Origin of the sequence: Streptomyces sp. NPDC101110, assembly GCF_044759525.1 — a bacterium.
GTDB lineage: Bacteria > Actinomycetota > Actinomycetes > Streptomycetales > Streptomycetaceae > Streptomyces.
Genome location: NZ_JBIVZM010000021.1, coordinates 1 through 114251, shown reverse-complemented (window position 1 = coordinate 114251; position 114251 = coordinate 1). Strand labels below are relative to the sequence as shown.

Here is a 114251-nt window from a genome sequence, read left to right as displayed (position 1 = left end):
GTCGGCGAGCTCGACCGAGTCGGTGACCAGGACGGCGGCGGCCAGCGGGTCGTGCTCGGCCTGGCTGATCAGGTCGGAGGCGACGTGCACGGGGTCGGCCGTGTCGTCGGCGAGGACCGCGATCTCGGTCGGGCCGGCCTCGGCGTCGATGCCGATCCGGCCGGTGAAGTAGCGCTTGGCGGCGGCGACCCAGATGTTGCCGGGGCCGGTCACCATGTTCGCGGGCGCGCAGGACTCGGTGCCGTAGGCGAACATCGCGACGGCCGTGGCACCGCCGGCCGCGTACACCTCGTCGACGCCGAGCAGGGCGCAGGCGGCGAGGATCGTGGGGTGCGGCAGGCCGCCGAAGTCGGCCTGGGCGGGTGAGGCGAGTGCGACGGATCCGACGCCGGCCTCCTGCGCGGGCACCACGTTCATGATCACGGAGGACGGGTAGACCGACCGGCCGCCGGGCGCGTACAGCCCGACGCGGTCGACCGGCACCCACTTCTCGGTCACGGTGCCGCCGGGCACGACCTGGGTGGTGTGGGTCTCGCGGCGCTGCGCGCGGTGGACGGTCCGGGCGCGGCGGATGGACTCCTCCAGGGCCGCGCGCACGGCCGGGTCGAGTTCCTCCAGGGCACGGGTGAGCGCGGCGGCGGGCACGCGCACCTGGTCGAGCCTGACCCCGTCGAACCGCTCGGCGGCGTCGATCAGCGCCGCGTCGCCCCGATGATGCACGTCCTCGCAGATCGGACGCACCTTCTCCAGGGCGGCCGCAACGTCGAAGTCGGCTCGGGGCAGCAGGTCGCGCAGGGCGGGGCCCTCGGGAAGGGCGTCGCCACGCAGGTCGATTCGGGAGATCACGTGCTCAATTCTCTCAGAACCCGGTGAGGCGTCGTTCGCGCGTATCAATGGCTGATACAGAACACCGCGGGGAGCCGGAAGATCACCCTTACGTGGTGTGTTCGGTAGGTCACTCGGCGGGCATGAACAGGTGTACGAGGAAGTGACTCACGAGTACCCGGGGAGGAAGGAAGACCTGTGACCGAGGGGGCCGGTGTGCGCGCCGGGGAGCTGCCCGAGGACCTGACCGCGGCCGAGGCCGGTATGTGGCAGGCCTTCCGCAACGGCACCGTGTACGACCTGACCAGCGGCGACGCCGTGGTGGACGATCCGCACGGCGGCCACCCCTGGGGCGCGGAGCGGACCGTGCGAGCCAGGATCGTCTGCTGGCTGCTCCTGGACGGCCCGCCCGCGCTGGCCGGCCGCGTGTCCTCGCTGAAGCTGGTCGGCGTGCAGGTCAGCGGCTCGCTCGACCTCGCCGGTGGCACGGTGGTGCCGTACGTGGAGATGCGCCGGTGCCGTTTCGAGCAGGACGTGCTGCTGCCGGAGGCCCGCTTCACGACGCTGCGGATGGTGGACTGCTCGGTGCCCCGGCTGGAGGCGGCCCGGGTGCACACCGAGGGCGATCTGCATCTGCCGCGCTGCCGCTTCCACCACGGCATCCGGCTCACGGACGCGCAGATCGGCACGGACCTGATGCTCAACCAGGCGATCGTGCACCGGGACCACAGCGGCCGCTCGATCGCCGCGGACGGCATGACCGTCGGCCAGGACTTACAGGCGGAGCTGCTGGAGTCGCACGGCGAGCTGAGCCTGCGCGCCGCCACCGTCGGCGTTTCGCTGAGCCTGCGCGGGGCGCGTCTGTCCAACCCCTACGAGCGGCTCGCGCTGAACGCCCCGCAGCTGACCGTCGAGCGCAGTCTCTATCTCACGCCCGCGGGGGTCGGCGCCCATGCGATGAGCGGGATCACCCCGGCGCAGGGGACGCGGATCCAGCGCTTCGCGTGCGCGGGCGGGGTCCGCCTGGACGACGGCCGGTTCGGGGACGCCGTCGATTTCGAGCGGGCCCGGTTCACCCTCACGGACGACCAGGAGCTGTCGCTGCGCCGGGTGCAGACGCCGGAGCTGCGCTTCCTCGGGGAGCAGCCGGTGCGCGGGCGGGTGGTGCTGTCCGGGGCGAAGGTCGTCAACCTGATGGACCGGTCGGACGCCTGGCCGGGGCCGGGGCGGCTGCACATGGGCGGCTTCGCCTACGAGAACCTGGTGCCGCGCGGGCCGTTCCCGCTGGCCGAGCGGCTGGACTGGGTGGCGGCCGCGACCGCCGAGTACAACCCGGAGCCGTACGAGCGCCTCGCGGCCGTGCTGCGGGCGGGCGGTGAGGACGAGGACGCCCGGGAGGTGCTGCTCGCCAAGCAGCGCCGGCACCGGGAGAGCCTGCCGATGGCGGCCAAGCTGTGGGGCTACGCGCAGGACTGGACGGTCGCCTACGGATACCGGCCGGGCCGGGCCGCGGTGTGGATGGCGGTGCTGTGGGCGGCGGGTTCCCTCGCCTTCGCGCAGGCGGGTCACCCGCCGATGAAGCGGGGCGAGCACCCGGAGTGGAACCCCACGCTGTTCACCCTCGATCTGCTGTTGCCCGTCATAGACCTGGGCCAGACGGGCTTCTGGCAGCTCCGGGGGGCCTGGCAGTGGCTGGCGACGGCGATGATCCTGCTGGGCTGGATCCTGGCCACGACGGTGGCGGCGGGGGCCACGCGGCTTCTGCGGCGCAACTGATGGTGCCGGTGTGACCACAGGTGTCGAACTGGCGCGGTTTTACGCTCTCTTGACCATCGGATGTACAACTTTCCGTAGGTTCCATGAACGGTCTGGCGCCGCCATGACCAGCCGACTTTCAATGGTCGGCACCATGGCAATGCAGCTCCCGTTCATCCGCGCGACCCGGATGGCAAGGACCGTCTCCCGCCTCGCCGGCAGGCCGTACGCCGACGACGAGGTGCTGCTCGACGCGCCCGACGCCCGGCTGAGCCCGGCGTTGGTCGCCGCCGCCCGCGGCGACCACGGGCCGGCCGCCACGCTGCTCCTGGCCACCCGCGCGGCCTCCGAGTGGGAGCGGCGCGACCGGTACGTGACCCGGCTGGCCGCCTTCGCCCGGTCGCGGCCCGAGTGGCTGGACGCCTGGCTCGCGACCGCTCCGCAGGATCCCGACGCGCTGCTCCTCGGGGCCCAGCTGGCCGTGGACCACGCCTGGCGGTCACCTGCCCGGGCCGAGCTGCTGCGTGAGGTGAGCCCGCTGATCACGGCCGCCGCACGGGGCGACCAGCGGGACCCGGTGCCCTGGCGGCTCGCGCTCGACCACGCCCGGGGTGCCCAGGCCGGGCACACGTACTTCGAGGAACTGTGGGCGGCGGCGGTACGCCGCGCCCCGCACCACTACGGCTGCCATGTGGCGGCCCTGCGCTACCTGGCCACCTACTGGCACGGTTCGCACCACGAGTGCTTCGACTTCGCCGACCGGGCCGCCCAGGACGCTCCCGCCGGTGCGCTCGTCCAGGCCCTGCCGCTGCGGGCGGCCTTCGGCTACCTCACCGATCGTTGCGGGCCCGAGGTGCCGCGCGAGCGGCTGGACGCGGCCGCCGACCGGGCGATCGCGCTGTCCCCGTTGCTGCCGGCCGCCGACCCCTGGCCGGCCCGGATGCGCAACCTGCTGCTCTTCGTCCTGGTGCGCCTGGAGCGCTGGCACGACGCCGCGGAGCAACTGCGCCTGAACGGCCCGTACGCCACCTCCTTCCCCTGGGACCAGGTGTCGGACGACCCGCTCGGCCACTTCCTGCGGGTGCGCGAGGACGTCCTGGCCGGAGCGGCCGGGAACCCGTCCGGGCATCCACGGAGTGAACGGGGCGGACGAGTCCCGCCCGGCGACCATTAGGCTTTTGCGTCGTGACCACCGTCCGGCTCCCCCTCTTCCCCCTGAACTCGGTGCTGTTCCCGGGGCTCGTGCTGCCGCTCAACGTCTTCGAGGAGCGGTATCGCGCGATGATGCGCGAACTGCTGAAGACGCCCGAGGACGAGCCGCGCCGGTTCGCCGTCGTGGCGATCCGCGACGGCCACGAGGTGGCGCCGAGCGCGCCCGGCATGCCCGACCCGACAGCCGTGCCCGAGCGAGGGCCCGCGGCGGGCTTCGGCGCGGAGCCGGCCAAGGCGTTCCACGGGGTCGGCTGCATCGCGGACGCGGCGACGATCCGGGAGCGCACCGACGGCTCCTTCGAGGTGCTGGCGACCGGCACGACCCGGGTGAAGCTGCTGTCGGTGGAGGCCTCCGGGCCGTTCCTGACCGCCGAGCTGGAGCCGTTGGAGGAGGAACCGGGCGACGAGGCCGCGCCCCTGGCGGAGGGGGTGCTGCGCTCGTTCCGCCAGTACCAGAAGCGGCTGGCCGGGGCGCGGGAACGGTCCCTGACGACGGGGGCCGACCTGCCGGACGAGCCGGGCGTGGTGTCGTACCTGGTGGCGGCCGCCATGATGCTGGACACGCCGACCAAGCAGCGCCTGCTCCAGTCCCCGGACACGGCCTCCCGGCTGCGTGACGAGCTGAAACTCCTTCGCTCCGAGACGGCGATCATCCGTAATCTGCCGTCGTTGCCGGCGTCGGAGCTGACGCGCGGCCCGATGAGCCTCAACTGAGCGGATCGGCATGGCGAAGAAGTCGAAGAAACAGCAACAGCCGGGCGGTACGCCCGCGACGGTGGCCCTCACGGCGGCGGGCGCGAGCTACACGGTCCACTCCTACGACCACGACCCCGCGCACCCCTCCTACGGCGAGGAGGCGGCCGAGGCCATGGGCGTCTCCCCCGACCGCGTCTTCAAGACCCTGGTCGCGGACGTCGACGGCGCGCTGACCGTCGCGGTGGTCCCGGTGGCGGGCCAGCTGGACCTGAAGGCCCTGGCGGCTGCCGTCGGCGGCAAACGCGCGGCGATGGCCGACCCGGCCCTGGCGGAGCGCACGACGGGTTACGTCCGCGGCGGCATCTCACCGCTGGGCCAGCGCAAGAAGCTGCCGACGGTCCTCGACGCCTCGGCGTCGGCCCACACGACGATCTGCGTGTCGGCGGGCAGGAGGGGCCTGGAGGTGGAACTCGCCCCGGACGACCTGCGGCAGCTGACCGGGGCGGTCCTGGCGCCTATCGGCCGTTAGCCGCGGACGACTCCTGGTACGGCCCGGCCGGGAACTCCGGTTCCGGGTCGCGAGGGCCGAACAACGCCATGAGGCCGAGGTGCAGCACCAGCGCGGCCAGCGGCCACGCCAGGAGCGACCCCTTCGCACCCAGCTTCAGCGGCGCGTCGAAGGTCACGCCCCGTCCGACCTCCCGCGCGTGCGCGACGACGTCCTCGGCGGGTCCGAGCCACACCCCGATCCGCCAGGCGAGCAACGACCCGAGCAGTCCGCCGAGGGCCAGCCCCACCACCAGCGGTACACCCCCGCGCCGCCGCAGCAGGAAGACGGCCAGCGCGCTGACGGCCCCGAAGGCCAGCCCGAGCAGCGTGAACGTGCCGTCGACGCCGATGGCCTGCTCCCCCTCGGTGTCCTTGAGGAAGACGACCCAGTTCTTCTCCACCACGTCGCCGACCAGCGGCACATGCGGCGCGAGCCACCACCACAGCACTCCGAGCAGCACCCCGCCGAGCGCCACGGCCACCGCGATCACGGCGGCTTCCCGCAGTTCCGTCTTCATCCCGGGGCCGTCCTGTCCGTACCAGCCGTGCCCGGCGTACTCGGCGTGCTGCGACCCGGGAGCCGCAGGCCCGGCGTCCGGCGGCTGCCACGCGCCCTGTGCGGAGTGTTCGTGCGGTGGCGGAGGCGGAGTCAGTGGTGCGGTCACTCTGCCATCGTGCCAGGCCCGCCTGTGCGCCGCGTCACCGGACGACCGCTCCCCGCTCATCGGACGGCCGCCCGGCGGTACGCCCAGGTCGCCACGGCCAGCGAGACGACGCCCACGGCCCCGCACACCGCGAGGTCCCCGAGCACGAAGGCCCAGTCGGGGTGCGGCCCGAACGTACGCGCGAAGGCTTCCACTCCGTACGTCGACGGCAGCAGGTCCCGCGCGAAGCGCACGATCTCCGGCATCCGGTCCGCCGGCAGCACACCCAGCAGCAGCGCCGCCGACATGCCGAGCTGCCCGAGCAGCGTGGCCAGTTCCGGCCGGGGCGCGAGCAGGCCCAGCGCCGCGCCGAGCCCGGCGAGCGCGGCGCCCGCGAGCGGGATCACGGCCATGAGGACCCACAGATGGGCCATCGGCAGCCCGAACAGCACACAGCCGAACACCGCGGTCACCACGGTCCCCGGCACGGTGAACGAGGCGTACGCCCCCGCCGCGCCCAGCACCACCGCCGCCGGCGGCACCGGCAGCGTCGCGTAGTGGTCGAGCCCGCCACTGGCCCGCAGCTGCCCGAAGTACTGCGCGAGCAGGTTCAGCGCGACGAAGGCGACCACCAGGACCGACGACCCGGCGACGACGGCCTGCGCCTCCGCCCCGTCGTCCACGACCCCGCGCATCAGGATCATGATCCCGACCGACTGGAAGGTCGCCACGAACAGCAGCGGGATCCGCGCCACCCTCGCCCGGGACAGCTGGGCCCGGTACACGGCTGCCAGCGACGGCCAGAGCCGCGCCCGGGGCCCGAGCTCGGCCGCGCCCTCGGCGCGCCCCTCGGCGGCCAGGGCACTGCCCGGCAGGACATCGGCGGGTACGACACTCACGTCGCGCTGCTCCCCTTCGCTCGGGTCCACTGCGGCAGTCGCCTGTTCGGTACGGATACGGCGGCCGGTGCACTCACGGCCCGCCCGCCCGGCGCTGTGGTGCTCACACCTTCACCAGCCCCTGCTGCACGGCACCGCCGAGGGCCAGGTAGACGTCCTCCAGGCTCGGCGTGGCCAGGGTGAAGTCGTCCAGGGCGGCGAAGGCGGACCCACCGGTGACGGTCGCGACGACCGCCCTGGCCTCCTCCGGCCCGAGCCGCAGCGTCCAGCGGCGGCCCGACTCCACGACACGGTCCCGCAGCGCGGCCACCTCGGGCACGTGCAGCGGAGCCGCGTCCCGCCACACCAGGTCGACCCGCACCTCGCCGGCGACCTGTTCCTTGAGCCCGGCGGGGGTGTCGCAGGCGATCACCCGCCCCCGGTCGAGGACGGCCACCCGGTCCAGGACGGTCTCGGCCTCGATGACGTTGTGCGTGACGAGCAGCACGGTCGTCCCGCGCTCGGCCCTGCGCCGGTCGACCGCGGACCACACGGCGCGCCGCGCCACCGGGTCCATGCCGGTGGTCGGCTCGTCGAGGACGAGCAGCGGCCGCTCCCCCACCAGGGCCGCGGCGAGGCACGCCAGGCGCCGCTGGCCCCCGGAGAGCTTCTTCAACGGCCGGCCGGCGAGCGGCGCGAGTCCCAGCTCGTCGAGGACGGCGTCCCGCTCGGCCCGGGCCTGCCGCACGTCCAGGCCGCGCAGCCGCCCGGTGGTCTCGGCGGCGAGGGACACGGTCAGCTCGTCGAGAGCGGTCGACTCCTGCCCGAGGTAGGCGAGGATCCGCGCGGCCCGCTCGGGATGGCGCACGATGTCGTGGCCGAGGATCTCCACGCCGCCCCGGTCGGGCCGCATGAGCCCGGTCAGCTGGCGCACGAGGGTGGACTTGCCGGCGCCGTTCGGGCCGAGCAGGCCGAAGATCTCGCCGCGGCGGATGTCCAGCGTCACGTCGTCCGTGGCCCGGACCTCGGGTGTTCCCGGGGAGCCGCGCCGGCCGCGGACGGCCGGGTAGGTCTTGGTCAGCCCGCGCACCGCGCACACGACGTCACCATCGTGCCGAAATGCCTGTGCCGCGCCCGTACTCACAAGGGACGAGACTACGGGGTCGGCGGCCCTGGTCGGTCCTCGGGTCGGCCCTCGGGTCGGTCCGTACCGGGAAATCGCCGGCGGAGAACTCAGGCGTCGACGGGCGGGTGCTCCACTCCCGTGCGCACGCTGATCTCCCGCCAGAAGCCGGCCCGGATGGCGTACCGGTCCCGCTCGTCGATCTGGTCGTCCTTGTGGGCGAGCAGGCCGAAGCGGGCCGCGTAGCGCAGCAGCTCACCGTCGACACGGTGCGGGATGCGCGGGTACATGCCGGACAGCTTCTGCAGGTGGCTCTGGTCTCCCAGGCGCTCGACCCAGCGCCGGGCGAAGACCTGTCCCACCTCGAAGGGGTCACCGCCGACGGTGGTGATGTCCTCCTCGCGGTCGGCCCAGCGCTGCTCCGCCGTGGTCAGCTGGGCGAGCGTCGGCATCGAGGCGGCCTCGGGGGGCTCGGCCGCGGGCCGGTCGACCCAGCCCTTGTCGGAGGACCACCGGAGGGTGGCGGAGGCGGGGTGCTGGGCGGGCTGGTTGCCGGGGGCGCGCAGGGCGGCCAGGTCTTTGGGCGTGGGGACCCCTTTGGCGGCGGGCACCCGCTCCTCGGTGCCGTTCTGCCCGGCGGCGGCCTCCTGGTGCCGGGGCTGCGGGGCGGGCCGGTCGGTCGCGGCGCCGAGGGCGGACTCGGGCAGCGGCGCGGAGAGGATGGCGGCGATCTCGGGCCGGGGCGCGGACTGCGGTGCGCACACCCCGGTGTGGTCCTTGGCGCGGACGGCCTTGGTGATCCACGTACGGTCCAGGACGCGCCGCTCGTCGGCTTCCGCGACCAGGTCCTCGGACTGGTTGTAGTCGCCGTCGGCGGCCTGGACGGCCCACAGGTGGACGGCGACGCCGTGTTCCTTGGCGGCCATCATGCCGGGCAGCAGATCGCCGTCGCCGGTGACGAGGACGACGTCGGAGCAGGCGCGGTTGCGGGCCAGTTCGGTGAGTTCGGCGTGCATCGCCGCGTCCACGCCCTTCTGCGCCCAGCGGCCGTCGCTGCGGGTCAGGGCACCGAGCCGGACGGTGACCCGGGGCATCACGCGCAGTCTGCGGTGTTCGGGCTGCGGAACGCGGTCGGGGGCGCCGTCGAACCAGTAGATGCGCAGCAGCGGCTGCTGGGTGTCGGACTCGGCGCGCTCACGCAGCCCCTGGATGAGGGCGGTGTGGTCGACGGTGATGCGGGACCGTGAGGGCTCCCCGGCGAGGAGACTCGCCGCGGCTCCCAGCAGATACCCAGCGTCCACCAGGACGATGCAGCGGTCCACGCGACTCACCCTCTTCCCAGGAGGTTTGCTTCGGGCTTGCTTCGAGTCTGCCCGACGGCGCAGAGGTTAACGGCCCGAACTCGATCTTCGGCGTGGCGTTTCAGCGCCTCCCGCTCCGACCACCCCTGTCACGCACGGTAATTGTCCGACATGCGATCGTTGTCGGCCTGTGTGAATCTGGTCCCGGCCCTGGCCCCTAGTCCCCCACAGGAGGCATCACCATGGCCAAGAACAAGAACCGTGACCGTAAGCAGCAGCGTCCGACCGAGCGTGGCCAGCGGGCCGACCGCAGCCCCGCCTCGCAGTCCGAGCCCCAGCCCGAGGTCGAGACGACCCCCGGCGAGATGGCGTCGGCCAAGCGAAAGCGCAGCTTCGGCCACAACTGACGCCTGTGTGACGGGGTGTTGATCCCGCGCACATGCACGAGGGGCGTACCCGGTTGCGGGTACGCCCCTCAAGCGCATCGAGAGCCGGATCATCACCGCGGGCCAGGATGAGGACTGAGGCGCGCGGCGGCCGGTGCCCGCCTCACCCGGCCAGGCAGGACGGTCCGAGCAGCACCTTCAGGTCGCCGAACAGCGCCGGGTCCGGCTTCACCCGGTGCCGGTCCAGCCGCAGCACGGTCGTCTTGGTCGGCCCCTGGAGCTTGATCCGGACCTCGCTGTCGCCCTTGTGGTGGCTGAGGACCTCGCCGAGGCGGCTGACCAGCGGCGGGGTGACCCGGGTGGCCGGGATGGTGAGGACCACGGGCGCGTTGGTGCCCGCGTTGGACAGGTCCGGGATCATCAACTCCATCGCGACGAGCCGCGGGACGTCCTCGCGCTTGTCGAGGCGGCCCTTGACGAACACCACGGCGTCCTCGACGAGTTGCGTCGAGACGAGCTGGTAGGTCGCGGGGAAGAACATGCACTCGATCGAGCCGGCGAGGTCCTCGACGGTGGCGATGGCCCAGGCGTTGCCCTGCTTGGTCATCTTGCGCTGGAGGCCGGAGATGATGCCGCCGATGGTGACCACGGAGCCGTCGGAATAGTCACCGCCGGTCAGCTGGGAGATGCCCGCGTCGGCCTTGTCGGACAGGATGTGCTCCAGGCCGAACAGCGGGTGGTCGGAGACGTACAGGCCGAGCATCTCCCGCTCCTGGGCGAGCAGGTAGGTCTTGTCCCACTCGTCGGGGGAGAACTCCACGTCGAGCCCGAAGCCCGGCTCGCTGGTCTCGGCCTCGCCCATGCCGCCGAAGAGGTCGAACTGCCCCTCGGCCTCCTTGCGCTTGACCGCGACCACGTTGTCGATCATCGGTTCGTAGTGCGCGGTGAGGCCCTTGCGGGTGTGGCCCATGGCGTCGAAGGCGCCGGCCTTGATCAGCGACTCGGTGGTGCGCTTGTTGCAGACCACCGCCTCCACCTTGTCGAGGTAGTCCGGGAAGGAGACGTACTTCCCCTTGGACGTGCGGCACCTGATGATCGACTCGACCACGTTGGTGCCGACGTTGCGGACGGCGGAGAGGCCGAAGAGGATCACGTCGTCGCCCTGGGCCGCGAAGTTGGACATCGACTCGTTGACGTCCGGCGGGAGCACCTTGATGCCCATGCGGCGGCACTCGTTGAGGTAGACGGCCGACTTGTCCTTGTCGTCCTTCACGGACGTGAGCAGCGCGGCCATGTACTCGGCGGGGTGGTTCGCCTTGAGGTACGCCGTCCAGTAGGAGACGAGTCCGTACGCGGCGGAGTGCGCCTTGTTGAACGCGTAGCCGGCGAAGGGGACCAGCACGTCCCACAGGGCCTGGATGGCCTCGTCGCTGAAGCCCTTCTTGCGGGCGCCCTCCTGGAAGAGGACGAAGTTCTTCGCCAGTTCCTCGGGCTTCTTCTTGCCCATCACGCGGCGGAGGATGTCGGCCTCGCCGAGCGAGTAGCCGGCGATGATCTGGGCGGCCTTCTGCACCTGCTCCTGGTAGACGATCAGGCCGTAGGTGACGTCCAGGACCTCCTTGAGGGGCTCCTCCAGCTCGGGGTGGATGGGCGTGATCTCCTGCTGCCCGTTCTTGCGCAGCGCGTAGTTCGTGTGGGAGTTCATGCCCATGGGGCCCGGGCGGTACAGGGCCGACACGGCGGAGATGTCTTCGAAGTTGTCCGGCTTCATCAGCCGGAGCAGGGAGCGCATCGGGCCGCCGTCGAACTGGAAGACGCCGAGGGTGTCGCCACGCTGGAGCAGCTCGAAGGTCGTGGGGTCGTCGAGCGGGAGGCTCAGGAGATCGACGTCGATCCCCTTGTTGGACTTCACCATCTTGACGGCGTCGTCCATGATCGTCAGGTTGCGCAGGCCCAGGAAGTCCATCTTCAGCAGGCCGAGCGACTCGCAGCTCGGATAGTCCCACTGGGTGATGGTGACCTTGTCCGTGTGCCTGACCCAGACGGGCACGTGGTCGGTGATGGTCTCGCTGGACATGATCACACCGGCGGCGTGCACGCCCATCTGCCGGACCAGGCCCTCGACGCCCTTGGCGGTGTCGATGACCTTCTTCACGTCCGGCTCGTTCTCGTACATCGCCCGGACCTCGCCCGCCTCCGAGTAGCGGGGGTGCTCGGGGTTGGTGATGCCGTCCAGGTTGATGCCCTTGCCGAGGACGTCGGCGGGCATGGCCTTGGTGATGCGGTCGCCCATCGCGTACGGGTAGCCCAGCACGCGCGCGGAGTCCTTGATCGCGTTCTTGGCCTTGATGGTGCCGTACGTGCCGATCATGGCGACCTTGTCGGCGCCGTACTTCTCCGTCACGTACCGGATCACCTCGACGCGCCGGCGCTCGTCGAAGTCGATGTCGACATCGGGCATGGAGATGCGCTCGGGGTTGAGGAACCGCTCGAAGATCAGGCCGTGCGGGATGGGGTCGAGGTCGGTGATGCCGAGGGCGTAGGCGACGATCGAGCCGGCCGCTGAGCCTCGGCCGGGGCCGACGGCGATGCCCTGCTTCTTGGCCCACATGATGAAGTCGGCGACCACGAGGAAGTAACCCGGGAAGCCCATCGAGATGATGGTGTCCATCTCGTACTCGACCTGCTTCATGCGGTCGTCCGGGATGCCGTCCGGGAAGCGGCGGTGCATGCCGCGCAGGGTCTCCTCGCGGAACCAGCTGACCTCGGTGTAGCCCTCCGGGATGTCGAACTTGGGCATGAGGTCGCGCTTGACGAACATGCCCTTGGTGTCGACCATCTCGGCGATCAGGCGGGTGTTGGCACAGCCCTCCTGCCAGGCGTCCGAGGAGTCGATGGCGTACATCTCGTCCGTGGACTTCAGGTAGTAGCCGGTGCCGTCGAACTTGAAGCGGTCCGGGTCGGAGAGGTTCTTGCCCGTCTGGATGCACAGCAGGGCGTCGTGGGCGGTCGCCTCGTGCGCGTAGGTGTAGTGCGAGTCGTTGGTGACCAGCGGGGGGATGCCGAGCTTCTTGCCGATCTCCAGGAGGCCGTCGCGGACCCGGTGCTCGATGTCGATGCCGTGGTCCATCAGCTCCAGGAAGTAGCGGTCCTTGCCGAAGATGTCCTGGTAGTCGGCGGCGGCCTTCAGCGCCTCGTCGAAGTGGCCGAGGCGCAGCCGGGTCTGGACCTCGCCGGAGGGGCAGCCGGTGGAGGCGACGATCCCCTCGGACCACTGGGAGATGGTCTCCTTGTCCATCCGGGGCCACTTCTGCAGCCAGCCCTCGGCGTACGCGTCGGAGGACAGCCGGAAGAGGTTGTGCAGACCCGTGCTGTTCACGGCCCACATCGTCTTGTGGGTGTAGCCACCGGAGCCGGAGACGTCGTCCCGCTTCTGGTGCGGCTGGCCCCACTGGATCTTGCGCTTGTTGCGCCGGGACTCGGGCGCGACATAGGCCTCGATCCCGATGATCGGGGTGACCCCGGCCTTCTGCGCGGAGTGGAAGAAGTCGTACGCCCCGTGGAGGTTGCCGTGGTCGGACATGGCGATGTGCGACATGCCCATCTCGTTGCACGCGTTGAACATGTCCTTCAGCCGCGCGGCACCGTCCAGCAGCGAGTACTGGGTGTGGACGTGCAGGTGCGTGAACGGCGGCTTTGACACGGCTGCGGCCTCCAGGGAGAACAGGGGTCGGACGGGCCCGGCAGGCTGCGGACAGCCTGGGGGACAGCGTCGAAGTCTATGCCTCGGCACTGACACCCGGAGGGCTGACCCGCGTACCTTCTGGCAAGGGCCGCGGGCACTCCCGCGGGCCGCCGCACGTTAGCCGTCAGGGCGGACCAGCCGCCCTGACACGCATGCACCAGGAGGCACCCAGCGATGTCGTTCCCGCAGCTCGACGAGGAGCACCGCGGCGAGGAGATCCTCGCCGTCTTCGACACCGCCTTCGGCGAGCTCCTGGCCGCCGACCCGGCCGCGTTCCGCGTGAAGTTCCGGAAGATGGCGGCCTCGGCCTTCGCCTTCTACCGGGGGACGGCGTGCCTCTTCTACCACGATCTGGACGAAGAGAAGCAGGGCGGGCCGTACCTGGACGAGCGCACCTCGCGCGTGTGGATCCACGGCGACCTGCACGCGGAGAACTTCGGCACGTACATGGACGCCAACGGCCGCCTGATCTTCAACGTCAACGACTTCGACGAGGCCTACGTCGGCCCCTTCACCTGGGACCTGAAGCGCTTCGCCGCCTCCATCGCGCTGATCGGGTACGCGAAGGCGCTCGGCGACGAGCAGATCAGCGAGCTGGTGCGGGTGTACGCGGGCGCGTACCGCCGGCGGATCCACGCCCTGGCGACGGGCGCGAAGAGCGAAGAGGTGCCGCCCTTCACTCTGGACAGTGCGCAGGGCCCGCTGCTGGACGCGCTGCGTGACGCCCGCTCGCTGACCCGCTTCGGCCTGCTGGACTCGATGACGGAGATCCGTGACTTCGAGCGCCGCTTCGCCTCGGGAGGCGGTTCGGTCGAGCTGGACGCGGCCACGCGCTACAAGGTCCTCGCCGCCTTCGACGGCTACCTGGAGACGCTGCCGGACAGCTCCCTGGCCCGCCCGGACTCCTACCGGGTGAAGGACGTCGTCGGCCGGCGCGGCATCGGCATCGGCTCGGCGGGGCTGCCGTCGTACAACATCCTGCTGGAGGGGCACAGCGACGCCCTGGAGAACGATGTCGTGATCTACATCAAGCAGGCCCAGACCCCGGCGGTCTCCCGGCACATCACGGACCGGGCGATCCGCGACTACTTCCAGCACGAGGGGCACCGCACGGTCATCTCCCAGCGGGCCCTCCAGGCACACGCCGACCCGTGGCTGGGCTGGACCGAGCTGGACGGCGCCGGCCAGCTGGTCGCGGAGGTCTCGCCGTACGCGGTCGACCTGGACTGGGGCGACATCGACGACCCGGAGGAGATCGCCCAGGTGGTGGCCGACCTGGGCCGGGCGACCGCCGCGATGCACGCGGCGGCGGACGACCAGTCCGGCGAGTCCCTGGTGCCGTTCTCCACGGAGCGGGCCATCGACGCGGCGATCGCGGCCGACGAGGAGGGCTTCGCGCCGCTGCTGGTCGACTTCGCGCACGGCTACGGTGCCCGCGCCCGTGCCGATCACCAGACCTTCGTGGACCTGTTCCGCAACGGACGGATTCCGGGCCTGTGACGGCGAGGCCTCGCACAGGCATCCTTTAGGGGTCCCTTACAGGCCCACGTGACACACTCTCCTATCGCTATGGACATATCCGGGATCCCGCTCAGAGCCGTACGCGCGGCGCTGTTCACGGCCGTGGTCGTGACGCTCAGCACCGCGTCGCACGTGCTGCTGTCCGGAGCCCCGCTGCCGGTGAGCACGGTGGCCGCGGTCGCCGCCGCCGTGTTCGTGATCGCGTTCGCCCTGGCGGGCCGCGAGCGCTCCTTCGGGAGGATCGCGGCCCTGCTGATCCCGCTGGAACTGGCCGCCGACACGGTGTTCACCACGGGCCAGCACGCCTGTTACGGCCGGGCGGGCGGCCCGGTCGCCGGTCCCCTGCGCTCGGTCGGCCTCGACGTCCTGTGCGGCGGCGAGGTCGGCACACCCCTGGCCCGGATGGCCGGGGCCACCGGCAGCGAGCGGCTCGCGGTCGCGGTCGCCCATGCCGACCCGGCGACGGCCTGGCTGCTGCTCGGCGCGCACATCGGCGTCGGGCTCCTGGCCGCCGTCTGGCTGCGCCGCGGTGAGCGGGCCCTGGCCCAGCTGCTGCGGGCGGTGACGGCCACCACGTTCCGGCCGCTGCTGCTGGCGGTCGCCGCGGTCGCGGTGGAGCGGGCCCCGGCCGGGCGGCACCTGCCGGCGCGGGCCGCCGGCCGCACGCCCACCGCCCGCGACCGGATCCTCACGTGCTCCCTGGGACGGCGTGGACCGCCGTGCTCCCCCGCCTTCGCGTAAGAAGGCACTCGCCGCCAAGAAGGCACTCGCCCGCCGCGGGAGGCTCCTGCGTCTTCCCCTGCGGCACTTCCGAGCACCGGCAGTCCCCCTACGTATCCCGCACACACAGGTGTGCGCGTCCCCCACGGAGAAGATCACCATGAGCAAGCGCAACAGCCAGACGGCGAAGACGGCGGCCCGTGAGCGACTGCGCATCGAGCGCGAGCGCGAGGCCAAGCGGGCGAAGACCAAGCGGCAGGTCGTCGTCGCCTGCTCCATCGTCGGCGTCCTGGCGATAGCCGGCGGTATCGGCTACGCGGTCGTCCAGGCCAACAAGCCCGACGACTGGGAGGCCGCAAAGAGCGCCGAGCTCGTCGAGCCGGCCAACACGTCGGGCAAGGACGGCACGACGGTCGTCATCGGCAAGGACAGCGCAAAGAAGACCCTGGTCATGTACGAGGACCCGCGCTGCCCGGCGTGCGCCCAGTTCGAGCAGACCCTCGGCTCGACCATCCACAAGGACGTCGAGGACGGCAAGTACAAGCTCCAGTACGTCGGCGCGACCTTCATCGACGGCAACGTCCCCGGTGAGGGGTCCAAGAACGCCCTGAGCGCCCTGGGCGCCGCCCTGAACGTGAGCACCGACGCGTTCCTCGACTACAAGACGGCGCTCTACTCGGCCAAGTACCACCCCGTCGAGACGGATGACAAGTTCAAGGACGACAGCTACCTGATCAAGGTGGCGAACACGGTCGATGCCCTCAAGGGCAACAAGGCGTTCCAGAAGGCCGTGAAGGACGGCACCTACGACAAGTGGGCGCTGCTGATGGCCGAGAAGTTCGACGCAGACGGCAAGAAGTACGACTTCAGTGGTACGCCGACGCTGCTCATGGACGGCAAGAAGCTCACGGGCAGCGACGGTCAGAGCGCCCCCGGGACGCTTGCGGACTACAAGAAGGCGATCGACTCAGCGCTCAAGAGTTAGTCACTTCTCGTTGCGGTGGCCGGCCCCGGCGGCGTCGGGGCCGGTCGTCCCCGCCCTCTGGAGGCGCATGTGGAGTCCCGCGCCTCCAAGAACGGCAAGGCACAACGCCGAGCAGCCCCGGTATCCGGAGCTGAAAGAGCGGGCGAACTTCGGGAGTTCGCCCTCTCCCGTCGCATACCGACCAGTAACCTGATCGGTCGTGACCAGTCGATACAGATCATCGAAGACGTCAGAGGGCCTCAACTCCCTCACTCCGCGCCGCCGTACGGTCGTCAAGGCCGCGGCGGCGACTGCTGTCCTGGCCGGGCCGCTGGCGGCGACCCTGCCGGCGCGCGCCGTCGACCAGGCCCCCGCCTTCCTGCACGGCGTCGCCTCCGGTGACCCGCTGCCGGACGGCATCCTGTTGTGGACCCGCGTCACCCCGGTGCCCGAGGCGATACCCGGTTCGGGAGTCGGCCCGGACACCGAGGTGAGCTGGGTCGTCGCCCGCGACAAGGCGTTCACCACGGTCGTCGCCAAGGGCTCCACCACCGCCACGGCGGCCTCCGACCACACCGTCAAGGCCGACGTCCGCGGCCTTCAGCCGGGCACCGACTACTGGTTCCGCTTCTCCGCCGGCGGCACCGACTCCCCCGCCGCGCGCACCCGTACCGCCCCGGCGCACGACGCCGCCGTCACGGGCCTGCGCTTCGGCGTGGTCTCCTGCGCCAACTGGGAGGCCGGCTACTTCTCCCCGTACCGGCACCTCGCCGCCCGCGGCGATCTGGACGCCTGGCTGCACCTCGGCGACTACATCTACGAGTACGGCACCGGCGAGTACGCCACCCGCGGCAAGGTCGTCCGCCCGCACGCCCCGACCCACGAGATCGTTACCCTCGCCGACTACCGCACCCGGCACGCCCGTTACAAGACCGACCCCGACCTCCAGGCGCTGCACGCCACGGCCCCGGTGGTGGCGATCTGGGACGACCACGAGTTCGCCAACGACACCTGGTCGGGCGGCGCGGAGAACCACACCGAGGGCGCGGAGGGCGCCTGGTCCGCCCGCCAGGCCGCGGCCAAGCAGGCCTACTTCGAGTGGATGCCGGTGCGCCCGGCCATCGCGGGCACCACCTACCGCCGGCTGCGCTTCGGCAAGCTGGCCGACCTCTCGCTGCTGGACCTGCGCTCCTTCCGCTCGCAGCAGGTGAAGGTCGGCAACGGCGAGGTCGACGACCCGGACCGCACGCTCACCGGCCGCGCCCAGCTCGACTGGCTCAAGGCCGGGCTGAAGTCCTCGGACACGACCTGGCGGCTGGTCGGCAACTCGGTGATGATCTCGCCGTTCGCCATCGGCTCGCTCTCCGCCGACCTGCTGAAGCCGCTCGCCAAACTGCTGGGCCTGCCGCAGGAGGGCCTGGCCCTCAACACCGACCAGTGGGACGGCTACACCGACGACCGCCGCGAGATCCTGGCGCACCTGCGGACGAACGCGATCCGCAACACCGTCTTCCTCACCGGCGACATCCACATGGCGTGGGCCAACGACGTACCGGTGGACGCCGGGACGTATCCGCTGTCCCCGTCGGCCGCCACGGAGTTCGTCGTCACGTCGGTCACCTCGGACAACCTCGACGACATCGTGAAGGTCCCCGAGGGCACGGTCTCCGCGGTCGCCTCACCCGTCATCCGCGCGGCCAACCGCCACGTCCACTGGGTCGACACGGACCGCCACGGATTCGGTGTCCTGGACATCACGGCCGAGCGCGCGCAGATGGACTACTACGTGATCTCCGACCGCGCCAAGCGCGACGCGACCGCCAAGTGGTCCCGCTCGTACCGCACCCTCAGCGGAACGCAGAAGCTCGAGCGCGTCCAGAACCCGGTGTAACCGCCTACAGGGTCTCGAGGAAGCCGAGTGCCACCCGCCAGGTGGCCTCGGCGGCCTCCTCGTCGTAGTCGGGCAGGCCGGGGTCGGTGTAGAGGTGGCCGGCCCCGGCGTACCGGTACACCTCGACGTCGGCTCCGGTGCGGCCCATCCGGAGGTACCAGGCGCTGAGCCAGTCGTCCGTCTCGAAGGGGTCCGGCTCCGCCACGTGCAGCTGGACCGGCAGGTCCGGCGCGGTGGCGTCCGGTGCGATGTCCGACGTGCCGTGCAGCAGGAGCAGGCCGCGCGCCTTGTCGTCACCGAGGGCGAGGGTCTGCGCGATGGAGGCGCCGAGCGAGAACCCGGCGTACACCAGCCCCCGCTCGGAGTACGGCGCGGCGGCCAGCACCGCCCGCTTCAGCAGCTCCTCCTTGCCGATCTTCTCCTTGTGCTCCATGCCCTCCTCGACCTCCTCGAAGGTGCGCCCCTCGAAGAGGTCCGGCGTCCACACCTCGTGTCCGGCCGCTCGCAGGCGGTCAGCGGCGTGCAGCACCGCGGGCCGCAGCCCGAAGGTCGAGTGAAAGAGCATGATGTTCATGAGGCCATGGTGCCAGCCGGGTGTGACGACCCGGCATCGCGGCACTACCCACGACGCAGCGGAAGTCACATGTTCATGCACCCCGGGAGCCGGTTAGGTTCGGGGGCATGGAGAACCTGCTACGACCGCTGATCGTGGTCGGTGGCTCGGTCGTGCTCACGCTGGTGATCGGCTGGGCGACCGACTTCCTGCTGCGCAAGGCCGACGAACGACACCACGAGACCCCGCTGTGGGGCCTGCTCCGACGTGGCCGCATCCCCTACATGCTGGTCCTCTTCGCAGCCCTGTTGAGAGGGTCGTACGACGAGGCGCAACTGCTGGAGCAGCGCCGGGAGGCCATCGGCCAGACGTTGACGCTGGTGCTGATCGGGTCGACCGCCTGGCTGGTGATCCGTATCGCGGCGGCGATCGTCGAGACGTCCTACAGCCGGTACGCCCACGCCCGTGCCCATCGCGACCCGGCCCGGGTCCGCCGGGTGCGCACCCAGGTGACGCTGATCATGCGGGTGGTGTCCGCGGTCGTCGGAGTGGTGGCCGCGGCGAGCATGCTGCTGACCTTCCCGGCCTTCAAGGCGGCCGGTGCGTCGCTGCTGGCCTCGGCCGGAATCCTCGGCATCGTGGCCGGTGTCGCCGCCCAGTCCACGCTGAGCAACATGTTCGCGGGGTTCCAGATCGCCTTCGGCGACATGGTCCGCATCGGGGACACGGTGGTGGTGGACGGCGAGTGGGGCACGGTCGAGGAGATCACGCTGACCTTCCTGACTGTCCACACCTGGGACGAGCGCCGCATCACCATGCCGGTGTCGTACTTCACGTCCAAGCCGTTCGAGAACTGGTCGCGCGGCACCCCGCAGATGACGGGGATCGTCTTCTGGCACGTCGACCACTCGGCGCCGGTGGAGGCGATGCGCGACAAGCTCCGCGACATTCTGCGCGAGTGCCCGGCCTGGGACGGCCGCGCCTACAACCTGTCCGTCACGGACACCACCCCGAACACCATGCAGGTGCGGGCCCTGGTGACGGCCAAGGACGCGGACGACATCTGGACGGTGCGGGTCACCGTCCGCGAGGAGATGATCCGCTGGCTGACCCGCGAGCACCCCTACGCGCTGCCCCGGGTCAACACGGCGGACGCGGCGCTCCCGCCGTCCTCCGGCAGCAACGGCCACCGGCCGTCCGCCGAGGCCGTACCGGCCCAGCAGCGCCGCTACCACGGCAACGGTTCGGGACGGCCCGAGCGCTGACCGCCACTCGAACGTTCCGGACGTGTGGAGGGGCTCCCCGCGGCGCGGGGAGCCCCTCCTGGTTTCCGCCGGGTCAGTGGCCGCGCTCGGCACCGCCGTTGACCTGGATGATCTGCGAGGTGATGTGCCCGGCGCCCGGGGAGGCCAGCCAGTGCAGGGTCGCGGCGACGTCCCCCGGGGTTCCGGCCCGTCCGTTCGACGTCTCGCCGACGAGCCGGGCCCGGCGCTCCTCGGCCATCGCGTCACCGAAGAACTCGGTGTCCTCGATGTAGCCGGGCGCCACCACGTTCGCGGTGATGCCCCGCGGCCCCAGTTCGCGGGCCAGGTCGTGGGCGTAGGGATGCAGCCCGGCCTTGGCCGCCGCGTACGCCCCGCTTCCGGATCCCCGGTAGGCGGCGATGGAGCTGAGGAACAGCACCCGGCCGCCGGGCTCGGCCAGCCGCGGCTTCAGCGCCTCGGTGAGCAGGACCGCGGTCAGGGTGTTGAGCCTGAAGTTCACGTTCCAGGTGTGCGCGACGGCCGCGAGGGGATCGCCCTGCGGTGCCTCCGGTTCGAGCAGCCCGCTGCCGCCGGCGCTGTGCACGAGCACGTCCACCGTGCCCAGCTCGCGCTCCACGAAGGCGGCGACAGCGCGCACGTCCTCCGGCTCGGCGAGATCGGCCGCGTAGGTCGACGCGCCGGGCACCTCGGCCTTCTCCAGCACCTCGGCGCGCCGCCCGAGCAGCAGCACCCGATCCCCGTCGGCGGCGAACACCCGCGCCGCCGCGAGCCCAATTCCCGTACCTCCACCACTGATTACCACATTCCGTGCCATACGAACGACCCTACGACGCCCCGGCGGCCCACCGTCAAACCGACAGCCCCGGCCGCCCGCCGTCGAGCCCACGGCCCTGACCGAGCGCCTTCGAACCAACGGTCCTGACCACCCGCCGTCGGATCAACAACCACGGCCCCCGCCGTCAATCCGCCGGCCCCGGCCGACCACCGTCAATCCGCCGGCCCCGGGCCGCCGCCGTAACGGAGCCGAAGCCCCCGCCGTCGGCTCAGCGCAGACTGCGCACGTCGAGGTGCCGCAGGACCCGGTCCACCACCTCGGGATCGGCGCCCGGCTCACTGCGTGCCGCCAGCACCTCGTGCCGCGCCGCACTCAGCATCTCCTGCTGGATCCGCCGCACCCGCTTCACCCGGCGCGCCCCTTCCCGGTACGCCTCCCTGCGCTCGTCCTCCGCGAGTTCGGGGCTGATCCGCACGCCGATGTCGTAGGCCCGCCGCAGCATCTGCTCGGACAGCTCCTCCGGCAGTTCCTCGTCCCCTTCGATCTCCCGCAGCCGCTGCTTCGCCGCCTTGGCCGCCCGGATCGCGAGTGCCTTCGCGAACTCCTTCTCCTGGTCCGTGTCGGCCTTCACCCCGAGCCTGCGCACCAGCCACGGCAACGTCAGGCCCTGGAGCACCAGCGTCGCCATGATCACCCCGAACGCGATGAAGATGATCTCGTCCCGGCTGGGGAACGGCGCCCCGGCGTCGGTCTCCAGCGGGATCGCCAGCACCAGGGCGACCGAGGCCACCCCGCGCATCCCCGACCACCACATGACCACGGTCTCGCGCCAGCTCACCGGGATGTCCTCGTCGTAGTCCCGCCGCGCGTGCAGCCGCTTGGTCAGCCAGGTCGCAGGCAGCAGCCACAGCAGCCGCACGAGCACGACGACGGCCACCACCACCGCCGCCCACCAGAGCAGCTCGCCCCACCGGCCGGAGGCCGTGCGGATGGCGTTGTGCAGCTCCAGCCCGACCAGCCCGAACGCGACGCCGGTGACGAGCGTGTCGACGATGTTCCAGAACGTGTGCCCGGCCAGCCGTGTCATGACGTCGTCGGCGTCGGAGCCGTACTCCGCGAGGAACAGGGCGGTGGTGAGCACGGCGAGCACACCGGAGCCCTGCAGTTCCTCGGCCATGACGTAGGAGGCGTACGGCACCAGCAGGGTCAGCCCGATCTGCAGGGTCGCGTCGCCGAGCACCTCCATCAGCTTGTTGGCGCCCCAACCCAGCGCGAGCCCCACGGCCACCGCCACCACGGCGGAGAGCACCAGGTCGAGCCCGGCCTTCCAGGGCGAGAACGTCCCACTGACGGCCGCGGCGATCGCCACGTGGTAGAGGACGATGGCCGTCACGTCGTTGAACAGCCCTTCGCCTTCCAGGATCGACACCAGCCGGCGCGGCAGCCCCAGCTGCCCGGCCACGGCGGTCGCCGCGACCGGGTCCGGCGGCGCCACCAGCGCGCCCAGCGCGAACGCCGCCGCGAGCGGCAGCCCCGGCACGATGGCGTCGGCCGCCGCGGCCACGCACGCCATGGTGACGAACACCAGCGCCACCGCCAGCAGGAAGATCGGCCGCCGGTTCGCCGCGAACTGCCGCCAGGACGTGCGCCGTACGGCGGCGTACAGCAGGGGCGGCAGGAGCAGCGGGAGGATCAGGTCCGGCGGGATCTCGACGTTGGGGACGAACGGGAGCAGCGCGAGGACTATCCCGAGGAGCGTCATCAGAACCGGCGCCGGGAATCCGAACCGGTCCCCCGCGGGGACACTGATCACGGCCCCGAGCAGCAGCACGAACAGCAGGGCCAACTGATCCACGGTCAGCGCTCCGGAAGGTCAAATGTTCACACGACTGACCTCAAGCCTGCCACGCAACTCCCGGGACAAACCGTTTCGGCACCCCCCACGGAGGGCTAAAGCGAACGCCGCATCCCCTGGTGCAAAACGCCCGCTTCCAAGTACTCGGCCCCGTACGGCTCGTAGCCGAGCCGCTCGTAGAAGCCCCGCGCGTGCGTCTGTGCGTGCAGGTCCACGGCTGTGAGCCCCCGTGCGCGTGCCGCGTCCTCGATGGCCCTCACCAGGGCGGCACCGACGCCGAGTCCGCGCGCGGAGGCCGTCACGGCGAGCCGGCCGAGGGAGCCCACCGACGGGCCGGCTCCGGTTCGCGCCACGGCCGCCTCCCCGTGCAGCAGCCTTCCGGCCCCGAGGGGCAGGCCGTCCTCCCGGATCGCCAGCACATGGACCGCGCCGGCGTCGTGCTCGTCGTACTCCACGTCCTCCGGCACACCCTGCTCGGCGACGAAGACCTCCTTGCGCACCGCGAAGCACGCCTCCCGGTCGGCCGGGTCCTCGGCGACCCGCACCACGTACCGGGTGCTCACGCGTACGTCTCCTCGCGGACCTGGTCGAGGGCCTTCTGCAGGTCCTCCGGGTAGTCGCAGGAGAACTCCACCCACTGCCCGTCCCCGGGGTGCTCGAAGCCGAGCCGCACCGCGTGCAGCCACTGCCGGGTCAGGCCGAGGCGCTTGGCGAGCGTCGGATCGGCGCCGTAGGTGAGGTCGCCCACGCAGGGGTGCCGGTGGGCGGCCATGTGGACGCGGATCTGGTGCGTGCGGCCGGTCTCCAGCTTCACGTCCAGCAGGGACGCCGCGCGGAACGCCTCGATGAGGTCGTAGTGCGTGACGGACGGCTTGCCCTCGGCCGTGACGGCCCACTTGTAGTCGTGCTGGGGGTGCCGGCCGATGGGCGCGTCGATGGTGCCGCTGGTGGGGTCGGGGTGGCCCTGGACGAGCGTGTGGTAGCGCTTGTCGACCGTGCGCTCCTTGAACTGGCGCTTCAGCGACGTGTACGCGTACTCCGACTTGGCGACCACCATCAGCCCCGACGTGCCGACGTCGAGCCGGTGGACGATGCCCTGGCGCTCGGCGGCGCCGGAGGTGGAGATCCGGTACCCGGCGGCGGCCAGGCCTCCGATCACGGTCGGCCCGGTCCAGCCCGGAGACGGGTGCGCGGCCACGCCGACGGGCTTGACGATCACCACCACGTCATCGTCGTCGTGCACGATCTCCATGCCCTCGACCGGCTCGGCCACCACCTGCACCGGAGCGGGCGCCTGCGGCATCTCGACCTCCAGCCAGGCGCCGCCGTGCACGCGCTCCGACTTGCCGACCACCGACCCGTCGACCGTGACCTTCCCCGCGGCGGCGAGTTCGGCCGCCTTGGTACGGGAGAAGCCGAACATGCGGGAGATGGCGGCGTCGACGCGCTCGCCCTCCAGACCGTCGGGCACGGGCAGGGTACGGATCTCGGGAATCGTGCTCACCCGTCGAGTATGCCGGACGGCTACGACGGGGCCGTACGCACGCTCAGTCCTTGTGGACGGTCCCGTCCGGGTCGAGACCCCGGAAGGAGAGCAGCACGATCAGGATGCCGCCGCACACGATCGCCGAGTCGGCCAGGTTGAAGACGGCGAAGTGCTTGGGCGCGATGAAGTCCACGACCGCGCCCTCGAAGACGCCCGGGGCCCGGAAGATCCGGTCGGTGAGGTTGCCGAGCGCACCGCCGAGCAGCAGGCCGAGCGCGATCGCCCAGGGCAGGCTGTACAGCTTGCGGGCGAGGCGGGCGATCACCACGATCACCGCCGCCGCGATCATGGTGAAGATCACCGTGAAGGCCTCGCCGAAGCCGAAGGCCGCGCCCGCGTTGCGGATCGCCTCGAACTTCAGCCAGTCCCCGATGATCTCGATGGGCGGGTGGTGCTCCAGCTTGGCGACCACGATCAGCTTGCTGATCAGGTCGAGGGCGTAGGCGAACGCGGCGACGGCGAACAGCACCGCGATCCGGCGCCTGCCGCGGGGCTCCCCGGCGGCGGCATCCGGCTCGCCGGCACCGGGCGCTCCCGCCGGGGCCGCGGGGACCTCCGGGTCGGTGCCGGGCTCCCCGGCCGGGGAGCCCTCGGCGCCGGGCCGCTCCTTGCCGCTCCCGGCCGCGTCCGGTGTGTCCGGCGTACCGATGATGCGCTCCGCCTCTGCCACGTGAGTCCCTCAACCTAGGTGCCTGACTGAGGACGAGGGTACGGCACGGCCTGCGCGTCCCACGTGTTCAGGAGGCATTCGGCGGCCGGTCAGTACCGGCGCTCCTGCTTCTGCTTGCACTCCACGCAGAGCGTGGCCCGGGGGAAGGCTTGCATACGGGCCTTGCCGATGGGGTTGCCGCAGTTCTCGCACAGGCCGTAGGTGCCCGCGTGCAGGCGGTCCAGGGCGCGCTCGGTCTGGAGGAGCATCTCGCGCGCGTTGGCGGCCAGGGCCAGTTCGTGCTCGCGGGTGATGTTCTTGGTGCCGGTGTCCGCCTGGTCGTCGCCCGCGCCGTCCCCGGAGTCCCGCATCAGGCCCGCGAGGGACCGCTCCGACGACGTGATCTCCTCACGCAGCCGGGTCTCCTCGGACGTCAGCTCGGACCGCGCCTCCTCGACCTCCTCCGCGGTCCAGGGGTCCTCACCGGGACGTACCGCGAGCTCGCCGGGCTCCGCCGCGGCGACCCGTGCCTTCGGAACGGCGGTCTTCGCCGCCGCGGCCGGGCCAGGAGTCTTCTTCGCACGCACCGTCGTCGCTCCCGTCTGCTGCGCGGCCTCGGCCGCACCCGCCTTCTTGGCCGTGCTGGTCGCGGCCGTGTCCTGTGTGACCGCGCCGGTGCGGGCAGTGCCCTTCCCGGCCGCGCTCTTCGTGGTGGTGCTCCTGCCTCCGGCGCCCTTCCCGGCCGGGGCCTTCTTGGCGACGGCCTTCTTCCCGGCCGCCTTCCCCTCCACCGCCCTGTCCGCGGCAGCGCCACCGGCGGCCTTCCCGCCCGAGGCCTTCTTCCCGGCGGTCTTCTTCCCCGCCGCCCCACCGGCGGCGCTCCGGGCACCTGTCCCGCCGGCCGCGGACTCGCCGGCCACGGCCTTCTTCACCGCCGTCTTCCTCCCGGACGCCCTCGTCCCGGCGGTCTTCCCCTCGCCCGCCTCGGCCGCGCGCCCCGCCGAGGCCTGCGCGGACTTCTTCCCGCCCACGTCCTTCGCAGCGCCGCCGGAGGCCTTGGCGGACCTGCCGGACGCCGGCTGCTGTACGGCGGTCTTCTTCGCCACCATGGCCGCGGCCCCTTCACATATTGTGATCTTGCTCGCGCATCGTGCTGGGACGATAAATCGACTCGAGTCCCGCGGCAACGGGGCACACCGCCCGATTCGCCCGCCTCGCGCACGCCGCGCGGCGAACCTGCATCCGTTGTGCCCAGCTCCCCGCCGGGTAATCCGCCGAGCCGGACGTCCCAGGATCCGAACACCTATACCGCGCTATTTGGGTCATGAAACCCCATATCGCCCCCACGCGGCCCCACCCCCGGCGGTCGGGAAAACCGGTCGGCCGCCGCCCGCGCGGCGCCGTACACTGGGCGGAGCGAAAAGCGTGGATGGGGACGAGTAGCGGCGTACGCAGCCCAGAGCGACCCGGGGACGGTGGAAGCCCGGGGGCGAGCGCGACGTGAAGATCACCCCGGAGCCGCCGGAAGAAAGCCGGAGCCAGTGAGCGACGGCCGGTAGACCCGGCATCGCGACCCCAATGAGGGGGCTCGCCGGCGCACACCCCGTGCCGGAGGGCCAAGGAGGGTGGTACCGCGGGAGCGCGCCGAAGGCGGCGCAGGCAGACGTAGCTCTCGTCCCTCCGGACGGAAGGCAGCAAGTCCGCCGGAGGAAGCCCGCTGATGACATCGCCGACGTACCGCCAGGTCCCCGCCCAGGTCGACCTGCCCGCCCTCGAGCACGCCGTGCTCGATTTCTGGCGCGAGCAGAAGGTCTTCGCCAAGAGCCTGGAGCAGTCCGAGGGCCGCCCCGAGTGGGTGTTCTACGAGGGCCCGCCCACCGCCAACGGCATGCCAGGCGCCCACCACATCGAGGCGCGCGTCTTCAAGGACGTCTTCCCCCGCTTCCGCACCATGCGCGGCTACCACGTCGCCCGCAAGGCCGGCTGGGACTGCCACGGCCTCCCGGTCGAGCTCGCCGTCGAGAAGGAGCTCGGCTTCTCCGGCAAGCAGGACATCGAGGCGTACGGCATCGCGGAGTTCAACGAGAAGTGCCGCGAGTCGGTGACCCGGCACACGGACGCCTTCGAGGCGCTCACGACCCGCATGGGCTACTGGACCGACCTCCAGGACCCGTACCGCACGATGGACCCCGAGTACATCGAGTCGGTCTGGTGGTCGCTGAAGGAGATCTTCACCAAGGGCCTGCTGGTCCAGGACCACCGCGTCGCCCCCTGGTGCCCCCGCTGCGGCACGGGTCTGTCCGACCACGAGCTGGCGCAGGGCTACGAGACGGTCGTCGACCCCTCGGTCTTCGTCCGCTTCCCCCTCACCTCCGGCCCGCTCGCCGGCGAGGCCGCCCTGCTGGTGTGGACGACGACCCCGTGGACCCTGGTGTCCAACACCGCCGTCGCCGCCCACCCCGAGGTCACCTACGTGGTAGCGACGAACGGCGAGGAGAAGCTCGTCGTCGCCGAGCCGCTGGTGGCCAAGGCCCTCGGCGAGGGCTGGGAGACCACCGGCCAGACCTTCACCGGCGCCGAGATGGAGCGCTGGACGTATCAGCGCCCCTTCGAGCTGGTGGAGTTCCCGAGCGTGAGCGAGGGAACCAATGGGCACAGCCCGGCCGAGGCCCACTTCGTGGTCAACGCCGAGTACGTCACCACCGAGGACGGCACGGGTCTGGTGCACCAGTCCCCCGCCTTCGGTGAGGACGACCTCAAGGTCTGCCGCTCCTACGGCCTGCCGGTGGTGAACCCTGTCCGCCCCGACGGCACCTTCGAGGAGGACGTCCCGCTCGTCGGCGGCGTCTTCTTCAAGAAGGCCGACGAGAAGCTCACCGAGGACCTCGACGGCCGCGGACTGCTCTTCAAGCACATCCCGTACGAGCACAGCTACCCGCACTGCTGGCGCTGCCACACCGCGCTCCTCTACTACGCGCAGCCCTCCTGGTACATCCGCACCACGGAGCTGAAGGACCGCCTCCTCGCGGAGAACGAGGGCACCAACTGGTTCCCGGAGACGGTCAAGCACGGCCGGTACGGCGACTGGCTGAACAACAACATCGACTGGGCGCTGTCCCGCAACCGCTACTGGGGCACCCCACTGCCCATCTGGCGCTGCGAGGACGATCACCTCACCTGCGTCGGCTCCCTCGCGGAGCTGACCGAGCTGACCGGCACCGACCAGTCGGGCCTGGACCCGCACCGCCCGTTCATCGACGAGGTCACCTTCGCCTGCCCGCAGGGCGGTTGCGGGAAGACCGCCACGCGCGTGCCCGAGGTGATCGACGCCTGGTACGACTCGGGCTCGATGCCGTTCGCGCAGTGGGGCTATCCGTACAAGAACAAGGAGCTGTTCGAGGCCCGCTACCCGGCGCAGTTCATCTGCGAGGCCATCGACCAGACCCGCGGCTGGTTCTACACGCTGATGGCGGTCGGCACGCTGGTCTTCGACAAGTCCTCGTACGAGAACGTGGTCTGTCTCGGGCACATCCTCGCCGAGGACGGCCGCAAGATGTCCAAGCACCTGGGCAACACCCTGGAGCCGATCCCCCTCATGGACCGGCACGGCGCCGACGCGGTCCGCTGGTTCATGGCGGCCGGCGGCTCCCCCTGGGCGGCCCGCCGCGTGGGCCACGGCACGATCCAGGAGGTCGTCCGCAAGACGCTCCTGACGTACTGGAACACGGTCGCTTTCCAGGCGCTCTACGCCCGTACCTCGAACTGGGCCCCGTCCGGGGCCGACCCGGCCCCGGCCGACCGCCCGGTCCTGGACCGCTGGCTGCTGTCCGAACTGCACGCCCTCACCGACCAGGTCACCCAGGCGCTGGACTCCTACGACACCCAGCGCGCCGGCAAGCTGCTCTCCGCGTTCGTCGACGACCTGTCCAACTGGTACGTGCGCCGCTCCCGTCGCCGCTTCTGGCAGGGTGACAAGGCGGCCCTGCGCACGCTGCACGAGGTCGTCGAGACGGTCACGCAGCTGATGGCCCCGCTGACCCCGTTCATCACCGAGCGGGTGTGGCAGGACCTGATCGTCCCGGTCACCCCGGGCGCTCCCGAGTCGGTCCACCTGTCGTCCTGGCCGGAGGCGGACCTCACCGCCATCGACCCGGAGCTGTCGAAGCAGATGGTGCTGGTGCGCCGCCTGGTGGAGCTGGGGCGTGCCACGCGCGCGGAGTCGGGCGTCAAGACGCGTCAGCCGCTGTCCCGCGCGCTGATCGCTGCGACCGGTTTCGACACCCTGGACTCCGAACTGCGCACGCAGATCACGGAGGAGCTGAACGTCGAGTCCCTGGCGACGCTGAGCGAGGTCGGCGGCAGCCTGGTCGACACCACGGCGAAGGCCAACTTCCGCGCGCTGGGCAAGCGGTTCGGCAAGCGGGTGCAGGACGTGGCCAAGGCCGTCGCGAACGCGGACGCGGCCGCCCTGTCCCTGGCCCTGCGCGAGGGCACGGCGTCGGTCGAGGTCGACGGCGAGACCATCACCCTCGCCCCCGACGAGGTCATCATCACGGAGACCCCCCGTGAGGGCTGGTCGGTGGCCTCCGACGCGGGCGCCACGGTCGCCCTGGACCTGGAGATCACCGAGGAGCTGCGCCGGGCGGGCCTGGCCCGTGACGCGATCCGCCTGATCCAGGAGGCCCGCAAGAACAGCGGCCTCGACGTGGCCGACCGCATCGCGCTGCGCTGGACGGCCACGGACCGGGCGACGGTCGAGGCCCTGACCGACCACGCCGGTCTGATCGCCGACGAGGTGCTCGGCAGCGACTTCGCCCAGGGCGAGGCGGACGACACCTACGGCGAGCCCTTCACCGACGAGGGCCTGTCCCTGACGTTCCGCCTGCGCAAGGTGTAACCCCGGGCCGAACGATCCGAAGGCCCGGTCCCGCCAAGATCTTTGGCGGGACCGGGCCTTCGGCGTTGCGTACGCACGACCGCGACTGTGTACGCACGAACGCGCCTGCGCGGACACGAACGCACGTGGCAAAAGGGCGAGGCCCCGGGTGGTCACCCGGGGCCTCGCCCTGAACGCTGCCGACGTCTATGCCGTACTACTGGCCATCAGGCCGTCAGTTGTCATCCTCGTCGATCAGGAAGCCTCGCATCGGCGAGGGTGCCTGACCCATCGGGGACGGGCCCTGCGGCCGCACCGGAGCCATCGGCTGGGTCATCGCCGGCGACATCTGCTGCTGACCGCCGTAGGACGGACCGGACGGCGAGGGGGCGCCGCCCATCGTCTGGTTGCCACCGCCGTAGGACGGGGCGCTCGCGCCGGCCGGAGCCATGGAAGGCGCCGGGGACGGCGGGAGGGACGCGGTCGCCGGAGTGCGCGGCGGGGCCAGCGAGTCGTCGGCCTGGGTCTCCAGCTGGCGCAGCTGCGACTCCAGGTACGACTTCAGGCGTGTGCGGTACTCGCGCTCGAAGCCGCGCAGGTCCTCGACCTTGCGCTCCAGCGTGGCGCGGGCGGACTCCAGGGAGCCCATCGCGACGCGGTGCTTCTCCTGCGCGTCCCGCTCCAGGGCGTCGGCCTTGGCTCGGGCGTCACGCTCAAGACCCTCGGCACGCGAACGCGCCTCGCCGACGATCTTGTTGGCCTCGGAACGGGCCTCGGCGATCGCCTGGTCGGCGGTCTGCTGGGCCAGCGAGAGGACACGGGCGGCGCTGTCGCCACCGGGGCCTCCCTGACCGGGGCCGCCCATCGGACCGCCCATCGGGCCGGGGCCGCCCATGGGGCCGCCCATCTGCTGCTGCATCGGGGGCTGGCCCATCGGACCCGGACCCTGGCCCATCGGGCCGGGACCCTGGGGTCCACCCTGACCGCCGGGACCGGCGGGCAGCTGCGGGGCACCGCTCGGCAGCTGGGGCGGACCACCCATGGGGCCACCCATCTGCTGCTGCGGCGGGCCCGATATGCCGGCGGGGACAGGACCGCCGGGACCGCGCATGCCCTGCTGCTGTTGCTGCTGATCCTGCTGCGGCTCCGGAGGCTTGCGCATGTTCTGCTGGTTCTGCGCAGCAGCGCGCGTGGCCGCGGCCAGTTTGGCGCGCAGGTCCTCGTTCTCACGGAGCAGGCGGGTCAGTTCGGCTTCGACCTCGTCGAGGAAGGCATCGACCTCGTCCTCGTCATAGCCTTCTCGGAGGCGGACGGTCGTGAACTGCTTGTTCCGCACGTCCTCGGGGGTCAACGGCATCTCTTCACCTCAACGTAGTCGTCGGCATTCGGCAAGACGGTAGGTCACATCGCTCATCACAGCCGGCTCACGATCGAGATCAGGATGTAGACGATGATCATCAGTACGAAGAAGGACAGGTCTAGCGCCACGCCCCCGAGACGCAGCGGCGGAATGACCCGCCGCAGAAGCTTGAGCGGTGGATCGGTGACAGTGTAGGTGGCCTCAAGAACGACCACCATCGCCTTGCCGGGTTGCCATGAGCGGGCGAACTGGAAGACATAGTCCATGACCAGTCGGAAGATGAGCACGATGAGGAAGCACATCAGCGCGATGTAGACGACATCCAAAACCACGCTCATGACCTCTTGCTTCCCTCTCCCCTGTGCCCTGCTCGGTACTGCTGTTCCGGTGGTGCGTCTCAGCTCTGGTTGAAGAACCCGCCCTCTGCGATGCGGGCCTTGTCCTCCGCCGTGACATCGACGTTAGCAGGCGACAACAGGAACACCTTCTGCGTCACCCGCTCGATACTGCCGTGAAGACCAAACACCAAACCGGCCGCAAAGTCGACAAGTCGCTTCGCATCTGTGTCGTCCATCTCAGTCAGATTCATGATCACCGGGGTGCCTTCACGGAAGTGTTCCCCGATGGTACGGGCCTCGTTGTAGGTCCGTGGGTGAAGCGTGGTGATCCGGTAAGGCTCTCGTTCGGACACGACCTTGGGCATGATCACCGGTGCGTTCTTCTCCAGACTTGCGCGTTCTTGTGTGATGGATGCCACGGGCGCGATGCGCGCCGGGCGGTTGGATTCCGCGGGTAGCGAAGCGGAGCGGGGAGCCGGTTCGCGAGGCACGGACGGCTGTACGACTCGTACCTCTTCGTCCCTTTGGGGCTGATGTGAGACGTGCGGCTGGTGGGACGGCTCGTGCCGTCGGTGGTCCCGCTCGGGCTCCGGGTCCAGTTCGGGTTCGAAGTCGTCGTCGGGGTCGAATCCGCGGCCGTCGTACCCATCGTCCTCCACGAGGCCGAGGTAGACCGCCATCTTGCGCATCGCGCCGGCCATGCTCTGAGTCCTCCGCTCTGTGGTGGATCGGCTGACGACTGCCAAGTGCCCGCGATCCACGTGGTCCTTGAATCCGCCTATCGGCGGCAATGACCATATTTTCTGCTGTGGTCCGACTTCTTGGCGACGTTACCCGAGCCTGGGGCGGACTCCGAGTACCGCGCTGCCGACGCGCACATGTGTCGCTCCGGCCTTCACGGCCTGTTCGAGGTCCGCACTCATCCCTGCCGAGACCATGGTGGCAGCCCGGTGACTCCGGCGCAGGTCGGTCGACAAAACCATCAGCCTCTCGAAGGCAGCCAGTTCGCGTCCGGCGTATTCGCCGGTGAGCGGCGCGACGGTCATCAACCCGTCGAGCCGGAGCCCCGGCGACCCGGCCACGAGATCGGCCAGCTCCGCGATCCCGTCGGGCGCGACTCCGCCCCGCTCACCGCGGGCACTCTCCCCGGCGTCGAGCGCGACCTGGAGGAGGCATCCCAGTTCGCGTCCGGTCCGGACGGCCTCCTTCGACAAAGCTGTGACGAGCTTGGAACGATCGACGGACTGCACGAAGTCCGCGTAACCGGCCACCGAACGCACTTTGTTGGTCTGGAGTTGACCCACAAAGTGCCAGGTAAGGGGCAGATCCGAGCATGCCTCGGCCTTGGGGGCCGCGTCCTGGTCGCGGTTCTCGGCAACGTGCCGCACGCCGAGTTCCGCGAGGATCCGCACGTCACTCGCGGGATAAGTCTTGGTGACCACGATCAGGGTCACCTCGTCGCGTGCCCGCCCCGCGGCCGCGCACGCGTCGGCGATACGCCGTTCCACCTTCGCCAGATTCGCGGCGAGTTCGTCCTTACGGTCCGTCATGCCCTATCAGTCCAGCCACACATAACCCGCGAGCCGACCGGTGGTGCGGTCGCGGCGGTACGAGAAGTGATCGCGCGACTCGAGCGTGCACACCGGCGACTGCTCCCGGTCGCTCACGCCGAGCCTTTCCAGCTGGGCGTGCACTCCGGCGCTCACGTCGACCGCCGGTGTGCCCCAACTCGTCTCGGCGTACGCCGCCGGCTCGACGGCGGCCACCTCGGCGCGCATCGCCTCGGGCACTTCGTAGCACCGGCCGCAGACGGTGGGGCCGGTGCGGGCGACGATCCGGGAAGGCTCGGCGCCCAGTTCCGTCATCGCGCGCAGCGCGGCCGGGACGACTCCGGCGATCATGCCGGGCCGGCCCGCGTGGGCCGCGGCGGCGACCCCGGCGACGGGGTCGGCGAGCAGCACCGGCACGCAGTCGGCGGTGAGTACGGCGAGGGCCAGCCCTCGGCGTGTGGTGACGATCGCGTCGACCGACGGGACCGGGGCCGAAGATCCCCACGGGCCGTCGACCACCGCCACGTCGGCCCCGTGCACCTGGTTCATCCAGACGACCCGGTCCGTTTCGAGACCGAGGGACTTGGCGGCCAGGTCCCGGTTGGTGCGTACGGCGTCGGGATCGTCGCCGACCGCTCCGCCGAGGTTGAGCTCCTCATACGGAGCGGCGCTCACCCCGCCCCACCGGTCGGTGAAGCCGAAGTGCGCGCCGCTCGCGCTTTCGCGCTGTCCTATCACGACTGAAGGATCACTTGAGGAAGTCCGGTACGTCCAGTTCCTCGGCCGCGCTGTCCGAGTAGGTCCGCGGCGCCGGCGGGACCGGCGGGGCGACCGGGATGTCCTTGACCGGCTCGGGCGCGGGCTCCGGGTCCTCCTTCGGGGTCACGCTGCCGAGCGAACCGAAGGACGGGCGGCTCTCGGCCTGCCGGACCGGAGCCGGCTCCTCGCGCTTGGCCGAGGACGAGCCGAGGACGTTGTCCCGCTTGGCGGGCGGCTGGCCGCCGTCGAAGCCGGCCGCGATCACGGTGACCCGCACCTCGTCGCCGAGGGCGTCGTCGATCACCGCACCGAAGATGATGTTGGCCTCGGGGTGGGCGGCCTCGCTGACCAGCTGGGCGGCCTCGTTGATCTCGAACAGGCCGAGGTCGGAGCCACCGGAGATGGAGAGCAGCACACCGCGGGCGCCGTCGATGGACGCCTCCAGCAGCGGCGAGGAGATCGCCATCTCGGCGGCGGCCACCGCGCGGTCGTCGCCGCGGGCCGAGCCGATGCCCATCAGGGCCGAGCCGGCCTCGGACATGACCGACTTGACGTCGGCGAAGTCGAGGTTGATGAGGCCCGGGGTGGTGATGAGGTCGGTGATGCCCTGGACACCCGAGAGCAGGACCTGGTCGGCCGACTTGAAGGCGTCCAGCACCGAGACCTGGCGGTCCGAGATGGACAGCAGCCGGTCGTTCGGGATGACGATGAGGGTGTCGACCTCTTCGCGGAGTTCGGCGATGCCGTCCTCGGCCTGGTTCGCGCGGCGCCGTCCCTCGAAGGTGAACGGGCGCGTGACCACGCCGATGGTGAGGGCGCCGAGCGAGCGCGCGATGTTGGCCACGACGGGCGCGCCGCCGGTGCCGGTGCCGCCGCCTTCTCCGGCTGTCACGAAGACCATGTCGGCCCCCTTGAGGACCTCCTCGATCTCCTCGCGGTGGTCCTCGGCGGCCTTGCGGCCGACGGCCGGGTTGGCTCCGGCGCCGAGTCCGCGGGTGAGTTCACGGCCGACGTCGAGCTTGACGTCGGCGTCGCTCATCAACAGGGCTTGCGCGTCGGTGTTGATGGCGATGAACTCGACGCCCTTGAGACCGACCTCGATCATCCGGTTGATGGCATTGACACCACCGCCGCCGACACCGATGACTTTGATGACTGCGAGGTAGTTCTGCGGTGCTGCCACGTCGAAGGCCTCTCGCCTCGAGTTACGTGTCGCCGAATCACCGTGACGCCCTGCGCCCCGTGACCCGACGACTGATGCCGAATGGGACGGTCCATATCGCCGACCCGAACCCTAACCCTGAAGTTTAGGGTTACCAGTGTGTCCGTTCCTTGGAGTCCTCTGAACAGGACACTAAGTCGACAAGTGGCGCACGTTCAACGAACACGCCGAACCTCCCGTTTTTCTTTTCACCCTATGTGATCAGCCGTAGCACTGCCCAACCAGGGTGCTGGCCTGCGCTGATGTGCGTCAACTCCCCGATGACGCCGGGGCGGTGGGCACACTGACATCGAAGTACCCCGCATCGGGCGTTGCTTTCATCAGGGCGGTGAGGGTACGGGCCTTCGCGGCACCCTTCTCGCTGCTCCCCCAGGCGACCGTGCGGCCGCCCCTCAGCTCCAGCGAGATGTCGTCATAGGAGCGGACCTTGACGGTCCGTGTCTCGCGCGCGACGGCGGCCGGAACCTTGCGGGCGACGCCGACGGCCTCGCGTACCAGCCGTGCCTCGCCGAAGCGACGCAGGCTCGCGGCGGCGGTGCCGGACCGGGCGAGCGTCAATTCCAGCGCGGGGACGCCTTTCGGGGCATCGGAAACCGTGGCGTAGCGGACACCCTCATCGTCCACTTCGACGAACTTTCCGCCCTTTTGGACAATCAGAACCGGAGTCCGCTCAACCACTTTCAGGTCGATTCCATGGGGCCAGGAACGGACCACGTCAACCGAGTCAATTCGGGGCAATTTCCGGCGCAGTCGTGCCTCGATCGCATCGGTGTCGACAGAAATCAGCGGCTTCCCCAGCGGAACCTCGGCCGCCGCTTCGACCTGAGCCGGTGTCAGGACGCGGGTGCCGGAGACGGAGACACGCTCGGCGCGCAGCCAGTCGGAGCCGTAGAAAAGCCAGACGGTCGGGATGCCGAGGAAGACCAGGGCGAGGCCCAGGAGAACCAGCGCGCGCAGCCGGGCACGCCGCGACCGCAGGCGGGGCGGCGGGCCGGACGACTCCCGCTGGCGTTCACCGCGTTCGGCGGTGGTCGATCCGGCCACGCTCCCTGCCTTCCGTCATACAGTCCTATCGGTGTGCACGACTGGCGGCGATCGCCTCGTACACCATGCCGACGAGCAGGTCGTCGGCGTCCCGGCGGCCGAACTCGGCGGCGGCGCGGGACATCTGGTACAGCCGGTGCGGGTCGGCGAGCACGGGCAGGACGTTCTGCTGCACCCACTCGGGGGTCAGCTCCGCGTCGTCGACCAGCAGTCCGCCGCCGGCCTTGACCACCGGCTGGGCGTTGAGCCGCTGTTCGCCGTTGCCGATGGGCAGCGGGACGTAGGCGGCCGGGAGCCCCACGGCGGAGAGTTCGGCGACGGTCATCGCGCCCGCACGGCAGAGCATCATGTCGGCCGCGGCGTACGCGAGGTCCATCCGGTCCAGGTAACTTACCGGCACATAGGGCGGCATTCCCGGCATCTGGTGGACCTGCGGCAGTTCATTCTTCGGGCCGACCGCGTGCAGGATCTGGATTCCCGCCTGCTGGAGCCAGGGCGCGACCTGCTGGACGACCTCGTTCAGGCGCCGGGCGCCCTGGGAGCCTCCGGTGACCAGCAGCGTGGGCAGGTTCGGGTCGAGGCCGAACGCGGCCCGCGCCTCGGGCCGTACGGCGGCCCGGTCCAGGGTCGCGATGGAGCGGCGCAGCGGGATGCCGATGTAGCGGGCGCCCCGCAGCTTGCTGTCGGGCGTGGAGACGGCAACCTGGCTGGCGTAGCGCGAGCCGATCTTGTTGGCCAGGCCCGGGCGGGCGTTGGCCTCGTGGATCACGATCGGCACGCCCAGGCGCTTGGCCGCGAGATAGCCGGGCAGGGCGACGTAGCCGCCGAAGCCGACCACGGCGTCCGCCCTGGTGCGCTCCAGGATCTGCTCGGTCGCCTTGATCGTGCCGCGCAGCCGGCCCGGGACGGTGATCAGCTCGGGGGTGGGCTTGCGCGGCAGCGGAACGGCGGGGATCAGCGCGAGTTCGTACCCGCGCTCGGGTACGAGCCGGGTCTCGAGGCCGCGCTCCGTGCCCAGGGCCGTGATGCCCACGCTCGGGTCCTGCCTGCGCAGGGCGTCCGCGAGGGCGAGCGCGGGCTCGATGTGGCCCGCGGTTCCTCCGCCGGCGAGTACGACATGCACCGAAATTCACCGCTCTCCGGACGAGCGTGCCGCCGAGGCACGCCGTCGCATCGTGTTCCATCTCCGGGGGCTCCGACCGGAGCCGGTGCCCCCCGCCCCCCGCTTTCTACCAAAGCGGGGTTGCCGCATCGCAAGCGCCATCCGCGCAGCGGGGTCCTGACGCGCGAAGGCGATCAGCAGCCCGATGGCGAACATGGTCGGCAGCAGGGCGGATCCCCCGTAGGAGAACAGCGGGAGGGGGACGCCGGCGATCGGCAGCAGACCGAGCACCGCACCGATGTTGATCACGGCCTGGGCCGTGATCCAGGTGGTCACGCCTCCCGCGGCATACCTGACGAAGGGGTCCTCCGTGCGTCCGGCCACGCGGATACCCGCATAGCCTAGAGCCGCGAAGAGGGCGAGTACCGACAGCGTCCCCGCCAGGCCCAGTTCCTCACCGGTGACGGCGAAGATGAAGTCGGTGTGGGCTTCGGGGAGTTGGCCCCATTTCTCCACACTGGCACCCAGCCCGGAGCCGAAGATTCCGCCGGAGGCGAGGGCATAGATCCCGTGCACGGCCTGCCAGCAGTCGACGGGTCCCGACTGGGGTTCGGTGGCGCCCAGGCACTGCAGGCGGGCCATGCGGTTGGGGCTGGTCTTGATGAGGATCAGGCCGAGGACGGCGGCGATCGACAGCACCCCGGCGAACAGGCGCGTGGGGGCACCGGCCAACCAGAGCAGGCCGAACAGGATGGCCGTGAGGATGATCGCGGTGCCCATGTCGCCGCCGATCATGATCAGGCCGAGCAGCATGAAGGCGGCCGGGACCAGCGGCACCAGCATGTGCTTCCACTGGTTCAGCAGCTTCCTGTCCCGCTTGCGGGCCAGCAGGTCGGCGCCCCACAGCACCAGGGCGAGCTTGCCGAACTCGCTGGGCTGGATCTGGAAGGAGCCGCCCAGGGAGATCCAGTTCTGGTTGCCGTTGACCGACATCCCTATCCCCGGGACCTGCACGAGAGCCATGAGGAAGACGGCGCCCGCGAGGATGGGGTAGGCGAGCGCACGGTGGAGCCGTACCGGCATCCGCGAGGCCGCGAACAGCAGCACGGTGCCGATGCCCGCCGCGAGCAATTGCTTGCGGAAGAAGTACGAACCCGGCAGCGACATCTGCAGCGCGGTGATCTGGGAGGCCGAGTAGACCATCACCAGGCCCAGCACGGTGATCAGCAGACTGCCGCCGAGGATCAGGTAGTAGGCGGTCAGCGGTCGGTCCCAGCCCTTGCGGGCGCGCATGTAGAGGCTCAGGACGCCGTTGTCACGCGCGATCCCCGACGCGGCGGGGCGGCGCCTGGGGGCTCGGGGGGTCGGCGGCCGTCCGGTGCGGCTGGTGGGCATCGCCGCTCACCCTGCCGTGCCGGAGGGGGACGTCGCGCGGTGCACGCCCCCACGCCGCTCGGGCACCAGCCACATCCGTGTCACGCGTCCCTCCCAGGTACGCCCGGCACCGCCGCCGGGCGAGGCGGACCCGGGTCAGCCGTCGGCGGAGCCGAGTTCACGGACGGCGTCCGCGAAGGCGTCCCCGCGCTTGTTGTAGTTGGCGAACATGTCCATGGACGCGCAGGCCGGAGCCAGCAGCACCGTGTCGCCCGGCTGAGCGAGTTTCCGCGCCTCCTGGACGGCCGCGCGCATCGCCCCAGTGTCGGTCCGGTCGAGGTCGACGACCGGTACCTGCGGGGCGTGTCGCGCCAGGGCTTCCCGGATGAGGGCGCGGTCCGCGCCGATCAGCACGGCGCCCCGCAGGCGCTTCGCCGACCTGGCGACCAGTTCGTCGAAGGTCGCGCCCTTGGCGAGCCCGCCCGCGATCCACACGATCGGGTCGTAGGCCGCCAACGAGGCTTCCGCCGCATGCGTGTTGGTGGCCTTGGAGTCGTCGACGTACGCGACCCCGTCCACGTCCGCGACGTGCGCGATGCGGTGCGCGTCCGGGGTGAACGCACGCAGGCCGTCCCGTACGGCCCTGGCGGGCACGCCGTAGGCGCGGGCGAGGGCCGCCGCGGCGAGGGCGTTGGCGATGTTGTGCGGGGCCGGCGGGTTGACGTCGGCGACCTCGGCGAGCTCCTGGGCGTTCTTCTGCCGGTTCTCGACGAAGGCGCGGTCCACCAGGATGCCCTCGACGACGCCGAGTTGGGACGGCGCCGGGGTGCCGAGGGTGAAGCCGACGGCACGGCAGCCCTCCTCGACGTCGGCCTCGCGGACCAGATCCTCGGTGGACGGCTTGTCGGTGGCGTCCACGTTGTAGACGCAGGCGACGCGGTTGCCCTCGTAGATGCGGCCCTTGTCGGCGGCGTACGCCTCCATGGAGCCGTGCCAGTCGAGGTGGTCCGGGGCGAGGTTGAGCACGGCGGCCGAGTGGGCGCGCAGGGAGGGCGCCCAGTGCAGCTGGTAGCTGGAGAGCTCCACGGCCAGGACGTCGTACTGCTCCTCGCCGAGGACCGCGTCCAGCAGGGAGACGCCGATGTTGCCGACGGCGGCCGTGCGCAGGCCCGCCGCCTTCAGGATCGACGCCAGCATCTGGACGGTGGTGGTCTTGCCGTTGGTGCCGGTGACGGCGAGCCACTCGGCGGCGTCGGGGCCGCGCAGGCGCCAGGCCAGTTCGACGTCGCCCCAGACCGGGACGCCCGCCCGCTCCGCCGCCGTGAACAGCGGCTTGTCCGGCTGCCAGCCGGGTGCGGTGACGATCAGCTCGGTGCCCTCCGGCAGCGTCTCACCGTCGCCGAGGCGCACCGTGACGCCGAGCGCCTCCAGGTCGGCCGCCTGCGCCCGCGCACGCTCGTCGGCGCCGTCGTTGACGACGGTGACGAGCGCGCCGAGGCCGTGCAGCACCTTGGCGGCCGGGACGCCGGAGACGCCGAGTCCTGCGACGGTGACGTGCTTGCCCTGGAAGTCGAAGGGCTCCGAGGTGGTCACTTGTCCGCTGCCCATCCTGCGTAGAAGAGGCCGAGTCCGACGATGACACAAATGCCCTGGATGATCCAGAAGCGGACCACGACGAGCACTTCGGACCAGCCCTTGAGTTCGAAGTGGTGCTGGAGCGGCGCCATCCGGAAGACGCGCTTGCCGGTGAGGCGGAACGAGCCGACCTGGATCACCACGGACATGGTGATCAGGACGAAGAGGCCGCCGAGGATGGCCATCAGCAGTTCGGTGCGCGAGCAGATCGCGAGGCCGGCGAGCACGCCACCGAGCGCGAGCGATCCGGTGTCACCCATGAAGATCTTGGCCGGCGAGGTGTTCCACCACAGGAAGCCGAGGCAGGCGCCCATCAGCGCGGAGGCGACCACCGCGAGGTCGAGGGGGTCCCGCACCTCGTAACAGGCGCCCGGGTTGGTCAGCGTCTGCGCGTTGGCGCAGGACTCCTGGAACTGCCAGACACCGATGAAGGTGTAGGCGCCGAAGACGAGCACCGAGGCGCCGGTGGCCAGACCGTCCAGACCGTCGGTCAGGTTCACGCCGTTCGACATGGCGAGGATCATGAACAGCGCCCAGACCACGAACAGCACGGGGCCGATCGTCCAGCCGAAGTCCGTGATGAACGACAGCTTGGTGGAGGCCGGGGTGTTGCCGCGGTTGTCCGCGAACTGCAGCGACAGCACCGCGAAGCTGACGCCGACGATCAGCTGACCGGCCATCTTCGCCTTGGCGCGCAGGCCCAGCGAACGCCGTTTGACGATCTTGATGTAGTCGTCGAGGAAGCCGACCAGGCCCATGCCGACCATCAGACCGAGCACCAGGATGCCCGAGAAGGTCGGCGCCGCGTCGACGTCCGGGTCCAGATAGCCGGTGATCACCTTGGCCAGGAAGTACGCGGCGACGGTCGCCAGGATGAAGGCGATACCGCCCATGGTCGGCGTACCGCGCTTGCTGGCGTGCTCGCGCGGGCCGTCGTCGCGGATGTACTGGCCGTAGCCCTTGCGGGCGAGCAGCTTGATCAGCAGCGGAGTGCCGACCAGCGTGAGGAAGAGACCAATGACTCCTGCGAACAGGATCTGCTTCATCATCGGGCGGAAACCTCACCCTCGGCACCGGTCTCGACGAGCGCCTGCGCCACGCTCTCCAGCCCGACCGAACGGGACGCCTTCACGAGCACGACGTCCCCCGGGCGCAGCTCGCTGCGCAACAGGTCGACCGCCGCCTGTGCGTCGGACACGTGCACCGACTCCTCACCCCACGAACCCTCGTTATATGCGCCCAGTTGCAGCCAGGCGGCTTCCCTGCCACCGACCGCGACGAGCTTGCTGACGTTGAGTCGGACGGCGAGCCGCCCGACCGCGTCGTGCTCGGCGAGAGCCTCGTCCCCGAGCTCGGCCATCTTGCCGAGCACCGCCCATGTACGACGCCCCTTTCCGATGGCCACGAGCGCGCGCAGCGCGGCCTTCATCGACTCGGGGTTCGCGTTGTAGGCGTCGTTGACAACCGTCACGCCGTCCGGGCGCTCGGTGACCTCCATCCGCCAGCGGGAGAGGGAGCCCGCCTCGGAGAGCGCGACGGCGATCTCGTCAGCGGACATGCCCAACTCGTGGGCGACGGCGGCCGCGGCGAGCGCGTTCGACACGTGGTGCTCACCGTACAGGCGCATGGTCACATCGCTTGCACCGGAGGGTGTGTGAAGCCTGAACGACGGCTGTCCGGTGTCCGTGAGTCGCACGTTCTCGGCGCGAACGTCCGCTTCGCCGGACTCTCCGAAAAAGAGCACCTTCGCCTTCGTACGGGAGGCCATGGCCCGTACGTAGGGGTCGTCGGCGTTGAGGATCGCGGTGCCGCCCTCGGCCTCGGGCGGCAGGGCCTCGACGAGTTCGCCCTTCGCCTGGGCGATCTGCTCGCGGCCGCCGAACTCGCCGATGTGGGCGCTGCCGACGTTGAGGACGAGACCGACCTTCGGGGGCGTCAGGCCGGTGAGGTAGCGAATGTGCCCGATGCCGCGGGCACCCATCTCCAGGACGAGGAACCTCGTCTCCTCGGTGGCGCTGAGCGCGGTCAGCGGCAGCCCGATCTCGTTGTTGAGCGAGCCGGGCGTGAACACCGTCGGCGCCTTGCGCTGCAGCACCTGCGCGATGAGGTCCTTGGTGCTGGTCTTGCCCGCCGAGCCGGTGAGGGCGACGAGCGTGGCGCCGAGGCGGGCCACGACGTGCCGGGCGAGGGCGCCGAGGGCGGTCTGGACGTCGTCCACGACGATCGCGGGGACGCCGACGGGCCGGGTGCCGAGCACGGCCACCGCGCCGGCCTCGACGACCGCCGCCGCGAAGTCGTGGCCGTCCACGCGTTCACCGGCGAAGGCCACGAACAGACTGCCCGGCCCCGCCTCTCGGGAGTCCCGGACCACCGGGCCGGTGACCTGGACGGACGGATCCGGTATGTCGTGCGTCTGCCCGCCGACGACTTCTGCGATCTCGGCGAGGGAGAGGGCGATCACAAGTTCATCCCCTGGGTCTTCTGGATTTTCATCCCTGGGTCTTCTGGATGGCTTCGCGGAGCACCTGGCGGTCGTCGAAGGGACGGACCACACCGGCGATGTCCTGGCCCTGCTCGTGGCCCTTGCCCGCGACCAGCACGGTGTCGCCGGGTTGGGCGCGGGCGACGGCGGCGGCGATCGCGGCGGCCCGGTCCTCGAAGACCTGCACCTCGCCGCGCTCGTGCGCGGGCACGGAGGCCGCGCCCTGGAGCATCGTGGCGAGGATCGCGAGGGGGTCCTCGCCGCGGGGGTTGTCGGAGGTCAGTACGGCGGTGTCGGCGAGCCGCGCCGCGGCGGCGCCCATGGGCTCGCGCTTGGTCCGGTCCCGGTCGCCGCCGCAGCCGAGGACGATGTGCAGCCTGCCCTCGGTGACCTTGCGCAGGGCGCGCAGCACGGACTCGACGGCGTCGGTCTTGTGGGCGTAGTCGACGACCGCGAGGTAGGGCTGTCCGGCGTCCACGCGCTCCAGGCGGCCCGGCACACCCGGGACGGCGGCGACGCCGTCGGCGGCCGCCTGCGGGTCGAGCCCGGCGACGGCGAGGGCGACGATCGCGGCGAGGGTGTTGGCGACGTTGAACGGGCCGGGCAGCGGCGACTTGGCGGCGATCCGCTCACCCTTGGGTCCGACGACGGTGAACGTCGAGTCCAGCCGGCCGACCTGGACGTCCTCGGCACGCCAGTCGGCGTCGGGGTGGCCCTCGGCGGAGTAGGTGACAACCGGGACGGTGGCCTCCTTGGCCAGCCTGCGCCCGTACTCGTCGTCGACGTTGACCACGCCGAGCTTGCCCCGTTTCGGGGTGAACAGCTGTGCTTTCGCCTGGAAGTAGTCCTCCATGCCGGAGTGGAACTCCATGTGCTCCGGGCTGAGGTTGGTGAAGACGCCGATGTCGAAGACGCAGCCGTCGACCCGGCCGAGGACCAGGGCGTGGCTGGAGACCTCCATGGCGACCGCGTCCACACCGCGTTCGCGCATGACGGCGAACAGGGCCTGGAGGTCGGTGGCTTCGGGGGTGGTGCGCTCCGACTTGATGCGCTCGTCGCCGATGCGCATCTCGACCGTGCCGATCAGGCCGGTGGACCGAACCGTCTTCAGGCCGCCCTCGACGAGGTAGGCGGTGGTGGTCTTGCCCGAGGTGCCGGTGATGCCGATCTGGAGCAGATCCAGGCCGGGGTGGCCGTAGATCGTGGCGGCCAGCTCGCCCATCTGCGCGCGCGGGTCGTCGACGACCAGGACCGGCAGCCCGGACGCGGCGGCACGCTCGGCGCCGGTCGGGTCGGTCAGCACGGCGGCGGCACCGAGGCCCGCGGCCTGGTTGACGAAGTCGGCGCCGTGCAGCCGGGCCCCCGGGAGGGCGGCGTACAGGTCGCCGGGGCGCACGGCGCGCGAGTCGTGGGTGATGCCCGTGACCTCGGCGGCGCTCTCCGGCGTGGAAGCACCCAGCTGATCGGCGAGTTCCGCGAGGGGTGTGGCGGAGACGCGCGCCGGCCTGGGCGGCCCGGGGTATGTCACGGGATGGCCCTTCTGGGTGGTTTGGGACTGATCAGCGTGTGGCACGGCGGTGAGCGTACCGGGCGCACCCGCCTCCGGGCGAAGTGAGGGGCCGGGGCTGCTCTGGTTGCCGGGCTCGGGGGTGATCGTTGTCACGGAGGCGGTCCTGGTGGGTCGGTGGGGCTGAGTGCTGATCAGGGCGGTTCGGCCCTGGTCACTGCTGGAAGGAGACGGGCAGCTTCGCGGCCTTGGCGCCGGTCGGGGGGACCTGGAGGGACTTCAGTGCGAACTCCATGACCTTCTTGTACACGGGGCCGCAGATCTGCCCGCCGAAGTAGCTGCCCTGGGTGGCGTTCTGGATGGCGCAGTAGACGGTGACGCGGGGCTTGTCGGCGGGCGCGAACCCGGCGAACGACGAGGTGTAGCCGTGGTACTTGCCGGTGGCCGGATCCACGCGGTTGGCGGTGCCGGTCTTGCCCGCGACGCGGTAGCCGGGGATACGCGCCTTGGTGCCGGTGCCCTCCTCGTCGTCCACGACGGACTCCAGCATCCGGGCGAGGGTCTTCGCCGTCCTGTCACTGACGACCCGGGTCTTCTCGGGCTTCGGGGCGGGTGTGAACCGGCCGTCGGGGCCCCGGGTGCCGCGCACGAGGGTGGGTTCGATCCGCACGCCGCCGTTGGCGATGGTCGAGTACACGGAGGCCGCCTGCATGGCGTTGATGGAGACGCCCTGGCCGAAAGGGATCGTGTACTGCTGCGAGGTCGACCACTTGTCGGGCGGAGCCAGAATGCCCTTGGTCTCGCCGGGGAAGCCGAGTCCGGTGTAGCTGCCGAGGCCGAACTTGCGCAGGTAGTCGTAGAGGACTTTGTTGGCGCGGGTCTGGGTCTTGCCGAGCTGTCCGGTGGCGAGGATGGTGCCGATGTTGCTGGACTTGGCGAGGACGCCGTTGAGCGTGAGGTACCACGTCGGGTGGTCGATGTCGTCCTTGAACAGCCGGTCGCCGCGGTGCAGCCGGTTGGGCACGACCACGTGCGTTGCGGGGGTGGCGACGTTCTGCTGGAGGACGGCTGCCATCGACATGACCTTGGCGGTGGAGCCGGGCTCGAAGGCGTCCTGGAGGGCGGCGTTGCCGAGGGCGGCCGGGTCGGCGTCGGACAGGTCGTTCGGATCGAAGCCGGGCGAGTTCGCCATGGCCAGGATCTGTCCGGTGCGGGTGTCCTGGACGATGACGTAGCCGCGGTCGGCCGCCGACTTCTTCACCTGCTCGCCGATGGCGTTCTGGGCCGCCCACTGGATGTCGCGGTCGATGGTGAGCTCGACGTCGCTGCCGGGCACGGCGGGTGTCTCGGTGGAGCCCGCGGTGGGCACCAGGCGGCCGCCGGACTGGGCGTAGCGGATCTTGCCGTCCTTGCCGGCGAGCAGCTTGTTCAGCTGCAGCTCGATGCCGCCGCCGGGCTTGCCCTCGCCGTTGACCCAGCCCAGTATCCCGGCGGCGAGGTCGCCGCCCGGGTACACGCGCTTGCTGGTGGCGACGGAGAAGACGCCCGAGAGCACGTTGGGCGTGGTCTTGTCCGTCTCCGCCTTCGTGGCGAGCGCCGACTTGAGGTCCTTGATCTGCTTCCAGACCTGCGGGGTCTGGCGGGAGGCCAGTTTGACGTAGCGCAGGGCGGTGTTCTTCGGCCGCAGCTTCCTGAGCAGGTCCTCCTGCTCCTGGCCGAGGATCGGCGCGAGGAGTGCGGCCGCCTGCTCGGGTCCGTCGCCGATCTTCAGCATCTTCGGGGCGAACATCGTCGGGTCGGCGGTGATGTCGTAGGCGTCCTCGCTGGTCGCGAGGGCCACCCCGGAGCGGTCGGTGATCTCGCCCCGGTCCGCGGCCAGTACCTGCCCGACATACCGGTTCTGCTCGGCCTTGGCGGCGTAGGTGCTCGCGTCGACGGCCTGCACCTGGAACAGCCGCACGACGAAGGCGGTCAGCACCAGGGTCAGCGCGAGTCCGACCAGGCGCAGACGGGGGCGGGGGCTGCCGAGCCGCAGCGGCTTGGGCGCCGCCGGGCGGGCCTGCCCCGGGCGCCGGGCCGGCCGGGCACCGGGGCCGGGGCGCCGCAGGGCGTCCGGACGGGCGGGCCTGGCGGGGCCGGGCACACGGCGACGCGGCGGTTGCCTGTCGGACACTTCCGTCACCTGCCGGGGGTCGGGGCGAGGCCGTTGGGCATGGCCTCGGGGGCGAGGACCAGGGGGGTGTGCGCTGCGGGCTGCCGGACACCGGGAGCGGCGCTGGGGACGCCCTTGACCTTGCCGTCGGGGTCGAGGAAGGCGGGGTCGCCGCCGGGCACCATGCCGAGCTCGCGCGCGCGGCGCTGCAGGGCGTCGGGGGCGGAGTAGGCGTCGATGTCCCGCTGGAGGGCCTGCTCCTCGTCGGTGAGGTTCTTGGTCCCGCGCTGGAGGTCGTCGAGTTTGAAGGCGCCTTCGCTGAGCGCCGAGTTCAGCACCAGGAGCGTGATGAGACCGCCGCCGAGGAGGAGGACGACCAGGAAGACAAAGGGCGTGCGGGCGGCCCGCCCGGGGCCGGCCGGGAGGAGCCGCGCGAGTCGGGCCGCCCTCCCCTTCAGTTCGGGTTTGCCGCTCACGCACGCTCCCTCGGTCCGGCCTGCACACGCCTCACTCGACGTCCTCCCTGATGCGCTCGGCCCCGCGCAGCCGCGCCGGTGCCGCCCGCCGGTTCTCGGCGATCTCCTCTTCGGTGGGGAGTTCGGCACCCCGGGTCAGCAGCTTGAGCCGCGGCTGGTAGCGCTCGGGGACGACGGGCAGCCCGGGCGGCGCGGTGGTGGCGGCGCCCGCCGCGAAGACCTGCTTGACCAGCCGGTCCTCCAGCGAGTGGTACGACAGCACGGCGATCCGCCCGCCCACGTCGAGCGCCTTCACGGCGGCGGGGATCGCGCGTTCCAGGACGGAGAGTTCGCCGTTGACCTCGATACGCAGGGCCTGGAAGGTGCGCTTGGCCGGGTTGCCGCCGGTGCGTTTGGCGGCCTGCGGCAGGGCGTCGCGGATCAGCTCGACCAGCCGCGCGCTGTTGCTGAACGGCTCCTTCTCGCGCTCGCGCACGATCGCGCCGACGATGCGCTTGGCCTGCTTCTCCTCGCCGTAGGCCCGCAGGATGCGCACGAGTTCGCCCGGTGGGTAGGTGTTGAGGACCTCGGCGGCGCTGACGCCGGTCGTCTGGTCCATGCGCATGTCGAGGGGGGCGTCCTGGGCGTAGGCGAATCCCCGGTCGGCCTCGTCGAGTTGCATGGAGGAGACGCCCAGGTCGAACAGGACGCCCTGCACGCGCGCGATGCCGAGCCGGTGCAGCACCTCGGGGAGTTCGTCGTAGACGGCGTGGACCAGGGTGGCGCGCTCGCCGTAGGGCGCGAGGCGCTCGCCGGACAGGCGCAGCGCCTCCTTGTCGCGGTCGAGGGCGACGAGCCGGGTGCCGGGGAACCTCGCCAGCAGCGCCTCGCTGTGGCCGCCGAGGCCGAGGGTGCAGTCGACCACCACGGCGTCCGGGCCCTGGAGCGCGGGTGCCAGCAGATCCAGGCACCGCTGGAGCATCACCGGGACGTGTCGACTCTCGCTCAAGGGGCCCTCTCAGATCCGGCGCGGCCGTCCGCACCGCCGGGTCCCCGCCCGCTCGTGAAGGGGAGGCCTGCCGGCGCCGGAAGCGTCAGCCGACCGGGAGCGGGAGGAGGCCGAGCCGTACGTACGCGCCGCGCACGCGGGGAGATCTCCGGTCGTGGCCGGGGTCTCCGAAGAATTCAGTCCAGCGGGGAGAGTCTCGCCTCCCGCTTCGCGTCACTTTAGTCCACCGTGTCGCCCGGTCAATCAACCGGCCTGCGCGTCGCCGCCGCTCGCGCGGAGCCCCGGACACCTGCCTTGTGGGGTACCTCACAGACCCCGCTCGGCGGCATTCTTTGTTCACTTCCACAGGAGGCCCGGACGGGGTGTGACCAGTAACGTCATACCTATGACGACTTCTGCATCGGTTCCCACAGGTTCGGAGAGCGCCATCAAGGGCGGCGGCACGGTCACCGACCGCCTCGTCGAGGCCAACGCCCGGTACGCCGAAGCCTTCACCGACCCGGGCATGGACGCCCGGCCGGTGCTGCACGTCGCGGTCGTGGCCTGCATGGACGCCCGTCTCGACCTGCACGCGGCGCTCGGCCTCGAACTGGGCGACTGCCACACCATCCGCAACGCCGGCGGCGTGGTCACCGACGACGTGATCCGCTCCCTCACCATCAGCCAGCGCAAGCTGGGCACCCGCAGCGTGGTGCTCATCCACCACACCGGCTGCGGCCTGGAGAGCCTCACCGAGGACTTCCGCAACGAACTGGAGGCCGAGGTCGGCCAGCGTCCGGCCTGGGCCGTGGAGTCCTTCCGGGACGTGGACCAGGACGTGCGGCAGTCGATGCAGCGCGTGCGCACCTCGCCGTTCGTGCCGCACACCGACGACGTGCGCGGATTCGTGTTCGACGTGAAGACCGGCCTGCTGCGCGAGGTCGACCCGGCCTCCTGACCTGCGCGGCGGGATGCGCCCACCCCGGCCCGCCACCCGCCGCGGCTGTCTGAATCCTGTCAGTCACGCGTTCGAACGGCCATAGAACCGACATATCGCGGCCAGTTGTCCACAGTCGAGTGACACGAATCGGTAACGGCAGCAAGAATGCGGGAGTGGCGTCACGCGGAACTTTTCGCGCGTGGTGTCCGTGGTTCGGGGTGGGCCGGCCCGCGTCATGCGGCGTCGGCCCGGGAAAATGGGGTATTCCGTGCTTCTTGAGCACGGGAAAGGCCGAGGAGCGCCGGGTGACGACCTATGACGATCGAGCGAGCCATGGGGGTCCCCCCGCCCGCGATTTCTCGCGGGTGGGAGATGACCTGACCGCCGTCGTGGAGCGCGTGCGGGAGTCGGTGGAAGGCGTGATCGAGGGCAAGCCCGAGGTCGTACGGCTCTCACTGACCGTCCTGCTCGCCGAGGGGCATCTGCTGATCGAGGACGTCCCGGGTGTCGGCAAGACGATGCTGGCCAAGGCGCTCGCGCGGTCCATCGACTGCTCGGTGCGGCGCATCCAGTTCACGCCCGACCTGCTGCCGTCGGACATCACCGGTGTGTCCATCTGGGACCAGCAGCGCCGTGATTTCGAGTTCAAGCCCGGCGCGATCTTCGCGCAGGTGGTGATCGGCGACGAGATCAACCGCGCCTCGCCCAAGACGCAGTCCGCGCTCCTGGAGTCGATGGAGGAGCGTCAGGTCACCAGCGACGGCAACACCTACGAGCTGCCCAGCCCCTTCATGGTGGTGGCGACGCAGAACCCGGTCGAGATGGAGGGCACCTACCCGCTCCCGGAGGCCCAGCGCGACCGTTTCATGGCCCGGGTCTCGGTCGGCTACCCGAGCGCGGAGGCCGAGTTGAAGATGCTGGACGTGCACGGCGGCGTCTCGCCGCTGGAGGACCTCCAGCCCGTGGCCCACGCGCACGAGATCCTCAAGCTCATCGAGGCGGTGCGCGGGGTGCACGTCGCCGAGCCGGTCCGGCGCTACGTCGTCGACCTGGTCGGCGCGACACGCACGCACCCCGACCTCAGACTCGGCGCCTCGCCGCGCGCGACGCTGCACCTGCTGCGCGCGGCGAAGGCGTCCGCGGCCCTGAGCGGCCGGGAGTACGCGCTGCCCGACGACGTGCAGGCCCTCGCCGTCGCCGTCCTGGCCCACCGTCTGCTGCCCACCGCCCAGGCACAGCTCAACCGGCGCACCGCCGAGCAGGTCGTCGAGGAGATCCTGCAGCGCACCCCGGTGCCGTCCGGTCCGCAGCAGAGCGGCTTCGGCGGCCTGGGCCGTACGGCGCCGGCGTATCCCCAGCAGCCGCCGCGGAGGCTGTGATGACCACCGCGGGGGCGGGGCAGGCGGAGGCCGACCGGGGCGAGAAGGGCGGCATCCGCACCGCCCTGGCCGGTCTGACCACCCGCGGACGCTCCTTCCTGGCCGCCGGCGTCGCGGCCGCGATCTGCTCCTACGTGCTCGGCCAGAGCGACCTGCTGCGCGTGGGTCTGCTGCTGGCGGTGCTGCCGCTGGTGTGCGCCGCGGTGCTGTACCGCACGCGCTACCGGGTCGCGGGCAGTCGCCGCCTCTCCCCCGCGCGCGTGCCCGCCGGCAGCGAGGCCCGGGTCCACCTGCGGATGGACAACGTCTCGCGGCTGCCCACGGGCCTGCTGATGCTCCAGGACCGGGTGCCCTACGTGCTCGGTCCCCGGCCGCGTTTCGTGCTGGACCGGGTGGAGGCGGGCGGGCGGCGCGAGGTGTCCTACCGGGTGCGCTCCGACCTGCGCGGACGTTACCCGCTGGGCCCGCTTCAGCTGCGCCTGACGGACCCGTTCGGCATGTGCGAGCTGACCCGCTCCTTCTCGACGTACGACACCCTCACGGTCATCCCGCGCGTGGAGTCGCTGGCGCCGGTGCGCCTCAGCGGTGAGGCGAAGGGCTACGGCGACGGGCGGCAGCGGTCGCTCGCGCAGGCCGGCGACGACGACGTCATCCCGCGCGGCTACCGCTACGGCGACGACCTGCGGCGCGTGCACTGGCGCTCCACCGCCCGCTACGGCGAACTGATGGTGCGCCGCGAGGAGCAGCCGCAGCGCGCCCGGTGCACGGTGCTGCTGGACACCCGTGGCATCGCCTACCAGGGCGCGGGGCCGGACTCCCCCTTCGAGTGGGCGGTGTCGGGTGCCGCCTCGGTGCTGGTGCACATGATCGAGCGGGGCTACTCGGTGCGGCTGCTGACCGACACCGGCGACGTGGTGCCCGGCGAGGGCGCTGACGGCTTCGCGGGCGCGAGCCAGGAGTCGGCGGACGCGGCCGGGCTGATGATGGACACCCTCGCGGTGATCGACCACTCCGACGGCGCGGGCCTGTCCCGGGCCTACGACGTGCTGCGCGGTGGGAACGAGGGGCTGCTGGTGGCCTTCCTCGGCGACCTGGACGAGGACCAGGCCGCCGTGCTGGGCCGGATGCGGCAGCGCAGCCCCGGGGCGGTCGCCTTCGTGCTGGACAGCGACACCTGGATGCGGGAACCGAGCGATGTGGCCGGCCCGTCGGACAGGAGCGGAGAGCGGCTGCGGATGCTGCGCGAGGCGGGCTGGACGGCCCTGCGCGTGCCGCGTGGCGCCGCCATGGACGAGCTGTGGCGGCTGGCCGACCGGGAGCGCAGGGGCGTGGCCGCCGCGAGCGGCGGGGAGGGACCGTGATGAGCGGGCGGGTACGACTGACCCTGGGCTCCTGGGCGGCCACGCTGATGGCCGCGTGCGCCCTGTTGCCCCTCGTCAGACCGGCCACGTGGATCGTGCAGGCGGCCTTCCTGCTGGCGCTTCAGTCGGGCGTGGGAGCCGTCGCCCGCAGGGTGCCGCTGGCCCGGCCGCTGACGGTGGCGGCACAGGCCGTGGTCACCGTTGCCCTGCTGACCTTCATGTTCGCCCGTGAGCAGGCGGCGGCCGGGGTGATTCCCGGGCCTCAGGCCTTCGACCGGTTCGCGTTGCTGCTCCGGCAGGGCGGTGACGACATCGCCCGGTACGCCATCCCGGCTCCCCTGGAGTCCGACGGAATCCGGCTGATGCTGCTGGCCGGGGTCCTGGTCATCGGACTGCTGGTGGACACCCTCGCGGTGACCTTCCGCAGCGCCGCTCCGGCCGGGCTGCCCCTGCTCGCCCTGTACTCGGTGGCGGCGGGGCTGTCGGACGGGGGCTCGGACTGGCTCTGGTTCCTGGTGGCTGCGGCCGGCTATCTGATGCTGCTGCTGGCCGAGGGACGGGACCGGCTCTCGCAGTGGGGGCGCGTCTTCGGCGGCGACCGGCGCACGGCGGGCGGGGAGTCGAGCGGCGTGGTCGCCCCGGTCCGCACCGGCCGGCGCATCGGCGTGGTCGCGTTGGGTATCGCCCTGGTGGTACCGCTCGCCCTGCCCACGATGAACGGCGGCCTGCTGGACTCGGTGGGGGCGGGCGCGGGCGGCGGTTCCGGCGGCGGGGGCACCATCTCCGCCGTGAACCCGCTGGTCTCCCTGCGGGACAGCCTCAACGCGGACGAGGACCAGCAGGTCCTGTCCGTTCGGACCAAGGCGAAAGACGTCTCGGACCTGTATCTGCGGATCGTGTCCCTCGACGACTTCGACGGCACCACGTGGAAGCCGTCCCGGCGGTCCATCACCGCCGTCCCCGACGGCACCTTCCCGGACCCGGTGGGCCTGAGCCCGGACGTCAAGCGCACGGAATTCGACACCGCGATCACGGCGGCCGACTGGTACGCCCAGGACTGGCTGCCCATGCCGTACCCGCCGAGCGGCGTGCGCATCAGCGGCAACTGGCGGTACGAGCCGCAGGGCATGACGCTGGTCGGCGATCACGGGCAGAACACGCGGGGCCTGACATACCAGGTCAAGAGCCTGGACGTGCGTCCGACGGCGGAACAGCTGGCTTCGGCCGGACCGGCGCCCGCGGACGTCGAGCGCGCGTTCACGGAGCTCCCCGATTCCCTGCCGTCGGTGGTGTCCCGCACCGCCCGCAAGGTCACCGCGGGCGCGGCCAACCCGTACGACCAGGCGGTCAAGCTCCAGGACTGGTTCGCCGTGAACGGCGGCTTCCAGTACGACACGCAGGTGCAGGTGGGCAGCGGCTCGCAGGCGATCGCCCGCTTCCTGAAGGACAAGCAGGGCTTCTGCGTGCACTTCTCCTTCTCGATGGCGGCGATGGCCCGCTCACTGGGCATACCGGCCCGGGTGGCGGTGGGCTTCGCTCCCGGCTCTCCGCAGGCGGACGGCTCCGTGTCGGTGGGGCTGCGGGACGCGCACGCCTGGCCCGAGCTGTACTTCGAGGGCGTGGGGTGGACCCGCTTCGAGCCGACTCCCAACCGCGGCTCGATACCGTCGTACACCCAGCCCGACAACCCGGGCAGTTCGGTCCCGGACGACGCCCGTCCCTCCCAGTCGGCGTCCACCGCGCCGTCCGCGACGCCCTCGGCGAGCGAGACCTGCACGCCGGAGCAGAAGAAGCTGGACGGTGGCTGCGCGAGTGAATCGCCGCAGGCGGCACTGCCCACGGACGACGGCGGCCCCAAGTGGTACGCGTTCCTGGTGTGGGGCCTGGCCGGCCTCGCCGTCCTGGCGCTCCCGCTGGCACCGATGCTGTGGCGGCTGCGGACCCGCTCGGCCCGGCTCGGCGCTCACGGCCGGGGCGAGGCGGACACGGTGCCGCACACCCTGGCCGTATGGCAGGAGCTGACCGACACGGCGTGGGACTTCGGCATCGCGCCGGACGAGTCGCAGACGCCGCGCAAGGCGGCGGCCCGGATGGTCCGCCTCGGCGATCTCGACGCGACGGCCGCGGCCTCGGTGCACCGGGTGGCGAACGCGGTGGAGCAGGTCCTGTACGCCCCGCACCCCCGCCCGGTGGCCGGTCTCACGGAGGACGTCCGTCGTGCCGCGGCGGGGCTCGGCGCGGCAGCCGGCCGCCCGGCCAGGCTCCGCGCGCTGGTCGCTCCCCGCTCCACCGCGCGGGTGGTGTGGGCGCTGTCGGCCTGGGGGACGAGGGTCCGCGAGCGCGCCGTGGCACTGCGTCCGACCTGGCGGAAGACGTCGGGTCAGCAAGGCTGAGGACCCGGCAGGGCCGAGAACCCGGCAGGACTGAGGGCCCGGCAGGGCTGAGGGCCCGGCAGCGCTGAGGACCCGGCAGGGCCGAAACAGCGGAATGGGCAAACGTCAGGGGGTGACCACCGGGTCGGTGGTCACCCCCTGACCTGCATGTTCATCGGGGACCTGGGTTTTCTATCGGGCATGGCGCGGCTGCGCGGGGGAGGCTAATGCCCGCCCTGTTCGTCGCGGCGCTTCTGCCAGCGCTGCTCGATGCGGTCCATGACGGAGCGGCGCTGCCGGCCCTGTCGACGCGCCTGGGGCCCGGCGGCACCGGCCGCCTGCTCACCCGGCTTGGGAGCCTTGCGCCAGCCGGTCACGGCGAGCACCGCACAGCCCAGCATGACGAGGAAGCCCACGACGCTGAGCCAGACCTGCTTGGCGACCATTCCGGCCATGAGGAGCGCGATACCTACGAGGAAGCCCGCGACCGCCTGGTAGACCCGTCGCCGGGTGTACGTGCGCAGCCCGCTTCCCTCAAGCGCTGTCGCGAACTTGGGATCTTCGGCGTACAGCGCTCGCTCCATTTGCTCGAGCATGCGCTGCTCGTGCTCCGAGAGCGGCACGGAGTCCTCCTCATCGTGCAGTCGCCGGGGCGACCCGGGGGGTCCCTTCAGGATAGGCAGGGAATCGCCCCCGTGAAACCCGCCCCTCTGCGCCAATTGACCAACCGGAACCCGCCATGGGCGTCCCGGCTCGCTGAGGCTTCCATTCCCCGGCGGCCGATCCGTCATGCCGGAACGGTCTCCCTCGATCATACGGCGCGCCGCCCCCATTCGGGGGGCCTGTGGCGTACTCCATGCGCAGCCAAGGCGCTGATCAGCGGTGGTGCCTCAGGGGTGGGCTCAGGCCCCGGCCGCCTCATCGGCCTCGCCGGCCCCACCAGTCCCACCGGTCCCAGAGGCCCCGCCGGTCTCGCCCAGGACGTGCAGCTGGGTGGCCACCGAGTGGAACGCGGGGAGCTCGGCCGCGGCCTCCTCCAGCTTCAGCAGCGCTTCCAGGGCTCCTGGCTCGGTGTCCACGAGGACGCCCGGCACGAGGTCGGCGAAGACCCGCACGCCGTGCACGGCACCGACGCTCAGGCCCGCGCCCTCGACCAGTTCCGTGAGCTGCTCGACGGTGAAACGGCGCGGTACGGGGTCACCCGTGCCCCATCGTCCGTTCGGGTCGTCGAGCGCCTGGAGGGCCTCCTTGAAGTGCCCGGCGAGGGCACGGGCCAGCACGGCACCGCCCAGCCCGGCGGCGAGCAGGCTGAGGACGCCTTCCGGGCGCAGGGCCGCGACCACGTTGCGGACGCCCTCGGCCGGGTCGTCCACGTATTCCAGGACGCCGTGGCACAGCACCGCGTCGTAGGCACCGCGCTCGGCCACGTCGAAGAGGCCGTGGGCGTCGCCCTGGACGCCCTTGACGCGGTCGGCGACACCGGCTTCTGCGGCGCGGCGCTCCAGGGCGAACAGCGCGTTGGGGCTGGGGTCGACGACGGTGACCCGGTGGCCGAGGCGGGCGACGGGCACGGCGAAGTTGCCGCTGCCGCCTCCGGTGTCGAGGACGTCCAGCGACTCCCGACCCGTGGCCTTGACCCGGCGGTCCAGGGCGTCCTGGAGGACCTCCCAGACCACGGCGGTACGGAGTGAGGCGCGGGGGCGCATCGGGTCCGACACGTCAGTTGACTCCTCGGCGCGGCACCGCCTCTTGCACGGCGGCGCGAACGGGGCGTCCCCCCGGCCCCGGCCACGGGGAGGGAAGACTTCAGGCGTCCCCCACCCTATTGCCTCGGCCGCCGCGTCCGGATGCCCCGGTCCCGGGATGCCACGCGGGCCGGGCGGGCCCGGGCCGCGGTCAGCCCGCGTCCGGCATGCCGCTCCCCTCGCGGGGCCCCTCCGGCTGGTCCTGGCCCGGGCGGGGCTGCGGGAGGACCGGCTGCAGGACCAGCATCCGCTCGACGAGGCGCAGGAACATCGCCACGTCGCGTATCAGGTCGTCGGCGTCCCGGCCGGTGGCCGCGCCCTGGATGCCGGCCTCGGCCCGGGCGCGGCGCCGGGCACCGGCGGCGAACAGCGCGCTCCACTCGGTCAGCTCGGGGGCGATCTCGGGGAGCACTTCCCAGGCGCTCCGGATCTTGGCCCGCGCCCGGGGCGAGGTCTCCGGGCGTCCGCGGGCGGCGAGCACCGCGGCGGCGGTGCGCAGGGCGGCGAGGTGGGCCGTCGCGTAGCGCTCGTTCGGTGTTTCCAGAGCGGTGGCCTCGTCGAGGCTCGCGCGTGCCTGGGCGAGCAGGTCGAGGGCGGCGGGCGGGGCCGTGGCCCGGCGGAGCACGGGGTGCACGTCGCTCGCCGGGCCGGTCAGTGAGGGGGCAGGGCCGGTGGCGCGGCGCCGGCGGGCGGCTGCTGCGTGATAGCTGGCCATGACGAACCTCCTGTCGTCAGTTGACGGCACGTCACGTCACGGAGTGCCGTATGTGACCCATCGTGAGGTATGGCACTGACAATCCGTTCTGACCTGCCGTTTTGCTTCGTTCGAAGGTTCGGAGTAGTTTTTGCACTGACCAGTCAGTTCAATTTCAGGGGAAGCGCGTGGGGGAACAGGCAGGAGGGGTGCGGATCGTCGCCGACGGCCTCGGGATCAAGGGGCCACGGGGGTGGGCGGTCCGCGGGATCTCGGTCGACGCGGAGCCGGGGGCGCTCGTCGCGGTGGTGGGTCCGTCCGGGACGGGCCGGACGTGCCTGCTGCTCGCGCTGACGGGCCGGATGAAGGTCTCGCAGGGCACGGCCGTCGTGGGCGACGCGAGGCTGCCCAAGCAGATGGCGGCCGTGCGCGGTATCAGCGCGCTGGCGCACGTCCCGGGGGTCACCGACCTCGACCCGGCGCTGACCGTGGGCGAGCACCTGCACGAGCGGGCACTGCTCCAGCGGCGGTTCGGCGCCTCGCTGCGCGCACTGCTGCGGCCCCGTGGCGAGCGGGCGGCCGAGGCCGGGCGGCGCGTGAACGCCGCGCTCGAAGCCGCCGGGCTCGACCTGGAGGCCCTGCCCAAGGGGCCGCGCACGGCGGTACGGGACCTGGAGCGCCTGGAGGCGCTGCGGTTGTCGATCGCCCTCGCCCTGGTCGGCGAACCCCGGCTGCTCGGCGTCGACGACGCCGACCTCAAGCTGTCGGACGGCGAGCGCGAGGAGGTCCGGGCGCTGCTCAGGTCCCTGGCCGACGCCGGGACGACGGTCGTGGCGGTGTGCAGCGAGGCCCCCGAGGGCGCCGTGAGGGTCTCCACCGCGCAGAGCGCCGAGGAGCGGGAAGCCGAAGCCGGCCTGACCCGCCGGGCGGACGAGACCGGGCAGGCAGCCCGGGCAGACCACGCGGACCAAGCGGACCACGCAGAGCACGAGGACGCGGCGGACCGGGGAGGCCGGACAGACCACGCCGACCACGAGGACGCTGCGGACCGGGCGGACGAAGCCGACGAAGCCGACGAGGCCGACGAGGCCGGTCAGGGAGAGGGGAAGGCCGATGCGGTCGCCGAAACTCGCCGCGCTTGAGCTGCGCCGCTTCGGGCGGGGGAAGCTGCCGCGCGCCGCGCTGGTCGCACTGCTGGTGCTGCCGCTGCTCTACGGCGCGCTGTACCTGTGGTCGTTCTGGGACCCGTACGGCCGTCTGGACAAGATCCCGGTGGCGCTGGTGAACGACGACAAGGGTGCGACCGCCGACGGCAAGAAGATCACGGCGGGTGACGACATCACGAAGGGCCTGCGCGACAGCAAGACCTTCGACTGGCGGGAGGTGAGCGCCGCCGAGGCCCGCAGGGGCGTCGAGGACGGCAGCTACTACCTGTCGCTCACCCTGCCCGCCGACTTCAGCGAGCGGATCGCCTCCAGTTCGGGGAACGCCCCGGAGACCGGCGCCCTCCAGGTGCGCACGAACGACGCGAACAACTACATCGTCGGGCAGATCTCCCGGACGGTCTTCAGCGAGGTGCGGCAGGCGGCGTCCACGAAGACGTCCCGGTCCTTCCTGGACAAGATCTTCGTGTCGTTCTCCGACATCCACGGCAAGACCGTGAAGGCGGCGAAGGGGGCCGACCGGCTCAACGGCGGCATCGGCAAGGCCGAGAAGGGTTCCAAGGACCTCGCCGACGGCCTGAAGGACGCCAAGGGCGGCAGCGGCAAGCTCGCCACCGGCCTGAAGAAGCTCCACACCGGCGCGGGCGACCTGGAGGACGGCTCGAAGCGGATCGCGGAGGGTACGCAGAAGCTCGCCGACCGGGTCAACGGCACCGCCGACAAGGTCGGCCCCTTCCTCAAGGGCAACGAGAAGACCATCGGTGACACCGCCCAGCTGGTCGCCGACTCCTCCGGGGTGATCCGCAAGCACCTGGACACCCTGGTGAAGACGGCCCCGACCGCCGCCAAGGGTGCCCGCGCGGCGTCCGGGACGCTGACCGACGTCTACGCCCGGCGCTGCGACGATCCGGTCCTGCCGGACGCGGCCTGCTCCGATCTGAAGAAGGCCAAGGACGCCGCCGCCGACGTGACCCTCATCGCGGACGACCTCAACACGCTGATCGCGGACCAGGACGGCGACCTGGACAAGCTCGACAAGAACCTGGCCACCCTGCAGAAGCAGTCCCAGGCGCTCGCGAACCGCGCACCGCACCTCTCCGAGGACCTGACCGACGCCGTCAAGAAGATCAACGCGCTGAACGACGGCGCGGCCGAGGTCGCCGCCGGTGCGAAGAAGCTGCACAAGGGGATCGGCACCGCCAAGACCGGTGCCGTCGGCCTGGACAAGGGCCTCGGCAAGCTGAAGACCGGCGCGGACGACCTCAACGGCGGGATCTACAAGCTCGTCGACGGCTCCGGGAAACTCGCCGGCGGCCTGCACGACGGGGCTCAGAAGATCCCCGACTACGACGAGCAGGACCGCGACCGGCGCACCGAGGTCATGGCCGACCCCGTGCGGCTCGCCTCCCAGGACCTGCACAAGGCGCCCAACTACGGCACCGGCTTCGCCCCGTACTTCATCCCGCTCTCCCTGTGGGTGGGTGCGATGGTGGCGTACATGCTGATCGCGCCCATGAACCGGCGGGCGCTCGCCGCGGGGGCGCCGGCGTGGCGGGTGGCGCTGGCGGGCTGGCTGCCGGTGGTGGCGATCGGGGTGCTGCAGACGGTGGCGCTGATGTCGGTGCTGCACTGGGCGATCGGCCTGCAGATGGCCCGAGCGGCCGGGACGGTGGGCTTCCTGTTCCTGGTGACGGCGTGCTTCGCGGCGATCGTGCAATGGCTTAACGCACGCTTCGGGGCGGCGGGCCGGATCCTCGTCCTCGCGCTGCTGATGCTCCAGCTGACCTCGGCGGGTGGCACGTACCCCGTCCAGACCAGTCCGGGGTTCTTCAACGCCCTCCACCCGTTCCTTCCGATGAGCTATGTCGTCGAGGCCCTCAGGCGGCTCATCACCGGCGGTGGACTCGAACCGGTGGGACAGGCGTGCGTGGTGCTGACGGCGTTCACCGCGGGCGCCCTCGCGCTGACCGCCGTGGCGGCCCGCCGGCGCCAGGTGTGGACGCTGGACCGGCTGCACCCGGAGCTGAGCCTGTGAGCCCCACCGTCGCTTCCACCGGGAGGGTTCCTGTGACAATCGGGGCCATGGAAAGCAGCAGTGCCGCGTCGGGCGGCAGCACGCGCCGCGAGGCCACCCGGCAGAAGCTCTACGAGGCGGCCGTCACGCTCATCGCCGAGCAGGGGTTCTCCGCCACGACCGTGGACGAGATCGCCGAGCGTGCCGGGGTCGCGAAGGGCACGGTCTATTACAACTTCGCGAGCAAGTCCGTCCTCTTCGAGGAGCTGCTGCGGCACGGGGTGGGTCTGCTGACCGCCTCCTTGCGGGAGGCGGCCGAGCGGACCGCGGCCGAGGGCGGCAGCAAGGTCGACGCCCTGGACGCGATGATCCGCGCGGGGCTGGTCTTCATCGACCGCTACCCGGCCTTCACGCAGCTGTACGTGGCCGAGTTGTGGCGCACCAACCGGACCTGGCAGTCCACGCTGATGGTGGTCCGGCAGCAGGCCGTCGCCGTCGTGGAGGACGTGCTGCGCGACGGTGTGGCGGGCGGGGAGTTCAGCAAGGAGATCGACATCTCGCTGACGGCGTCCGCGCTGGTCGGCATGGTGCTGGTGGCCGCTCTGGACTGGAAGTCGTTCCAGGCGGAACGCTCCCTGGACGACGTCCACGCGGCGCTGTCCCGGCTCCTCCAGGGGCGGGTCAGCGGCTGCCGCTGAGCGCACCCACTCCGCACACGTGAAGGCGCCGGTCCGGTGTGGCCGCGTCCCCCGCGGGCCACCTCGAACCGGCGCCTTCCCCACTCCCCCGTTTCCTTCTCCTGCTCCCCCGTGCGTCCCCCGCAGGACCCCCGTGCGGTCGTCCCCCGGTTTTTCCCGGTTGCCCGGTTCTCCCCCGTGTCTCGCTCCCGCCGACACCGTCGGCGGAAGGAGCGGATCGCGGGCCGGCTCCGTTCCGGCGCCCCGTGTCGCCGGTGCCGGAGCCGTGCCCCTCTCCGTGCCTCCACTCTCTCGTCAGCGCAGGTCGGCCCCCATCCGCGCACGTACTCAACTCCCCGGCTAGGTACGCGTACTCAGTCCTGCGCACGGAGCCCCACGCGGCCCGTGGCCGCCTGGTCACGACGACGTCCGCGCCCGTACTCGGCAGCCCGCGGGCCGGGGCTGTCGGCGGGGGCCGATAAAGTCGCCGGCATGGCACGGATTGCGGTGATCGGCGCCGGGATGGGCGCGCTGACGGCTGCTGCCCGGCTGGCCGTCGCGGGCCACCGGGTGGCGGTGTACGAGCGGACGGACACCTACGGCGGAGCTCTGCGCCGCTTCGAGCGTGACGGGTTCTCCTTCGACACCGGCCCCGCTCTGCTGCCGCTGCCCGCCGTGTACCGCGATCTGTTCGTGAAGACCGGCAAGGAGCCGCTGGAGTCCTGCGTCGAACTGGTCCAGGTCGACCCCTCGGCCCGGCACGTGTTCGCGGACGGCACCGAGGTGTCGCTGCCGAACGCCTCGCGCGCGGGTGTCGTCGCCGCCCTGGACGAGGCGCTCGGCGCGGGCGCCGGGAAGCGCTGGGGCGACTTCCTGGTCCGGGCCCGCGAGGCCTGGGACCGGACCCGCCGGCCGCTGCTGGAGGAGCCGCTGTGGCCGAACTGGCGGGTGCTGGCCGAGCGCGAGCCCTACCCGTCGGTGCCCCACAAGCGGCTGCTGCGCACCCGGCGGGCCGGGACCCTCGCCGAGATCGGCGCCTGGGAGCTGCGCGACCCCCGGCTGACGGCCCTCCTGGAGAGTCATGCCCTCGGCCACGGCCTGGACCCCCGGCTCACCCCGGCGAGCGCGGCCGTACTGCCGTACATGGAGCACGCCTTCGGCACCTGGTACGTGCGCGGCGGGCTGCGCGAGCTGGCGCGGGCCGTCCATGAGCGGTGTCTCGCCCGCAAGGTCGAGTTCCACTTCGGCGCCGACGTCACCGGCGTGCTGGAGAAGGACGGCCGGGCGTCGGGAGTGCGGCTCGCCGACGGGTCGGTGGCGGAGGCGGACTTCGTGGTCGCCGGGGTCACGCCCGGCGCACTGGCCCGGATGACGGCGGGCACCGTCGTACGGGGGGACGGCGAGGTGCCGCCGCAGCCGGCCGCGGCCTCCCGGCTGACGGTCCTGCTGGCCCTGCGCGGCGTCCGCCCCGAGGGCACGGCACACCGCACGGTGGTGCACGCCCAGGACCGCGAGGCCGAGCTGGAAGCCCTGTTCGGCACTGCGGCCGGGACCTCCAGCCCCACGGTCACGGTCCTGCGGCCCGACGACCAGGGCCCGGCCCCGGCCGGCCACGAGGCGGTCACCCTCACGACGGTGGTGCCCGCGCGTCCCGGCCGGTCCCACGACGACCTCGCCGACCGCATGATCACCGCCGCCGAGCGTGCCGTCCCCGGTCTGCGCGACCGTCTCCTCTGGCACGAGGTGAACACCCCGGACGACATCGCGGACGCGACGGGCGCGGAGGGCGGAGCGGTACCCGTGCCGGCCCTCGCGGCGGGCGGCGGGCGGCTGCTGCATCCGGCCAACGGCACGCGGGTGCCGGGTCTGTTCGCCGTGGGCGGCTGGGCTCACCCCGGCGGCGGGCTGCCGCACGCGGGGATGTCGGGCGCGCTGGTGGCGGGGCTGATCGTGGAGGGGCCGGAGTTCCGCGGCTCGCAGTGAGCGCTCCGCCGCGGCCGGGCCGGGTCAGTCCTCAGAAACGGTACTGCTCGTCGAAGCCGTTGCCCTGCGGCTGCTGCCCGCCCCCGTGATAGGGGTACGGCTGCTGCTCGGGCGGCAGTTCCTGCCCGTGCTCGTCGGTGTTGCGCTGCTGCGGGACCCACACCCCGCCGGGCGAGGTCTCGCCGCCGTAGGTGCCGGCGTACTGGTCCTGGCCGTACACCTGCTGGCCGTAGTACTGCTGGTCGCCGTAGGTGCCGTCGTACGAACCCTGGCCGTAGGTCGACGAGCCGATGTACGGGTCGGAGTAGGCGGCGTACTGCTGCTGACCGGTGGCGTCGTAGCCCTGCTGCTGCCCGTAGCCGGAGTAGTCGTAGGCGTAGGACTGGTCGGCGGCCTGGGCGGCGTACTGGTCGTGGGTCTGCTGTCCGCCGGCCTGGTACCCGGTGTCGTAGACGCCGTACGAGCCGCTGTCCTCGGGCATGGGCTGGGGCTCGTAGACGGCCGTGGTCTCGGCGGAGGCCGGCTGCGCCGGGCGGGCGGGGGTGAAGACGTCGTCCCCGTCGTAGTCGTCGTCCACGCCGTGGGGGGCGGGGTCGCGGCGGTAGGCGGCCGCACCGTCGTCGTAGCCGTCCTCGGCCTCGAGCCCGGACACCTCCAGGGTCGGCTCCTGGCGGGCGCGCTCACCGCGGCGGCGCTTGCTGCCGCCCAGCGCGGGCGCGTTCATCGCCCAGCCGGCCGCGAAGCCGCTGCGGAACGACAGGGTGACGTAGGTCTGCCCGACCGCGAAGGCGGCCGCGCCCAGTCCGATCACGACGACCGACGGGATCAGGACACCGACGACGACGCCGAGGAACCCGGCGAAGGCCAGCAGGCGCCAGCGCAGCCGCGCCTTGTACTGCAACAGCACCTCGCCCAGCAGCCACAGCGCGACGATGCCGAACGCGATGTAGAGGACCGCCCAGCCCATGTACGCCCCTCTCACAGTGGCCGCTACGCAGTGTGTCGTATACCGGTGCGAACGGTCTAGGCCTGCGATGACTGGTGCAGGCCCAGGTTCTCGTAGATCTCCAGTGTCGCGGTGGAGTTGTTGAGCGTGATGAAGTGCAAGCCGGGCACGCCCTCGTCGAGCAGCCGCGCACAGAACTCCGTGGCGAATTCGATCCCAATGGAGCGTACAGCGGCCGGATCGTCTTTTGCTCTGAGGATCCGCTCTTTCAGGGCAGCCGGGAACGCGGCGTTGGTGAGGGACCCGATCCGCTCCAGCGTCTTCACGCTCGCGATCGGCATGACCTCGGGAATGATCGGGGTGTCGCAGCCGGCGGCCGAGACCCGGTCGCGCAGCCGGAGGTAGTCCTCGGGCTGGAAGAACATCTGCGTGATGGCGTAGTCCGCGCCCGCCCGGCACTTGTCGACGAAGTGGCGGACGTCGGTGTCCCAGTCGCAGGAGCGCGGGTGCATCGCCGGGAAGGCGGCGACGCCCACGCAGAAGTCGCCGGAGGCCTTGATCAGTTCGACGAGTTCGGCGGCGTAGGCGAGGCCCCGCGGATGCGGCACCCACTCGCCCATCGGGTCGCCGGGCGGGTCGCCGCGCAGGGCGAGCATGTTGCGGATCCCGGCGTCGGCGTACTGGCCGATGATGTTGCGCAGGTCGGCCACCGAATGGTCGACCGCGGTGAGGTGGGCGATCGGGGTGAGGGTGGTGTCGGAGGCGATCGCCTCGGTCGCCTTGACCGTGCCCGCGCGGGTGGAACCGCCCGCGCCGTAGGTCACGGAGACGAAGTCGGGTGCCACCGCCTCGACCCGGCGCAGCGCGTTCCACAGGTTCCGCTCGCCCTTCGGGGTCTTGGGGGCGTAGAACTCGAACGAGTACGTCGTCTTGCCGGCCGCGAGCATGTCGCGGACGGTGCGCGCGTGGTCCGACCTGATGGATGCGGTGCCGAGGGCCATACCGGCAGGTTAGCCAGGGGCCGTCGGTCCCCCAACCGCAGACCGACATTTGTCGGGATTGTCCGCTTGTTGTCCATCCCTTGGACAAACCGTCGTAACTACGCCTCCCGCAGCCGCTCGGCGAACTCGGCCGCAGCGGCCCCCGGGTCGTCGGCCTCGGTGATCGCCCGTACGACGACGACCCGCCGGGCCCCGGCCTGGAGGACCTGGTCGAGGTTGGAGAGGTCGATGCCGCCGATGGCGAACCAGGGGCGGTCGGTGCCGAGACCTGCCGTGTACCGGACGAGGTCCAGGCCGGGGGCGTGACGGCCGGGCTTGGTGGGGGTCGGCCAGCACGGACCGGTGCAGAAGTAGTCCACGCCCGGCTGGACGGCGGCCGCCGCGGCCTCGGACTCGGCGTGGGTGGAGCGGCCGATCAGGACGTCGTCGCCGAGGAGGGCTCGGGCCGCGGGGACGGGGAGGTCGCCCTGGCCGAGGTGCAGCACGTCGGATCCGGCGGCGTGGGCGACGTCCGCACGGTCGTTGACCGCGAGGAGCTTGCCGTGCCGGGCGCAGGCCTCGGCGAGGACGGCCAGGTGCTCCAGTTCCTCACCGGCCTCCATGCCCTTGTCCCGCAGCTGCACGATGTCGACCCCGCCGGCCAGCACGGCGTCGAGGAACTCCGGCAGGTCGCCCTGCCGCTTGCGCGCGTCGGTGCAGAGGTAGACCCGGGCGTCGGCGAGCTGGGCCCGTGCGGTGGCGGCGGCGGTGCCGGTCATGCGTGTGTGTCCCCCTGGATGTCGGTGGCGTGCGGGCGGACCCGCGTGGGCGGCGTGCGCAGGTGTACGACGCGGGACGCACCTGGGCTCGCCACGTCGCCCCGGGCACCTTACGCCTGCGCCCGCCCGCGGCCGCAGACCCCCACCGGGCGTGCGCCACCCCGGGCCGTGACCCCTCGGATCACGGCCCCCACATCGGGCGGTTGTTCAGGTCCGGCCCCGCTCACACGGCACCGGACGGTTGTCCCGTCGCGGCCGGGTCAGACCGCGAGCGCCTGGGCGCGGCGCTTCACCTCCGTGCCGCGATTCTCGCTGAGCGCCTGCGCGGGGGTGCCGGGCAGGCTGGGGTCCGGGGTGAAGAGCCACTCCAGCATCTCTTCGTCCGTGAAGCCGTCGTCCCGCAGCAGTGTCAGGGTCCCGGACAGGCCCTTGACGACCTTGTCCCCGTCGATGAAGGCGGCGGGGACGTGCAGTGCGCGGTTCTCACCTCGGCGTACGGCGATGAGCTGGCCGTCCTTGACCAGCTGCCGCACACGCGTCACCTCGACGCCGAGCTGTTCGGCGATGTCGGGGAGGGTGAGCCAGGCGGGGACGAGAGCATCGATCTTTGCGTCAATCTCGGTCACGGAAACCAGCCTGCCATTTGCCACTGACAGTCGGAAGCCGGGCGGTCCACCCGGGCGGACGCGCCGCTCCCTGCGGCACCGCACCGCGGCCCTCCCCCGGGCGGGGCCGTCTAGGCCGTCGCCGCCTTCATGGGCCTGGCCGGATCCGCCAGCAGCACCGGATTCATCGGCGTGCCCGACTCGATCAGGCGGCGGCCCTGCGCCAGGTCCCGGGGCCGGCCCACCGCCAGCAGCGCGACCAGCTGCTCGCCCCGCAGCCAGCAGACCGTCCAGGCCGGACCGGAGGGGTCGCCCCGCCACAGGGTCGTGTCCGCGGCCGCGTGGTGCCCCGCGTACTGGACGAACCGCCCGAACTGCTCGGACCAGAAGTACGGCACCGGGTCGTACACCGCCGACGGCTCCCCGGTGGCCCCGCCGACGATGTTCACGGCGACCGTGCGCGGCCCCTGGAGCGCGTTGTCCCAATGGTGGATCAGCAGGCGCTCACCGTAGCGCCCGGAGGGGAAGGAGGCGCAGTCGCCCACCGCGTACACGTCCGGCACGGCCGTGCGCAGGTGCTCGTCGGCCACGATCTCGCCCTGGGTGCCCAGCGCGATCCCGGAGCCGGCCAGCCAGGCCGTGGCGGGGCGGGCGCCGATGCCGACGACGACCGCGCCCGCGGGCAGCCGCGAGCCGTCGTCGAGGACGACGGCACCGGGTTCGACGCGCTCCACGCGCGCGTGCGTGCGCAGGTCCGCCCCCGCGTCGGCGTACCAGCCGGCCATCGGGGCGGCGACCTCGGCGGGCAGCGCCCCGGCGAGCGGCCGTTCCGCCGCCTCCACCACGGTCACCGCGCAGCCCGCCTCGCGGGCGGCCGTGGCGAACTCCGCGCCGATCCAGCCCGCGCCGACGACCACGATGTCGTGCTGGCGGGCCAGCACGGGCCGCAGCCGCTCGGCGTCGTCCAGGGTGCGCAGCAGATGCACGCCCGGCACGCCCTCGGTGCCGGGCAGCCGGACGGGTTCCGCTCCCGTCGCGACGACCAGGACGTCGTACGGCACGGGTCCGTCCTCGGTGTCCAGCTCGTGCGCGGCGGGGCGCAGGCCCAGCACCTCGCAGCCGAGCCGCAGTTCGATGCCGAGGGCTTCGAAGTCGACGTCGAAGGCGGAGCCCTCGGACTTGCCGAGCAGGACGGCCTTGGACAACGGGGGCCGGTCGTAGGGCTGGTGGGGTTCGGCGCCGATCAGGATCACGTCACCGGTGAAGCCCTGCTCGCGCAGCGCCACGGCGGTCTGCACCCCGGCCATGCCCGCGCCCGCCACGACGACGCGCCGCGGCGCGGACGAACCTGGTCCCTGCGTCTGCTCGCTCACCTGATCACCATAGACACCTGACGCTTTGTCAGTCAGTGCTCATGCGCCGTGACCTGCTCCACAACGCTCGTGCCGTTGCCCCGCTGGGACTCCCATTCCCAGGTCTCCTCCAGCCGCACCCGCCCGTCGGGCAGCTCCACGACCGAGGAGACGCAGTGCCCGGAGGACGTGGTGCCGTCCTGCTTGAGCTGGACGTAGCGGAAGTCCAGCCGGTCACCTTCCCGGGTACCCACGAGGTGCCCGCGTACGACGTCGCCGCCGGTGTACTCGGCCCAGATCTCGCCCTGCCGCTCGTGATAGGTGAACCGGGTGCGGGTGCCCACCTGGCCCGGGGCCTGGTCGGCGACCGGGGCGAGGACGAGACCGTCGAGAGATCGGGCCATGGGACGAGGCTCCCTTACTGCGGGACAGGGCATCGGGCTAGGGTGGCCAACGTAAAGCACTCGCGGGAGCCCGGACGCACCGGGCTGAGAGGGAGGCTGGCGGCCTCCGACCGTACGAACCTGATCCGGGTCATGCCGGCGAAGGGAGGGGCTGGACGCCCATGTCGCCTACGTCCACATCAACGTCCGTGTCGTCGGACGTCCTGGTCATCGGGGGCGGGATCATCGGCCTGGTCACGGCCTGGCGGGCCGCGCAACGCGGGTTCGCCACGGCCCTCGTGGACCCCGAGCCGGGAGGCGGAGCCGCACAGGTGGCCGCCGGGATGCTGGCCGCCGTCACGGAACTGCACTACGGCGAACAGACCCTGCTCGGCCTGAACCTCGCCTCCGCCCGGCGTTACCCGGACTTCGCAGCCGAGCTCACCGAGCTGACCGGCCGGGACCTCGGCTACCGCCGGTGCGGCACGCTCGCCGTGGCGCTGGACGCCGACGACCGGGCCCACCTGCGCGAACTGCACGCCCTGCAGCAGCAGTCGGGGCTGGAGTCGCAGTGGCTGTCGGGGCGCGAGTGCCGGCGCCTGGAGCCGATGCTCGCGCCGGGGGTGCGCGGGGGGCTGCGGGTCGACGGGGATCATCAGATCGACCCCCGGCGGCTGGCCGGGGCGCTGGTCGCCGCGTGTGAGCGGACGGGTGTGGTCTTCCACCGCACGTGGGCAAAGCGGCTCACCGTCGTCCGGGAACGGGCCGCGGGCGCCGTCCTGGCCGACGGGACGGAGGCGGCCGCCGGGCAGGTGGTGCTCGCCGGGGGCAGCCTCAGCGGACGGCTCGCGGGCGTCCCTGCGGACGTGCTTCCTCCGGTGCGGCCGGTGAAGGGGCAGGTCCTGCGGCTGACCATGCCGCAGCGGCACGGGCCGTTCCTGAGCCGGACCGTGCGCGCGGTCGTGCGCGGCAGCCACGTCTACCTGGTGCCGCGCGCGAGCGGCGAGCTCGTCGTCGGGGCGACCAGCGAGGAGCTGGGCTGGGACACGACCGTGACGGCGGGCGGCGTGTACGAGCTGCTGCGGGACGCGCACGAGCTGGTCCCGGGCATCACCGAGCTGCCGCTCACCGAGACCCGGGCCGGCCTTCGCCCCGGGTCCCCCGACAACGCGCCCCTGCTCGGCCCGACCGGTCTGGAGGGCCTGCTGCTGGCCACCGGGCACTACCGCAACGGCGTCCTGCTCACACCCGTGACCGGCGACGCCCTGGCCCATGTCCTGGCGACGGGCGAACTCCCCGAGGAGGCCCGCCCCTTCACCCCGAAGCGCTTCAGTCCCGCCACCGCACTCTCGGAGCAGCCCGCATGAACATCTCCGTCAACGGGGAGCCCCGGGACGTCGGACCCGGCACGGCTCTCGACGCCGTCGTGAGGTCGCTCACCGCCTCGCCCTCGGGTGTGGCCGCCGCGCTCAACGAGATGGTCGTCCCCCGCACCCAGTGGTCCTCCACGCCCCTCTCCGAGGGTGACCGCGTGGAAGTCCTCACCGCCGTCCAAGGAGGCTGACCATGGCCGACGATCCGTTCGTCCTCGGCGGTACGTCCTTCACGTCCCGTCTGATCATGGGCACCGGCGGGGCGCCCAGCCTCGATGTGCTGGAGCGGTCGCTGGCCGCGTCCGGGACGGAGCTGACGACGGTCGCGATGCGCCGGGTGAACGCCTCGGTGCACGGCTCGGTGCTGTCCGTCCTGGACCGGCTCGGCATCCGGGTGCTGCCCAACACGGCGGGCTGCTTCACCGCCGGCGAGGCCGTCCTCACGGCCCGCCTCGCGCGCGAGGCGCTCGGCACCGACCTCGTCAAACTGGAGGTCATCGCAGACGAGCGCACGCTACTGCCGGACCCGATCGAGACGCTGGAAGCGGCCGAGACCCTGGTCGACGACGGGTTCACGGTGCTGCCGTACACCAACGACGACCCGGTGCTGGCGCGGAAGCTGGAGGACGTGGGCTGCGCGGCGATCATGCCGCTGGGCTCCCCGATCGGCTCCGGGCTCGGCATCCGCAACCCGCACAACTTCCAGCTGATCGTGGAGCACGCGCGCGTGCCGGTGATCCTGGACGCGGGGGCCGGGACGGCTTCGGACGCGGCGCTGGCGATGGAGCTGGGCTGCGCGGGTGTGATGCTCGCCTCGGCGGTGACGCGGGCGCAGGAGCCCGTGCTGATGGCCGACGCCATGCGGCACGCCGTGGAGGCGGGGCGGCTGGCGTACCGGGCGGGGCGGATCCCGCGGCGGCATTTCGCCGAGGCGTCGTCGCCGGCCGAGGGCATGGCCGTGCTGGATCCGGAGCGGCCCGCTTTCCGGTAGGGCCGGGGGTACGGCACGAGGCCCGGGAGGCACGTCACAGGTCGGCTGCAGTCCCGCCCCGGAAACCGCCGGGGGGACGGGGCTGTCGGTCTCGGCTCGTACACTCGCCTGCGTGGACACGACCCTTCAGGACCCCTTGGTCGGGCAGGTGCTCGACGGCCGGTATCGCATCGACGCGCGGATCGCGGTCGGCGGGATGGCCACGGTCTACCGGGCCGTGGACACCCGGCTCGACCGGGTCCTCGCGCTCAAGGTGATGCACCCCTCGCTCGCGGTCGACGCCTCGTTCGTCGAGCGGTTCATCCGCGAGGCGAAGTCCGTGGCCCGGCTGGCCCATCCCAACGTGGTGCAGGTCTTCGACCAGGGCACCGACGGCTCGTACGTGTATCTGGCGATGGAGTACGTCGCGGGCTGCACCCTGCGGGACGTGCTGCGCGAGCGCGGGGCCCTGCAGCCGCGGGCCGCCCTGGACATCCTGGAGCCGGTGCTGGCCGCACTGGGCGCGGCGCACCGCGCCGGGTTCGTGCACCGCGACATGAAGCCCGAGAACGTCCTCATCGGGGACGACGGCCGGGTCAAGGTCGCCGACTTCGGCCTGGTCCGGGCCGTCGACACGGTGACGAACACCACCGGCACCGTGCTCGGCACGGTCTCCTACCTCGCCCCGGAGCAGATAGAGGACGGCACCGCCGATCCCCGTGTCGACGTGTACGCGTGCGGCGTGATGCTGTACGAGATGCTGACCGGCGACAAGCCGCACGACGGGGACTCCCCCGCCGTGATCCTCTACAAGCACCTGCACGAGGACGTGCCCCCGCCGTCGGCGGCCGTGCCCGGCATGGCGTACGAGCTGGACGCGATGGTGGCCTCGGCGACGGCCCGCACCCCGGCCGTGCGCCCGCACGACGCGGTGGCGCTGCTCGCGCAGGTCCGGGACGGACGCGGCCGGCTGGGCGAGGACCAGCTGGACGCGGTGCCGCCGCAGGCGCTCGCGGTGGACCACGACAACGGCGACGACCGGACGACCGTGATTCCGCGCGCCCTGACCACGCCGCGCCCGCGGCCGGCCGACGAGGACGACGCGGCGGCCGGTGAATCCCTCGACCGCACCAGCCGCTTCGCGTCCCCGCCGCCTCCCCCGCCGGCCCGGCGCCGCCCGGGATCCCGGCGCGGTCCGGTGGCGATCGTCGTCGCCGTGCTGCTCGCGCTCGGCCTGGGTGTCGGCGTCTGGTACATCAACTCCGGCCAGTTCACCGAGGTCCCGCCCCTGCTGGCGAAGACCCAGGACCAGGCCGAGGACCGACTGCGGGACGCCGGCCTCGAACTCGGCAAGGTCGAGCACGCCTACAGCGACACCGTGGAGCGCGGCCGGATCATCAGCAGCGACCCGAAGCCCGGGGCGCGCATCCGGGGCAACGACGCGGTGGGCATCACCGTCTCCGACGGCCCCGAGACCGTGCGGGTGCCCGCCCTGGCGGGCCGGAAGCTGGGCGAGGCGCGGGAACTGCTGAAGGACGACGGGCTGGAACCGGGCATGGTCACCCGGCAGTTCAGCGAGGACGTGCCGCGCGGCTCCGTGGTCTCCGCCCGCCCGGCCGACGGTACGAAGGTGCGCGCGGGCACGGCCGTCGAGCTGGTCGTCAGCAAGGGCGCCCCCATCGACATCCCCGACGTCACCGGCTCCGACGAGGCCGACGCGCGGACCGAGCTGACGGAGGCCGGCCTCAAGGTGAAGATCGCCACCGAGCAGGTCAACTCCTCCGAGTACGACAAGGGCCAGGTGGTCCGGCAGACACCGGCGTCCGGCACCGCGGCCGAGGGCGACACGGTGACGCTGACGCTGTCGAAGGGTCCCGAGATGATCGAGGTCCCGGACGTGGTCGGTGACAACGTCGACGACGCCAGGCAGGCGCTGGAGGGCGCCGGGTTCGAGGTCGACGAGGACCGCGGCCTGCTCGGCATCTTCGGCGACGAGGTCAAGAGCCAGTCCGTCGAGGGCGGTCAGACCGCGCCCAAGGGCTCCACGATCACCATCGAGATCAGGTGACGACGGCGGGCGGGAGCCCGTGGACGGGGCAGGGCCGGACGCATGACACCCTGAACGGGTGAACAGTCAGCTGTCCGGCCCCTCCCGCAACCCGGTGGGCGGCCACGTCCCCGTGGCCGGTGGGCTCCACTCCGTCGGTCTGTCGTACGCCCGTGATCTGGAGGCGGAGGCCGTCCAGGTCTTCGTCGCCAACCCGCGGGGCTGGGCCACACCGACCGGAAACCCGAAGCAGGACGACGCGTTCCGCGCGGCCTGCGCGCAGGGGTCGATCCCGGCGTACGTGCACGCCCCCTATCTGATCAACTTCGGTTCGCACACCGAGGCGACCGTGGAGCGGTCCGTGGAGTCCCTGCGGCACTCCCTGCGGCGCGGGCGGGAGATCGGGGCGCTGGGCGTGGTCGTGCACACCGGCAGCGCGACCGGCGGCCGGGATCGATCGGTGGCGCTGAAGCAGGTACGGGAGCATCTGCTGCCGCTGCTCGACGAGCTGACCCATGACGACGACCCGTTCCTGCTGCTGGAGTCGACGGCGGGCCAGGGCGCCTCGCTGTGCTCGCGAACCTGGGACTTCGGCCCGTACTTCGAGGCGCTGGACGCCCATCCGATGCTCGGCGTGTGCCTGGACACCTGCCACATCTACGCCGCCGGGCACGACCTGACCGGCCCGAGCGGTATGCACCAGACGCTGGACCTGCTGGTGGACACGGTCGGCGAGGGCCGGCTGAAGCTGATCCACGCCAACGACTCCAAGGACGTGGTGGGCGCGCACAAGGACCGGCACGAGAACATCGGCGTCGGCCACATCGGTGAGGATCCGTTCCGGGCGCTGATGACACACCCCGCGACCGCGGGCGTGCCGCTGATCATCGAGACGCCGGGCGGCAAGCAGGGGCACGCGGCCGACGTGGAACGGCTGAAGAAGCTGCGCGACGGCTGACGCCTCAGAGGTCGGGGCCGTCCCCGGGCTCCTCCTGGTAGGAGTAGCGCTGTTCCCGCCAGGGATCGCCGATGTTGTGGTAGCCGCGCTCCTCCCAGAAACCCCGCCGGTCGGCGGTCATGTACTCCACGCCGCGGACCCACTTGGGGCCCTTCCAGGCGTAGAGGTGGGGGACGATCAGGCGCAGCGGGAAGCCGTGCTCGGCGGTGAGCAGTTCGCCGTCCTTGTGGGTGGCGAACAGGACGCGTTCGTCGGCGAAGTCGGACAGCCGGAGGTTGGAGCTGAATCCGTACTCGGCCCACACCATCACATGGGTGACATCGTCCGCGGGCGGGGCGAGGTCCAGGAGGGTGCGGGCGGGGATGCCGCCCCACTCGGCGCCCAGCATGCTGAACTTCGTGACGCAGTGCAGATCGGCCACGACGGTGGTGTGCGGGAGGGCCGTGAACTCCTCGTGGCTCCAGCAGTGCTTGCCGCCGTCGGCGGTGGCGCCGAAGACGCGGAACTCCCAGCGCTCGGGCCGGAACTTGGGCACGGGCCCGTAGTGCGTGACCGGCCAGCCGCGTTGCAACCGCTGTCCCGGGGGCAGCTCCGGTTGCGCCGCTCCTGCTGGATCGCGCCCTTCTCCCGATTCGTGTTCCAGCGGCTGACCCATGACTCCATCCTGACAGACCCGGGGTGGTGCCCCTGACCGAGCCCATCCCAGAGCTGCACAAAATGGACTAAGCATGCCCTTACTTACTAAGTGAACACTTACTGGACGATCTTCTCCGCCAGTGGAATCATGCGGCGCAACCTGCCAGTTCCCCCGCGCGGAAGGAGCCTCTGCGATGCAGGGCGACCCCGAGGTCCTCGAATTCCTCAACGAGCAGTTGACCGGCGAGCTGACGGCGATCAACCAGTACTGGCTGCACTACCGGATCCAGGACAACAACGGCTGGACCAAACTCGCCAAGTACACGCGTGAAGAGTCCATCGACGAGATGAAGCACGCGGACAGGATCACCGAACGCATCCTCATGCTGGACGGCCTGCCGAACTACCAGCGCCTCTTCCACGTGCGTGTCGGCCAGTCGGTCACCGAGATGTTCCAGGCGGACCGGCAGGTCGAGGTCGAGGCGATCGACCGGCTCAAGCGCGGGATCGAGGTGATGCGCACCAAGGGCGACATCACGTCCGCGAACCTCTTCGAGGACATCCTCGCGGACGAGGAGCACCACATCGACTACCTGGACACACAGCTGGACCTGATCGAGAAGCTCGGCGAGGCGCTGTACATCGCGCAGCAGATCGAGCAGCCGAGCTAGGGGGCGTCGCGACGCCACGGGGATTCGTCGGAAGCCCCCGGGGTCGGCCTGCCGTCAGGCGGCGTCGTCCAGTTCCGCGAGGACCGACTCGCCGCGGTCGGCGAGATCGCGGCGCGGGCAGGCCCCCCTGCCCAGGATCGCCTGAATGCGGCGCACACAGGAGCCGCAGTCCGTACCCGCCTTGCAGGCGGAGGCGATCTGGCGGGGAGTGCAGGCACCGCCGTCCGCGTGCTGCTTGACCTGCTGCTCGGTGATCCCGAAGCAACTGCAGACGTACACGCGGTTCACCTCCCGACGGGGTTGTTCTGTGCTGCCGTCCCCGTTGATCGGTGAGGCTAACCTAACCTTACCCGTCGGGTCCGGAGCACAAAAGTGGAGTGGGGCGCGGATCGTGTGATCCGCGCCCCAGTCCTTGCCCCGGTAACAGGCGGACCCGTCACTGGCCCCTGTACATCACTGGTCCCTGTACATCTCGGCCACGAGGAACGCCAGGTCGAGGGACTGGCTGCGGTTGAGTCGCGGGTCGCAGGCCGTCTCGTAGCGCTGGTGCAGGTCGTCGACGAAGATCTCGTCGCCGCCGCCCACGCACTCGGTGACGTCGTCGCCGGTGAGCTCCACGTGGATGCCGCCCGGGTGGGTGCCGAGGGCCTTGTGCACCTCGAAGAAACCCTTGACCTCGTCGAGCACGTCGTCGAAGCGGCGGGTCTTGTGCCCGGAGGCCGCCTCGAAGGTGTTGCCGTGCATCGGGTCCGTCACCCAGGCCACGGTCGCGCCCGAGGCGGTGACCTTCTCCACCAGCTCGGGGAGCTTGTCGCGGACCTTGTCGGCGCCCATGCGGACGATGAAGGTCAGCCGGCCCGGCTCACGCTCGGGGTCGAGGCGCTCGATGTACTGCAGCGCGTCCTCGGCCGTCGTCGTCGGACCCAGCTTGATGCCGATCGGGTTGCGGATCTTCGAGGCGAACTCGATGTGCGCGTGGTCCAGCTGCCGGGTGCGCTCACCGATCCACACCATGTGGCCGGAGACGTCGTACAACTGTCCGGTGCGCGAGTCGACCCTGGTCAGCGCGGACTCGTAGTCGAGCAGCAGCGCCTCGTGCGAGGCGTAGAACTCGACCGTCTTGAACTCCTCCGGGTCGGTCCCGCAGGCGTGCATGAAGTTCAGCGCGTTGTCGATCTCGCGCGCCAGCTGCTCGTAGCGCTGCCCCGACGGGGACGACTTCACGAAGTCCTGGTTCCAGGCGTGCACCTGGCGCAGGTCGGCGTAGCCGCCGGTGGTGAAGGCGCGCACCAGGTTCAGCGTGGAGGCGGAGGCGTGGTACATCCGCTTCAGCCGCTCGGGGTCCGGGACGCGGGCCTCTTCGGTGAAGTCGAAGCCGTTGACGGAGTCGCCGCGGTAGGTCGGCAGCGTCACGCCGTCGCGGGTCTCGGTCGGCTTGGAGCGCGGCTTGGAGTACTGGCCCGCGATACGCCCGACCTTGACCACCGGCACGGACGCGGCGTACGTCAGCACGGCGCCCATCTGCAGCAGCGTCTTGAGCTTGTTGCGGATGTGGTCGGCGGACACCGCGTCGAAGGCCTCGGCGCAGTCGCCGCCCTGGAGGAGGAACGCCTCTCCCTTGGCGACGGCCGCCATCCGGGCGCGCAGCTGATCGCACTCGCCCGCGAAGACGAGCGGCGGATACGACTCGAGGTCCGCAACGACTGCGCGCAGAGCCTCGGTGTCGGGGTACTCGGGCTGCTGCGCCGCGGGCAGGTTTCGCCAGGTGTTGCCAGCACTCGCGCTGGTCTTAGCGTTCACGGTCACGCCACCAACACTACGGGGTCGTGTCGGGCGTCCTGAGCCATGCCCAGCAAGTGAGACACCCCGAACACCCCTCGGACATGGGGTAGGGTGCGTCGCATGTTCGCGCATTCGACCCAGACCTGGTGGTGGACCGCTCATCCGGCGGCCCGCTGACTGCGCGTACTCAAGACTTCGCGAAGGCCGCCCGAGGGGCGGCCTTCGGTGTTTCCCGGGGTCCGTTCCTCTCTCTCATCGAGACTCACCGAGATGGAGCACGGACCATGAACCTGCTCGGCTTGCCGGACGACTCCCGTCCGTTCGCCCTGCTGCGCCGCCGCACCCCGGGCCACGACCACGATCTGGTCGAGGTCCTGATCGGCCCGGTCGCCTCGTACGACCGGCTCGCCGACCTCCCCGACCGGAGCCTGGCGCTGGTGCCCTTCCGGCAGATCCGCGAGCGCGGCTTCGACGTCGGCGACGACGGCACGCCCCTGCTGGCACTCACACCCGAGGAGTCGTACGGCGTCCCGCTGGTTGACGCCCTGGAGCAGCTCCCGGCGCACGACGTGCACGTCGCGGGCGGCGGTTTCGACGTCGCCGACGAGGAGTACGCGCAGATCGTCGGGCGCGTGCTGCGGGAGGAGATCGGGCAGGGCGCGGGGGCGAACTTCGTGATCCGCCGGACGTACGAGGGCGAGATCCCCGGATTCGGCCGGGCCGACGCGCTGGCGCTGTTCCGGCGCCTGCTGGAGGGCGAGCGCGGGGCGTACTGGACGTTCGTCGTGCACACCGGGGACCGCACGCTGGTCGGGGCCAGCCCCGAGGTGCACGTGCGCATGTCCGGCGGCACGGTCGTCATGAACCCGATCAGCGGCACCTACCGCTACCCCGTCGACGGGCCGACGCCCGAGCACCTGCTGGACTTCCTCGCCGACGGCAAGGAGATCGAGGAGCTGTCGATGGTCGTCGACGAGGAGCTCAAGATGATGTGCACCGTCGGCGACATGGGCGGAGTGGTCGTAGGCCCCCGGCTGAAGGAGATGGCGCACCTCGCGCACACCGAGTACGAGCTGCGCGGCAGGTCGACCCTGGACGTGCGGGAGGTGCTGAAGGAGACCATGTTCGCGGCGACCGTCACCGGCTCGCCGGTGCAGAACGCCTGCCGGGTGATCGAACGGCACGAGAGCGGGGGACGCGGGTACTACGCGGGGGCCCTGGCCCTGATCGGCCGGGACGCGGGCGGGCTCCAGACCCTGGACTCCCCCATCCTGATCCGCACCGCCGACGTCGACGCGGCCGGACGGCTGCGGGTGCCGGTCGGCGCGACCCTGGTGCGCGGCTCCGACCCGGCGAGCGAGGTAACCGAGACCCACGCCAAGGCGGCGGGTGTGCTGGCGGCGCTCGGGGTGAGGCCGTCCCGGCCGGGTGCGGAGCGGACGCGGCCGCGCCTCGCCGACGATCCTCGGGTGCGGGCGGCGCTGGACGGACGCCGGGCCTCGCTCGCGCCCTTCTGGCTGCGGATGCAGGAGCGTACGCCGGAACCGGCGGGACACGCCCTGGTCGTCGACGGCGAGGACACCTTCACGGCGATGCTCGCGCACCTGCTGCGGGCCGGCGGCCTTGCGGTGAGCGTACGGCGGTACGACGAGCCGGGGCTGCGGGAGGCGGTGCTCGGGCACGACGGTCCGGTGGTGCTGGGGCCCGGGCCGGGAGACCCGTCCGACCTGGCGGATCCGAAGATGCGGTTCCTGCGTTCCCTCACCGCCGAGGTGATCGGGGGCGAACGGCAGGGTGTGCTGGGCGTCTGCCTGGGGCACGAGCTGATCGCGGCCGAGCTGGGGCTGGACATCGTGCGCAAGGACGTGCCGTACCAGGGGGCGCAGACGGAGGTCGAGCTGTTCGGGCGGCGGGAGACCGTCGGGTTCTACAACAGCTTCGTGGCGCGCTGCGACGACGAGGCGGCGGCCGAGCTGTCGGCGCACGGGGTCGAGGTCTCGCGCGCCGCGAACGGTGAGGTGCACGCACTGCGCGGTCCGCGCTTCGCCGGGGTCCAGTTCCACCCGGAGTCGGTGCTGACGCTGAACGGGGCCGCGATCGTGAGGGAGCTGGTGGGGCAGCTGCGGGGGACGAACGCCCCCTCGGTGTAGTGCCGGCCCGCCGGGGCCGCACGGCTCCGGCGGGCACCGGCTGCCCGGCGATCGGCCGAGAACTCAGCCGAAGAACACCCCGACCTCCTCGTACAGCGCGGGGTCGACCGTCTTCAGACGGGCGGTGGCGTCGGCGATGGGGACACGGACGATGTCGGTGCCGCGCAGGGCGACCATCCGGCCGAAGTCGCGGTCGTGGACGCAGTCGATGGCGTGCAGGCCGAAGCGGGTGGCGAGCCAGCGGTCGAAGGCGCTGGGGGTGCCGCCGCGCTGGACGTGTCCCAGGACCGTGGTGCGGGCCTCGTTGCCCGTGCGCTTCTCGATCTCCTTGGCGAGCCACTCCCCCACCCCGGACAGCCGGACGTGCCCGAAGGAGTCCAGGGACTGGTCCTTGAGGACCATGTCGCCGTCCTTCGGCATCGCCCCCTCGGCGACGACCACGATCGGCGCGTACGACGCCCGGAAGCGGGAGGTCACCCAGGCACACACCTGCTCGACGTCGAAGCGCTGCTCGGGGATGAGGATGACGTTGGCGCCGCCGGCGAGGCCCGAGTGGAGGGCGATCCAGCCGGCGTGCCGGCCCATCACCTCGACGACCAGGACCCGCATGTGGGACTCGGCGGTGGTGTGCAGCCGGTCGATGGCCTCGGTGGCGATGCCGACGGCGGTGTCGAAGCCGAAGGTGTAGTCGGTGGCGGACAGGTCGTTGTCGATGGTCTTGGGCACGCCCACGCAGGGCACGCCGTGCTCGTCGGACAGGCGGGCGGCCACGCCCAGGGTGTCCTCGCCGCCGATGGCGATGAGCGCCTCCACCTCCAGCCCGGCCAGGGTCTCCTCGATGCGGCGGATGCCGTTCTGCGCCTTCAGCGGATTGGTCCGCGAGGAGCCGAGGATCGTGCCGCCGCGGGGCAGGATGCCGCGCACGGCGGGGATGTCGAGCCGGACGGTGGCGCCCTCCATGACCCCTCGCCAGCCGTCCCGGAAACCGGTGAAGTCATAGCCGTACTCCTGCACGCCCTTGCGGACGACGGCCCGGATGACGGCGTTGAGGCCGGGGCAGTCGCCGCCTCCGGTCAGTACTCCGACGCGCATGGAACAGTCCCTTCGCCACAGATGCCTGACGAAGTGTCAGTGTGACGTGCGCCTCACTCGTCGTCGAGGCCCCGCTCTATGGCGTACCTGACGAGTTCCACGCGGTTGTGCAACTGGAGCTTGCCGAGGGTGTTCTGGACGTGGTTCTGCACCGTGCGGTGGGAGATGACCAGGCGTTCGGCGATCTGCTTGTAGCTCAGGCCCTTGGCGACCAGGCGCAGCACCTCGGTCTCGCGGTCGGTGAGCCGGGGCGCCTTGGGTTCGTCGGTGTCGGGGGCCGGGCCCGGTTCGGAGGCCAGGCGGCGGTACTCGCCGAGCACCAGTCCGGCGAGACCGGGGGTGAAGACCGGGTCGCCGACGGCCGTGCGGCGGACCGCGTCCTGCAGTTCCCCGGTGGATGCGGACTTCAGCAGGTAACCGGTCGCCCCGGACTTCACGGCCTCCAGGACGTCGGCGTGCTCGCCGCTCGCGGACAGCACGAGCACCCGCAGCGCGGGGTTCGCGGCGACGACCTCCTTGCAGACCTGCACGCCGGGCTTGGCGGGCAGGTTCAGGTCGAGCACGAGGACATCGGGGGCGGCGGCCCTGGCGCGGCGTACGGCCTGCTCGCCGTCGCCCGCGGTGGCGACCACCTCGAAACCCGACTCGGCGAGGTCGCGGGCGACCGCGTCGCGCCACATGGGGTGGTCGTCGACGACCATGACCTTGATCGGGTCCTGCCGGTCCTCGGTGCTCTCCGTCATCGCTGCTCCGCCTTCCCCCGTGTGCTCGCCACGTCCTTCGGTACCTTCAGCTCGACCTCCGTGCCCTGGCCGGGCACCGAGATCAGTTCGGCGCTGCCGCCCAGGTCGCGCAGCCGGCCGCGGATCGACAGGGCGACGCCCAGCCGCCCCTCGCCCTCGGCCTGGTCCAGCCGCCCCTCCGGGATGCCGGGTCCGTCGTCCCGTACGGTGACGATCACCTCGTCGGGCTCGTCCTCGACCAGGATCCACGCCCGTGCGTCCTGACCGGCGTGCCGGCGGACGTTGTCCAGGGCCGCCCCGACGGCGGCGGCCACCTCACGGGCCGCGACCGGCGGCAGCGGCACGGGCGCGCCGGGCTCGGCGAGGCTGACCAGGGCCCCCGCGTAGGGTGCGAGCAGGGCGCGCAGGTCGACGGGGCCGCCCGGCTCCGGCTCCTCCTCGTCGACGGCCCGGACGACGGCGCCCTCGGCGGCGTCCTCCGAGACCCGCGACACCGGCACCAGCCCGCCGGAGACCAGGGTGCGCAGCGCGACCTCCTGCTCGCCGGCCATCCGGCCCAGCTCGGCCGCCTCTCCCCCGATCACGGCCCCGCGGCGCTGCACCATCGCCAGCACCTGCAGCACGCTGTCGTGGATGTCCCGGGCGAGGCGCTCCCGCTCCCGGGTGGCGGCCTCGATCTCCAGGGCGCGGGCGAGGGTGCGCTCGGAGGCACGGGCCACCTCGACGACGTAGCCGATGGCGACGGAGGCGATGCAGACCAGGATGACGTTGTGGACGGTGTCCCGGGCCGGGCTGCCGCGCTCGACCAGGTTGGCCACGGCCACGAGTCCGGAGGCGAGGGCCGCCCACCGCCAGCCGCCCTTGATGGCGAAGGCGAGGACGGCGCCGGCGGTCCAGATCGACGGCAGGGTCGGGCCGCCCGACTGGACCCGCTCATGGGCGTCGGCGACGGGGGTGAGCAGGATGCCGGTGAGGGCGATGGTCAGGTCGGCGGCGAGGAATCGCCTGGTGCAGCGGGCCGCGTTCGCCACCCTGGGCAGGGTGGCGAGGGTCCAGCCGCACAGCACGGCGAAGTAGGCGACGGCGATCCAGGGGCGGGCGAACTCCTCGAAGGCGGTGGCGAACAGGCCGACCGCGTACAGCATCGTGAGCACCCGGTAGGCGCTGAGCGCACGCCACAGCGGCTGCTCGACCGACATTCTCATGACGCGCTCGCGCTTGGCCATCTCCCCCGCCCCCCGGCCCGAGCCCCGGCTAGGGTTCGGTCCGCCGCCACTCCGCCTGCTCTTGCTTCCCGGTTTCCTGCTGCTCGGCCTGCTCGTTCTCGGCCTGCTCGGCCTCTTGCTTCTCAGCCCGATTCAGTCAGCCTGATTCTTGTCGGCCTGATTCTTGTCGGCCTGATTCTGGTCGGCCTGATTCTGGTCGGCCTGATTCTGGTCGGCCTTTTCCTTCTCGGCCTGTTCCTTCTCCGCCCGGGCGAGGGCGGCCTTCGCCGCCTTCTCGGCTTCCTTCTCCGCCTTGGCCGCTTCCGTGAGCTGCCGCTTCATGGCCGTCGCGTACATGTCGACGTACTCCTGGCCGGAGAGCTTCATGATCTCGTACATGACCTCGTCGGTCACCGCGCGCAGCACGAACCGGTCGTGCTCCATGCCCTGATAGCGACTGAAGTCCAGAGGCTTGCCGATCCGGATGCCGGGCCGCATCAGCTTCGGCATGACCTTCCCGGGCGGCTGGATCTTCTCCGTGTCGATCATGGCGACGGGGATGACGGGCGCGCCGGTCGCGAGCGCGACGCGCGCGAGGCCGCCGGGCTTGCCCCGGTAGAGGCGTCCGTCGGGCGAGCGCGTGCCCTCCGGGTAGATCCCGAACAGCTCACCGCGCTCCAGCACCTCTATGCCGCTCTTGATGGCGGCCTCACCCGCGCCGCGCGCACCGGAGCGGTCCACGGGGAGCTGGCCGACGCCCTTGAAGAAGGCGGCCGTGAGCCGTCCCTTCACACCCGGCGTGGTGAAGTACTCGGCCTTCGCGATGAACGTGACCTTGCGGTCCAGGACCGCGGGCAGGAAGAACGAGTCCGAGAAGGACAGGTGGTTGCTCGCCAGGATCGCGGGGCCCTCTGCGGGAACGTTCTCCAGGCCTTCCACCCAGGGCCTGAAGGCGACCTTCAGCGGTCCCCCAACAGCGACCTTCATCGCGCCGTACAACAACCGAGTGCCTCCTGTATGTGTCGAACAGACCTTAACCCGGAGCGCCGTCAAAGGCGCCGACGGCCCTGGTCGGTGTCAGTGCGGTCGCGTACGGTGAAGGTCCCGCGAACGACGTGCGACCCCTTCCATGACGTTCCGTGACATTCCGTGATCGTGCCAGTCCCTTCTCACCGACCAGGAGGCCGAACGTGCCGGTCCTCGCCGGAGCCGAGCCGTTTCACCACGCGGGCGGAGAGGTCGCCGTCCTCCTCTGCCACGGCTTCACCGGATCCCCGCAGTCGCTGCGCCCCTGGGCGGAGCACCTCGCAGACCACGGCCTGACCGTCTCCCTGCCGCTGCTGCCCGGGCACGGCACGCGCTGGGAGGACCTGCGGATCACCGGCTGGCAGGACTGGTACGCGGAGGTGGACCGCGAGCTGCGCCTGCTGTGCGAGCGCCACGAGACGGTCTTCGTGGCCGGTCTGTCCATGGGCGGCGCGCTGGCCCTGCGGCTGGCCGCGAAGCACGGCGACGCCGTCCGCGGTGTCGTGGTGGTCAACCCCGCCAACAAGGTGCACGGCCTGGCAGCGCACGCCCTGCCGGTGGTGCGCCACCTCGTCCCGGCGACGAAGGGCATCGCCAGCGACATCGCCAAGCCGGACGGCAAGGAACTCGGCTACGACCGCGTGCCGCTGCACGCGGCGCACTCGCTGCGGCAGTTCTTCCGGCTGGTCGACGGCGAGCTGCCGCAGGTCACACAGCCGGTGGTGCTGCTGCGCAGCCCGCAGGACCATGTCGTGCCGCCCGCCGACAGCGCCCGGATCCTCAGCCGCATCTCGTCGACGGACGTGAAGGAGGTCATCCTGGAACAGAGCTACCACGTCGCCACGTTGGACCATGACGCGGACCGGATCCACGAGGAGAGCCTCGCGTTCATCCGCCGCATCGCGTCCGGCCTCGGCAAGGAGCCCGGGCTCGGCAAGGAAGGGACGACCGCAGGTGGCTGAGCACGACTCCGACCGCGAGGGCCGGGAGCCGGACGAGAAGGGCGTCCCCTTCGACGAGGAGGCCGCCTGGGCGGCGATCGTCGCCGGGTACGGCGAGGAGCCGCCGGACCCGCCGGGCGCCAAGCCGTTCAAGTCCGTCGAGGACCTGGCGCTGCCGGCGAGCGGGCCCAACGAGGCCGCGCTGGACGGCGACCGGGGTGACACGGCCGTGAAGTCGGGGGACGCGGTGAAGCCGGCCGAGCAGGAGCAGGCAGGGGATCCCGGGGACGAGCCGGTGAGGCCCTTGGGCGGTTCGGTGTCCTTCGCGCCCGGCGTCGGCCCGCGCGACTACACCACACCCGAGCCGGCCGAGGACGACTTCGACGAGGACGACGAGGGCCACTTCGTGCCCCCGGAGCCGCCCCCGCTGCCCACCGCCGACCCCACCGCCAAGTTCGCCTGGCTCGGTGTGCTCGGCGGGCCGGTGCTGCTCCTGCTGGCCGTGCTGCTCGGCTGGGACATGACCTGGTGGCTGACCACGCTGGGGATCGGCGGTTTCCTCGGCGGGTTCGCGACGCTGGTGATGCGCATGCGGACGGACGACGAGGAGGACGACGACCCCGGGCGGGGCGCGGTCGTCTAGGGCCTTCCGCGGAGGTCCGTCAGGGGGCTTTCGGGGACGCCGGGACTCTGAGGGCGGCCAGGACCGGTAGGTGGTCCGTGGCCGCCCTCAGGTCTGCGTCGGACACCCCCGGCAGTTCGGACGGCACACCGCAGCCCAGCACCTCGACGCCCTTCGTCGCGAAGATCGCGTCGATGCGCTGGTAGGGGTCGGCGGGCGTCCAGGTGTGCTCGCCGCCCCAGGGGGCCGCGGCCCGGCAGTCGGTCAGTGCGGCGGTCAGCCGGCGGAAGGCCGGGCCGTCGGGGCGTTCGTTGAGGTCGCCGCCGGCGATCATGTGCTCCACACCCATGCCGGCGAGCCGGTCCAGCAGCATCCCGGACTGTTCGAGGCGCTCCTCCTTCTGCAGGGAGAGGTGGCAGCTGAGGACGCCGAGGCGGGTGCCGGCGATGCGGACGACGGCGGTGGCGAAGCCGCGTCGGTGCAGGCCGGGAGTGGGGGGCAGGAGGACGTCCTCCGTGCGTTCGACACCCACCCGGAGCGAGCTGAGGATCGCCGGTCCCGTGGTGGTCGCGCCGCCGGTGACGATCACCAGGTCGGACGCGAGGGCCAGACGGGCGAGTTTCTTGCGCCAGCGGAAGAAGCGGGGGGCTTCCTGGATGAGGACGAGGTCGGGCTCGCACGCCTTGATGACGCGGGCCAGGGCGTCGGTGTCGTCACGCATGGAGCGGATGTTGTAGCCGAGGACCCTGATGACTGCGGAACCGTCGGGTTCTGTACGCGAGTTGGGGAGCAGCGACATGTGATCAATTTACGCCCGAAGGGCCGGGGCGCGGGGTACGTGCGCGAGCCGGTCGTTCGTGGCCTTTCGCGCAGTTCCCCGCGCCCCTGAAGCGCGTGGCCCTGTGGGCGTTTACATGATCGGGTCGGGTTCCCGCGCCAGGTCCGCCGCGCCCACCAGGCCTGCCTTGTTGCCCAGTTCCGCCGCGCGGACCTCGGCCACCGGGCGCCAGTTGCCGCCCACCAGCCAGCGCTTGTAGGACTTGCGGATCGGGCCCAGGACCAGTTCGCCCTCGTCGGAGAGGCCGCCGCCGACGATGAAGGCGGACGGGTCGAAGAGGGAGGCGAGGTCGGCGAGGCCCGCGCCGACCCAGCGGGCCAGTTCGCGGTAGGAGTCGACGGCCACCCGGTCGCCCTGGCGGGCGGCCATGGAGATGTGCTTGCCCTCGATACCGTCGGGCGTGCCGTTGCCGAGGCCCAGCAGGGTCTCGGCGTTCTCGGGGGTGGCGTTGGCGCGCTGCTTGGCGTAGCGGACGAGGGCGCGGCCGGAGGCGTACTGCTCCCAGCAGCCCTGCGAGCCGCAGCCGCACAGCAGTCCGTCCGGCACCATGCGGATGTGGCCGAACTCCGCGGCGACGCCGAAGTGCCCGCGGCGCAGCTTGTTGCCGATGATGATGCCGCCGCCGAGGCCGGTGCCGAGGGTGATGCAGATGACGTTGCGGTGGCCCTTGCCGGCACCGAACTTGTACTCGCCCCACGCCGCGGCGTTCGCGTCGTTCTCCACGACCACCGGGAGGCCCACGCGGGCCTCGACCTTCTCCTTGAGCGGCTCGTTGCGCCAGTGGATGTTGGGCGCGAAGTAGACCTCGGAGCGCTGCCGGTTCACATAGCCGGCGGCACCGATGCCCACGCCGACGATGTCGTGTCCGACGCGTGCGCCGTCCACCGCCGAAGCGATGGCGTCCACGATGCCCTCAGCCGTGCCCGGGGTCGGCACCTTGTGGGTCGAGAGGATGTTGCCGTCCTCATCGACCACGCCGGCCGCGATCTTCGTGCCGCCGATGTCGACGCCGATGGTGAGTCCCATGAATCCCTCAGTTTCGGTCGAGCCCCGCTACGGCCAACGGTACCCGAGGCGTGCCGTCGGGTTCGCTGTCGTCCGCACGGTGGGCACCCCGAGGCCGCACCGGGCGGCCGCTCGGCCGGGTCCGGGGGCTCAGTCCAGGTCGATGCGCTCCCCGGGACCGGCGTCGTCGCCGCCATCCCGGCGTTCGCCCTGGTCACGGGGGTCGTTCCGGTTGTCGCGGCCGGTCCAGCGGCGTTCCTGGGACTGGACGGCGGAGCGGTAGGCGGCGAGCAGCTCGTTCCCGGCGGCGGCCAAGTGGTCGAAGACGTCCGGATTGCGCTCGATGACCGGTTCCACGGCGTCCTTGGCCTGCTGCACGACCTGCCGCACGACCTGCTGGGCGGCGGGGCCCGCCACCGTGCCGAGCAGCGGGGACTGGGCACCGGACAGCTTCTCGGCGACGGCGTCCACGAGTTTCTTCAGCTCCTCCGCCGCGGAGCCGGGGGGCGTGCCGTACTCGGCGCGGCGGCGGGCCTTCTCCGCCTGGAGGTCCTCGGCGCAGGCGGTGGCCCAGGCGTCGGCGTCGGTCACCCGCACGTCGTCCGCGGCCTCTTCGCGGGCGGCGCCGGACGGGGGGAGATCTTCGCTCATGACGGGCTCCTGACTACGGTTCGTCCCTACGACGTTACCCGAACGGGCGTACCGGGTTCACGGGCCCGGACCGGCCGTGTCCACCCCTTTCCGCCCCTGCCTCAGCGGCCCTGCGGCCACAGCTCCGGGTCGGGCGCGAAGCGGATCCGCAGTTCGCCCTCGCGCAGGGCCGCCCCGTCGACCGTGCAGCGGCGCAGCACGGAGGGCAGCGGGACGACCCGGCGGAACGTCCCGGCCGTGACGACGAGTTCGTCCCCGCGCCGGACGAGGTCGAGTTCCTCGCGTATGGCGCCGGGCAGCGGGATCTCCCAGACGAGCACGCCCTCCGCGTCGAGCCGGTCGGTCACGCACCAGTCGGCGGCCGGGGCCGGCTGCCCGGCGCCGGGCACGGCGAGGGCGGTGAGGTCGTCGGTGCCGCGCGGGTCGCGTCCCAGGTGGGCGACGGTGCGGACGTCGTAGGACTCGCGCCACTCCTCCAGCGTCTTGCGCTGCTGGGCGACCGGGCCGGCGAGCCAGGTGTCGGGGGACGCCTCGGGCAGGACGCGGTTGGCGACCACCACGTCGGTGCGCAGACCGCGCAGGGCGAGGCCGAGACGGGCGGTGCGCAGCGCGTCGCCGCCGGCCGGGCCGGGCTCGGCGACCAGGCGCACGACCGTGCCGCGGTCGGCGATGACCGCCTGGACGGCGCCCAGTTCCAGGTCCCAGCGGGCCGCCGTCTCGTACAGCCATTCGGCGGGCATGGGCACACCGGCGAGGCGGCCGAGGACGGGGCGCAGGGCGCGGGCCGCCTGGCGTTCCGGTGGGAGCAGGCGGCGCAGGTAGCGGCGGAGTTCCTCGGGCAGGGCGAGGAGGGCGAGCGCCTCGGGAGCCGGGGGGAGGTCGACGACGAGGGTGTCGTACTTCTCCGACAGCGCGGCGTCGCGCAGGGCGCGCAGCAGGGCGAGTTCCCCGGCGCCGGGCAGCGGGGTGAGCTCCTCGGGGTCGAGGCGGGAGGCACCGAGGAGGTCCAGAGCGGAGGAGGCACGGTCCTGGAGGGCGGCGAGGTCCCTGCGGAAGTCCCCTGCGGGGTCGGGGCGCCAGGCGGTGAGACGGGGTGCGGCCTCGACCGGCTTCGGCCCCGTGGGCACGCCCAGGGCGGCACCGAGGGTATCGGTGCGGCCGGTGCCGAGGACGAGGGTGCGGCTGCCCTCGCGGGCGGCGGTGAGCGCGGTGGCAGCGGCGAGTGTGGTTCGCCCGCTGCCGCCGGGGCCCATGATCAGGATGGTGCGCATGGGGATGAACGCTAACCCAGACGCCCCGAAGGGGCGCGGGGAACTGCGCGAGCCCCCACGACGCGCCCGCACCGGACTTCGTGAACGGGCGGCCCGGCGGCGCCCTGCGATCAGGCGGACTCGACCCGCTTCTTCAGTCCCGCGAGCGCCCGGTCGATGATGACCTTCTCGGCCTTCCGCTTGATCATCCCGAGCATCGGGATCTTGACGTCCACGGTCAGCGCGTACGTGACCTCCGTACCCCCCGCCCCGGCGGGCTTGAGGATGTACGAGCCGTCCAGGGACCGCAGCATCTGGGACTTCACCAGCGTCCAGGACACCTCGTTCTCGCCGGTCCAGGTGTATCCGAGGATCTGGTCGTCCTTGATCGCGCCGGCGTCCATGACGAGGCGGACCTGCTCGGCGCGGCCCTGGGCGTCGGTCTTGAGGACCTCGGCCTCCTTCACCTCGCCCGTCCAGTCCGGGTAGCGGGCGAAATCGGCGATGACCGCCATGACGTCGGCCGGGGCCGCCTCGATGGTGATGCTCGAGCTGGTGTGTTCCGCCATCGCCGTGGCTCCTCCAGATGCGGGCCGTTATGAGGTCGTGCGCATGAGTGTGCAGCGTGAAGGCTACCGCGCACGGGCCTCGGGGATCTCACCCGACCTGGGACGTCCTCACCACTCCAGCGCCCAGGGCCGCCCGGTCCCGGCGAAGTGCCCCACGTTCACGCACTCCGTGGCCCCGATCCGCATCCTGGCCGCCAGCGGCTGGTGGACGTGCCCGAAGAGGGAGTACCGGGGCCGGGTGCGGCGGATGGCGTCCAGCAGGGCCCGGCTGCCGCGCTCGAAGCGGCGGGCGACGGTGTCGTAGACCAGTTCGGGGACCTCGGGCGGGATGTGCGTGCAGAGCACGTCGACCTCGCCCACGGCCTCGATCTTCGCCGCGTACTCCTCGTCACTGATCTCGTACGGCGTCCGCATCGGGGTGCGCAGGCCGCCGCCGACGAAGCCGAAGACCCGGCCGCCGATCTCGACGCGCTCGCCGTCGAGGACGGTCGTGCCGGGGCCCGCGTACTCGCGCCACAGGGCCGGCATGTCGACGTTGCCGTACGTGGCGTACGTGGGGGTGGGGAACGCGGCGAACAGCTCGGCGTACTGTTTGCGCACCGCCTTCTCGATCACCGTGGCGCGGTCCCCCTGGAGGCCGGCCCACAGCCCGGCCCCGAACGCCCTGGCCTCGTCGAAGCGGCGGGCGGTGCGCAGCGCGACGATGCGGTCGGCGTTCTCGACGCCGAACAGGTCGGGGAAGATGCCGCGCGAGTGGTCGGCGTAGTCGAGGAAGAGGACGAGGTCGCCCAGGCAGATCAGGGCGTCGGCGCCCTCGCCGGCCCTGGCCAGGTCGCGTGCGTTGCCGTGGACGTCACTGACCACGTGGACGCGCGTCCGGTGGTTTCCGGCTGGTGTGGGTGCCATGACGATCAAGCGTAGGTCGGGCGCCGCCGTTGTGAACAGTGGCGGCCCTACCTGCGGTTACTGGCCAGTCAGTTAGCGGGTGGACTACTGTGCGCAAAGGAATACCCAACTGTGTGACGCAGCGAACATCTCGACGGGAACCCCTGTCGTAGAAGCCATACCGGCGGGTAACGTCCGGCCAGTCCAGTCGTGCTGCGCATTTCAACAAGTGAATGCGCGAGCACTTCCCCGAGCCTTGGACCGCACCGTCGCAGCACACACCGTCGTGGCGCCGGCGCCCTATGAGGAGCAGCAGTCTTGCGCGAGTTCAGCCTTCCGGCTTTGTACGAGGTCCCTGCGGACGGAAATCTGACCGACATCGTCCGCAGAAACGCCGCGCAGCACCCGGACGTCGCCGTGATCGCCCGCAAGGTCGGCGGCAGCTGGCAGGACGTCACGGCCACCACGTTCCTCGCCGAGGTGCACACGGCGGCGAAGGGGCTGATCGCCGCCGGTGTCCAGCCGGGCGACCGGGTGGGCCTGATGTCCCGCACCCGGTACGAGTGGACGCTGATGGACTTCGCGATCTGGAGCGCGGGCGCGGTGACCGTGCCGGTGTACGAGACCAGTTCGGCGGAGCAGGTGCAGTGGATCCTCGGCGACTCGGGCGCGACCGCCTGTGTCGTGGAGTCGGACGCCCACGCGACCGCCGTCGAGTCGGTGCGCGACCGGCTGCCGGCGCTGAAGCACGTGTGGCAGATCGACGGCGGCGGCATCGACGAACTGGGCAGGCTCGGCCAGGACGTCACCGACGAGACGGTCGAGGAGCGCGGCTCGTTCGCCAAGGCCGACGACCCCGCCACCATCGTCTACACCTCCGGCACCACCGGCCGCCCCAAGGGCTGTGTGCTCACCCACCGCAGCTTCTTCGCCGAGTGCGGCAACATCGTGGAGCGGCTGCGCCCGCTGTTCCGCACCGGTGAGTGCTCCGTGCTGCTCTTCCTGCCGCTCGCGCACGTCTTCGGCCGGCTGGTGCAGATCGCGCCCATGATGGCGCCGATCAAGCTCGGCACGGTCCCGGACATCAAGGACCTCACCGACGAGCTGGCCGCGTTCCGTCCGACGCTGATCCTCGGTGTGCCGCGGGTCTTCGAGAAGGTCTACAACTCGGCGCGCGCCAAGGCCCAGGCCGACGGCAAGGGCAAGATCTTCGACAAGGCCGCCGACACCGCCATCGCGTACAGCAAGGCGCTGGACACCCCGTCGGGCCCGTCGTTCGGCCTGAAGATCAAGTACAAGACGTTCGACAAGCTCGTCTACAGCAAACTCCGCGCGGTCCTGGGCGGCCGCGGCGAGTACGCCATCTCGGGCGGTGCCCCGCTCGGCGAGCGCCTCGGCCACTTCTTCCGCGGCATCGGCTTCACGGTCCTGGAGGGCTACGGCCTGACCGAGACCTGCGCGGCGACCGCGTTCAACCCCTGGGACCGGCAGAAGATCGGCACGGTCGGCCAGCCGCTGCCCGGCTCGGTGGTGCGGATCGCCGACGACGGCGAGGTGCTGCTGCACGGTGAGCACCTGTTCAAGGAGTACTGGAACAACCCCGGCGCGACCGCCGAGGCGCTGGCCGACGGCTGGTTCCACACCGGTGACATCGGCACTCTCGACGAGGACGGCTATCTCCGGATCACGGGCCGCAAGAAGGAGATCATCGTCACCGCGGGCGGCAAGAACGTCGCCCCGGCCGTGATCGAGGACCGCATCCGGGCGCACGCCCTGGTCGCGGAGTGCATGGTGGTGGGCGACGGCCGGCCGTTCGTGGGCGCGCTGGTCACCATCGACGAGGAGTTCCTGGGCCGTTGGTGCTCCGACCACGGCAAGCCGGCGGGTGCCACCGCGGCGTCGCTGAGCGAGGACCCGGACCTGCTGGCCGCGGTCCAGGCGGCGATCGACGACGGCAACGCCGCGGTGTCGAAGGCGGAATCGGTGCGGAAGTTCCGCATTCTGGCCTCCCAGTTCACGGAGGAGTCGGGCCACCTGACGCCGTCGCTGAAGCTGAAGCGGAACGTGGTGGCGAAGGACTACGCGCACGAGATCGAGGCGATCTACGCGAAGTGACCTTCCGCTCGTCCTATGGCGCGGTGTCCTCGGCGAGGACCCGCGCCATCGTGCGTTCGGCGAGCGCGGTGATGGTCACGAAGGGGTTCACCCCGAGCGACCCGGGCACGAGTGAGCCGTCGGTGACGTACAGCCGGGGATATCCGCGGACCCGCCCGTAGTCGTCGGTCGCCCCGCCCAGCACGCAGCCGCCCAGCGGGTGGTACGTGAAGTCGTCGGCGAAGACCTTGCTCCTCGATCCGAACAGGTCGTACCGGTAGATCGTCGCGTTGGCCTGGTTGATGCGGTCGAAGAGCTTCTTGGCCATGGCGACGGAGACCGCGGAGTGCGCGGCCGTCCAGCCGAGCCGCAGCCGGTCCGAGCCGGTGTCGTAGGAGAAGGACGCCCGCTCCGGGTTCCTGGTGATCGCCAGGTAGAGGCTCACCCAGTGCTCCAGGCCCGTCGGCAGCGGGGCGATCTCGGCGAACACCGGGTTGGCGGTGTTCGCCCAGTCGTCGATGCCCATGACGGGCATGGTCGACTGGTTGGCCCCGACCGTGTCCCACAGGTGGTTGGCGCGGCCGAGCATCACGTTGCCGTTGGTGCCCCAGCCGGCGCCGACACGGGCGTCGAGGTCGGGCAGGGTGCCCGTCTCCCGGGCGCGCAGCAGCAGTTCGGTGGTGCCGAGGCTGCCGCCGCCGAGGAAGAGGTACGTGCAGCCGTACTCCTTGGTCTCGACGACCTTGCCGGTCTCGTCGATGCGCTCGGCGGTCAGTACGTAGGTGCCGTCCGGGGCTCGGCTGATCGCGCGCACCTTCTCCAGGGTGTGGAGGGTGACGTTGCCGGTGCCGAGCGCGGCGGCGAGGTACGTCTTGTCGAGGCTGCGCTTGCCGTGGTTGTTGCCGTAGATGACCTCGCCGCCGAGCGCCGACTTCGGGGCGGTGCCGGCCGCCTCGCGCTGCATGTGGCCGAAGTCGTAGACACTCGGCACGAAGGTGGTCCGCAGGCCGGCCTTCTCGGCGTGCTTGCGGGAGACGCGGGTGAAGCGGTACCACTCCGTCGACTCGAACCAGGCCGGGTCGACGGTGTTGACGCCGAGCGCGGCGCGGGCCCGCGGGAAGTACGTGCCGTACATCTCGTCGGCGTCGACGGTGGGGAACTGCTCCGTGAAGTACGACCGGGACGGGGTGACCGCCATGCTCCCGTTGACCAGGGAACCGCCGCCTACGCCCCGGCCCACGTACACGGACATCTGGTCGAAGTGCACGCGGTCCAGGACGCCGGGGTAGGGGTCGATGTCCCGGTTGACCACGTCCAGCCACAGGAAGCTGGACAGCGGGGCCTCGGTGCGGGTGCGGAACCACATGGACCGCCGGTCGGGTGCGCTGGTGGCGCAGAAGACCTTGCCGTCGGGGCCGGCGGTGTTCCAGAGACGGCCCATCTCCAGGACGAGGGTGCGGATGCCGGCCTGGGCGAGGCGGAGGGCGGCGACCGCTCCGCCGTAGCCGGAGCCGACGACGATCGCCGGGGCGGTGTCGACCGCGTCGGGCTGGGCGGCTCGGGCGCTTTGGAGGCCGATCCGGGTGAAGCCGAGGGAGGCGGCCGTCTGGAGAGCTGCCATGCCGAGTATCTGACGTCTTGTCAGCTGACGCTGCATCAGTTTTACTGTCATGCGCGCAGCATCGGCGGATTTCTGGGTTCCGCCTAGTGGGGTGCCGCTTGATCCTTGTGGGCGGGTGCGGGTTGGTCGTGGTTTCTCGCGCCGTTCCCCGCGTCCCTGGGGGCGATTGCCCTAAAGCAAGTCTTTGAGGTGCTCCGCCAGCAGGTCCCACCGCCACTTCTTCTCGACCCACTCCCGGCCCCGCTCGCCCATCCTGCGGCGCAGTTCCGCGTCGCCGAGCAGGACGGTGATCCGGTCTGCGGCCTCTTCCGGGGAGCCGCCCTTGACCACCCAGCCGGTCTCGCCGTCGAGGACAGCGTCCGGGGCGCCGCCCGAGTCGCCGGCGACGACCGGGAGGCCCGTCGCGGAGGCCTCCAGGTAGACGATGCCGAGGCCCTCGACGTCGAGGCCGCCACGGCGGGTGCGGCACGGCATGGCGAAGACGTCGCCGGCGCCGTAGTGGGCGGGCAGCTCGGACCAGGGCACGGCGCCGGTGAAGCGGACGGCGGAGGCCACGCCGGTCTCGTGCGCGAGCCGTCGCAGGTCCTGCTCGTAGGGGCCGCCGCCGACGATCAGCAGGACGGTGTCGGGCTCGGCGGCCAGGATGCGGGGCATGGCCCGGATCAGCGTGTCCTGCCCCTTGCGCCGTACCAGCCGGGAGACGCACACCACCACCGGGCGGTCCGTCAGGCCCAGCCGGGCCCGGACCTCGTCACCGCCCGAGCCGGGGTGGAAGGTCTTCTCGTCGACGCCGGGCGGCAACTGCGCCATCCGGGCGGCCGCCCCGGGCGTCAGGGCGGAGGCGATGCGTGAGCGGGTGTACTCGCCGAGGTAGGTGATCGTGTCCGTGGCGTCGCCGATCCGGCGCAGCAGCTGCCGGGCGGCGGGCAGCTGCGCCCAGCCGGCCTCGTGGCCGTGCGTGGTGGCGACCAGCCGCTCGGCGCCCGCCGCACGCAGGGCCGGTGCCATCAGGCCGAGCGGGGCGGCGGCACCGAACCACACCGAGGTGCAGCCGTGCTCCCGGAGCAGACCGACGGCCCGCCGGGTGGCACCCGGCGTCGGCAGCAGCATGGTCGTACGGTCCCGTACGACGGTGAAGGGCTGCTCCGCGTCGAAGGCCCGGGTGGCCTCGACGCCCTCCCTGCTCCGTTTCCAGGTCGAGGCGTAGACGACCAGCTGCTGCGGGTCCAGCCGCAGCGCCATGTTGTGCAGAAACGCCTGGATGCCCCCGGGACGGGGCGGAAAGTCGTTCGTCACGATCAGGGTCTTGCGCACGCCGCCGACCCTATCCAACCGCCCTCACCGCCGTCCCCGGCGGCAGGTGTGGCACGCTCACAGCCGGCGGGCCCATCATGGCCTCCTCGACACGGCACGCGGACGGGCAGGGATCAGGTGAAGACGACGGGCACGAGGCGGCCCCTGGCATGGCTGCCGGTGGTCTGGTGTCTCACGAGGCTGTTGCTGCTGCTGTTCGTCCTGAAGGTGTACGTGTTCCCGGGCCCGGACGTCACGAGCGACGTCCACGTGATCTACCGGGGCTGGTATCACGTCCTGAGCACCGGGACCTTCCCCCTGGCCGACGTCACCTGGCAGTACCCGCCCGCCGCCGCCCTGGCGATCCTCTCCCCCGGCCTGTTGCCCTTCCTGGACTACACGACGGCGTTCTTCGTGCTGGTCTGCGTCACCGACCTGGCCGTGTCGGCCCTCATGGCCCGGGCGGGACACCGACCGGGCCGGTCGCTGCGCGGTGCGTGGGTGTGGGTGATCGGCGTGCCGCTGCTCGGGCCGACGGTGTACGCCCGCTACGACGTGATGGTCACGGCGGTGGCCATGGCCGCGCTGCTCGTGGGCGCCCGGCACCCGAGGGCCCTGGGCGCCCTGGCCGCCTTCGGCGCGCTGCTGAAGGTCTGGCCGGCGATGCTGCTCCTGGCCGCCCGCCGCCGCAGCGCCTGGGTGTCGGCCCTGGTGACCGGCATCGCCGTGACCGGCGCGTTCGCCCTGGCCATGCCCGGCGCGTTCGCCTTCCTGACCTTCCAGCGCGACCGGGGCACCGAGGTGGAGTCGCTGGGCGCGCTGGTCTTCCATGTCGCCCGGCACTTCGGCTGGCAGGGCGAGGTGAGGCTGAACTACGGCTCGATCGAGTTCCTCGGGCCGTATGTGAGCGAGGTGAGCACCGGCGCGCTGTTCCTGACGGGGGCGGCTTTCGGCTGGCTGGTGTTGTGGCGGCTGCTGGCGCGGCGCTTCGAGGAGCACACGCTCGCCGACGCGGCCTTCGTGGCGGTGCTGATGTTCACCACCACCAGCCGGGTGATCAGCCCGCAGTACATGGTGTGGCTGGTGGGACTCGCGGCGGTGTGCCTGTACTTCCCCGGCAGCCGGATGCGGCTGCCGGTCGTCCTGGTGCTGGTGGCGTGCTTCGTGACGGTGCTGGAGTTCCCCTTCTTCTTCGCCGACGTGGTGGCGAGCAACGGCCTCGGCATCACCCTGCTGTTCCTGCGCAACGGCCTGCTGGTGGCCGCCGCCCTGATCGCGGCCCGGGCCCTGTGGCGGGCGACCGTACCGCCCGTCACACCGCCGGCCCAGGTACCGCCTCAGCCGACCCGCGCCGGCGAGACCCCCGTCTCCTCCTGAGCCGGGGCCCGCCGGAACAGCACCCCCGCCAGGGCGCACTGCACCGCCGTCGCGAGCGCCAGCGCCAGGCACACCCCGGGCAGTCCGAGCCCCGTCAGTGCGTACGCGAGCGCCAGCTGGACCGCCGTTCCGAGGACCGTGACGCGCAGCAGTGCCGAGGCGCCTCCGCTGCCCTCGAAGACCCCGCCGAGCGCGATCAGGCCCGCCATCAGCACGAGATAGGGCCCGACGCAGCGCAGGAACAGCACTCCCTCGTGCGCGACCGCGCCCCCGGCGCCGAACGCGGCCATGATCCAGGGGGCGGCGGCGGCCAGCAGCACGGCGGCGGTGAGGCCGAGCGCAGCGGAGAGGAGCACGGCCTGCCGCCCGATCGCCCGCCGCGCGTCCCGCCCCGCCCCGCGCAGATGGGCGGTGTGGATGGAGCCTGCCTGGCGGACGGCGTAGAAGGCCATGGTCGCCACGTACAGGGCTTTGTAGGCGATCGCGTACGCGGCCACCGCCGTCACGCCGAGCCGCGCCACGATCGCGACCAGGACCAGGGCACCCGTCTGCCGCACGGTGAAGTCCGCGGACATCGGCAGTCCGGTCGTCAGCGTGCGGCGCAAGGAGACCGCCAGGGTCTCCCCGGGCGGGGCCAGGCGCGCCGTGCGCAGCAGGGTGTCGCGCCGCAGCGCCAGGAGACCTGCGACGAGCGCCACGCCGCGGGACAGCACCGTGGCGGCCGCGGCGCCACGGACGCCGTGGAGGTGGATGAGGAGCGGGTCCAGGACCAGGATCAGGCCGCTCGCCAGCAGCGCGAGGCGCATCGGGGTACGGGTGTCGCCGGCGCCCTTGAGGAGGCCGTCGACGAGTTGCTGGGCGAAGAAGACGGCCATGCCCGGCAGGGAGAGCGTGAAGTAGGCGACGGTGAGCGGGAGGGCGGCGCCGTCCGTCCCGCCCAGCACCAGCCGGGCCAGCGGTTCACGGGCGAGCAGGCCGCCCGCCACCACCAGGGGTGTCACCAGCGCCCACAGCGCCCACCCGCCGCGGGCGGCGGCCCGTACGCCTGCGGGGTCGTGGGCGCCCCGGGCATGGGCGACGAGCACGGTGGTGCCGGAGCCGAAGACCAGGGCGATGCCGAGCAGCACGTTCTCCGTGGTGGTCGCGACGGCCACGGCGGCCACGGCCGGACCGCCCAGCCGGGCGACCCACACGGTGTTGACGATCCCGGCGGCGACCGAGGCGAGGAGCGAGAAGTAGACGGGGCGGGCGAGCAGCACGAGCTGTCTGCGATGGACGTTCACGGTGGCGTTCCCCCTGCGGCCTGATGAACCTCGACCCGCGCTACCGCGGTACGAGCTGTCGCGCTATCTCGAATCGACCTATTTCGATCCCCGCTATCTCGATCCGCGCTATGTCGGTTCGGCCTATGGCGGTTCGAGCTATGCCGGTTCGCGCTAGCTCTCTCCGCGCTATGTCGGTTCGAGCTATATCGATTCGAGGTAGCTCGTTAAGAGGTAGCATGCGATATCACCCACCCGCAAGGAGGACCATGCTGGAGCTGTCGATCCTGGGCTTCCTGGCCGAGGAGCCGCTGCACGGCTATGAGTTGAAGGAGCGCATCAAGGCGCTGACCGGGCACGTCCGGCCGGTGAGCGACGGCGCGCTCTACCCGGCCATCACCCGGCTGGCCTCGGCGGGACTGCTCGACCAGCACACCGAGCCGGGCGCGAGCGCGGCCCCGCGCCGGATCCTCGCCCTCACCACCGCGGGCAGGGAGGAACTGCTGGCCCGACTGCGCACCCCCAAGCAGACGGAGATCACCGACCAGGTCCGCTTCAACACGGTCCTCGCGTTCCTGCGTCACCTGCCCGACCGGTCCGAGCAGGCCGCGGTGCTGCGCCGCCGGCTGGACTTCCTCGAGGCACCGACGAGCTTCTTCTACGACTCCGGAGAGCCCGTACGCGCCGAGGAGACGGACGACCTGTTCCGCCAGGGCATGCTGCGCGTGGCCCGGGCGACGGGCGAGGCGGAACGGGCCTGGCTGCGGGAGGCCGTCGAACTGCTGGAGCGGCCGGAGTGAGGTCGGGCCGGTGCGGGCCGGGCCCGGCCGGCCGATCAAGAACCCCGGAGTCGGCCCAGCTCGTCCCGCAGATACGCACGCCACTCCTGCGTGAAGGCCCCCGGAGTCGTCCCCAGCACCTCCCGCATCGCCTCCTCCACCGCGCCGGCCCGCTCCCGGTGTTCCCCGACGGCCCGGTAGAACGCGCCGAGCCGGGCCTCGCCCCAGCGGTCGGCGATCAGCCGGCAGGCCGTCCAGCCGCTCTCGTAGGAGCGGGCCAGGCGGCTCGCGTCGCCGGTGAAGCCGAAGTCCTCGTCGGCCGGGAGCGCGGTGGGGACCCGGTCCTCACGTACGGCCCGGGACAGTTCGGGCGCGGCCTCGGCGGGGGTGCGGCCCGCGGCCCGGTAGCCGACCCAGTCTGCGTACCCCTCGGACAGCCACAGGGGTGTGGCGGCGGTGGTGCGGGCGCGGGTGGCGACATGGGTGGTCTCGTGGGTCACGACGACCTGCTCACCCAGACCTCCGAGGAGCGCGAACGCGTCCGGATTGACGATGATCCGGTCCGCCGGCGCCCGGTCCCGTGCGCCCGTCTCACCGGTGGTGACCGCCGCGATCCCGCGATAGGAGGAGGCCGGCGAGCCGAGCAGCCCGGCCATCCCCTCCACCGACTTCGGCACGAGCACGACGACCCGCCGGCTCCAGTCCGTACCCCACGCCTGCGACACCGCCGGCACCGCCCGGTCGGCCAGGTCCGCGAAGTCCCGCAGCGACTGCCCGGACTGCCCGGCGCCGAGTACGAGGCTGTGCCGCCCGCGGACGAGTTGCACCGCCCCCTGGTCCCAGAGCTGCTGCGGGGACTTCTTCGCGGGCCGGTCGGCGGTCACGGACCACCGCCCGTCCGCGTCCCGGTGCAACCGCACGGTGCGCGATGCCGTCACCGGCGCCCGGTCGTACCCGGCTACGCGGTAGCGCAGTTCGGCGTCGGCGGTGGCCGTGTCGCCGGTGCGGTGCAGTGCGGTCACCCGGTACGACCAGGCGGCCACGGGCACCGCGCGAAGCCTGGCGAAATCCGCTCCGCCGCCCGTCCGTTCGAAGGCCGGCCCGTCACGGTCGAGGACCGCGGCGGCCCGCCGGTCGAGGAGGCGCTGGACCTCTTCCGTGGCGCTGTCGGCCGCGGGCCGCTCGCCGCACCCCGTCAGGACGACGAGCAGCACGACGAGTGCCACCAGCGCGGACCCGGTGCCGCGACAGGCAACGGCACCAGACCTTCGACCAGTCACGTTCCCGATCGTACGGGCGCCGGCCCGTACCGGTCAGACCCTGGTGACCGAGGAGATCGGCATCATCCCGACCGGGTCGTAGCGCACGGGCGCGCCGGGGTAGGGCGCGTGGATGACCTGGCCGTTGCCCATGTACATCCCGACGTGGCTGGCGTCGCCCCGGTAGACGACCAGGTCGCCGGGGCGCGCCTCGGACAGCGGGATCTGCCGGCCGGCGTACCGCTGGGCCTGTGAGGTGCGCGGCAGGGAGACCCCGGCCTGTGCGTACGACCACTGCATCAGGCCCGAACAGTCGAAGCCGGAGGGCCCGTTGGCGCCCCAGACGTAGGGCTTGCCGAGCGCGCTGCGGGCGGCGGCGACGGCGGCGGACCCGCGTCCCGAGGCCGCGGTGGCGTCGCCGAGGCCGGGCATGCCCGGGCGGCCGCTGCGGGAGGCACGGTCGTAGGCGGCGCGCTCGGCTTCCGGCAGGGAGTCGAGCAGGCGCCGGGCCGCGGCGAGTTTCCGCTCGACGGTCTTCTTGTGGACGGCGACGGCCTTGCGGCTCTTCTCCAGTTCGCGGAGCTTCCCGGCGGTCTCCTCGCGGTCCTGGGCGAGTTCGCGCATGGCGTCCTGGAGCTTCTTGAGCTCACCGGTCTGGCGGGCGGTGAGGCGGTCGAGCCGGGACGCGTGGTCGAGGTAGTCGTCCGGGTCGTCGGAGAGCAGCAGGGCGAGGGACGGGTCGGTTCCGCCCGAGCGGTACTGGGCACCGGCCAGCGAACCGAGCGACTCCCGCATGGTGTTGACGCGCTGCTGCTGGCGGGCGACGCGGTCCCGGGCGGCGCCGACCACCTTGCGCAGCCCGTCGGCGCGCTCGTCGGCCGCGTTGTACGCCTCGGTCGCCTTCTCGGCCTGCTCGAAGAGCCGGTCCATCGTGGCCCGGGTGTCCTCGTGCGGTGCGGCGCCGGCCGGTACCGCGCTCAGGGCGGCGGCCGCGACGGACAGGATGCTGACGGCGGCACCGGCGCCCCGGTCGAAACCGGACGGTGCAAGGCGGCGATGGGACCCCACGGGAAACCGCTCTCCTTCCGCTGGCGGACTTGGAACGCGGCAGACAGTAGCCCCGCAGCCGGGGGTCGCCAACGACCATCCGTGGGTATGCAGCGGTGCGCCCCGCCGCTGACGCAGGTCAACGACGGGGCGTGGGCTCACTCGGAGCTGTCGTGATTCGCCCGAACGGCGGACACGGTGTCCCGGCCCCGCAGGGCCCGGAGCCGGTCGTCAGACCCGGACGCCGAACATGAACGGGCCGCCGATGGTGCTCATCGACTCGTAGCGGACGACCGTGCCGGTGCGCGGGGCGTGGATGATCTGCCCGTTGCCGGCGTAGAGCCCGACGTGGTGCAGGTCGTTGAAGAAGAAGACCAGGTCCCCGACCTTGAGCTGGCTGGTCGAGTAGATCTTGGTGCCGATCGTGGACTGGGCCTCGGAGGTGCGCGGGATCTGGATGCCGGCGGAGGCGTAGGCGCGGGAGGTGAGGCCGGAGCAGTCGAAGGAGCTCATGCCGGTGGCGCCGTAGACGTAGGGCTTGCCGAGCTGGCTCTGGGCGAAGGCGAAGGCGGCCGCGGCGCGGCCCGAGCCGGGCGGGACGTTCACGTCGAGGGCGTCGCGCTCGCTGGCTCGGCTGGCGCGGCTCTGCTCGGCGGCGAGTTCGGCCTTCTCGGCGGCGGTGAGGCTGTTGAGCAGCTTCTGCGCGGAGGAGAGCTTGCCCTGGACTTCCTTCTTCTTCTTGCCGAGTTCGGTCCGGGTGGAGGCGAGGTCCTTGAGCTTCTCGGAGGCCTCGGCGCGCTCCTGGGCGAGTTCGCGCTGCTTCTCCTGGACCTTCTTCAGCGCCTCGACCTGCTGGCTGCTCAACTGGTCGAGCGTGGAGGCCTTGTCGAGGTAGTCCTCGGGGTTCGCGGAGAGGAACAGCTGCACCGAGGGGTCGATGGAGCCGCTGCGGTACTGCGACGCGGCGGCGAGGCCCAGGCTGTCGCGGAGCTCGTTGAGCTCCTCCTGGCCGCGGGCGACGTTGTCCTGGATGGTGGAGATCTCCTTCTGGAGCTTCTCCTGCTTCTCCTTGGCGCCGTTGTACTTCTCGGTGGCCTGCTCGGCCTCCTCGTAGAGCTTGTCGACCTTGGCCTTGACCTCGTCCTTGCTCGGCTTCTCGCTGGGGGCCGCGTTGGCGGCCTGCGAGCTGAAGGCGACGGCAGCGGCGGCGGCGGTGGTCAGCACGGTCACACGTGCGCGGCTCGGCTGCTTCGGACGACGGTGGGACGCCACGGGTGAAAAGCTCCTTCTGGCCCCTCCGCCGTCTCTCCCGATGAGTGATCACCCGAGCGGAGGTTCGGCCCGACCCTAGTGACCTTCCTGTGATCAGTTCAAATCCTCAGATGAAAAATTGCATCACGGTAGGCCATCTTTTCCCCTGGACTCACAGGCGGTGAGACCCACTTGACTCACCGTGGCCCACAGGTCTCACCAATCCGGGCATCGCGGCCGGAGGTTACACAGCGGGCGTACGCCCCCTAGGCTCGCGAAAGCCGCTTGAGCAGCATGGCCGACGCCACCGGGCGGGCACCGGCCCGGGCCACCCCGTCGGCGACCTCGCGGTCGGTGGACGCCACGATGACCGGGCGCCCCGGCGGTTCGGCGCGCACCAGTTGACGGATGAGCTCGTCGGCGGTGACACCCGGCTTCGAGAACAGCACGCGCACGCCGCGCGGCGGGGCCAGCAGGACCGGCGCGGCGAGCTCGGCGCCGTCGAAGACGCAGGTCACCTCGGCGCCGCTCTGCGCGGCCAGTTGGGAGAGCTGCCCGAGCAGCCTCAGGCGCTGCTTCTCCAGGGGCATCTGCGGATAACCCGTCTTGGTGACGTTGTAACCGTCGACGACGAGATGGGCCTGGGGCAGCGCCAGCAACTGGTCGAGGACCTGCGGGTCGTTCTCGGACAGGGCGCGGGCGGCGATGTCCTTCGGGGTCATCCGGCCCGGCTCGACGGCGTCCACGGTCTCGGCGGGGCGCACCGACACCGGCGGCAGGGCCAGTTCGCGGCGGAGCCCCTGGGTGGCGTCCAGGAGGGTGTCCAGCAGCAGCCGCACCCGCATGTCCTCCACGCTGCGGCCCTCGCGGGCGGCCCGGCGCGCGGCTTCCAGGGCGGCCTCGGTCTCACTCAGCCGGGACCTGAGCCGCCGGGTCTCGCTCTCGGCGGCGGACACCTGGGCCTGCCCCTCGGCCCGGACGGCGTCGATCTCGCCGTGCGCCTTGCGCAGGGCGGCCTCGCCGCGCTTGACGTCGCTGAGAGCGGCGCGCAGCCTGCGGTGCAGCGTCTCGGTTTCCTTCCTGGCCGATTCCAGCTCCGCGCGCAGCCGCTCGGTCTCGGCCCGGGTGTGGTCACGGGCCCGTTCGAGGTCGGCGCGCAGCCGCTCCAGCTCGGCCCGGCTCTCCTCGTCGGCGCGTTCGGCGTCGGCCCGCTGGGCCTCCTCGCCGGCGGCGGCCACCAGCTTCACCCAGCCGGGTGGCCGCAGTACGTAGGCCGCGGCCGCCACATCGAGCGGGTCCGCGGCCGGGGGCGGGGAGCCTGAGTCGAGAGCGCCGGTCAGCTCCGGCTGAGCCTCTCTGAGCTTCTCCCCGATGCGCTGGCGGAACAGCGGATCGGTCTCCAGCGCGGCAGCCATCGCGTTGCCGGCGAACTTGGCCCGGCGGTTCGGCGCGAACCGGGCGTACTGCCTGAGCTGCGCGGGCAGCTCGCCGACCGTCAGCGAGCCGAAGCCGTCGGAGACGATCTGCACCACTCTGCGGCGCACGCCGTCGGGCAGCGGACGGTCGAGCACCTCGGCGGCGCCGTCGCCCGGCCCCCCGCCTGTGGTCTCCACCATCCGTCACACCCCAATGCTGTGCGGGCCCTCCCCCGCTCTCGGCTTCGCTCGAGCGGAGGGACCCCCGTCGTCAGGAGCCGGAGCCCGGCCTGTCCACGAGTTCCACCTGGTCCACCGCGTTACACCAGCGGCAGCGCACCGACTCGATGGTCTCACTGACCACCTCGCGCTCCTCGACCTTCGGCTCTCCGGCCAGGTCGAGGTGGACGTACTCGACGACCTTCGACGAGCGGGTCACGTCGAACCTCGTGAGGTTGCCGCAGAGGGTGCAGCGCCACCGCGTCTCGGCGGTCGGCAGGGGAACCGTCATCGTGACCTGTTCTCTTTCCTTCTAGTGTCCGTGACGCGACCGGCATCCCCGGTGCGTGTGGCTCGTAACCCTACGGCCTGGCGGCTCCTCGCCGCCCGCGCGTCCACGGCGGCGAGGCGCTCTGCACGGTTGCGTCCGGTTACGTCATGCTCTGTGTTCATGATCAGCAAGTGGAGTGCGTCGCTCGTCCGGGCCGGCCGATCGGTGAGGGGGTCGTCGGCGCCGGTGACTCACACCCTGATCGCCCTGTGCTGCCTGGCCTTCCTGGCCGGACCCGCCTCGGGACTGAACCCGGCGTACGGCACGGGCGACGAGCTGCTCGCCGTGCAGCGGGCCTACTTCCGGCGCTGGGGCGTGATTCCCGCAGAACTGTTCGACGGGTCCGCGGGCGCGGCCCTCACCCCCGCGACGGCACTCTTCGTCCACGGAAGCTGGGTGCACCTGCTCGGCAACATGCTCTTCCTCTACGTCTTCGGAGCGATGACCGAGGAGCGGATGGGCCGGGTGCAGTTCACCCTGTTCTACGTCGGCTGTGGCTATCTGGCCCTGCTGGGCTACGCCGTCGCCAACGCGGACTCCGAGCAGTCCCTGGTCGGTGCATCGGGGGCGATCTCGGCGGTCCTCGGTGCGTTCCTGTACCTGTTTCCCCGTGCCCGGGTGACCAGTCTCCTGCCGTTTCTGTTCTTCCTGCCGGTGCGTTTCCCGGCGTGGGTCGTGCTGCCGTTCTGGGCGGCGCTGCAGTGGCTGGCGGCGGGACGGGCCCCGGACGGGCCGGGGGTGGCCTACCTGGCCCATCTGATCGGCTTCGGTCTGGGCTTCGGCTACGCGTCGGTCCGCTACGGCCGCCACACCGGCCCCACTAGAGTGAAGGCCGCCCCTGCTCCGGCTCCCGAGGGAGAGAACCAGCCGTGATCACCGCGATCGTCCTGATCAAGACCAGCGTGGACCGGATCCCCGAGATCGCCGAGTCGATCGCGGCGCTCGACAGCGTCAGCGAGGTCTTCTCCGTCACCGGCACCTACGACCTGATCGCGATGGTCCGGGTGCGCGAGCACGAGGACCTCGCGGAGGTCATCCCCGGCCGGATCAGCAAGATCCCCGGCGTGGAGGGGACTGACACGCACGTGGCGTTCCGCACGTACTCGCAGCACGACCTGGAGGCGGCGTTCTCGATCGGCCTGGACAACTAGTCCCCGCCGCCGGCAGCCGCGTGGTCCCACCCTCGGCGGCGGGGGGAGGCTCAGGCGGAGGTGTCCGGCACGCAGCGGCCGTCCTCGGTGCGGTAGTTCCACTTCGCCCCGTCCGTCACGAGCTCCTTCACCGCCCGCACGAACCGCTCCACGTGCTCGTCGGGAGTGCCCGCGCCGAAGCTGACCCGGATGGCGTTGAGCGACTTCTCCCCGGGTGCGGCCTCGGGTGCCCCGCACTCGCCCTGCGCCTGCGGGTCGCTGCCGAGCAGCGTGCGCAGCAGCGGGTGGGCGCAGAACAGCCCGTCCCGTACGCCGATGCCGTACTCGGCGGACAGGGCGGCGGCGAAGTGCGAGCTGTTCCAGCCCTCGACGACGAAGGACAGCACGCCGACGCGCGGCGCGTCGTCCCCGAAGAGGGACAGGAACCGCACCTCGGGGACGTCGGCGAGACCGTCGCGCACCGTGCGGACCAGATGCTGCTCACGGGCGACGAGGGTGTCGAAGCCCGCCTCGGTCAGCGCCTTGCAGGCCGAGGCGACGGCGTAGGCGCCGATGACGTTGGGCGAGCCGGCCTCGTGGCGCGCGGCGCTGTCGTGCCACTCCACGTCCACTCCCCCGTCCTCGCGCCGGCTGACCCTGCGGCTGGCGCCGCCGCCCGCGAGGTACGGCTCGGCAGCGCGCAGCCAGTCGGCCCGCCCGGCCAGGACACCCGTGCCGAAGGGCGCGTACAGCTTGTGCCCGGAGAAGGCGACCCAGTCGACGTCGAGGTCCGTGACGGAGACCGGGTGGTGCGGGGCCAGCTGGGCGGCGTCGAGCACGATCCGCGCGCCGTGGGCGTGCGCGGCCGCCGCGAGCTCCCGCACGGGCCACAGCTCGCCGGTGACGTTGGAGGCGCCGGTGACGCAGACGAGGGCCGGCCCGTAGGGGTCCCGGTCGGCGAGGGCGCGCTCCAGGGTCTCGACGGCCTGCCGGGGGCTGCTCGGGGCGTCCAGGTAGGTGACCTGCGCGCTCCGCCACGGCAGCAGGGAGGCGTGGTGTTCGGTCTCGTAGACGAAGACCTGGCAGTCGGCGGGGAGCGCGGCGGCGAGGAGGTTGAGGGAGTCGGTGGTCGACCGGGTGAACACGACCTGGTCGTCCGCGCGGCAGCCGAGGAACCCGGCGACGGTCCGGCGGGCGTTCTCGAACAGGTCGGTCGACAGCTGGGACAGGTACCCGGCACCGCGGTGCACGCTGCCGTAGTACGGCGCGTAGGCGGCGACGTCGTCCCAGACCCGCTGGAGCGCCGGGGCGCTGGCGGCGTAGTCGAGCGCGGCGTAGGTGACCTCACCACCGGTCACGAGCGGCACGGTGACGTCTCGCCCCAGAACGGGCAGCGGGGCACAAACGGACTGGTCGGCGGCAAGGGTGGAGACAGACATGACGGAACTCCCGTGAAGGCAGGTGGAATACGCCCGCGAGCGCGCACGGCTCGAGCAGGGGTGAAAGAGAAAAAAGGGATGCGGAGGCGGGGCTCTGCGGCCCTATCGCATTCGCTGGTTCACGGAAGGCTCCTCGTCACGCGCTTGCCGCAGACCTCGCTGCCTGCGGCCCGGTCTTCACCCGGGGCACCCCGCCACGGACGGAGGGTTGCCGGACAGTCGGCCGGGGCCTCATGACTGTCACTCATGACCTGGTCAGGAACGTACGCGAAAAGATCGGCGCCCCGCAACCCGAGTCCGGATCGCGGGACGCCGGTCCTGTCGCCCACAGGGTCCGCTACGCGTTGCTCGCGGCCACCCAGCGCTCCAGCGTGCGCTTGGCCGCCCCCGAGTCGATCGACTCGGCCGCCTTCGCCATCCCGGTGCGGATCTGCTCGGCCAGGGGCGCGGCGCTGAGCTCCAGGGCCACCAGGGCCGCGGCCGAGTTCAGCAGGACCGCCTCACGGACCGGGCCGGTCTCGCCGTCCAGCAGGCGGCGGGCGACCTCGGCGTTGTAGGAGGCGTCGGCGCCGCGCAGCGCCTCCACGGGGACCAGTTCCAGACCCACGTCGCGCGGGTCGAAGGCCTCCTCGGTGACCGTGCCGTCCTTGACGATCCACACCCGGGAGGTGGCCGTGGTGGTCAGTTCGTCGAGGCCGTCGTCGCCCCGGAAGACGAGGGACGAGTTGCCGCGCTCGGCGAAGACGCCCGCGACGATCGGCGCCATGCGGGGGTCCGCCACCCCGACGGCCTGGGCGCGGACCCGGGCCGGGTTGGTGAGCGGACCGAGGGCGTTGAACACCGTGCGGATGCCCAACTGGCCGCGGGCCGCGCCCGCGTGCCGCAGCGCCGGGTGGAACTTCACCGCGAAGCAGAAGGTGATCCCGGCCTCCTCGGCGACCTGTGCGACCCGGTGCAGGGGCAGCTCCAGGTTGACGCCGAGCTTCTCCAGCACGTCGGACGCCCCGGACGCCGAGGACGCGGCCCGGTTGCCGTGCTTGACGACCTTCGCTCCGGTGCCGGCGACGACGATCGAGGACATTGTGGAGATGTTGACCGTCTTCGCGCCGTCGCCGCCGGTGCCGACGATGTCGACCGTCGCCCCGGGCACCTCGATCACGTTGGCGTGCGCGTACATCGTGCGGACCAGGCCGTTGATCTCCTCGACGGTCTCGCCCTTGGCGCGCAGGGCCACGACGAACCCGGCGATCTGCGCCTCGGTCGCCTCGCCGCGCATGATCCGGTCCATCGCCCAGGCGGTGTCGTCCGCGCTCAGGTGCCTGCCGTCCAGCAGGCCGTTCAGCAGCAGGGGCCAGGAGCGGCCCGCCGCGGTGTCGCCTCCAGCGGGGGTCACAGCGCTCATAAGCCGCTCCAGGGTCAGGCGTCCCGCACTACGGGACGAGAGTCTCAACGGGGTCCACCCTATCCAGCCCGGGGCAGGGCGAAGGGCCCCGTCCGATCGTCGGACGGGGCCCTTCTGTGGCGTGGCGAAGCAGTGATCAGTGGTGGCCGTGGCCGCTCGTGATCTCCCGGTACTCCTCGGCGGTGGGCTTCGGGATCTGGGAACCCTCGCCGTAGTAGGCGTCGCTGAGCTTGGCGCGCAGCTTCTCGGAACCCTTCACCTTGCGCTCGACACCGTTCTCGTCGACCGTCGGGCCGATCTCGGCCGGCTTGTACTGCTCGTGCGCCGTGAGCGTGTACATCTGCTCCTGGCTGAGCGGCTCGTGCACCTCGATGAACTCACCGTGCGGCAGGCGCTTGATGATGCCCGACTCGCGGCCGTGCAGCACCTTCTCCTTGTCCCGGCGCTGCAGGCCGAGGCAGATGCGCTTGGTGACGACGAAGGCGAGGACCGGGCCGAGGAAGAACCCGATCCGGACGAACCAGGTCACCGAGTTGATCGACAGGTGGAAGTGCGTGGCGACGATGTCGTTGCCACCGCCGATCAGCATGATGATGTAGCCGGTGACCCAGGCGACACCCACACCGGTGCGGGTCGGGGCGTTGCGCGGCCGGTCCAGGATGTGGTGCTCACGCTTGTCCCCGGTGACCCAGGACTCGATGAACGGGTACAGGGCGATGATCGCGAGGAAGACACCGAAGAGCACCAGCGGGATGAACACGCCCAGGACGAGCGTGTGCCCCCAGAAGTTGATCTCCCAGCCCGGCATCGCCCGGATCAGACCCTCGGCGAAGCCCATGTACCAGTCGGGCTGGGCACCGGTCGACACCTGGTCGGGCCGGTACGGGCCGAGGACCCAGATCGGGTTGATCGTCGCGATGCCGGCGAGGGCCGCGATGGCACCGAAGACCAGGAAGAAGAAGCCTCCGGCCTTGGCCATGTAGACCGGCAGCAGCGGCATGCCGACGACGTTCTTGTTGGTCCGGCCGGGACCCGCGAACTGGGTGTGCTTGTGGTAGAAGACCAGGATCAGGTGGCCGACCACGAGCCCGAGCATGATGCCCGGCAGCAGCAGGATGTGGATCGAGTAGAACCGGGCGACGAAGTCGGTACCCGGGAACTCCCCGCCGAACAGGAACATCGAGATGTACGTGCCCACGATCGGCACGGACAGGATCGCGCCCTGCGTGAAGCGGACACCGGTGCCGGAGAGCAGGTCGTCCGGGAGCGAGTAGCCGGTGAAGCCGGTGAACATGCCCAGGACGAACAGCAGGAAGCCGAACATCCAGTTGATCTCGCGCGGCTTGCGGAACGCGCCGGTGAAGAAGACGCGCATCATGTGCACGAACATGCCGGCGAGGAAGATGATCGCCGCCCAGTGGTGGATCTGCCGGATGAGCAGACCGCCGCGGACGTCGAAGCTGATGTCCAGGGTGGAGGCGAACGCCTCCGACATCAGCTGCCCCTGGAGCGGGACGTAACTGCCGTGGTACTCCACCTCGTTCATCGACGGGTGGAAGAACAGCGTCAGGTACACACCCGTGAGGATGATGATGATGAAGCTGTAGAGGCAGATCTCACCGAGCATGAAGGACCAGTGGTCCGGGAAGATCTTGCGCATGTTGGCCTTGGCCAGGGAGTAGATCCCGAGGCGGCCGTCGGCCCAGTCGGCGACCCGCTCACCCGCGGGCGCCTTGCGGCGTGTCTGTGCAGTGCTCATCCGCGCTCCCAGAAAGCAGGGCCGACGGGCTCTTCGAAGTCGCCGAGCGCCTCGAGGTAGCCCTCGTCGTTCACGCCGATGCGGAGCTGCGGCAGGGCGTGACCGGCGGGACCGAAGATCACTCGGGCACCGTCGGAGAGGTCGAAGGTGGACTGGTGGCAGGGGCAGAGCACGTGGTGCGTCTGCTGCTCGTACAGGGAGATCGGGCAACCGACGTGGGTGCAGATCTTCGAGTACGCGACGATGCCCTGGTGCGACCACTCGAGCTCGCGCTTGTCCTTGATGTCCTCCGGCTGGATCCGGACGATCATCAGGGCGGCCTTGGCGATCTCGTTCTGGAAGTCGTGGTCGTGCTCCTCCAGGCCCTCGGGCTTGGCGAAGGTCAGCGAACCGACCGCGACATCGGACGGACGCAGCGGCTCGTTGGTGTTCATGTTGACGAGCAGCTTGCCCTTGGACCACAGCGTGTGGCGGAGCTTGGTGCCGGGCAGCGGGCCGAGGTCACGCAGCAGCACGACGCCGGAGAGCGGCACCAGCGTGAGCGCGCCGAGCATCGTGTTGCGGATCAGCTTGCGGCGGCCGAGCGCGGATTCCTTGGCGCCCTGCTTGAAGTCGGCGAAGACCTTCTCGCGGACCTCGGGCGACGCCTCGATCGGGTGCCGCTCGTCGGCGACCTCCACGTCGGACATCAGGGTGCGCGCCCAGTGGACGGCGCCCGCGCCGATGCAGAACAGCGCGATGCCGAGCGACAGGCCCAGCGCGAAGTTCAGCGCGCTGATGTGCCCCAGCGGGAAGATGAAGACCGCCTTGTCGACCGGGATCGCCACGAAGGAGGCGATGAAGGCGACGGTGGCCAGCATCGACACCGTGAACAGCAGGGCGACCGAACGCTCGGACCGCTTGGCGGCCCGCTCGTCGATGTCCTGGATCCGGTGCTCGTGAGGCGGCAGGCCCGGGTCGGCGAACGGGTTCTTGTCGTCCGCGACGCTCACCGCGCCGTGCTCGTCATGTCCTGCGGACTGCGCGGCAGGCAGGTTCTCTTCTGGAATGTCTTGGCTACTCATGACTTCTTGGCCTTTGCGGTCCGGGCGGCGACCCACACGGCGACGGCGATCAGACCGCCGAGACCGAAGATCCAGCCGAACAGGCCCTCGCTGACCGGCCCGAGGCCACCCAGTTCGAGGCCGCCGGGGCTCTCGGTCTTTTCGCTGTTGACCGCGTCGAGGTACGCGATGATGTCCTTCTTGTTCTTCTCCGACAGCGTGGTGTCGGGGAAGGACGGCATGTTCTGCGGGCCGGTCTGCATGGCCTCGTAGATGTGCTTCGGGGAGACGCCCTCGAGGGTCGGCGCGTACTTGCCGTGCGTCAGCGCGCCGCCCTTGCCGGTGAAGTTGTGGCACTGCGCGCAGTTGGTGCGGAACAGCTCACCGCCCTTGGCGATGTCGGCACCCTCGGGGCCGTACTGCTCCTCCGTCGGGACGGACGGACCGGCACCCAGCGAGGCGATGAACGCCGCCAGCTGGTCGATCTCGGCCTGCGAGTAGATGTTCTTCTTCGCCGGGACCTGGGGGCCCTGGGAGGTGGCGGCCGGCATGCGGCCGGTGCCCACCTGGAAGTCGACGGCCGCCGCGCCCACACCCACCAGGCTGGGCCCGTCGGAGGTGCCCTGACCGCCGGTGCCGTGGCAACTGGCGCAGCCGACCGAGTAGAGCTTCTTGCCCTCCTCGATGGTGAGGGACTGGGCGGTTTCGTCGGCCTGCGCCTTGTCCGCGGGTGCGAACACGGCGTACAGCCCCCCGGTGCATGCCAGCGCGAGGAGTAGGACGACGAGCGCCGCCAACGGGTGGCGTCGTCGTGCGGAGAGCTTTTTCACGGATTACCCCGGTGTCAGGATCTTCTGCGTCGATGCTTCTGGGATGCGCGCTTCGTCGAGCACGCGCGGATGCGGGCCCTGCTACTTGATCATGTAGATCGTGGCGAAGAGGCCGATCCAGACGACATCGACGAAGTGCCAGTAGTAGGACACGACGATCGCGGCCGTCGCCTGCTCGTGGGTGAACCTACTGGCCGCGTAGGTCCGGCCCAGGACCAGCAGGAAGGCGATGAGACCGCCCGTCACGTGCAGGCCGTGGAAGCCGGTGGTCAGGTAGAACACCGAGCCGTACGGGTCGGAGGACAGGGACAGGCCCGCGTCCTTGACCAGCTCCGTGTACTCGAAGACCTGACCGCCGATGAAGATCGCACCCATCACGAACGTGACGATGAACCACATCCGGAGCTTCTTCACGTCACCGCGCTCGGCGGCGAAGACGCCGAGCTGGCAGGTGAGCGAGGAGAGCACCAGGATCGTGGTGTTCGTCGCCGAGAACGGGAAGTTGAGATGGGCAGCCATCTCCTTCCAGTGATCGGGACCCGTCACCGATCGCAGGGTGAAGTACATCGCGAAGAGGGCCGCGAAGAACATCAGCTCGGAACTCAGCCAGATGATGGTTCCGACGCTGGTGAGGTTCGGCCGGTTGACCGACGGGTGCGCGTGCCCGGTTTCTACTGTCGTTGCTGTCGCCACGACCGACATTATGTCGGTCGCTTATCCCGCCCTCACTCCGGGGGGTGCCGTTCGGAGTGTCTTCACCGGTCGTACCGGTGTTGACGTGGTGTTCAAGGGAGTAGCATCCGGCCCAACGGGCCTGTCCTTACGACGTTGACGTCACGGAGGAACAATGCAGCCGACCGCCACGGTGCTGGTCTACAGCGACGACTCCAACACCCGAGAGCAGGTGCGGCTCGCCACGGGCCGGAGGCCGGCTCCGGACGTCCCCGTGGTGGAGTTCGTGGAGTGCGCGACTCCTGCCGCCGTGCTCACGGAGCTGGACCGGGGCGGGATCGACGTCTGTGTGCTGGACGGCGAGGCCGTGCCGATGGGGGGCATGGGCGTCTGCCGGCAGATCAAGGACGAGGTGTTCAACTGTCCGCCGGTGCTGCTGCTGATCGGACGGCCCCAGGACGCGTGGCTGGCGACCTGGAGCCGGGCGGAGGCGGCGGTGACGCTGCCGGTGGAGCCGGTGGAGTTCGCTGCCGCGTTGGCTTCTCTGTTGCGGGACAAGGCGGCTTTGAACGCCTAGGAACTCGGGGGCGCCTGTTGTCTCGCGGGTGCGGGTGGTCTGTGGCTTGTCGCGCAGTTCCCCGCGCCCCTGAGGAGTGTGCCCCTGAGGGCGTCTAGACGCTCTGGGGCCTCAGGCGGGCCCTCTCGGCCTCCGCCGGGCCGTCCGGGGTGCCGCCCAGGAGGGCGCTGCCGGTGCGCCACTTCGCCCAGTCGAGGTTCCAGTCGCCGTAGCCGTTGCCGAACGGGGCCATCATGTCTCCGCCGGAGTTGACGACCTTGACGATGTCGCCCTCGCGGACGGTGTCGTAGAACCAGGCGGCGTTCTCGGTGCTCATGCCGGTGCAGCCGTGGCTGACGTTGGCGTAACCCTGGGAGCCGACCGACCAGGGGGCGGCATGGACGTACTCGCCGCTGTTGGTGACCCGGACCGAGTGGTGCACGACCAGGTCGTAGAAGTCCGAGGCGCCGATGCTGGCGCTGGTCATGCGGACGGTGCCTTCCTTGGCCAGGACGACCTTGACGCCGTTGCGGGTGTCGTAGCCGGGCATGCCGGTGGTGACCGGTATCTGCCGGACGACCTCGTCGTTCTTGTAGACGGTCATCTGGTGGGCGGCGGCGTCCGTGACGGCTATGAGCTTGTCCGCGGTGGTGAAGGTCAGCGGCTTGGCCTTGCCGCCCCACATCCGGTCGCCGATCTTGATGCCCTGCAGATTGCTGCGGACCTGGACGGTGGCCTGGGCGGGCCAGTAGTCCTTCGGGCGGTAGTGCAGCTTCTTGTCGTCCACCCAGTGCCAGGCGCCGTCCGTGGCGGGCGTGGAGGAGACCTTGAGGGCACGTTCCACGACGGCCCGCTGAGCCTTGTCCTTGACGGGCTGGCTCAGCTCGGCGGTGACGGGCTGGCCGACGCCGTAGGTGCCCGTCTTGGGGCCGAAGGTCACGTCCAGGCGCTTCTGGGTGGTGGGCTTGCCGGTGTCGAAGGTGAGGACCTTGCGACCGGGTGCCCCGTCCTCGTCCTCGGTGCTCACGCGGACCGTGTAGCTGGCGTTGGCGGCCAGCGGGGACGTGCTGTGCCACCGGCTGCCGTCGGCGGCGAGTTCGCCCGCCACGTAGCGTCCTGAGGCGTCGTGGGCCGTGACGTCGGTGATGCGCCCGTCGGAGTCCTCGACGACCTCCAGGGGCTTGTCCGGGTCGGCCTTCTTGTGGCCCCCGTCGGGGGCGTTGAAGGAGATCTGGTCCGCCGCGTCGTAGGGGCGGGCGGCCAGCGGGTTGCCGTCGGAGCCGCAGGCGGTGACGCCCGCGCTGAGGGCTATCAACAGCAGCGTGCAGCTGACGACGGTGCGGGGGCGGGAGATCACTGTGTGGCTCATGACCTCACGCTAGGAACCGGCGTCAACAGCGGCACGCCGAACGACTCGTACGAGTGACACGCATTACGGCATAAGGAAGGGGCCCGGACACTCCTCTCGGAGTGTCCGGGCCCCTTCGGCGCTCGGCGCGTGTTACTGGGTGCGGTTCTCACCGCGGTAGTACTCGAACACCCAGCCCCAGATGCCGATCAGGATGATCGGCAGCGAGAAGTACATCAGCCACCAGCCGATGGCGACCGACAGGAAGGCGAGGGCACCGCCGATGCCCAGCGAGAGCGGCTGCCAGCTGTGCGGGCTGAAGAACCCGACCTCGCCGGCGTCGTCCGCGACGTCCGCCTCCTTGTCGTCCTGCGCACCGACGTCGACCCGCTTGGCCGTGAAGCCGAGGTAGAAGCCGATCATGATGCACAGGCCGAAGGCCAGGAAGAGGGCCGTGGTACCGGCCGGCTCCTTCGACCACACGCCATAGACCACAGCCATGGCGAGGACGAAGACGCTCAGCCACATGAACATCTTGCCCTGGATCTTCACTTGCCGGCCTCCTTGCCACCAGCGATGGCCTTCTCGCCGTGACCGACGTTCTCGAGCTGGTCGAGAGCGGCGATCTCCGGGTGGTGCAGGTCGAACGCCGGGGATTCACTGCGGATCCGCGGCATGGTGATGAAGTTGTGCCGCGGCGGCGGGCAGGAGGTCGCCCACTCCAGGGAGCGGCCGTAGCCCCACGGGTCGTCGACGCCGACCGGCTTGCCGTACTTGGCCGTCTTCCACACGTTGTAGAAGAACGGCAGGATCGACATGCCGAGCAGGAACGAGCTGATCGTCGAGATCGTGTTCAGCGCGGTGAAGCCGTCGGCCGCCAGGTAGTCGGCGTACCGGCGCGGCATGCCCTCGGCGCCCAGCCAGTGCTGGACCAGGAACGTGCCGTGGAAGCCGATGAACAGCGTCCAGAAGGTGATCTTGCCGAGACGCTCGTCCAGCATCTTGCCGGTCCACTTCGGCCACCAGAAGTGGAAGCCGGAGAACATCGCGAACACCACGGTGCCGAAGACGACGTAGTGGAAGTGCGCCACCACGAAGTACGAGTCGGAGACGTGGAAGTCCATCGGCGGCGAGGCCAGGATGACACCGGTCAGACCACCGAAGGTGAAGGTGATCAGGAAGCCGGTCGCCCAGAGCATCGGTGTCTCGAAGGACAGCGAGCCCTTCCACATCGTGCCGATCCAGTTGAAGAACTTCACACCGGTCGGGACGGCGATGAGGAACGTCATGAAGGAGAAGAACGGCAGCAGCACACCACCGGTGACGTACATGTGGTGGGCCCACACCGTCACGGACAGACCCGCGATCGCGATGGTCGCGCCGATCAGACCCGTGTAACCGAACATCGGCTTGCGGGAGAAGACCGGGATGACCTCACTGATGATGCCGAAGAACGGCAACGCGATGATGTACACCTCTGGATGGCCGAAGAACCAGAAGAGGTGTTGCCACAGCAACGCGCCGCCGTTGGCGGAGTCGAAGACGTGGGCGCCGAACTTGCGGTCCGCCTCCAGGGCGAACAGGGCCGCGGCCAGGACCGGGAAGGCCAGCAGGACCAGCACACCGGTCAGCAGCACGTT

The 114251-nt window shown here is 71.4% G+C and carries 104 protein-coding genes and 2 riboswitches (1 of these 106 running past the window's edge); of the genes, 36 read left to right on the top strand and 68 right to left on the bottom strand.

Features of this window, described 5'->3' with window-relative positions; all coding sequences use genetic code 11:
* Nucleotides 1-846: the 5' portion of a histidinol dehydrogenase gene (gene hisD / locus ACIQU3_RS35205; RefSeq protein WP_403729563.1), read on the bottom strand. 480 nt of this gene lie to the left of the window's left edge; 846 of the gene's 1326 nt are visible here — the first part of the coding sequence; it begins with the start codon at nucleotides 844-846; the stop codon falls past the left edge of the window.
* Between the two features lie 177 nt (nucleotides 847-1023).
* On the opposite strand from hisD, the gene ACIQU3_RS35200 reads away from it, so the two are divergent.
* From ACIQU3_RS35200 to ybaK, 4 genes are all read left to right on the top strand, one after another.
* Nucleotides 1024-2601 (top strand): oxidoreductase, encoded by a 1578-nt coding sequence (locus ACIQU3_RS35200; RefSeq protein WP_403729560.1) that lies wholly within the window; start codon nucleotides 1024-1026, stop codon nucleotides 2599-2601.
* Nucleotides 2602-2722: 121 nt separating this feature from the next.
* A complete protein-coding gene (locus ACIQU3_RS35195) occupies nucleotides 2723-3754 on the top strand; it encodes a hypothetical protein (RefSeq protein ID WP_403730482.1) in 1032 nt (343 codons plus the stop codon).
* Between the two features lie 11 nt (nucleotides 3755-3765).
* On the top strand, nucleotides 3766-4506 hold the full coding sequence (locus ACIQU3_RS35190) for an LON peptidase substrate-binding domain-containing protein (protein ID WP_403729555.1): 741 nt from the start codon (nucleotides 3766-3768) through the stop codon (nucleotides 4504-4506).
* Nucleotides 4507-4516: 10 nt separating this feature from the next.
* Nucleotides 4517-5017 (top strand): Cys-tRNA(Pro) deacylase, encoded by a 501-nt coding sequence (gene ybaK, locus ACIQU3_RS35185; RefSeq protein WP_403729552.1) that lies wholly within the window; start codon nucleotides 4517-4519, stop codon nucleotides 5015-5017.
* On the opposite strand, the gene ACIQU3_RS35180 is transcribed toward ybaK, so the two are convergent.
* The 4 genes from ACIQU3_RS35180 to ACIQU3_RS35165 all read right to left on the bottom strand — a co-directional run bounded on the left by ACIQU3_RS35180 (nucleotide 5004) and on the right by ACIQU3_RS35165 (nucleotide 9004).
* Entirely contained in the window at nucleotides 5004-5702 is a 699-nt protein-coding gene (locus ACIQU3_RS35180) for an AAA family ATPase (RefSeq protein WP_403729549.1), read from the bottom strand. The genes ybaK and ACIQU3_RS35180 overlap by 14 nt on opposite strands.
* Before the next feature lie 56 nt (nucleotides 5703-5758).
* A complete protein-coding gene (locus ACIQU3_RS35175) occupies nucleotides 5759-6580 on the bottom strand; it encodes an ABC transporter permease (protein ID WP_403729546.1) in 822 nt (273 codons plus the stop codon).
* A 103-nt stretch (nucleotides 6581-6683) separates the two neighbouring features.
* Nucleotides 6684-7658, bottom strand: a complete 975-nt coding sequence (locus ACIQU3_RS35170; protein ID WP_403729541.1) for an ABC transporter ATP-binding protein — start codon at nucleotides 7656-7658, stop codon at nucleotides 6684-6686.
* A gap of 134 nt (nucleotides 7659-7792) precedes the next feature.
* Nucleotides 7793-9004 (bottom strand): NYN domain-containing protein, encoded by a 1212-nt coding sequence (locus ACIQU3_RS35165; RefSeq protein ID WP_403729538.1) that lies wholly within the window; start codon nucleotides 9002-9004, stop codon nucleotides 7793-7795.
* A gap of 221 nt (nucleotides 9005-9225) precedes the next feature.
* Between ACIQU3_RS35165 and ACIQU3_RS35160 the strand changes: the two genes are divergently transcribed.
* Nucleotides 9226-9390, top strand: a complete 165-nt coding sequence (locus ACIQU3_RS35160) for a hypothetical protein (protein ID WP_403729535.1) — start codon at nucleotides 9226-9228, stop codon at nucleotides 9388-9390.
* A gap of 142 nt (nucleotides 9391-9532) precedes the next feature.
* Here ACIQU3_RS35160 and dnaE read toward each other — a convergent pair whose 3' ends face one another.
* Entirely contained in the window at nucleotides 9533-13072 is a 3540-nt protein-coding gene (gene dnaE, locus ACIQU3_RS35155; RefSeq protein ID WP_403729531.1) for a DNA polymerase III subunit alpha, read from the bottom strand.
* A 216-nt stretch (nucleotides 13073-13288) separates the two neighbouring features.
* Here dnaE and ACIQU3_RS35150 point away from each other — a divergent pair, with 216 nt between their 5' ends.
* From ACIQU3_RS35150 to ACIQU3_RS35135, 4 genes are all read left to right on the top strand, one after another.
* Nucleotides 13289-14614, top strand: a complete 1326-nt coding sequence (locus ACIQU3_RS35150) for a DUF2252 domain-containing protein (protein WP_403729528.1) — start codon at nucleotides 13289-13291, stop codon at nucleotides 14612-14614.
* 69 nt (nucleotides 14615-14683) lie between these two features.
* The gene (locus tag ACIQU3_RS35145) at nucleotides 14684-15376 is read left to right on the top strand and encodes a hypothetical protein (RefSeq protein WP_403929677.1); all 693 of its coding nucleotides are present in this window, start codon (nucleotides 14684-14686) and stop codon (nucleotides 15374-15376) included.
* Nucleotides 15377-15515: 139 nt separating this feature from the next.
* Nucleotides 15516-16340 (top strand): thioredoxin domain-containing protein, encoded by an 825-nt coding sequence (locus tag ACIQU3_RS35140; protein ID WP_403729522.1) that lies wholly within the window; start codon nucleotides 15516-15518, stop codon nucleotides 16338-16340.
* Nucleotides 16341-16539: 199 nt separating this feature from the next.
* Nucleotides 16540-18210, top strand: a complete 1671-nt coding sequence (locus ACIQU3_RS35135; protein ID WP_403729519.1) for an alkaline phosphatase D family protein — start codon at nucleotides 16540-16542, stop codon at nucleotides 18208-18210.
* Between the two features lie 4 nt (nucleotides 18211-18214).
* Here ACIQU3_RS35135 and ACIQU3_RS35130 read toward each other — a convergent pair whose 3' ends face one another.
* Nucleotides 18215-18829, bottom strand: a complete 615-nt coding sequence (locus tag ACIQU3_RS35130; RefSeq protein ID WP_403730479.1) for a dienelactone hydrolase family protein — start codon at nucleotides 18827-18829, stop codon at nucleotides 18215-18217.
* 62 nt (nucleotides 18830-18891) lie between these two features.
* Between ACIQU3_RS35130 and ACIQU3_RS35125 the strand changes: the two genes are divergently transcribed.
* The gene (locus ACIQU3_RS35125) at nucleotides 18892-20028 is read left to right on the top strand and encodes a mechanosensitive ion channel family protein (RefSeq protein WP_403729514.1); all 1137 of its coding nucleotides are present in this window, start codon (nucleotides 18892-18894) and stop codon (nucleotides 20026-20028) included.
* Between the two features lie 73 nt (nucleotides 20029-20101).
* Here ACIQU3_RS35125 and ACIQU3_RS35120 read toward each other — a convergent pair whose 3' ends face one another.
* From ACIQU3_RS35120 to ACIQU3_RS35095, 6 genes are all read right to left on the bottom strand, one after another.
* Nucleotides 20102-20842 (bottom strand): SDR family NAD(P)-dependent oxidoreductase, encoded by a 741-nt coding sequence (locus ACIQU3_RS35120; RefSeq protein WP_403729511.1) that lies wholly within the window; start codon nucleotides 20840-20842, stop codon nucleotides 20102-20104.
* Between the two features lie 229 nt (nucleotides 20843-21071).
* A complete protein-coding gene (locus ACIQU3_RS35115; protein WP_403729508.1) occupies nucleotides 21072-22658 on the bottom strand; it encodes a Na+/H+ antiporter in 1587 nt (528 codons plus the stop codon).
* A gap of 95 nt (nucleotides 22659-22753) precedes the next feature.
* On the bottom strand, nucleotides 22754-23221 hold the full coding sequence (locus tag ACIQU3_RS35110) for a GNAT family N-acetyltransferase (RefSeq protein ID WP_403729505.1): 468 nt from the start codon (nucleotides 23219-23221) through the stop codon (nucleotides 22754-22756).
* Nucleotides 23218-24162 (bottom strand): RluA family pseudouridine synthase, encoded by a 945-nt coding sequence (locus tag ACIQU3_RS35105; protein WP_389614078.1) that lies wholly within the window; start codon nucleotides 24160-24162, stop codon nucleotides 23218-23220. The genes ACIQU3_RS35110 and ACIQU3_RS35105 overlap by 4 nt, the downstream gene beginning before the upstream one ends.
* A gap of 43 nt (nucleotides 24163-24205) precedes the next feature.
* The gene (lspA, locus tag ACIQU3_RS35100) at nucleotides 24206-24874 is read right to left on the bottom strand and encodes a signal peptidase II (RefSeq protein WP_403729502.1); all 669 of its coding nucleotides are present in this window, start codon (nucleotides 24872-24874) and stop codon (nucleotides 24206-24208) included.
* An 89-nt stretch (nucleotides 24875-24963) separates the two neighbouring features.
* Nucleotides 24964-25962, bottom strand: a complete 999-nt coding sequence (locus tag ACIQU3_RS35095) for a TraR/DksA family transcriptional regulator (RefSeq protein ID WP_403929674.1) — start codon at nucleotides 25960-25962, stop codon at nucleotides 24964-24966.
* A gap of 611 nt (nucleotides 25963-26573) precedes the next feature.
* Here ACIQU3_RS35095 and ileS point away from each other — a divergent pair.
* On the top strand, nucleotides 26574-29750 hold the full coding sequence (ileS, locus tag ACIQU3_RS35090) for an isoleucine--tRNA ligase (protein WP_403929671.1): 3177 nt from the start codon (nucleotides 26574-26576) through the stop codon (nucleotides 29748-29750).
* Nucleotides 29751-29964: 214 nt separating this feature from the next.
* Here the strand turns inward: ileS and ACIQU3_RS35085 are convergent, their stop codons facing one another.
* The 16 genes from ACIQU3_RS35085 to rsmH all read right to left on the bottom strand — a co-directional run bounded on the left by ACIQU3_RS35085 (nucleotide 29965) and on the right by rsmH (nucleotide 47718).
* A complete protein-coding gene (locus ACIQU3_RS35085; protein ID WP_234845033.1) occupies nucleotides 29965-31086 on the bottom strand; it encodes a DivIVA domain-containing protein in 1122 nt (373 codons plus the stop codon).
* Between the two features lie 56 nt (nucleotides 31087-31142).
* Nucleotides 31143-31427 (bottom strand): YggT family protein, encoded by a 285-nt coding sequence (locus ACIQU3_RS35080; protein WP_030248691.1) that lies wholly within the window; start codon nucleotides 31425-31427, stop codon nucleotides 31143-31145.
* A 59-nt stretch (nucleotides 31428-31486) separates the two neighbouring features.
* Entirely contained in the window at nucleotides 31487-32128 is a 642-nt protein-coding gene (locus ACIQU3_RS35075) for a cell division protein SepF (protein ID WP_403729493.1), read from the bottom strand.
* A gap of 129 nt (nucleotides 32129-32257) precedes the next feature.
* A complete protein-coding gene (locus ACIQU3_RS35070) occupies nucleotides 32258-32977 on the bottom strand; it encodes a YggS family pyridoxal phosphate-dependent enzyme (RefSeq protein WP_403729490.1) in 720 nt (239 codons plus the stop codon).
* 6 nt (nucleotides 32978-32983) lie between these two features.
* Entirely contained in the window at nucleotides 32984-33715 is a 732-nt protein-coding gene (pgeF, locus tag ACIQU3_RS35065) for a peptidoglycan editing factor PgeF (RefSeq protein ID WP_403729487.1), read from the bottom strand.
* Nucleotides 33716-33725: 10 nt separating this feature from the next.
* Nucleotides 33726-34919: a cell division protein FtsZ gene (gene ftsZ, locus ACIQU3_RS35060; protein ID WP_030848227.1), complete on the bottom strand. Its 1194-nt coding sequence runs from the start codon at nucleotides 34917-34919 to the stop codon at nucleotides 33726-33728.
* A 288-nt stretch (nucleotides 34920-35207) separates the two neighbouring features.
* Entirely contained in the window at nucleotides 35208-36002 is a 795-nt protein-coding gene (locus ACIQU3_RS35055; protein WP_403929668.1) for a cell division protein FtsQ/DivIB, read from the bottom strand.
* Nucleotides 36003-36027: 25 nt separating this feature from the next.
* Nucleotides 36028-37125 (bottom strand): undecaprenyldiphospho-muramoylpentapeptide beta-N-acetylglucosaminyltransferase, encoded by a 1098-nt coding sequence (gene murG / locus ACIQU3_RS35050; RefSeq protein ID WP_403729481.1) that lies wholly within the window; start codon nucleotides 37123-37125, stop codon nucleotides 36028-36030.
* 6 nt (nucleotides 37126-37131) lie between these two features.
* Nucleotides 37132-38499 (bottom strand): putative lipid II flippase FtsW, encoded by a 1368-nt coding sequence (gene ftsW / locus ACIQU3_RS35045; protein ID WP_403929665.1) that lies wholly within the window; start codon nucleotides 38497-38499, stop codon nucleotides 37132-37134.
* Between the two features lie 135 nt (nucleotides 38500-38634).
* A complete protein-coding gene (gene murD, locus ACIQU3_RS35040) occupies nucleotides 38635-40086 on the bottom strand; it encodes a UDP-N-acetylmuramoyl-L-alanine--D-glutamate ligase (protein WP_403729475.1) in 1452 nt (483 codons plus the stop codon).
* Complete coding sequence (gene mraY / locus ACIQU3_RS35035; RefSeq protein ID WP_403730474.1) at nucleotides 40068-41159, bottom strand: phospho-N-acetylmuramoyl-pentapeptide-transferase; 1092 nt, start codon at nucleotides 41157-41159, stop codon at nucleotides 40068-40070. Before mraY ends, murD begins: the two co-directional genes overlap by 19 nt.
* The gene (gene murF / locus ACIQU3_RS35030; RefSeq protein ID WP_403729470.1) at nucleotides 41159-42574 is read right to left on the bottom strand and encodes a UDP-N-acetylmuramoyl-tripeptide--D-alanyl-D-alanine ligase; all 1416 of its coding nucleotides are present in this window, start codon (nucleotides 42572-42574) and stop codon (nucleotides 41159-41161) included. The genes mraY and murF overlap by 1 nt, the downstream gene beginning before the upstream one ends.
* 28 nt (nucleotides 42575-42602) lie before the next feature.
* A complete protein-coding gene (locus ACIQU3_RS35025; RefSeq protein WP_403929662.1) occupies nucleotides 42603-44123 on the bottom strand; it encodes a UDP-N-acetylmuramoyl-L-alanyl-D-glutamate--2,6-diaminopimelate ligase in 1521 nt (506 codons plus the stop codon).
* A 193-nt stretch (nucleotides 44124-44316) separates the two neighbouring features.
* Nucleotides 44317-46275 carry a peptidoglycan D,D-transpeptidase FtsI family protein gene (locus tag ACIQU3_RS35020; protein WP_403729461.1) on the bottom strand — a complete coding sequence of 653 codons (1959 nt, stop codon included), beginning with the start codon at nucleotides 46273-46275 and terminating at the stop codon, nucleotides 44317-44319.
* A 5-nt stretch (nucleotides 46276-46280) separates the two neighbouring features.
* Nucleotides 46281-46730 (bottom strand): septum formation initiator family protein, encoded by a 450-nt coding sequence (locus ACIQU3_RS35015; protein WP_403729458.1) that lies wholly within the window; start codon nucleotides 46728-46730, stop codon nucleotides 46281-46283.
* Between the two features lie 31 nt (nucleotides 46731-46761).
* Nucleotides 46762-47718 (bottom strand): 16S rRNA (cytosine(1402)-N(4))-methyltransferase RsmH, encoded by a 957-nt coding sequence (gene rsmH, locus ACIQU3_RS35010; protein WP_403729455.1) that lies wholly within the window; start codon nucleotides 47716-47718, stop codon nucleotides 46762-46764.
* A gap of 385 nt (nucleotides 47719-48103) precedes the next feature.
* Between rsmH and ACIQU3_RS35005 the strand changes: the two genes are divergently transcribed.
* The 4 genes from ACIQU3_RS35005 to ACIQU3_RS34990 all read left to right on the top strand — a co-directional run bounded on the left by ACIQU3_RS35005 (nucleotide 48104) and on the right by ACIQU3_RS34990 (nucleotide 53770).
* Nucleotides 48104-48655, top strand: coding sequence for a beta-class carbonic anhydrase (locus tag ACIQU3_RS35005; RefSeq protein WP_403729452.1), 552 nt, complete (start codon nucleotides 48104-48106; stop codon nucleotides 48653-48655).
* 287 nt (nucleotides 48656-48942) lie between these two features.
* Nucleotides 48943-50016 (top strand): AAA family ATPase, encoded by a 1074-nt coding sequence (locus tag ACIQU3_RS35000; protein ID WP_403729449.1) that lies wholly within the window; start codon nucleotides 48943-48945, stop codon nucleotides 50014-50016.
* On the top strand, nucleotides 50016-51377 hold the full coding sequence (locus ACIQU3_RS34995) for a DUF58 domain-containing protein (protein WP_403929659.1): 1362 nt from the start codon (nucleotides 50016-50018) through the stop codon (nucleotides 51375-51377). The genes ACIQU3_RS35000 and ACIQU3_RS34995 overlap by 1 nt, the downstream gene beginning before the upstream one ends.
* A complete protein-coding gene (locus ACIQU3_RS34990) occupies nucleotides 51377-53770 on the top strand; it encodes a DUF3488 and DUF4129 domain-containing transglutaminase family protein (protein ID WP_403929657.1) in 2394 nt (797 codons plus the stop codon). The genes ACIQU3_RS34995 and ACIQU3_RS34990 overlap by 1 nt, the downstream gene beginning before the upstream one ends.
* Before the next feature lie 203 nt (nucleotides 53771-53973).
* On the opposite strand, the gene ACIQU3_RS34985 is transcribed toward ACIQU3_RS34990, so the two are convergent.
* The 3 genes from ACIQU3_RS34985 to ACIQU3_RS34975 form a co-directional block, all read right to left on the bottom strand.
* Nucleotides 53974-54372, bottom strand: a complete 399-nt coding sequence (locus tag ACIQU3_RS34985; protein WP_102912203.1) for a DUF3040 domain-containing protein — start codon at nucleotides 54370-54372, stop codon at nucleotides 53974-53976.
* Between the two features lie 279 nt (nucleotides 54373-54651).
* Nucleotides 54652-55467, bottom strand: coding sequence for a methyltransferase (locus ACIQU3_RS34980; RefSeq protein ID WP_403729436.1), 816 nt, complete (start codon nucleotides 55465-55467; stop codon nucleotides 54652-54654).
* A 178-nt stretch (nucleotides 55468-55645) separates the two neighbouring features.
* Nucleotides 55646-56209, bottom strand: a complete 564-nt coding sequence (locus ACIQU3_RS34975; protein ID WP_403729433.1) for an SAV_6107 family HEPN domain-containing protein — start codon at nucleotides 56207-56209, stop codon at nucleotides 55646-55648.
* Between the two features lie 167 nt (nucleotides 56210-56376).
* Between ACIQU3_RS34975 and ACIQU3_RS34970 the strand changes: the two genes are divergently transcribed.
* The 4 genes from ACIQU3_RS34970 (at nucleotide 56377) to ACIQU3_RS34955 (ending at nucleotide 62025) form a co-directional block, all read left to right on the top strand.
* The gene (locus ACIQU3_RS34970; RefSeq protein WP_403729430.1) at nucleotides 56377-57330 is read left to right on the top strand and encodes an ATP-binding cassette domain-containing protein; all 954 of its coding nucleotides are present in this window, start codon (nucleotides 56377-56379) and stop codon (nucleotides 57328-57330) included.
* Nucleotides 57302-59386 carry a YhgE/Pip family protein gene (locus ACIQU3_RS34965; protein WP_403929655.1) on the top strand — a complete coding sequence of 695 codons (2085 nt, stop codon included), beginning with the start codon at nucleotides 57302-57304 and terminating at the stop codon, nucleotides 59384-59386. The genes ACIQU3_RS34970 and ACIQU3_RS34965 overlap by 29 nt, the downstream gene beginning before the upstream one ends.
* A 47-nt stretch (nucleotides 59387-59433) precedes the next feature.
* On the top strand, nucleotides 59434-60063 hold the full coding sequence (locus ACIQU3_RS34960; protein ID WP_403729422.1) for a TetR/AcrR family transcriptional regulator: 630 nt from the start codon (nucleotides 59434-59436) through the stop codon (nucleotides 60061-60063).
* Between the two features lie 471 nt (nucleotides 60064-60534).
* A complete protein-coding gene (locus ACIQU3_RS34955; RefSeq protein ID WP_403729419.1) occupies nucleotides 60535-62025 on the top strand; it encodes a phytoene desaturase family protein in 1491 nt (496 codons plus the stop codon).
* A gap of 31 nt (nucleotides 62026-62056) precedes the next feature.
* Here ACIQU3_RS34955 and ACIQU3_RS34950 read toward each other — a convergent pair whose 3' ends face one another.
* From ACIQU3_RS34950 to ACIQU3_RS34925, 6 genes are all read right to left on the bottom strand, one after another.
* On the bottom strand, nucleotides 62057-62992 hold the full coding sequence (locus tag ACIQU3_RS34950) for a hypothetical protein (RefSeq protein ID WP_403729414.1): 936 nt from the start codon (nucleotides 62990-62992) through the stop codon (nucleotides 62057-62059).
* A gap of 56 nt (nucleotides 62993-63048) precedes the next feature.
* Nucleotides 63049-63972: a methylenetetrahydrofolate reductase [NAD(P)H] gene (metF, locus tag ACIQU3_RS34945; protein WP_403929652.1), complete on the bottom strand. Its 924-nt coding sequence runs from the start codon at nucleotides 63970-63972 to the stop codon at nucleotides 63049-63051.
* A gap of 98 nt (nucleotides 63973-64070) precedes the next feature.
* Nucleotides 64071-64730, bottom strand: a complete 660-nt coding sequence (gene thiE / locus ACIQU3_RS34940) for a thiamine phosphate synthase (protein ID WP_403729403.1) — start codon at nucleotides 64728-64730, stop codon at nucleotides 64071-64073.
* Nucleotides 64731-64990: 260 nt separating this feature from the next.
* A complete protein-coding gene (locus tag ACIQU3_RS34935) occupies nucleotides 64991-65356 on the bottom strand; it encodes an Rv2175c family DNA-binding protein (protein WP_086855209.1) in 366 nt (121 codons plus the stop codon).
* A 110-nt stretch (nucleotides 65357-65466) separates the two neighbouring features.
* Nucleotides 65467-66708, bottom strand: coding sequence for an NAD(P)/FAD-dependent oxidoreductase (locus ACIQU3_RS34930; protein ID WP_403929650.1), 1242 nt, complete (start codon nucleotides 66706-66708; stop codon nucleotides 65467-65469).
* A gap of 32 nt (nucleotides 66709-66740) precedes the next feature.
* Complete coding sequence (locus ACIQU3_RS34925; RefSeq protein WP_403729394.1) at nucleotides 66741-67091, bottom strand: hypothetical protein; 351 nt, start codon at nucleotides 67089-67091, stop codon at nucleotides 66741-66743.
* 52 nt (nucleotides 67092-67143) lie between these two features.
* A riboswitch (TPP riboswitch) is annotated at nucleotides 67144-67255 on the top strand.
* Between ACIQU3_RS34925 and thiO the strand changes: the two genes are divergently transcribed.
* From thiO to ACIQU3_RS34900, 5 genes are all read left to right on the top strand, one after another.
* Nucleotides 67253-68437, top strand: coding sequence for a glycine oxidase ThiO (gene thiO, locus ACIQU3_RS34920; RefSeq protein WP_403929647.1), 1185 nt, complete (start codon nucleotides 67253-67255; stop codon nucleotides 68435-68437). It overlaps the preceding riboswitch by 3 nt.
* Entirely contained in the window at nucleotides 68434-68634 is a 201-nt protein-coding gene (gene thiS / locus ACIQU3_RS34915) for a sulfur carrier protein ThiS (protein ID WP_403929644.1), read from the top strand. Before thiO ends, thiS begins: the two co-directional genes overlap by 4 nt.
* Nucleotides 68635-68636: 2 nt before the next feature.
* A complete protein-coding gene (locus ACIQU3_RS34910; protein ID WP_361120142.1) occupies nucleotides 68637-69434 on the top strand; it encodes a thiazole synthase in 798 nt (265 codons plus the stop codon).
* 112 nt (nucleotides 69435-69546) lie between these two features.
* The gene (gene pknB / locus ACIQU3_RS34905; protein WP_403929641.1) at nucleotides 69547-71481 is read left to right on the top strand and encodes a Stk1 family PASTA domain-containing Ser/Thr kinase; all 1935 of its coding nucleotides are present in this window, start codon (nucleotides 69547-69549) and stop codon (nucleotides 71479-71481) included.
* 58 nt (nucleotides 71482-71539) lie between these two features.
* Entirely contained in the window at nucleotides 71540-72418 is an 879-nt protein-coding gene (locus ACIQU3_RS34900) for a deoxyribonuclease IV (RefSeq protein ID WP_403929637.1), read from the top strand.
* Nucleotides 72419-72422: 4 nt separating this feature from the next.
* Here ACIQU3_RS34900 and ACIQU3_RS34895 read toward each other — a convergent pair whose 3' ends face one another.
* Entirely contained in the window at nucleotides 72423-73073 is a 651-nt protein-coding gene (locus ACIQU3_RS34895) for a sulfite oxidase-like oxidoreductase (RefSeq protein WP_403729376.1), read from the bottom strand.
* Nucleotides 73074-73248: 175 nt separating this feature from the next.
* Here ACIQU3_RS34895 and bfr point away from each other — a divergent pair, with 175 nt between their 5' ends.
* Nucleotides 73249-73725 carry a bacterioferritin gene (gene bfr / locus ACIQU3_RS34890; RefSeq protein WP_403729370.1) on the top strand — a complete coding sequence of 159 codons (477 nt, stop codon included), beginning with the start codon at nucleotides 73249-73251 and terminating at the stop codon, nucleotides 73723-73725.
* Between the two features lie 54 nt (nucleotides 73726-73779).
* On the opposite strand, the gene ACIQU3_RS34885 is transcribed toward bfr, so the two are convergent.
* On the bottom strand, nucleotides 73780-74013 hold the full coding sequence (locus ACIQU3_RS34885) for a bacterioferritin-associated ferredoxin (RefSeq protein ID WP_403929634.1): 234 nt from the start codon (nucleotides 74011-74013) through the stop codon (nucleotides 73780-73782).
* A 165-nt stretch (nucleotides 74014-74178) separates the two neighbouring features.
* Entirely contained in the window at nucleotides 74179-75531 is a 1353-nt protein-coding gene (locus tag ACIQU3_RS34880; protein ID WP_376643380.1) for a class II 3-deoxy-7-phosphoheptulonate synthase, read from the bottom strand.
* A 96-nt stretch (nucleotides 75532-75627) separates the two neighbouring features.
* Here ACIQU3_RS34880 and ACIQU3_RS34875 point away from each other — a divergent pair, with 96 nt between their 5' ends.
* Both ACIQU3_RS34875 and ACIQU3_RS34870 read left to right on the top strand, forming a co-directional pair.
* The gene (locus ACIQU3_RS34875) at nucleotides 75628-75684 is read left to right on the top strand and encodes a trp operon leader peptide (RefSeq protein WP_078625594.1); all 57 of its coding nucleotides are present in this window, start codon (nucleotides 75628-75630) and stop codon (nucleotides 75682-75684) included.
* A gap of 107 nt (nucleotides 75685-75791) precedes the next feature.
* Nucleotides 75792-77657 (top strand): anthranilate synthase family protein, encoded by a 1866-nt coding sequence (locus ACIQU3_RS34870; protein ID WP_403929631.1) that lies wholly within the window; start codon nucleotides 75792-75794, stop codon nucleotides 77655-77657.
* A gap of 63 nt (nucleotides 77658-77720) precedes the next feature.
* On the opposite strand, the gene ACIQU3_RS34865 is transcribed toward ACIQU3_RS34870, so the two are convergent.
* The 4 genes from ACIQU3_RS34865 to ACIQU3_RS34850 all read right to left on the bottom strand — a co-directional run bounded on the left by ACIQU3_RS34865 (nucleotide 77721) and on the right by ACIQU3_RS34850 (nucleotide 81684).
* Entirely contained in the window at nucleotides 77721-78749 is a 1029-nt protein-coding gene (locus ACIQU3_RS34865) for a 6-phosphofructokinase (protein ID WP_403729360.1), read from the bottom strand.
* A 53-nt stretch (nucleotides 78750-78802) separates the two neighbouring features.
* On the bottom strand, nucleotides 78803-79492 hold the full coding sequence (locus ACIQU3_RS34860) for a response regulator (RefSeq protein ID WP_403929628.1): 690 nt from the start codon (nucleotides 79490-79492) through the stop codon (nucleotides 78803-78805).
* Nucleotides 79489-80718 (bottom strand): MacS family sensor histidine kinase, encoded by a 1230-nt coding sequence (gene macS / locus ACIQU3_RS34855; RefSeq protein ID WP_403729354.1) that lies wholly within the window; start codon nucleotides 80716-80718, stop codon nucleotides 79489-79491. The genes ACIQU3_RS34860 and macS overlap by 4 nt, the downstream gene beginning before the upstream one ends.
* A 132-nt stretch (nucleotides 80719-80850) precedes the next feature.
* Entirely contained in the window at nucleotides 80851-81684 is an 834-nt protein-coding gene (locus ACIQU3_RS34850) for a lysophospholipid acyltransferase family protein (RefSeq protein ID WP_403929626.1), read from the bottom strand.
* A 203-nt stretch (nucleotides 81685-81887) separates the two neighbouring features.
* Between ACIQU3_RS34850 and ACIQU3_RS34845 the strand changes: the two genes are divergently transcribed.
* Nucleotides 81888-82685: an alpha/beta hydrolase gene (locus ACIQU3_RS34845; protein ID WP_403729348.1), complete on the top strand. Its 798-nt coding sequence runs from the start codon at nucleotides 81888-81890 to the stop codon at nucleotides 82683-82685.
* Nucleotides 82678-83307: a hypothetical protein gene (locus ACIQU3_RS34840; RefSeq protein WP_403729345.1), complete on the top strand. Its 630-nt coding sequence runs from the start codon at nucleotides 82678-82680 to the stop codon at nucleotides 83305-83307. Before ACIQU3_RS34845 ends, ACIQU3_RS34840 begins: the two co-directional genes overlap by 8 nt.
* 19 nt (nucleotides 83308-83326) lie before the next feature.
* Here the strand turns inward: ACIQU3_RS34840 and ACIQU3_RS34835 are convergent, their stop codons facing one another.
* The 6 genes from ACIQU3_RS34835 to ACIQU3_RS34810 all read right to left on the bottom strand — a co-directional run bounded on the left by ACIQU3_RS34835 (nucleotide 83327) and on the right by ACIQU3_RS34810 (nucleotide 88505).
* Nucleotides 83327-84085 carry an endonuclease/exonuclease/phosphatase family protein gene (locus ACIQU3_RS34835; protein WP_403729336.1) on the bottom strand — a complete coding sequence of 253 codons (759 nt, stop codon included), beginning with the start codon at nucleotides 84083-84085 and terminating at the stop codon, nucleotides 83327-83329.
* Nucleotides 84086-84196: 111 nt separating this feature from the next.
* Nucleotides 84197-85150, bottom strand: coding sequence for an ROK family glucokinase (locus tag ACIQU3_RS34830; RefSeq protein WP_403729333.1), 954 nt, complete (start codon nucleotides 85148-85150; stop codon nucleotides 84197-84199).
* 129 nt (nucleotides 85151-85279) lie between these two features.
* Nucleotides 85280-85780 carry a DUF5304 domain-containing protein gene (locus ACIQU3_RS34825; RefSeq protein ID WP_403929624.1) on the bottom strand — a complete coding sequence of 167 codons (501 nt, stop codon included), beginning with the start codon at nucleotides 85778-85780 and terminating at the stop codon, nucleotides 85280-85282.
* 101 nt (nucleotides 85781-85881) lie between these two features.
* Complete coding sequence (locus ACIQU3_RS34820) at nucleotides 85882-87051, bottom strand: ArsA family ATPase (RefSeq protein ID WP_403929621.1); 1170 nt, start codon at nucleotides 87049-87051, stop codon at nucleotides 85882-85884.
* Between the two features lie 110 nt (nucleotides 87052-87161).
* Complete coding sequence (locus ACIQU3_RS34815; RefSeq protein ID WP_234750448.1) at nucleotides 87162-87599, bottom strand: SRPBCC family protein; 438 nt, start codon at nucleotides 87597-87599, stop codon at nucleotides 87162-87164.
* A gap of 108 nt (nucleotides 87600-87707) precedes the next feature.
* Nucleotides 87708-88505 carry a metallophosphoesterase gene (locus ACIQU3_RS34810; RefSeq protein ID WP_403729317.1) on the bottom strand — a complete coding sequence of 266 codons (798 nt, stop codon included), beginning with the start codon at nucleotides 88503-88505 and terminating at the stop codon, nucleotides 87708-87710.
* Nucleotides 88506-88802: 297 nt separating this feature from the next.
* On the opposite strand from ACIQU3_RS34810, the gene ACIQU3_RS34805 reads away from it, so the two are divergent.
* Nucleotides 88803-90599 carry an AMP-dependent synthetase/ligase gene (locus ACIQU3_RS34805; RefSeq protein ID WP_403929616.1) on the top strand — a complete coding sequence of 599 codons (1797 nt, stop codon included), beginning with the start codon at nucleotides 88803-88805 and terminating at the stop codon, nucleotides 90597-90599.
* A gap of 13 nt (nucleotides 90600-90612) precedes the next feature.
* Here ACIQU3_RS34805 and ACIQU3_RS34800 read toward each other — a convergent pair whose 3' ends face one another.
* Nucleotides 90613-92199, bottom strand: coding sequence for a GMC oxidoreductase (locus ACIQU3_RS34800; RefSeq protein WP_403729310.1), 1587 nt, complete (start codon nucleotides 92197-92199; stop codon nucleotides 90613-90615).
* A 171-nt stretch (nucleotides 92200-92370) separates the two neighbouring features.
* Nucleotides 92371-93513, bottom strand: coding sequence for a glycosyltransferase family 4 protein (locus tag ACIQU3_RS34795; RefSeq protein WP_403929614.1), 1143 nt, complete (start codon nucleotides 93511-93513; stop codon nucleotides 92371-92373).
* Nucleotides 93514-93630: 117 nt separating this feature from the next.
* Between ACIQU3_RS34795 and ACIQU3_RS34790 the strand changes: the two genes are divergently transcribed.
* Complete coding sequence (locus tag ACIQU3_RS34790; RefSeq protein ID WP_403729304.1) at nucleotides 93631-94869, top strand: glycosyltransferase 87 family protein; 1239 nt, start codon at nucleotides 93631-93633, stop codon at nucleotides 94867-94869.
* On the opposite strand, the gene ACIQU3_RS34785 is transcribed toward ACIQU3_RS34790, so the two are convergent.
* Nucleotides 94830-96152, bottom strand: a complete 1323-nt coding sequence (locus ACIQU3_RS34785) for an MATE family efflux transporter (RefSeq protein WP_403929611.1) — start codon at nucleotides 96150-96152, stop codon at nucleotides 94830-94832. The two genes, ACIQU3_RS34790 and ACIQU3_RS34785, sit on opposite strands and share 40 nt — an antisense overlap.
* 1 nt (nucleotide 96153) lies before the next feature.
* On the opposite strand from ACIQU3_RS34785, the gene ACIQU3_RS34780 reads away from it, so the two are divergent.
* Both ACIQU3_RS34780 and ACIQU3_RS34775 read left to right on the top strand, forming a co-directional pair.
* Complete coding sequence (locus ACIQU3_RS34780) at nucleotides 96154-96309, top strand: hypothetical protein (RefSeq protein ID WP_403929608.1); 156 nt, start codon at nucleotides 96154-96156, stop codon at nucleotides 96307-96309.
* 91 nt (nucleotides 96310-96400) lie between these two features.
* Nucleotides 96401-96931, top strand: a complete 531-nt coding sequence (locus ACIQU3_RS34775; RefSeq protein ID WP_403729295.1) for a PadR family transcriptional regulator — start codon at nucleotides 96401-96403, stop codon at nucleotides 96929-96931.
* Between the two features lie 35 nt (nucleotides 96932-96966).
* Here ACIQU3_RS34775 and ACIQU3_RS34770 read toward each other — a convergent pair whose 3' ends face one another.
* From ACIQU3_RS34770 to ACIQU3_RS34750, 5 genes are all read right to left on the bottom strand, one after another.
* Nucleotides 96967-98190 (bottom strand): hypothetical protein, encoded by a 1224-nt coding sequence (locus tag ACIQU3_RS34770; protein WP_403729287.1) that lies wholly within the window; start codon nucleotides 98188-98190, stop codon nucleotides 96967-96969.
* 33 nt (nucleotides 98191-98223) lie between these two features.
* Nucleotides 98224-99237, bottom strand: a complete 1014-nt coding sequence (locus ACIQU3_RS34765; protein ID WP_403729284.1) for an NlpC/P60 family protein — start codon at nucleotides 99235-99237, stop codon at nucleotides 98224-98226.
* 210 nt (nucleotides 99238-99447) lie between these two features.
* Nucleotides 99448-100488, bottom strand: a complete 1041-nt coding sequence (locus tag ACIQU3_RS34760; protein WP_403729280.1) for an NlpC/P60 family protein — start codon at nucleotides 100486-100488, stop codon at nucleotides 99448-99450.
* Between the two features lie 245 nt (nucleotides 100489-100733).
* Nucleotides 100734-102083, bottom strand: a complete 1350-nt coding sequence (locus ACIQU3_RS34755) for an NYN domain-containing protein (RefSeq protein ID WP_403729273.1) — start codon at nucleotides 102081-102083, stop codon at nucleotides 100734-100736.
* Nucleotides 102084-102153: 70 nt separating this feature from the next.
* Nucleotides 102154-102393 carry a hypothetical protein gene (locus ACIQU3_RS34750; RefSeq protein ID WP_366709706.1) on the bottom strand — a complete coding sequence of 80 codons (240 nt, stop codon included), beginning with the start codon at nucleotides 102391-102393 and terminating at the stop codon, nucleotides 102154-102156.
* A gap of 159 nt (nucleotides 102394-102552) precedes the next feature.
* Between ACIQU3_RS34750 and ACIQU3_RS34745 the strand changes: the two genes are divergently transcribed.
* Both ACIQU3_RS34745 and ACIQU3_RS34740 read left to right on the top strand, forming a co-directional pair.
* Nucleotides 102553-103305 (top strand): rhomboid family intramembrane serine protease, encoded by a 753-nt coding sequence (locus ACIQU3_RS34745; protein WP_403929605.1) that lies wholly within the window; start codon nucleotides 102553-102555, stop codon nucleotides 103303-103305.
* Nucleotides 103302-103583: an Lrp/AsnC family transcriptional regulator gene (locus ACIQU3_RS34740; RefSeq protein WP_107458443.1), complete on the top strand. Its 282-nt coding sequence runs from the start codon at nucleotides 103302-103304 to the stop codon at nucleotides 103581-103583. Before ACIQU3_RS34745 ends, ACIQU3_RS34740 begins: the two co-directional genes overlap by 4 nt.
* A gap of 50 nt (nucleotides 103584-103633) precedes the next feature.
* On the opposite strand, the gene ACIQU3_RS34735 is transcribed toward ACIQU3_RS34740, so the two are convergent.
* The 6 genes from ACIQU3_RS34735 to ACIQU3_RS34710 form a co-directional block, all read right to left on the bottom strand.
* Nucleotides 103634-105001 (bottom strand): aminotransferase class V-fold PLP-dependent enzyme, encoded by a 1368-nt coding sequence (locus tag ACIQU3_RS34735; RefSeq protein WP_403729265.1) that lies wholly within the window; start codon nucleotides 104999-105001, stop codon nucleotides 103634-103636.
* Nucleotides 105002-105136: 135 nt separating this feature from the next.
* Nucleotides 105137-105253, bottom strand: a riboswitch (SAM riboswitch).
* A gap of 85 nt (nucleotides 105254-105338) precedes the next feature.
* Nucleotides 105339-106403 (bottom strand): anthranilate phosphoribosyltransferase, encoded by a 1065-nt coding sequence (gene trpD, locus ACIQU3_RS34730; protein WP_403729262.1) that lies wholly within the window; start codon nucleotides 106401-106403, stop codon nucleotides 105339-105341.
* 136 nt (nucleotides 106404-106539) lie between these two features.
* The gene (locus ACIQU3_RS34725; protein ID WP_403729259.1) at nucleotides 106540-108162 is read right to left on the bottom strand and encodes a cytochrome bc complex cytochrome b subunit; all 1623 of its coding nucleotides are present in this window, start codon (nucleotides 108160-108162) and stop codon (nucleotides 106540-106542) included.
* Nucleotides 108159-109226: a Rieske 2Fe-2S domain-containing protein gene (locus tag ACIQU3_RS34720; protein ID WP_403729256.1), complete on the bottom strand. Its 1068-nt coding sequence runs from the start codon at nucleotides 109224-109226 to the stop codon at nucleotides 108159-108161. Before ACIQU3_RS34720 ends, ACIQU3_RS34725 begins: the two co-directional genes overlap by 4 nt.
* The gene (locus tag ACIQU3_RS34715) at nucleotides 109223-110035 is read right to left on the bottom strand and encodes a c-type cytochrome (RefSeq protein WP_234750423.1); all 813 of its coding nucleotides are present in this window, start codon (nucleotides 110033-110035) and stop codon (nucleotides 109223-109225) included. Before ACIQU3_RS34715 ends, ACIQU3_RS34720 begins: the two co-directional genes overlap by 4 nt.
* A gap of 81 nt (nucleotides 110036-110116) precedes the next feature.
* Entirely contained in the window at nucleotides 110117-110737 is a 621-nt protein-coding gene (locus ACIQU3_RS34710) for a heme-copper oxidase subunit III (protein ID WP_003989683.1), read from the bottom strand.
* Between the two features lie 145 nt (nucleotides 110738-110882).
* On the opposite strand from ACIQU3_RS34710, the gene ACIQU3_RS34705 reads away from it, so the two are divergent.
* Nucleotides 110883-111284 (top strand): hypothetical protein, encoded by a 402-nt coding sequence (locus ACIQU3_RS34705; protein WP_403729251.1) that lies wholly within the window; start codon nucleotides 110883-110885, stop codon nucleotides 111282-111284.
* Nucleotides 111285-111378: 94 nt separating this feature from the next.
* Here the strand turns inward: ACIQU3_RS34705 and ACIQU3_RS34700 are convergent, their stop codons facing one another.
* The 3 genes from ACIQU3_RS34700 to ACIQU3_RS34690 all read right to left on the bottom strand — a co-directional run.
* On the bottom strand, nucleotides 111379-112632 hold the full coding sequence (locus tag ACIQU3_RS34700) for an Ig-like domain-containing protein (protein ID WP_403729248.1): 1254 nt from the start codon (nucleotides 112630-112632) through the stop codon (nucleotides 111379-111381).
* 132 nt (nucleotides 112633-112764) lie between these two features.
* Nucleotides 112765-113163, bottom strand: coding sequence for a cytochrome c oxidase subunit 4 (locus tag ACIQU3_RS34695; protein WP_385662326.1), 399 nt, complete (start codon nucleotides 113161-113163; stop codon nucleotides 112765-112767).
* Nucleotides 113160-114251: cbb3-type cytochrome c oxidase subunit I (locus tag ACIQU3_RS34690; RefSeq protein ID WP_403929602.1), on the bottom strand; the 1092-nt coding region annotated here is incomplete at its 5' end. The genes ACIQU3_RS34690 and ACIQU3_RS34695, both read right to left, overlap by 4 nt.

Excerpts from the sequence above, each read along its gene's own strand:
- ACIQU3_RS35195 (WP_403730482.1), top strand. The coding sequence starts at position 2,723 with ATGGTCGGCACCATGGCAATGCAGCTCCCGTTCATCCGCGCGACCCGG.
- ybaK (WP_403729552.1), top strand. The coding sequence starts at position 4,517 with ATGGCGAAGAAGTCGAAGAAACAGCAACAGCCGGGCGGTACGCCCGCG.
- ACIQU3_RS35160 (WP_403729535.1), top strand. The coding sequence starts at position 9,226 with ATGGCCAAGAACAAGAACCGTGACCGTAAGCAGCAGCGTCCGACCGAG.
- ACIQU3_RS35150 (WP_403729528.1), top strand. The coding sequence starts at position 13,289 with ATGTCGTTCCCGCAGCTCGACGAGGAGCACCGCGGCGAGGAGATCCTC.
- ACIQU3_RS35145 (WP_403929677.1), top strand. The coding sequence starts at position 14,684 with ATGGACATATCCGGGATCCCGCTCAGAGCCGTACGCGCGGCGCTGTTC.
- ACIQU3_RS35140 (WP_403729522.1), top strand. The coding sequence starts at position 15,516 with ATGAGCAAGCGCAACAGCCAGACGGCGAAGACGGCGGCCCGTGAGCGA.
- ACIQU3_RS35125 (WP_403729514.1), top strand. The coding sequence starts at position 18,892 with ATGGAGAACCTGCTACGACCGCTGATCGTGGTCGGTGGCTCGGTCGTG.
- ACIQU3_RS35120 (WP_403729511.1), bottom strand. The coding sequence starts at position 20,842 with ATGGCACGGAATGTGGTAATCAGTGGTGGAGGTACGGGAATTGGGCTC.
- ACIQU3_RS35095 (WP_403929674.1), bottom strand. The coding sequence starts at position 25,962 with ATGGTGGCGAAGAAGACCGCCGTACAGCAGCCGGCGTCCGGCAGGTCC.
- ileS (WP_403929671.1), top strand. The coding sequence starts at position 26,574 with ATGACATCGCCGACGTACCGCCAGGTCCCCGCCCAGGTCGACCTGCCC.
- ACIQU3_RS35085 (WP_234845033.1), bottom strand. The coding sequence starts at position 31,086 with ATGCCGTTGACCCCCGAGGACGTGCGGAACAAGCAGTTCACGACCGTC.
- ACIQU3_RS35080 (WP_030248691.1), bottom strand. The coding sequence starts at position 31,427 with ATGAGCGTGGTTTTGGATGTCGTCTACATCGCGCTGATGTGCTTCCTC.
- ACIQU3_RS35075 (WP_403729493.1), bottom strand. The coding sequence starts at position 32,128 with ATGGCCGGCGCGATGCGCAAGATGGCGGTCTACCTCGGCCTCGTGGAG.
- ACIQU3_RS35070 (WP_403729490.1), bottom strand. The coding sequence starts at position 32,977 with ATGACGGACCGTAAGGACGAACTCGCCGCGAATCTGGCGAAGGTGGAA.
- ftsW (WP_403929665.1), bottom strand. The coding sequence starts at position 38,499 with ATGCCCACCAGCCGCACCGGACGGCCGCCGACCCCCCGAGCCCCCAGG.
- murD (WP_403729475.1), bottom strand. The coding sequence starts at position 40,086 with ATGGGCAGCGGACAAGTGACCACCTCGGAGCCCTTCGACTTCCAGGGC.
- mraY (WP_403730474.1), bottom strand. The coding sequence starts at position 41,159 with ATGAAGCAGATCCTGTTCGCAGGAGTCATTGGTCTCTTCCTCACGCTG.
- ACIQU3_RS35005 (WP_403729452.1), top strand. The coding sequence starts at position 48,104 with ATGACGACTTCTGCATCGGTTCCCACAGGTTCGGAGAGCGCCATCAAG.
- ACIQU3_RS34995 (WP_403929659.1), top strand. The coding sequence starts at position 50,016 with ATGACCACCGCGGGGGCGGGGCAGGCGGAGGCCGACCGGGGCGAGAAG.
- ACIQU3_RS34990 (WP_403929657.1), top strand. The coding sequence starts at position 51,377 with ATGAGCGGGCGGGTACGACTGACCCTGGGCTCCTGGGCGGCCACGCTG.
- ACIQU3_RS34975 (WP_403729433.1), bottom strand. The coding sequence starts at position 56,209 with ATGGCCAGCTATCACGCAGCAGCCGCCCGCCGGCGCCGCGCCACCGGC.
- ACIQU3_RS34965 (WP_403929655.1), top strand. The coding sequence starts at position 57,302 with ATGCGGTCGCCGAAACTCGCCGCGCTTGAGCTGCGCCGCTTCGGGCGG.
- ACIQU3_RS34960 (WP_403729422.1), top strand. The coding sequence starts at position 59,434 with ATGGAAAGCAGCAGTGCCGCGTCGGGCGGCAGCACGCGCCGCGAGGCC.
- ACIQU3_RS34955 (WP_403729419.1), top strand. The coding sequence starts at position 60,535 with ATGGCACGGATTGCGGTGATCGGCGCCGGGATGGGCGCGCTGACGGCT.
- ACIQU3_RS34950 (WP_403729414.1), bottom strand. The coding sequence starts at position 62,992 with ATGGGCTGGGCGGTCCTCTACATCGCGTTCGGCATCGTCGCGCTGTGG.
- metF (WP_403929652.1), bottom strand. The coding sequence starts at position 63,972 with ATGGCCCTCGGCACCGCATCCATCAGGTCGGACCACGCGCGCACCGTC.
- thiE (WP_403729403.1), bottom strand. The coding sequence starts at position 64,730 with ATGACCGGCACCGCCGCCGCCACCGCACGGGCCCAGCTCGCCGACGCC.
- ACIQU3_RS34925 (WP_403729394.1), bottom strand. The coding sequence starts at position 67,091 with ATGGCCCGATCTCTCGACGGTCTCGTCCTCGCCCCGGTCGCCGACCAG.
- thiO (WP_403929647.1), top strand. The coding sequence starts at position 67,253 with ATGTCGCCTACGTCCACATCAACGTCCGTGTCGTCGGACGTCCTGGTC.
- thiS (WP_403929644.1), top strand. The coding sequence starts at position 68,434 with ATGAACATCTCCGTCAACGGGGAGCCCCGGGACGTCGGACCCGGCACG.
- ACIQU3_RS34910 (WP_361120142.1), top strand. The coding sequence starts at position 68,637 with ATGGCCGACGATCCGTTCGTCCTCGGCGGTACGTCCTTCACGTCCCGT.
- ACIQU3_RS34895 (WP_403729376.1), bottom strand. The coding sequence starts at position 73,073 with ATGGGTCAGCCGCTGGAACACGAATCGGGAGAAGGGCGCGATCCAGCA.
- bfr (WP_403729370.1), top strand. The coding sequence starts at position 73,249 with ATGCAGGGCGACCCCGAGGTCCTCGAATTCCTCAACGAGCAGTTGACC.
- ACIQU3_RS34870 (WP_403929631.1), top strand. The coding sequence starts at position 75,792 with ATGAACCTGCTCGGCTTGCCGGACGACTCCCGTCCGTTCGCCCTGCTG.
- ACIQU3_RS34865 (WP_403729360.1), bottom strand. The coding sequence starts at position 78,749 with ATGCGCGTCGGAGTACTGACCGGAGGCGGCGACTGCCCCGGCCTCAAC.
- ACIQU3_RS34860 (WP_403929628.1), bottom strand. The coding sequence starts at position 79,492 with ATGACGGAGAGCACCGAGGACCGGCAGGACCCGATCAAGGTCATGGTC.
- macS (WP_403729354.1), bottom strand. The coding sequence starts at position 80,718 with ATGGCCAAGCGCGAGCGCGTCATGAGAATGTCGGTCGAGCAGCCGCTG.
- ACIQU3_RS34850 (WP_403929626.1), bottom strand. The coding sequence starts at position 81,684 with ATGAAGGTCGCTGTTGGGGGACCGCTGAAGGTCGCCTTCAGGCCCTGG.
- ACIQU3_RS34835 (WP_403729336.1), bottom strand. The coding sequence starts at position 84,085 with ATGTCGCTGCTCCCCAACTCGCGTACAGAACCCGACGGTTCCGCAGTC.
- ACIQU3_RS34830 (WP_403729333.1), bottom strand. The coding sequence starts at position 85,150 with ATGGGACTCACCATCGGCGTCGACATCGGCGGCACGAAGATCGCGGCC.
- ACIQU3_RS34825 (WP_403929624.1), bottom strand. The coding sequence starts at position 85,780 with ATGAGCGAAGATCTCCCCCCGTCCGGCGCCGCCCGCGAAGAGGCCGCG.
- ACIQU3_RS34820 (WP_403929621.1), bottom strand. The coding sequence starts at position 87,051 with ATGCGCACCATCCTGATCATGGGCCCCGGCGGCAGCGGGCGAACCACA.
- ACIQU3_RS34815 (WP_234750448.1), bottom strand. The coding sequence starts at position 87,599 with ATGGCGGAACACACCAGCTCGAGCATCACCATCGAGGCGGCCCCGGCC.
- ACIQU3_RS34810 (WP_403729317.1), bottom strand. The coding sequence starts at position 88,505 with ATGGCACCCACACCAGCCGGAAACCACCGGACGCGCGTCCACGTGGTC.
- ACIQU3_RS34800 (WP_403729310.1), bottom strand. The coding sequence starts at position 92,199 with ATGGCAGCTCTCCAGACGGCCGCCTCCCTCGGCTTCACCCGGATCGGC.
- ACIQU3_RS34775 (WP_403729295.1), top strand. The coding sequence starts at position 96,401 with ATGCTGGAGCTGTCGATCCTGGGCTTCCTGGCCGAGGAGCCGCTGCAC.
- ACIQU3_RS34755 (WP_403729273.1), bottom strand. The coding sequence starts at position 102,083 with ATGGTGGAGACCACAGGCGGGGGGCCGGGCGACGGCGCCGCCGAGGTG.
- ACIQU3_RS34750 (WP_366709706.1), bottom strand. The coding sequence starts at position 102,393 with ATGACGGTTCCCCTGCCGACCGCCGAGACGCGGTGGCGCTGCACCCTC.
- ACIQU3_RS34745 (WP_403929605.1), top strand. The coding sequence starts at position 102,553 with ATGATCAGCAAGTGGAGTGCGTCGCTCGTCCGGGCCGGCCGATCGGTG.
- ACIQU3_RS34735 (WP_403729265.1), bottom strand. The coding sequence starts at position 105,001 with ATGTCTGTCTCCACCCTTGCCGCCGACCAGTCCGTTTGTGCCCCGCTG.
- trpD (WP_403729262.1), bottom strand. The coding sequence starts at position 106,403 with ATGAGCGCTGTGACCCCCGCTGGAGGCGACACCGCGGCGGGCCGCTCC.
- ACIQU3_RS34725 (WP_403729259.1), bottom strand. The coding sequence starts at position 108,162 with ATGAGCACTGCACAGACACGCCGCAAGGCGCCCGCGGGTGAGCGGGTC.
- ACIQU3_RS34720 (WP_403729256.1), bottom strand. The coding sequence starts at position 109,226 with ATGAGTAGCCAAGACATTCCAGAAGAGAACCTGCCTGCCGCGCAGTCC.
- ACIQU3_RS34710 (WP_003989683.1), bottom strand. The coding sequence starts at position 110,737 with ATGTCGGTCGTGGCGACAGCAACGACAGTAGAAACCGGGCACGCGCAC.
- ACIQU3_RS34705 (WP_403729251.1), top strand. The coding sequence starts at position 110,883 with ATGCAGCCGACCGCCACGGTGCTGGTCTACAGCGACGACTCCAACACC.
- ACIQU3_RS34700 (WP_403729248.1), bottom strand. The coding sequence starts at position 112,632 with ATGAGCCACACAGTGATCTCCCGCCCCCGCACCGTCGTCAGCTGCACG.